The organism is Metabacillus flavus, from assembly GCF_018283675.1.
Lineage (GTDB): Bacteria > Bacillota > Bacilli > Bacillales > Bacillaceae > Metabacillus_B > Metabacillus_B flavus.
Window position 1 is genome coordinate 1,660,929 of record NZ_JAGVRK010000001.1, and the last position, 115,343, is coordinate 1,776,271.

The 115,343-nt window shown below is 43.9% G+C and carries 122 protein-coding genes, 1 pseudogene, 2 riboswitches and 1 other annotated feature (2 of these 126 cut by a window edge); of the genes and pseudogenes, 100 read left to right on the top strand and 23 right to left on the bottom strand.

Annotated features, from left to right (window positions below; all coding sequences use genetic code 11):
• A protein-coding gene (locus J9317_RS08545) for a dihydrolipoamide acetyltransferase family protein (protein WP_211557887.1) crosses the window boundary here: on the top strand, positions 1-584 show its 3' portion. It extends 784 nt beyond the left edge of the window; 584 of the gene's 1,368 nt are visible here — the last part of the coding sequence; the start codon falls outside the window, past its left edge; it ends in the stop codon at positions 582-584.
• A gap of 3 nt (positions 585-587) precedes the next feature.
• Positions 588-2,000, top strand: a complete 1,413-nt coding sequence (lpdA, locus tag J9317_RS08550) for a dihydrolipoyl dehydrogenase (RefSeq protein ID WP_211557889.1) — start codon at positions 588-590, stop codon at positions 1,998-2,000.
• 39 nt (positions 2,001-2,039) lie between these two features.
• Here lpdA and J9317_RS08555 read toward each other — a convergent pair whose 3' ends face one another.
• Both J9317_RS08555 and J9317_RS08560 read right to left on the bottom strand, forming a co-directional pair.
• Complete coding sequence (locus tag J9317_RS08555) at positions 2,040-2,438, bottom strand: hypothetical protein (RefSeq protein ID WP_211557890.1); 399 nt, start codon at positions 2,436-2,438, stop codon at positions 2,040-2,042.
• Between the two features lie 452 nt (positions 2,439-2,890).
• Positions 2,891-3,277, bottom strand: a complete 387-nt coding sequence (locus J9317_RS08560) for a DUF1885 family protein (RefSeq protein ID WP_347880517.1) — start codon at positions 3,275-3,277, stop codon at positions 2,891-2,893.
• A gap of 412 nt (positions 3,278-3,689) precedes the next feature.
• Here J9317_RS08560 and J9317_RS08565 point away from each other — a divergent pair, with 412 nt between their 5' ends.
• Positions 3,690-3,812, top strand: coding sequence for a GapA-binding peptide SR1P (locus J9317_RS08565; protein ID WP_035413085.1), 123 nt, complete (start codon positions 3,690-3,692; stop codon positions 3,810-3,812).
• A gap of 89 nt (positions 3,813-3,901) precedes the next feature.
• Here the strand turns inward: J9317_RS08565 and J9317_RS08570 are convergent, their stop codons facing one another.
• A complete protein-coding gene (locus tag J9317_RS08570; RefSeq protein ID WP_211557891.1) occupies positions 3,902-5,377 on the bottom strand; it encodes an aminotransferase class I/II-fold pyridoxal phosphate-dependent enzyme in 1,476 nt (491 codons plus the stop codon).
• A gap of 152 nt (positions 5,378-5,529) precedes the next feature.
• On the opposite strand from J9317_RS08570, the gene J9317_RS08575 reads away from it, so the two are divergent.
• Both J9317_RS08575 and J9317_RS08580 read left to right on the top strand, forming a co-directional pair.
• Entirely contained in the window at positions 5,530-6,501 is a 972-nt protein-coding gene (locus tag J9317_RS08575) for an NAD(P)H-dependent flavin oxidoreductase (RefSeq protein ID WP_211557892.1), read from the top strand.
• 9 nt (positions 6,502-6,510) lie between these two features.
• Positions 6,511-6,783, top strand: a complete 273-nt coding sequence (locus J9317_RS08580) for a UPF0223 family protein (protein WP_211557893.1) — start codon at positions 6,511-6,513, stop codon at positions 6,781-6,783.
• A 30-nt stretch (positions 6,784-6,813) separates the two neighbouring features.
• On the opposite strand, the gene J9317_RS08585 is transcribed toward J9317_RS08580, so the two are convergent.
• Positions 6,814-7,449 (bottom strand): YktB family protein, encoded by a 636-nt coding sequence (locus J9317_RS08585; protein ID WP_211557894.1) that lies wholly within the window; start codon positions 7,447-7,449, stop codon positions 6,814-6,816.
• A 251-nt stretch (positions 7,450-7,700) separates the two neighbouring features.
• Here J9317_RS08585 and J9317_RS08590 point away from each other — a divergent pair, with 251 nt between their 5' ends.
• The 3 genes from J9317_RS08590 (at position 7,701) to J9317_RS08600 (ending at position 9,319) form a co-directional block, all read left to right on the top strand.
• On the top strand, positions 7,701-7,889 hold the full coding sequence (locus tag J9317_RS08590) for a hypothetical protein (RefSeq protein WP_211557896.1): 189 nt from the start codon (positions 7,701-7,703) through the stop codon (positions 7,887-7,889).
• A 181-nt stretch (positions 7,890-8,070) separates the two neighbouring features.
• Positions 8,071-8,865, top strand: a complete 795-nt coding sequence (locus J9317_RS08595; RefSeq protein WP_211557898.1) for an inositol monophosphatase family protein — start codon at positions 8,071-8,073, stop codon at positions 8,863-8,865.
• 1 nt (position 8,866) lies between these two features.
• Positions 8,867-9,319, top strand: coding sequence for a GNAT family N-acetyltransferase (locus J9317_RS08600; RefSeq protein WP_249292081.1), 453 nt, complete (start codon positions 8,867-8,869; stop codon positions 9,317-9,319).
• Between the two features lie 41 nt (positions 9,320-9,360).
• On the opposite strand, the gene J9317_RS08605 is transcribed toward J9317_RS08600, so the two are convergent.
• On the bottom strand, positions 9,361-9,546 hold the full coding sequence (locus tag J9317_RS08605) for a YlaF family protein (RefSeq protein WP_211557899.1): 186 nt from the start codon (positions 9,544-9,546) through the stop codon (positions 9,361-9,363).
• A gap of 121 nt (positions 9,547-9,667) precedes the next feature.
• Here J9317_RS08605 and typA point away from each other — a divergent pair, with 121 nt between their 5' ends.
• The 3 genes from typA (at position 9,668) to J9317_RS08620 (ending at position 12,207) form a co-directional block, all read left to right on the top strand.
• Complete coding sequence (gene typA / locus J9317_RS08610; protein WP_211557900.1) at positions 9,668-11,509, top strand: translational GTPase TypA; 1,842 nt, start codon at positions 9,668-9,670, stop codon at positions 11,507-11,509.
• 153 nt (positions 11,510-11,662) lie between these two features.
• Entirely contained in the window at positions 11,663-11,923 is a 261-nt protein-coding gene (locus tag J9317_RS08615) for a YlaH-like family protein (RefSeq protein WP_431190700.1), read from the top strand.
• On the top strand, positions 11,920-12,207 hold the full coding sequence (locus J9317_RS08620; RefSeq protein WP_211557902.1) for a hypothetical protein: 288 nt from the start codon (positions 11,920-11,922) through the stop codon (positions 12,205-12,207). Before J9317_RS08615 ends, J9317_RS08620 begins: the two co-directional genes overlap by 4 nt.
• A gap of 281 nt (positions 12,208-12,488) precedes the next feature.
• Here J9317_RS08620 and J9317_RS08625 read toward each other — a convergent pair whose 3' ends face one another.
• Both J9317_RS08625 and J9317_RS08630 read right to left on the bottom strand, forming a co-directional pair.
• Positions 12,489-12,842, bottom strand: coding sequence for a hypothetical protein (locus J9317_RS08625; RefSeq protein ID WP_211557903.1), 354 nt, complete (start codon positions 12,840-12,842; stop codon positions 12,489-12,491).
• Between the two features lie 43 nt (positions 12,843-12,885).
• Positions 12,886-13,182, bottom strand: a complete 297-nt coding sequence (locus J9317_RS08630) for a hypothetical protein (protein ID WP_211557905.1) — start codon at positions 13,180-13,182, stop codon at positions 12,886-12,888.
• Between the two features lie 262 nt (positions 13,183-13,444).
• Here J9317_RS08630 and J9317_RS08635 point away from each other — a divergent pair, with 262 nt between their 5' ends.
• Complete coding sequence (locus tag J9317_RS08635) at positions 13,445-15,118, top strand: hypothetical protein (protein WP_211557907.1); 1,674 nt, start codon at positions 13,445-13,447, stop codon at positions 15,116-15,118.
• Between the two features lie 525 nt (positions 15,119-15,643).
• Entirely contained in the window at positions 15,644-16,162 is a 519-nt protein-coding gene (locus J9317_RS08640; protein WP_211557909.1) for a hypothetical protein, read from the top strand.
• A 457-nt stretch (positions 16,163-16,619) separates the two neighbouring features.
• Here J9317_RS08640 and J9317_RS21120 read toward each other — a convergent pair whose 3' ends face one another.
• The 3 genes from J9317_RS21120 to J9317_RS08650 form a co-directional block, all read right to left on the bottom strand.
• Positions 16,620-16,826 (bottom strand): hypothetical protein, encoded by a 207-nt coding sequence (locus tag J9317_RS21120; protein WP_488656184.1) that lies wholly within the window; start codon positions 16,824-16,826, stop codon positions 16,620-16,622.
• Between the two features lie 484 nt (positions 16,827-17,310).
• Positions 17,311-17,742 carry a hypothetical protein gene (locus J9317_RS08645; RefSeq protein ID WP_211557911.1) on the bottom strand — a complete coding sequence of 144 codons (432 nt, stop codon included), beginning with the start codon at positions 17,740-17,742 and terminating at the stop codon, positions 17,311-17,313.
• Positions 17,739-17,942, bottom strand: coding sequence for a YlaI family protein (locus J9317_RS08650; RefSeq protein WP_082883920.1), 204 nt, complete (start codon positions 17,940-17,942; stop codon positions 17,739-17,741). The genes J9317_RS08645 and J9317_RS08650 overlap by 4 nt, the downstream gene beginning before the upstream one ends.
• Positions 17,943-18,078: 136 nt before the next feature.
• Between J9317_RS08650 and J9317_RS08655 the strand changes: the two genes are divergently transcribed.
• Positions 18,079-18,534: a pyridoxamine 5'-phosphate oxidase family protein gene (locus J9317_RS08655; protein WP_211557912.1), complete on the top strand. Its 456-nt coding sequence runs from the start codon at positions 18,079-18,081 to the stop codon at positions 18,532-18,534.
• A gap of 30 nt (positions 18,535-18,564) precedes the next feature.
• Here the strand turns inward: J9317_RS08655 and J9317_RS08660 are convergent, their stop codons facing one another.
• The gene (locus J9317_RS08660; protein WP_211557913.1) at positions 18,565-19,176 is read right to left on the bottom strand and encodes a YhcN/YlaJ family sporulation lipoprotein; all 612 of its coding nucleotides are present in this window, start codon (positions 19,174-19,176) and stop codon (positions 18,565-18,567) included.
• A 151-nt stretch (positions 19,177-19,327) separates the two neighbouring features.
• On the opposite strand from J9317_RS08660, the gene J9317_RS08665 reads away from it, so the two are divergent.
• Positions 19,328-20,659 carry a PhoH family protein gene (locus J9317_RS08665; protein ID WP_211562236.1) on the top strand — a complete coding sequence of 444 codons (1,332 nt, stop codon included), beginning with the start codon at positions 19,328-19,330 and terminating at the stop codon, positions 20,657-20,659.
• 36 nt (positions 20,660-20,695) lie between these two features.
• Here J9317_RS08665 and J9317_RS08670 read toward each other — a convergent pair whose 3' ends face one another.
• Complete coding sequence (locus J9317_RS08670; RefSeq protein WP_211557914.1) at positions 20,696-21,190, bottom strand: peptidyl-prolyl cis-trans isomerase; 495 nt, start codon at positions 21,188-21,190, stop codon at positions 20,696-20,698.
• A 201-nt stretch (positions 21,191-21,391) separates the two neighbouring features.
• Between J9317_RS08670 and J9317_RS08675 the strand changes: the two genes are divergently transcribed.
• From J9317_RS08675 to J9317_RS08690, 4 genes are all read left to right on the top strand, one after another.
• Positions 21,392-21,673 (top strand): Fpa/YlaN family protein, encoded by a 282-nt coding sequence (locus J9317_RS08675; RefSeq protein WP_035413036.1) that lies wholly within the window; start codon positions 21,392-21,394, stop codon positions 21,671-21,673.
• A gap of 240 nt (positions 21,674-21,913) precedes the next feature.
• Positions 21,914-23,131 (top strand): putative lipid II flippase FtsW, encoded by a 1,218-nt coding sequence (ftsW, locus tag J9317_RS08680; RefSeq protein WP_211557915.1) that lies wholly within the window; start codon positions 21,914-21,916, stop codon positions 23,129-23,131.
• Positions 23,132-23,188: 57 nt separating this feature from the next.
• On the top strand, positions 23,189-26,626 hold the full coding sequence (pyc, locus tag J9317_RS08685) for a pyruvate carboxylase (protein ID WP_211557916.1): 3,438 nt from the start codon (positions 23,189-23,191) through the stop codon (positions 26,624-26,626).
• A 122-nt stretch (positions 26,627-26,748) separates the two neighbouring features.
• Positions 26,749-28,176, top strand: a complete 1,428-nt coding sequence (locus tag J9317_RS08690) for a cryptochrome/photolyase family protein (RefSeq protein WP_211557917.1) — start codon at positions 26,749-26,751, stop codon at positions 28,174-28,176.
• A gap of 32 nt (positions 28,177-28,208) precedes the next feature.
• Here J9317_RS08690 and J9317_RS08695 read toward each other — a convergent pair whose 3' ends face one another.
• Positions 28,209-29,141 carry a COX15/CtaA family protein gene (locus J9317_RS08695; RefSeq protein WP_431190675.1) on the bottom strand — a complete coding sequence of 311 codons (933 nt, stop codon included), beginning with the start codon at positions 29,139-29,141 and terminating at the stop codon, positions 28,209-28,211.
• Between the two features lie 484 nt (positions 29,142-29,625).
• Here J9317_RS08695 and cyoE point away from each other — a divergent pair, with 484 nt between their 5' ends.
• The 8 genes from cyoE (at position 29,626) to J9317_RS08735 (ending at position 37,613) form a co-directional block, all read left to right on the top strand.
• On the top strand, positions 29,626-30,555 hold the full coding sequence (gene cyoE, locus J9317_RS08700) for a heme o synthase (protein ID WP_211557920.1): 930 nt from the start codon (positions 29,626-29,628) through the stop codon (positions 30,553-30,555).
• Between the two features lie 166 nt (positions 30,556-30,721).
• Complete coding sequence (gene coxB, locus J9317_RS08705) at positions 30,722-31,795, top strand: cytochrome c oxidase subunit II (protein WP_211562238.1); 1,074 nt, start codon at positions 30,722-30,724, stop codon at positions 31,793-31,795.
• A 25-nt stretch (positions 31,796-31,820) separates the two neighbouring features.
• Positions 31,821-33,686: a cytochrome c oxidase subunit I gene (gene ctaD, locus J9317_RS08710; protein WP_211557921.1), complete on the top strand. Its 1,866-nt coding sequence runs from the start codon at positions 31,821-31,823 to the stop codon at positions 33,684-33,686.
• Entirely contained in the window at positions 33,686-34,306 is a 621-nt protein-coding gene (gene ctaE, locus J9317_RS08715) for a cytochrome c oxidase subunit III (protein WP_211562240.1), read from the top strand. Before ctaD ends, ctaE begins: the two co-directional genes overlap by 1 nt.
• Entirely contained in the window at positions 34,307-34,639 is a 333-nt protein-coding gene (gene ctaF / locus J9317_RS08720) for a cytochrome c oxidase subunit IVB (RefSeq protein WP_211557922.1), read from the top strand.
• A 996-nt stretch (positions 34,640-35,635) separates the two neighbouring features.
• Positions 35,636-36,544: a cytochrome c oxidase assembly factor CtaG gene (gene ctaG / locus J9317_RS08725; protein ID WP_211557923.1), complete on the top strand. Its 909-nt coding sequence runs from the start codon at positions 35,636-35,638 to the stop codon at positions 36,542-36,544.
• A 35-nt stretch (positions 36,545-36,579) separates the two neighbouring features.
• A complete protein-coding gene (locus J9317_RS08730; protein ID WP_211557924.1) occupies positions 36,580-37,041 on the top strand; it encodes a DUF420 domain-containing protein in 462 nt (153 codons plus the stop codon).
• A gap of 74 nt (positions 37,042-37,115) precedes the next feature.
• The gene (locus J9317_RS08735) at positions 37,116-37,613 is read left to right on the top strand and encodes a GNAT family N-acetyltransferase (protein WP_211557925.1); all 498 of its coding nucleotides are present in this window, start codon (positions 37,116-37,118) and stop codon (positions 37,611-37,613) included.
• Between the two features lie 28 nt (positions 37,614-37,641).
• On the opposite strand, the gene J9317_RS08740 is transcribed toward J9317_RS08735, so the two are convergent.
• Entirely contained in the window at positions 37,642-38,001 is a 360-nt protein-coding gene (locus J9317_RS08740; protein WP_211557926.1) for a YugN family protein, read from the bottom strand.
• 253 nt (positions 38,002-38,254) lie between these two features.
• Here J9317_RS08740 and J9317_RS08745 point away from each other — a divergent pair, with 253 nt between their 5' ends.
• Entirely contained in the window at positions 38,255-39,295 is a 1,041-nt protein-coding gene (locus J9317_RS08745) for a CAP domain-containing protein (protein WP_211562242.1), read from the top strand.
• Between the two features lie 23 nt (positions 39,296-39,318).
• Here J9317_RS08745 and J9317_RS08750 read toward each other — a convergent pair whose 3' ends face one another.
• Complete coding sequence (locus J9317_RS08750; RefSeq protein WP_211557928.1) at positions 39,319-39,810, bottom strand: PaaI family thioesterase; 492 nt, start codon at positions 39,808-39,810, stop codon at positions 39,319-39,321.
• Between the two features lie 128 nt (positions 39,811-39,938).
• On the opposite strand from J9317_RS08750, the gene ylbD reads away from it, so the two are divergent.
• The 4 genes from ylbD to J9317_RS08770 all read left to right on the top strand — a co-directional run bounded on the left by ylbD (position 39,939) and on the right by J9317_RS08770 (position 41,571).
• Positions 39,939-40,331, top strand: a complete 393-nt coding sequence (gene ylbD, locus J9317_RS08755) for a YlbD family protein (protein ID WP_211557930.1) — start codon at positions 39,939-39,941, stop codon at positions 40,329-40,331.
• Positions 40,332-40,334: 3 nt separating this feature from the next.
• Positions 40,335-40,574 (top strand): YlbE-like family protein, encoded by a 240-nt coding sequence (locus J9317_RS08760; RefSeq protein ID WP_035413007.1) that lies wholly within the window; start codon positions 40,335-40,337, stop codon positions 40,572-40,574.
• 79 nt (positions 40,575-40,653) lie between these two features.
• The gene (locus J9317_RS08765) at positions 40,654-41,052 is read left to right on the top strand and encodes a hypothetical protein (RefSeq protein WP_211557932.1); all 399 of its coding nucleotides are present in this window, start codon (positions 40,654-40,656) and stop codon (positions 41,050-41,052) included.
• Positions 41,053-41,088: 36 nt separating this feature from the next.
• Complete coding sequence (locus J9317_RS08770) at positions 41,089-41,571, top strand: YlbF/YmcA family competence regulator (RefSeq protein WP_211557934.1); 483 nt, start codon at positions 41,089-41,091, stop codon at positions 41,569-41,571.
• Positions 41,572-41,599: 28 nt separating this feature from the next.
• Here J9317_RS08770 and J9317_RS08775 read toward each other — a convergent pair whose 3' ends face one another.
• Positions 41,600-41,923 carry a hypothetical protein gene (locus tag J9317_RS08775; protein ID WP_211557936.1) on the bottom strand — a complete coding sequence of 108 codons (324 nt, stop codon included), beginning with the start codon at positions 41,921-41,923 and terminating at the stop codon, positions 41,600-41,602.
• A gap of 85 nt (positions 41,924-42,008) precedes the next feature.
• Here J9317_RS08775 and J9317_RS08780 point away from each other — a divergent pair, with 85 nt between their 5' ends.
• Entirely contained in the window at positions 42,009-42,281 is a 273-nt protein-coding gene (locus J9317_RS08780; RefSeq protein WP_211557938.1) for a YlbG family protein, read from the top strand.
• Between the two features lie 34 nt (positions 42,282-42,315).
• Here the strand turns inward: J9317_RS08780 and J9317_RS08785 are convergent, their stop codons facing one another.
• Entirely contained in the window at positions 42,316-42,705 is a 390-nt protein-coding gene (locus J9317_RS08785) for a DUF7147 family protein (RefSeq protein ID WP_211557940.1), read from the bottom strand.
• A gap of 356 nt (positions 42,706-43,061) precedes the next feature.
• Here J9317_RS08785 and rsmD point away from each other — a divergent pair, with 356 nt between their 5' ends.
• Together rsmD and coaD are read left to right on the top strand one after the other, a co-directional pair.
• Positions 43,062-43,634, top strand: coding sequence for a 16S rRNA (guanine(966)-N(2))-methyltransferase RsmD (rsmD, locus tag J9317_RS08790; protein ID WP_211557942.1), 573 nt, complete (start codon positions 43,062-43,064; stop codon positions 43,632-43,634).
• Entirely contained in the window at positions 43,634-44,122 is a 489-nt protein-coding gene (gene coaD, locus J9317_RS08795; RefSeq protein WP_211557944.1) for a pantetheine-phosphate adenylyltransferase, read from the top strand. The genes rsmD and coaD overlap by 1 nt, the downstream gene beginning before the upstream one ends.
• Positions 44,123-44,335: 213 nt before the next feature.
• Here coaD and ylbJ read toward each other — a convergent pair whose 3' ends face one another.
• On the bottom strand, positions 44,336-45,538 hold the full coding sequence (gene ylbJ, locus J9317_RS08800) for a sporulation integral membrane protein YlbJ (protein WP_211557945.1): 1,203 nt from the start codon (positions 45,536-45,538) through the stop codon (positions 44,336-44,338).
• A 162-nt stretch (positions 45,539-45,700) separates the two neighbouring features.
• On the opposite strand from ylbJ, the gene J9317_RS08805 reads away from it, so the two are divergent.
• Together J9317_RS08805 and J9317_RS08810 are read left to right on the top strand one after the other, a co-directional pair.
• Positions 45,701-46,492, top strand: a complete 792-nt coding sequence (locus J9317_RS08805; RefSeq protein ID WP_211557947.1) for a patatin-like phospholipase family protein — start codon at positions 45,701-45,703, stop codon at positions 46,490-46,492.
• Positions 46,482-47,522 carry a SepM family pheromone-processing serine protease gene (locus J9317_RS08810; protein ID WP_211557949.1) on the top strand — a complete coding sequence of 347 codons (1,041 nt, stop codon included), beginning with the start codon at positions 46,482-46,484 and terminating at the stop codon, positions 47,520-47,522. Before J9317_RS08805 ends, J9317_RS08810 begins: the two co-directional genes overlap by 11 nt.
• A gap of 34 nt (positions 47,523-47,556) precedes the next feature.
• Here J9317_RS08810 and J9317_RS08815 read toward each other — a convergent pair whose 3' ends face one another.
• Positions 47,557-48,789, bottom strand: coding sequence for a nucleotidyltransferase (locus J9317_RS08815; protein ID WP_211557951.1), 1,233 nt, complete (start codon positions 48,787-48,789; stop codon positions 47,557-47,559).
• Between the two features lie 216 nt (positions 48,790-49,005).
• Between J9317_RS08815 and J9317_RS08820 the strand changes: the two genes are divergently transcribed.
• The 4 genes from J9317_RS08820 (at position 49,006) to J9317_RS08835 (ending at position 51,750) form a co-directional block, all read left to right on the top strand.
• Complete coding sequence (locus tag J9317_RS08820) at positions 49,006-49,530, top strand: YceD family protein (RefSeq protein WP_211557953.1); 525 nt, start codon at positions 49,006-49,008, stop codon at positions 49,528-49,530.
• 92 nt (positions 49,531-49,622) lie between these two features.
• Positions 49,623-49,796, top strand: coding sequence for a 50S ribosomal protein L32 (rpmF, locus tag J9317_RS08825; RefSeq protein WP_123916290.1), 174 nt, complete (start codon positions 49,623-49,625; stop codon positions 49,794-49,796).
• Between the two features lie 307 nt (positions 49,797-50,103).
• Entirely contained in the window at positions 50,104-50,871 is a 768-nt protein-coding gene (locus J9317_RS08830) for an enoyl-CoA hydratase/isomerase family protein (protein ID WP_347880518.1), read from the top strand.
• Positions 50,872-51,150: 279 nt separating this feature from the next.
• Complete coding sequence (locus J9317_RS08835; RefSeq protein ID WP_211557954.1) at positions 51,151-51,750, top strand: RsfA family transcriptional regulator; 600 nt, start codon at positions 51,151-51,153, stop codon at positions 51,748-51,750.
• Positions 51,751-51,798: 48 nt separating this feature from the next.
• On the opposite strand, the gene J9317_RS08840 is transcribed toward J9317_RS08835, so the two are convergent.
• Positions 51,799-52,275, bottom strand: a complete 477-nt coding sequence (locus J9317_RS08840; RefSeq protein ID WP_211557955.1) for an N-acetyltransferase — start codon at positions 52,273-52,275, stop codon at positions 51,799-51,801.
• 190 nt (positions 52,276-52,465) lie between these two features.
• On the opposite strand from J9317_RS08840, the gene J9317_RS08845 reads away from it, so the two are divergent.
• The 49 genes and pseudogenes from J9317_RS08845 (at position 52,466) to J9317_RS09085 (ending at position 106,779) form a co-directional block, all read left to right on the top strand.
• Positions 52,466-53,806 (top strand): acetyl-CoA carboxylase biotin carboxylase subunit, encoded by a 1,341-nt coding sequence (locus J9317_RS08845; RefSeq protein ID WP_211557956.1) that lies wholly within the window; start codon positions 52,466-52,468, stop codon positions 53,804-53,806.
• Positions 53,807-53,820: 14 nt separating this feature from the next.
• Positions 53,821-54,036 (top strand): acetyl-CoA carboxylase biotin carboxyl carrier protein subunit, encoded by a 216-nt coding sequence (locus J9317_RS08850; RefSeq protein WP_211557957.1) that lies wholly within the window; start codon positions 53,821-53,823, stop codon positions 54,034-54,036.
• 19 nt (positions 54,037-54,055) lie between these two features.
• Positions 54,056-55,588: an acyl-CoA carboxylase subunit beta gene (locus tag J9317_RS08855; RefSeq protein WP_211562244.1), complete on the top strand. Its 1,533-nt coding sequence runs from the start codon at positions 54,056-54,058 to the stop codon at positions 55,586-55,588.
• A gap of 150 nt (positions 55,589-55,738) precedes the next feature.
• Positions 55,739-56,611: a 2-dehydropantoate 2-reductase gene (locus J9317_RS08860; RefSeq protein WP_211557958.1), complete on the top strand. Its 873-nt coding sequence runs from the start codon at positions 55,739-55,741 to the stop codon at positions 56,609-56,611.
• Positions 56,612-56,627: 16 nt separating this feature from the next.
• Positions 56,628-57,014 (top strand): DUF3397 family protein, encoded by a 387-nt coding sequence (locus J9317_RS08865; protein ID WP_211557959.1) that lies wholly within the window; start codon positions 56,628-56,630, stop codon positions 57,012-57,014.
• A gap of 88 nt (positions 57,015-57,102) precedes the next feature.
• Positions 57,103-58,725, top strand: coding sequence for a bacillithiol biosynthesis cysteine-adding enzyme BshC (gene bshC / locus J9317_RS08870; protein WP_211557961.1), 1,623 nt, complete (start codon positions 57,103-57,105; stop codon positions 58,723-58,725).
• Positions 58,726-58,847: 122 nt separating this feature from the next.
• Complete coding sequence (gene mraZ, locus J9317_RS08875) at positions 58,848-59,279, top strand: division/cell wall cluster transcriptional repressor MraZ (RefSeq protein WP_211557963.1); 432 nt, start codon at positions 58,848-58,850, stop codon at positions 59,277-59,279.
• Between the two features lie 84 nt (positions 59,280-59,363).
• Complete coding sequence (gene rsmH / locus J9317_RS08880) at positions 59,364-60,299, top strand: 16S rRNA (cytosine(1402)-N(4))-methyltransferase RsmH (RefSeq protein WP_211557965.1); 936 nt, start codon at positions 59,364-59,366, stop codon at positions 60,297-60,299.
• 83 nt (positions 60,300-60,382) lie between these two features.
• On the top strand, positions 60,383-60,757 hold the full coding sequence (gene ftsL / locus J9317_RS08885; protein WP_211557966.1) for a cell division protein FtsL: 375 nt from the start codon (positions 60,383-60,385) through the stop codon (positions 60,755-60,757).
• Positions 60,758-60,760: 3 nt separating this feature from the next.
• On the top strand, positions 60,761-62,908 hold the full coding sequence (locus J9317_RS08890) for a penicillin-binding transpeptidase domain-containing protein (protein ID WP_211557967.1): 2,148 nt from the start codon (positions 60,761-60,763) through the stop codon (positions 62,906-62,908).
• Between the two features lie 137 nt (positions 62,909-63,045).
• Positions 63,046-64,965 carry a stage V sporulation protein D gene (locus J9317_RS08895; protein ID WP_211562245.1) on the top strand — a complete coding sequence of 640 codons (1,920 nt, stop codon included), beginning with the start codon at positions 63,046-63,048 and terminating at the stop codon, positions 64,963-64,965.
• A 783-nt stretch (positions 64,966-65,748) separates the two neighbouring features.
• Positions 65,749-67,251 (top strand): UDP-N-acetylmuramoyl-L-alanyl-D-glutamate--2,6-diaminopimelate ligase, encoded by a 1,503-nt coding sequence (locus tag J9317_RS08900; RefSeq protein WP_211557968.1) that lies wholly within the window; start codon positions 65,749-65,751, stop codon positions 67,249-67,251.
• A 99-nt stretch (positions 67,252-67,350) separates the two neighbouring features.
• Positions 67,351-68,325: a phospho-N-acetylmuramoyl-pentapeptide-transferase gene (mraY, locus tag J9317_RS08905; protein ID WP_211557969.1), complete on the top strand. Its 975-nt coding sequence runs from the start codon at positions 67,351-67,353 to the stop codon at positions 68,323-68,325.
• Positions 68,326-69,681: a UDP-N-acetylmuramoyl-L-alanine--D-glutamate ligase gene (gene murD, locus J9317_RS08910; RefSeq protein WP_211557970.1), complete on the top strand. Its 1,356-nt coding sequence runs from the start codon at positions 68,326-68,328 to the stop codon at positions 69,679-69,681. It abuts the gene before it with no gap.
• A gap of 52 nt (positions 69,682-69,733) precedes the next feature.
• On the top strand, positions 69,734-70,834 hold the full coding sequence (gene spoVE / locus J9317_RS08915) for a stage V sporulation protein E (RefSeq protein WP_035412936.1): 1,101 nt from the start codon (positions 69,734-69,736) through the stop codon (positions 70,832-70,834).
• 123 nt (positions 70,835-70,957) lie between these two features.
• Positions 70,958-72,055 carry an undecaprenyldiphospho-muramoylpentapeptide beta-N-acetylglucosaminyltransferase gene (gene murG, locus J9317_RS08920; RefSeq protein WP_211557971.1) on the top strand — a complete coding sequence of 366 codons (1,098 nt, stop codon included), beginning with the start codon at positions 70,958-70,960 and terminating at the stop codon, positions 72,053-72,055.
• A gap of 27 nt (positions 72,056-72,082) precedes the next feature.
• A complete protein-coding gene (gene murB / locus J9317_RS08925; protein WP_211557973.1) occupies positions 72,083-72,994 on the top strand; it encodes a UDP-N-acetylmuramate dehydrogenase in 912 nt (303 codons plus the stop codon).
• A gap of 135 nt (positions 72,995-73,129) precedes the next feature.
• Entirely contained in the window at positions 73,130-73,945 is an 816-nt protein-coding gene (locus tag J9317_RS08930) for a cell division protein FtsQ/DivIB (protein WP_211557975.1), read from the top strand.
• Positions 73,929-74,633: a DUF881 domain-containing protein gene (locus J9317_RS08935; RefSeq protein WP_211557977.1), complete on the top strand. Its 705-nt coding sequence runs from the start codon at positions 73,929-73,931 to the stop codon at positions 74,631-74,633. Before J9317_RS08930 ends, J9317_RS08935 begins: the two co-directional genes overlap by 17 nt.
• A 28-nt stretch (positions 74,634-74,661) precedes the next feature.
• The gene (locus tag J9317_RS08940) at positions 74,662-75,387 is read left to right on the top strand and encodes a DUF881 domain-containing protein (RefSeq protein WP_347880519.1); all 726 of its coding nucleotides are present in this window, start codon (positions 74,662-74,664) and stop codon (positions 75,385-75,387) included.
• Positions 75,387-75,752, top strand: coding sequence for a small basic family protein (locus tag J9317_RS08945; RefSeq protein ID WP_035412922.1), 366 nt, complete (start codon positions 75,387-75,389; stop codon positions 75,750-75,752). The genes J9317_RS08940 and J9317_RS08945 overlap by 1 nt, the downstream gene beginning before the upstream one ends.
• 242 nt (positions 75,753-75,994) lie before the next feature.
• Positions 75,995-77,287 carry a cell division protein FtsA gene (ftsA, locus tag J9317_RS08950; protein ID WP_211557979.1) on the top strand — a complete coding sequence of 431 codons (1,293 nt, stop codon included), beginning with the start codon at positions 75,995-75,997 and terminating at the stop codon, positions 77,285-77,287.
• 42 nt (positions 77,288-77,329) lie between these two features.
• On the top strand, positions 77,330-78,490 hold the full coding sequence (gene ftsZ, locus J9317_RS08955; RefSeq protein ID WP_211557980.1) for a cell division protein FtsZ: 1,161 nt from the start codon (positions 77,330-77,332) through the stop codon (positions 78,488-78,490).
• A 270-nt stretch (positions 78,491-78,760) separates the two neighbouring features.
• Positions 78,761-79,684: a sigma-E processing peptidase SpoIIGA gene (spoIIGA, locus tag J9317_RS08960; RefSeq protein WP_211557982.1), complete on the top strand. Its 924-nt coding sequence runs from the start codon at positions 78,761-78,763 to the stop codon at positions 79,682-79,684.
• Positions 79,685-79,726: 42 nt separating this feature from the next.
• Positions 79,727-80,446 (top strand): RNA polymerase sporulation sigma factor SigE, encoded by a 720-nt coding sequence (gene sigE, locus J9317_RS08965; protein ID WP_211557984.1) that lies wholly within the window; start codon positions 79,727-79,729, stop codon positions 80,444-80,446.
• Positions 80,447-80,527: 81 nt separating this feature from the next.
• On the top strand, positions 80,528-81,376 hold the full coding sequence (gene sigG / locus J9317_RS08970) for an RNA polymerase sporulation sigma factor SigG (RefSeq protein WP_211557985.1): 849 nt from the start codon (positions 80,528-80,530) through the stop codon (positions 81,374-81,376).
• A 147-nt stretch (positions 81,377-81,523) separates the two neighbouring features.
• Positions 81,524-81,775, top strand: a complete 252-nt coding sequence (locus J9317_RS08975) for a YlmC/YmxH family sporulation protein (protein ID WP_211557986.1) — start codon at positions 81,524-81,526, stop codon at positions 81,773-81,775.
• A 125-nt stretch (positions 81,776-81,900) separates the two neighbouring features.
• Positions 81,901-82,727: pseudogene (gene pgeF / locus J9317_RS08980) on the top strand (peptidoglycan editing factor PgeF).
• On the top strand, positions 82,728-83,396 hold the full coding sequence (locus J9317_RS08985) for a YggS family pyridoxal phosphate-dependent enzyme (RefSeq protein WP_211557987.1): 669 nt from the start codon (positions 82,728-82,730) through the stop codon (positions 83,394-83,396).
• A 19-nt stretch (positions 83,397-83,415) separates the two neighbouring features.
• A complete protein-coding gene (locus tag J9317_RS08990; RefSeq protein ID WP_211557988.1) occupies positions 83,416-83,859 on the top strand; it encodes a cell division protein SepF in 444 nt (147 codons plus the stop codon).
• 6 nt (positions 83,860-83,865) lie between these two features.
• Positions 83,866-84,129: a YggT family protein gene (locus J9317_RS08995; protein ID WP_211557989.1), complete on the top strand. Its 264-nt coding sequence runs from the start codon at positions 83,866-83,868 to the stop codon at positions 84,127-84,129.
• 50 nt (positions 84,130-84,179) lie between these two features.
• Positions 84,180-84,956 (top strand): YlmH family RNA-binding protein, encoded by a 777-nt coding sequence (locus tag J9317_RS09000; RefSeq protein WP_211557990.1) that lies wholly within the window; start codon positions 84,180-84,182, stop codon positions 84,954-84,956.
• 93 nt (positions 84,957-85,049) lie between these two features.
• Positions 85,050-85,565: a DivIVA domain-containing protein gene (locus J9317_RS09005; RefSeq protein WP_211557992.1), complete on the top strand. Its 516-nt coding sequence runs from the start codon at positions 85,050-85,052 to the stop codon at positions 85,563-85,565.
• A 45-nt stretch (positions 85,566-85,610) separates the two neighbouring features.
• Positions 85,611-85,834: a binding site (T-box leader), on the top strand.
• Between the two features lie 113 nt (positions 85,835-85,947).
• Positions 85,948-88,716 (top strand): isoleucine--tRNA ligase, encoded by a 2,769-nt coding sequence (gene ileS, locus J9317_RS09010; protein ID WP_211557993.1) that lies wholly within the window; start codon positions 85,948-85,950, stop codon positions 88,714-88,716.
• 311 nt (positions 88,717-89,027) lie between these two features.
• Complete coding sequence (locus J9317_RS09015; RefSeq protein ID WP_211562247.1) at positions 89,028-89,390, top strand: TraR/DksA C4-type zinc finger protein; 363 nt, start codon at positions 89,028-89,030, stop codon at positions 89,388-89,390.
• 103 nt (positions 89,391-89,493) lie between these two features.
• Positions 89,494-89,973 (top strand): signal peptidase II, encoded by a 480-nt coding sequence (lspA, locus tag J9317_RS09020; RefSeq protein WP_347880520.1) that lies wholly within the window; start codon positions 89,494-89,496, stop codon positions 89,971-89,973.
• A complete protein-coding gene (locus tag J9317_RS09025; protein WP_211557995.1) occupies positions 89,973-90,881 on the top strand; it encodes an RluA family pseudouridine synthase in 909 nt (302 codons plus the stop codon). The genes lspA and J9317_RS09025 overlap by 1 nt, the downstream gene beginning before the upstream one ends.
• Before the next feature lie 182 nt (positions 90,882-91,063).
• Complete coding sequence (pyrR, locus tag J9317_RS09030; protein ID WP_211557996.1) at positions 91,064-91,612, top strand: bifunctional pyr operon transcriptional regulator/uracil phosphoribosyltransferase PyrR; 549 nt, start codon at positions 91,064-91,066, stop codon at positions 91,610-91,612.
• Between the two features lie 131 nt (positions 91,613-91,743).
• Positions 91,744-93,057 (top strand): solute carrier family 23 protein, encoded by a 1,314-nt coding sequence (locus J9317_RS09035; RefSeq protein ID WP_211557997.1) that lies wholly within the window; start codon positions 91,744-91,746, stop codon positions 93,055-93,057.
• A 212-nt stretch (positions 93,058-93,269) separates the two neighbouring features.
• Positions 93,270-94,196 carry an aspartate carbamoyltransferase catalytic subunit gene (locus tag J9317_RS09040; RefSeq protein WP_211557998.1) on the top strand — a complete coding sequence of 309 codons (927 nt, stop codon included), beginning with the start codon at positions 93,270-93,272 and terminating at the stop codon, positions 94,194-94,196.
• Entirely contained in the window at positions 94,180-95,466 is a 1,287-nt protein-coding gene (gene pyrC, locus J9317_RS09045; RefSeq protein WP_211558000.1) for a dihydroorotase, read from the top strand. Before J9317_RS09040 ends, pyrC begins: the two co-directional genes overlap by 17 nt.
• A complete protein-coding gene (locus J9317_RS09050; RefSeq protein WP_211558002.1) occupies positions 95,463-96,563 on the top strand; it encodes a carbamoyl phosphate synthase small subunit in 1,101 nt (366 codons plus the stop codon). The genes pyrC and J9317_RS09050 overlap by 4 nt, the downstream gene beginning before the upstream one ends.
• Positions 96,548-99,757 (top strand): carbamoyl-phosphate synthase large subunit, encoded by a 3,210-nt coding sequence (carB, locus tag J9317_RS09055; protein ID WP_211558004.1) that lies wholly within the window; start codon positions 96,548-96,550, stop codon positions 99,755-99,757. Before J9317_RS09050 ends, carB begins: the two co-directional genes overlap by 16 nt.
• Positions 99,754-100,533 carry a dihydroorotate dehydrogenase electron transfer subunit gene (locus tag J9317_RS09060; protein WP_211558006.1) on the top strand — a complete coding sequence of 260 codons (780 nt, stop codon included), beginning with the start codon at positions 99,754-99,756 and terminating at the stop codon, positions 100,531-100,533. Before carB ends, J9317_RS09060 begins: the two co-directional genes overlap by 4 nt.
• Positions 100,527-101,462: a dihydroorotate dehydrogenase gene (locus J9317_RS09065; protein WP_211558008.1), complete on the top strand. Its 936-nt coding sequence runs from the start codon at positions 100,527-100,529 to the stop codon at positions 101,460-101,462. The genes J9317_RS09060 and J9317_RS09065 overlap by 7 nt, the downstream gene beginning before the upstream one ends.
• Positions 101,431-102,150 (top strand): orotidine-5'-phosphate decarboxylase, encoded by a 720-nt coding sequence (gene pyrF / locus J9317_RS09070; protein ID WP_211558010.1) that lies wholly within the window; start codon positions 101,431-101,433, stop codon positions 102,148-102,150. The genes J9317_RS09065 and pyrF overlap by 32 nt, the downstream gene beginning before the upstream one ends.
• Positions 102,147-102,788 carry an orotate phosphoribosyltransferase gene (pyrE, locus tag J9317_RS09075; protein ID WP_211558012.1) on the top strand — a complete coding sequence of 214 codons (642 nt, stop codon included), beginning with the start codon at positions 102,147-102,149 and terminating at the stop codon, positions 102,786-102,788. Before pyrF ends, pyrE begins: the two co-directional genes overlap by 4 nt.
• A 61-nt stretch (positions 102,789-102,849) precedes the next feature.
• Positions 102,850-103,034, top strand: a riboswitch (cobalamin riboswitch).
• Between the two features lie 171 nt (positions 103,035-103,205).
• Positions 103,206-105,452 (top strand): 5-methyltetrahydropteroyltriglutamate--homocysteine S-methyltransferase, encoded by a 2,247-nt coding sequence (metE, locus tag J9317_RS09080; protein ID WP_211558014.1) that lies wholly within the window; start codon positions 103,206-103,208, stop codon positions 105,450-105,452.
• Between the two features lie 124 nt (positions 105,453-105,576).
• Complete coding sequence (locus tag J9317_RS09085; protein ID WP_211558015.1) at positions 105,577-106,779, top strand: two-component system sensor histidine kinase NtrB; 1,203 nt, start codon at positions 105,577-105,579, stop codon at positions 106,777-106,779.
• 87 nt (positions 106,780-106,866) lie between these two features.
• Here J9317_RS09085 and J9317_RS09090 read toward each other — a convergent pair whose 3' ends face one another.
• Both J9317_RS09090 and J9317_RS09095 read right to left on the bottom strand, forming a co-directional pair.
• Positions 106,867-107,028: a hypothetical protein gene (locus J9317_RS09090; protein ID WP_211558016.1), complete on the bottom strand. Its 162-nt coding sequence runs from the start codon at positions 107,026-107,028 to the stop codon at positions 106,867-106,869.
• Positions 107,025-107,546 (bottom strand): adenine nucleotide alpha hydrolase family protein, encoded by a 522-nt coding sequence (locus tag J9317_RS09095; protein ID WP_211558017.1) that lies wholly within the window; start codon positions 107,544-107,546, stop codon positions 107,025-107,027. Before J9317_RS09095 ends, J9317_RS09090 begins: the two co-directional genes overlap by 4 nt.
• A gap of 319 nt (positions 107,547-107,865) precedes the next feature.
• Positions 107,866-107,971: riboswitch (SAM riboswitch) on the top strand.
• A gap of 94 nt (positions 107,972-108,065) precedes the next feature.
• Between J9317_RS09095 and J9317_RS09100 the strand changes: the two genes are divergently transcribed.
• The 10 genes from J9317_RS09100 (at position 108,066) to J9317_RS09145 (ending at position 115,146) form a co-directional block, all read left to right on the top strand.
• Positions 108,066-108,179, top strand: coding sequence for a YezD family protein (locus J9317_RS09100; protein WP_431190701.1), 114 nt, complete (start codon positions 108,066-108,068; stop codon positions 108,177-108,179).
• Between the two features lie 123 nt (positions 108,180-108,302).
• Positions 108,303-109,004: a phosphoadenylyl-sulfate reductase gene (locus tag J9317_RS09105; RefSeq protein WP_211558019.1), complete on the top strand. Its 702-nt coding sequence runs from the start codon at positions 108,303-108,305 to the stop codon at positions 109,002-109,004.
• Between the two features lie 13 nt (positions 109,005-109,017).
• Positions 109,018-110,079 carry a sulfate permease gene (gene cysP, locus J9317_RS09110; protein ID WP_211562248.1) on the top strand — a complete coding sequence of 354 codons (1,062 nt, stop codon included), beginning with the start codon at positions 109,018-109,020 and terminating at the stop codon, positions 110,077-110,079.
• Positions 110,080-110,121: 42 nt separating this feature from the next.
• On the top strand, positions 110,122-111,276 hold the full coding sequence (sat, locus tag J9317_RS09115) for a sulfate adenylyltransferase (RefSeq protein WP_211562250.1): 1,155 nt from the start codon (positions 110,122-110,124) through the stop codon (positions 111,274-111,276).
• Positions 111,273-111,887, top strand: coding sequence for an adenylyl-sulfate kinase (gene cysC, locus J9317_RS09120; protein WP_211558021.1), 615 nt, complete (start codon positions 111,273-111,275; stop codon positions 111,885-111,887). The genes sat and cysC overlap by 4 nt, the downstream gene beginning before the upstream one ends.
• Before the next feature lie 65 nt (positions 111,888-111,952).
• Positions 111,953-112,726 (top strand): uroporphyrinogen-III C-methyltransferase, encoded by a 774-nt coding sequence (cobA, locus tag J9317_RS09125; RefSeq protein WP_211558023.1) that lies wholly within the window; start codon positions 111,953-111,955, stop codon positions 112,724-112,726.
• On the top strand, positions 112,727-113,482 hold the full coding sequence (locus J9317_RS09130; RefSeq protein WP_211558025.1) for a sirohydrochlorin chelatase: 756 nt from the start codon (positions 112,727-112,729) through the stop codon (positions 113,480-113,482).
• A gap of 3 nt (positions 113,483-113,485) precedes the next feature.
• Positions 113,486-113,992 (top strand): precorrin-2 dehydrogenase/sirohydrochlorin ferrochelatase family protein, encoded by a 507-nt coding sequence (locus J9317_RS09135; RefSeq protein WP_211558028.1) that lies wholly within the window; start codon positions 113,486-113,488, stop codon positions 113,990-113,992.
• A 570-nt stretch (positions 113,993-114,562) separates the two neighbouring features.
• Positions 114,563-114,742: an FbpB family small basic protein gene (locus J9317_RS09140; protein ID WP_211558029.1), complete on the top strand. Its 180-nt coding sequence runs from the start codon at positions 114,563-114,565 to the stop codon at positions 114,740-114,742.
• Between the two features lie 2 nt (positions 114,743-114,744).
• On the top strand, positions 114,745-115,146 hold the full coding sequence (locus J9317_RS09145; protein WP_211558030.1) for a hypothetical protein: 402 nt from the start codon (positions 114,745-114,747) through the stop codon (positions 115,144-115,146).
• 45 nt (positions 115,147-115,191) lie between these two features.
• Here J9317_RS09145 and J9317_RS09150 read toward each other — a convergent pair whose 3' ends face one another.
• A protein-coding gene (locus J9317_RS09150; protein WP_211562252.1) for an Rqc2 family fibronectin-binding protein crosses the window boundary here: on the bottom strand, positions 115,192-115,343 show its 3' portion. It continues 1,558 nt past the right edge of the window; only the last 152 of its 1,710 coding nucleotides appear in the window; the start codon falls outside the window, past its right edge — the gene reads right to left on this strand; the stop codon is at positions 115,192-115,194.

The window sequence follows — 115,343 nt, forward strand, 5'->3', positions numbered from 1 at the left end:
TTGTTGCACACCGTAAAAAATTCAAAGATGTTGCGGCAGACCAGGGTATTAAGTTAACATATTTACCGTACGTTGTGAAAGCTCTTACTTCTGCGCTGAAAAAGTTCCCAGTGCTTAATACATCCCTTGATGACAGCACAGACGAAATTGTTCAAAAGCACTACTACAACATCGGTATCGCTGCAGACACCGAAAAAGGTCTCCTGGTACCTGTTGTTAAAAATGCTGACCGCAAATCTGTATTCGAAATCTCTGATGAGATCAATCAGCTTGCAGTTAAAGCGCGTGATGGTAAACTTTCCGGTGCCGAAATGAAAGGTGCATCCTGCACAATCTCTAACATCGGTTCTGCCGGCGGACAATGGTTCACTCCGGTAATCAACCATCCTGAGGTAGCAATCCTTGGAATTGGCCGTATTGCTGAAAAGGCTGTTGTACGCGATGGTGAAATTGTTGTAGCTCCAGTTCTTGCTCTATCCTTGAGCTTCGACCACCGTATGATTGATGGTGCAACCGCACAAAATGCAATGAACCACATCAAGCGTTTGCTGAATGACCCACAACTTATTTTAATGGAGGCGTAATCAATGGTAGTAGGAGATTTCCCTATTGAGACTGACACTCTTGTCATTGGTGCGGGACCTGGCGGCTATGTAGCCGCCATCCGCGCTGCACAGCTAGGACAAAAAGTAACAATCGTTGAAAAAGGAACTTTGGGCGGAGTTTGCCTAAACGTTGGATGTATTCCTTCCAAAGCATTGATTTCAGCTGGTCACCGCTTCGAAAATGCTAAGCATTCCGAAGACATGGGAATCACGGCTGAGAACGTAAAAGTTGATTTTACAAAGGTTCAGGAATGGAAGGGCAGTGTTGTCAACAAGCTTACGAGCGGTGTTGAAGGCCTTCTTAAAGGCAACAAAGTAGAAATCGTCCGTGGAGAAGCATACTTCGTAGACGGCGAATCCATTAAAGTAATGGATGAAAATTCTTCTCAAACTTATAAATTTAAAAATGCAATCATTGCGACGGGTTCCCGTCCGATCGAACTTCCAGCTTTCAAATACTCTGACCGTGTTATCCATTCTACAGGCGCTCTTGCTCTTAAAGATGTTCCGAAGAAATTGGTTGTAATCGGCGGAGGCTACATCGGTACTGAGCTTGGAACGGCGTATGCAAACTTCGGTACTGAAGTAACTATTATTGAAGCTTTGGATGATATTTTAATGGGCTTTGAGAAACAAATGAGCTCACTTGTTAAACGTAACCTGAAGAAAAAAGGGAACGTTGACATTCATACGAAAGCAATGGCTAAATCTGTTGAAGAAACAGAAAATGGCGTGAAAGTAACATTTGAAGTGAAAGGCGAAGAGCAAACGGTTGAAGCGGATTACGTACTTGTAACAGTAGGACGCCGTCCAAACACTGATGAACTTGGCCTTGAGCAAGTAGGTGTTGAAATGAGCGACCGCGGCGTTATCAAAATTGATAAACAATGCCGCACAAGCGTTTCAAACATCTTCGCAATCGGCGATATCGTAGAAGGTCCTCCGCTTGCACATAAAGCTTCTTATGAAGGTAAAATTGCTGCAGAAGCAATCGCTGGCGAATCTTCCGAAATTGACTATCTTGGAATTCCAGCTGTTGTATTCTCAGAGCCTGAACTTGCTACTGTAGGTTATACAGAAGCTCAAGCTAAAGAAGAAGGCCTTGAGGTAACAGCTGCTAAATTCCCGTTTGCTGCTAATGGACGTGCTCTGTCTCTTAACGAAACAGACGGTTTCATGAAACTGATCACGACAAAAGAAGATGGAATCGTAATCGGCGCTCAAATCGCTGGTGCGAACGCTTCTGATATGATTTCTGAGCTTGGTCTTGCGATCGAATCCGGTATGACGGCTGAAGATATCGCAATGACGATCCATGCTCACCCAACTTTGGGCGAGATCACAATGGAAGCTGCTGAAGTAGCTCTTGGAAGCCCGATTCATATCATTAAATAAATTGCATAAAAAAAGACCTCCGCGAAAGCGGAGGTCTTTTTAATGCTTCAATACTTTTCGAAGAGGGTTTAATATTTCTTCTTTTGTCTGTACCATTCCTTCAATGTGAATGACTACTTTTTTATTGTCCATAACTAGCAAGGACGGATATTTACTGATGCCGAATGGATTTTTTTGTTCTTCCTGATACACCTTGAAATTCTCGGAATCAACCGGATATTGTTCTTTAATAGTCAGCAGCGCATCATAATACTGTTTTTCATCCTCAATTTTATCTCCGTCTGAGAAGAAAACAATCACTTTGTCTTCTGTTTGGATGGAAGTGCCTGAGGTCTGGGACATTAATCCTGGGAACGTGCAGGAAGAGAGAAACAGAACAGGCCCAATCATCACCGTCAAAAACATCCGATCGAACTGATTTATCTTATCTGTGAACACGATTTACCCCTCCCCAGTCCTATTTCCGGTCTCAAATTAACCCCATTTTATCATAATCCTATTTCATTCCTTTAAATGTCATCAAAATGTTACCGAATTGAAAAATGGAATTTTCAAATTAAAAAGTTACTTCCACTTATATAAACGGAAGTAACTAGAAATTCGTTTCATTTTTTTCCAATTATTTAATCTTTATTTTTAATTGAGAAAATTTTAAACTAAACTTTTACTTATTAGGTGGTTGTTTTAAAAAGGCTATGTTCAAGTATGATGTTGATTTTTAACACCTCTTAATTGGAGCGGAGGGCGTGAGCAGAAGGACAGGTGAGCCCCCATTGCAGACCCACTGAAAGCGAGCATCCTTAGGCAGAATACTATGATTTAGATAGAGCAAATCTTTCCTGGAGCAAAGAACGCTCTCAGCAGCAGGGTTCTAAGAATGGATAAACAATTTATCCATATCGCATAACCTTTCCATTAAACAGATGCAGCTCCGCTTTCATTTTCTTAGCAAGGAACTTGCAAAGTTCATTGGCCTTTCCTTTATCCCCGTGTCCTGAAGAGGCGGGCAGGTATACCTGGACCGTTGTTGCACCCCCATCTTCTAACTGGATGATTCCTATATAAATATGATTGAAGCCAGGCTGTTCACTTCTTAATATAAGCAAGCGGTCATTTTCCTCAAAGGTTTCATAGGGAAAGGCGGTCTCGCTGTATTCCCAGCCAAGCTGTTCCCCTGTTTTTGCTGTTATGTTTTTATAGTAGTCAATATATTCATAAATGGTTTTTAAAGAGAGCGGTTCCATATTTTTTAAAACGATGCTTGCATGTTCTCCCACATCCAGTCCTCCTTTTTCCTGTTGATTATATTGTATTCTAAAAAATCTGATATTTACAACAAATTCTGTTCATACATCTCAATCCAAAGGAGGAAGGGTCCCCAATCTAATTTATGAGAGATTTATCCGCCCTTCCTTCCCATGTGATAAATCTCTCCTCCCCATACAATAGGTCGCCTTGACAAGAATGGGCTCCGGCCTGTACTCGGACCGCTAAGGCTGCTGAACAACTTGAAAAGTGTATTTTTTGAAGGACCTGACGGTGAAACAATCGAATTGATCGAGGAAAAAATGCGCTCAAAACAAATTAAATGTGACATACTTTTTATACTTGACGAATACAATGTGACATAATAATATATATTTAACAGATCATTAAAACCGCTTACAATTATGAAAAGGGGATGGGAAGATGGGAACAATCGTTTGCCAGGATTGCAACAGCACGATCAGCCACTTTGAAGATGAAAAAGTATCCACTTTGTACGGAAGATGCTTAAATTGTGAGTGCGAAAAAACTGAAATTAAACGGTAATCTTTTCGAGGGGTTAAGATAAAAAGGGAAAAGCATGCGCTGAGTCTGGCGCATGCTTTTATTTATTACGATTGATTCAATTCGTTCTCTTATCGTATGGCCTTATGCTCTTTAATAACCCGAAGGGAATTTAAGTTAGGATCCTCAGGCCCCTGCACAGGAAGCCCAACCTCCATGTTTTTTTGAATATAGGCTAGGTTATCCTCTGTAATAATCTCACCTGGAATAAAGATAGGTATCCCCGGAGGATATACCATTATAAACTCAGCAATGATCCGTCCTGCTGATTCATTAAAATCAACGATTTCTGTTTCGGAATAGAAAGCATCCCTTGGTGTAAGTGCAAGCACTGGAATGTCAGGCAGCAGCACGGCTGTTTCTTCAATCTGACCGGGATCGCGGTGTTTGAAACGGTCTGAAAGCTCAGTCAGTGCCTCGACTAGCAAGTCTATTTCCTTCGGCGTGTCTCCAGGGGTAACAATGCAAAGGATGTTATATAAGTCGGATAATTCAACTTCAATCCTGTATTTTTCCCGCAGCCACTTCTCCACATCATAGCCTGTTAAACCAAGCTCCTTCACTGAGATAATGAGCTTTGTCGGATCGTAATCATACGTCGACTTCGTCCCGAGAATTTCACTGCCTACACAATAGATATCCTCTATATCATTTAACTGCCGGCGAGCTGATTGAGCGAGCTGAATGGTTTTGTCAATCAGCTCCCTGCCCTCCATGGCAAGACGCTTCCTTGCTACATCCAGCGAAGCGAGCAGCAGATAGGATGTTGAGGTTGTAGTCATCATACTCAAAATTGACTGTACCCTTTGAGCGGATACAAGCCCTTCTCTGACATTTAGGACCGAGCTCTGTGTCATGGAGCCTCCGAGCTTATGAACGCTCGTTGCAGCCATGTCAGCACCTGCCTGCATAGCTGACATGGGAAGCTCTTCGTGAAAATGGATGTGCACACCATGTGCCTCATCCACCAAAACAGGTACATGATAGGAATGGGCAATTTCGACGATTTTTTTCAAATCTGCCGAGATGCCAAAATAAGTAGGGTTTATGACAAGAACCCCTTTGGCATCAGGGTGCTGATCAAGAGCAGTCTGCACAGAGTCAGTGGTGATTCCGTGAGATATACCGAGCTCTTTATCGACTTCAGGATGAATAAATACGGGAATTGCACCAGAGAAAACAATGGCGGTCATTACTGATTTATGAACATTTCGCGGAACAATAATTTTATCTCCAGGCTTGCAGACAGCCATGACCATTGTCATGATCGCCCCGCTCGTTCCTTGAACGGAGAAAAATGTATAATCAGCTCCAAATGCTTCTGCAGCAAGCTCCTGCGCTTCTTTAATAATTCCCTTTGGAGAATGCAGGTCATCTAGAGGTCCTATATTAATCAGATCCATTTTAAGGGCGTTTTCGCCGATATAATCCCTGAAATCCGGATCAATACCGGCCCCTTTTTTGTGTCCTGGTATATGAAATTGAATTGGATTCCGGTCAATGTGTTTTTTTAATCCGGTATAAAGCGGTGTTAGGTTTTGATTCAATGTATAATTCCACCTTCTTTGTCTGAAATACGTCCTTAATAAAAACACATGAATTATATCATTAGGAGCCATTTTTATAAAGAAAATTTTGCTTTGCTTTGTCAAAGGAAATCGAATCGTCTCTATCGAAAGGATTAAAAGGGGGGATGATAATGATGTGGAAAACGAAAGTAACAGAATTGCTGGGCATCAACTATCCGATCATTCAAGGGGGACTTGCCTACCTCGCTTATTCAGACTTGGCAGCCGCTGTTTCCAATGCCGGTGGCCTCGGTCAGATTACAGCCATGTCACTTAGGTCTACGGAAGAGCTAAAGGAAGAAATCCGTAAAACGAGAATGAAAACAGACCGGCCTTTCGGAGTGAACTTTGCCATAGGGCAGCACGGCCGGCCTTTTTCCAGTATGCTTGAAGCAGCCATCGAAGAAGAAGTCCCGGTAATTTCTATGACGGGAGGAAATCCTGCTCCAATTTTTGAACAGCTCAAAGGAGTACCTGTGAAAAAACTCGTTTTGGTTGCAGCAAGAAGGCAAGCGGAAAAAGCAGAGGAAATGGGTGCAGATGCGGTCATAGCTGTCGGCCAGGAAGGCGGAGGGCATTTAGGGAAAAATGATACCGGAACCTTTGTGCTGATTCCGCAAATTGTAAATTCAGTTTCAATACCTGTTATCGCATCTGGCGGAATTGCCGATGGAAGAGGACTAATGGCTTCGCTTGCATTTGGAGCAGAGGGAATTGAAATGGGGACGAGATTTATTGCAGTAAAAGAGTGTGTGCATGCCCATATTAACTACAAGCAGGATTTAATCAATTCCAGCGAAATTGGCACAGTGCTTATAAAAAAGAGCATTGGAGCGCCTGCAAGAGCTCTGACGAACGAGTGGACAGACACAATCCTGCAGCTTGAAGAACAAAAATCCGGTTATGAGGGATTAAAAGGGTATATTGATGGACAGGCAAATAAAAAATACATATACGAGGGAAAACGGTCTGAAGGATTCGGCTGGGGCGGACAGTCTGCAGGTCTTATTCACGACATTCCCACTGTCCAGGAATTATTTGATAGAATGTTGAAAGAGGGAGAAAGCATCCGGAATACATGGGGGATTAGCGAAAAAGATTGAGGTGAGCACATGGATTATCAGTATCCGTTAGCTGCTGATTGGTCAACAGAAGAAATTATTGACGCCGTTCAATTTTTTGAAAATGTTGAAAAGGCCTATGAACAGGGAATCAGCAGGGAAGATTTCATGAACAGCTATCGGAGGTTTAAAGAAATCGTTCCAAGCAAAGCAGAGGAGAAAAGCCTTTGTGATGAATTTGAAGAGGTAAGCGGTTATTCTTCGTACCGCACCGTAAAAAAAGCAAAAGCCAGTGAAGATGGAGATCGAATAAAAATGTCCTAAACAAAATCCCGGGGGGCACCCGGGATTTTGTTATTTAGTTGATTGTTGAGCCAGCTGATAGAGAGGCAGCAGTGTTTTCAATGATTGCTCAGCTTTATCAATAAATTCTTCAGCACTCATGGATTCTGCTTCCTCCCTGCTGAAATGAACACCGCAAAGCATTTCCGCTTTTTTTACCTTTTGGAGTCTTATGGCCATTTCTTTAAGCCCTTTTTTCCCGAGATTTCTTTGTGCAGCAGCTCCCGGCTTAGTATGGTCTGAGGACCATACAAAATGGTCCGGAATTTCTATCATTATCTGATTAAGATTTTTTTCAGCTGCTTTTCCAAAGCCTTCTTTGGCTGGAGCTTCGTAAATCATAGCAAACCATATAAAAACATGGGTTTCCCATAGGCCAATCTGGAAATGAGGAAGCATTTTATAGCCTCTCTTACTATTGGCGAAAGCTACCCATGTATCATCAGGGGGGTTTACGGAACGCCTTGCATGCTTTGCGACATGCGGAAACATCTCATCACCGGTCCAGCTGGACAAGACGGTACTGAAGTGCTCACCAAGGCTTTCAAGCTTCGGGCGTACCTGCTGAATTAATTTCTCCATCCGCTGATCCAGACCATCTATTGTGAATACTTCAAAATCATCTTTATTAAACCCCGTGAATTTCATAGCTGTGTACAACCTCCTGAATCTAAGTAAAAATATTGTAGCATAACCGGCAGCACGCTCCAATAAAGTTGCACGTTTCATAGTAACGGCAAAGTGGTAAAGTATTGTACCAAGCCTTTTATATAGGTAGATACACAATTTTTTTCACCGTGTTCCCTGTCATTATTAATGAACATAAGATATACAAAATCTCATCGGTCCCAGGTTATCAGAAGCGATTCATGAAATGAGTATGAAAGGGGAGTTTTTCGATGAAACAGGTCATTAAAGCCGCACAGCCCAGAGAGTTGAAAAATCGTATCAGTGTGATCCAGCTGGAATTGGATTATGAACTGGCCACATTGTTTGATGCGATGCAGAATAACAACGAAGATCAAAAATCTGAAAGCAAACAAAGACTTGAAAAACTCAGAAAAGAATGGCTTAAACTGCAGGCATAGCCTGAGGATTTTAAACGAACCTTAAGAAGGTTCGTTTTTATCTGCGCCTGCCCATTCTTTTGCTACCCTTGCTGCTTGTTTTCATGTTTTCCTTGCAGTATCCTGAATACATATCCATACATAATTTGGACAGGCCCAAAGTGCCTGAATCCGTTAAGTCCCATTAGAAAAGAGGCTAACTATGACAAATTGGAAAGAAATTAATCATCAGGCAAAAAGCTGGATTAGAGAAGCAGGAGAAAGGATCCGCGGCTCCTTTACAACGTCTCTTTCAATACAAACGAAATCAAACCCGAATGACCTTGTTACCAACATGGACAAAGAAACTGAACAGTTTTTTATAAGCAAAATTAAAGAAACCTACCCCGATCACCGAATACTGGGAGAAGAGGGATATGGACATGAAATCGAGGACTCCAAAGGGATCATTTGGATTATTGATCCGATAGATGGAACAATGAATTTCGTGCATCAGCAGCGTAATTTTGCCATCTCTATCGGAATTTACGAAGAGGGCACCGGCATGATCGGTCTCATCTATGATGTTGTCCATGATGAGCTGTACCATGCGTTTAAAGGCGAAGGCGCTTATATGGATGACACCCCTCTGCCTAAGCTTGAAATCAGAAAAGTAAAGGAAGCAATTATTGGCTTGAATGCTACCTGGGTTACAGAAAACAGAAGGATTGATCCATCCGTTCTGGCTCCGCTTGTAAGAAATGCAAGAGGAACTCGTTCATACGGATCAGCAGCACTCGAGTTCGCTTATGTTGTTTCAGGAAGACTGGACTGCTACATTACAATGAGGCTTGCCCCATGGGATTTCGCCGGCGGGCTGGTGCTGCTTGAAGAAGTGGGCGGAATAGCAACGACAGTCAGCGGCGAACCAATCAACATAATAGAACGGAACAGTATATTCGCATCAAGGCCTGGCCTTCATGAAGAAGTGCTGAATGGCTATTTGAAAAAAGCATAAAATGCTGACATCAAGAATGTATCATGAAAAAGATTTCTCTTTTTTCGTCCGATGTGTAAAGAAAAGTCCTGAATGGATCAATGAGGAAACGGAACCCGCCCTTCTTGAAGAATATATGAAAAAGTACGAGATGTATCAGGGAGAATGGCGCATCTGGGAAGAAAACGGCGAGCCTGCAGCCATTACTTTCTCAATTGAATGGTCGCCTTCAAATGAAAAACCATGGCTTGGAACCATTTTGGTACATCCATCCAAAAGAAGTCAGGGAATAGGGAAAAAAGTCATACGCTCAGCTGCAGCGGAATTGAAAGAAAAGGGACACAAAATCCTCTTTGCCGGAGTGGCTGCTGAACGGCTGGACTGGATTCAATTTTTAAGCAAAGCAGGCTTTGAGCAATTCAAAATGGAAGAAAACAGCGGCGAAGCTTACACCATTCTGATCTTCCCTCTATAGAAAGAAGGCCGCGGATTGGAAATATCCGCGGCCTTCCTATTTTAAAGCAGTCCTTTTTCACGCATCCTCTTTTTTCTGGCAAATCCAAATCCCATTACAGCACATAATCCAATAATAGATGCAATCACACCGAGTATACTTCTGAATCCGACGGACACCCCGATCAGCATCATCATAACGGCAGCGAGTACTGCCAGTACTAAAAATATCCATTTTCCCGACTTCATTTCCTGCATCCCCTAACGTATAAAAAAAGATTTCAGCTTAAGTTTACTTAAAAACTTTCTATTTTACCAGCAGTGTGTGTTATAATATCGAGGGTATTTTGAATTTATAGGAGATGAAATTGTGAAACTTCGAAACGATCTTCGCAATATTGCGATTATTGCCCACGTTGACCATGGAAAAACGACGCTGGTAGACAAACTGCTTCATCAAGCTGGAACATTCCGTGCAAACGAGCAGGTTGCTGAACGTGCCATGGACTCCAATGATTTGGAACGTGAACGCGGAATAACAATCTTGGCCAAAAATACGGCTATTCAATATAAAGACACTCGCATCAACATCCTGGACACTCCAGGACATGCTGATTTCGGCGGTGAAGTAGAGCGGATCATGAAAATGGTTGACGGCGTTCTGCTTGTTGTCGACGCATATGAAGGCTGTATGCCGCAAACGCGCTTTGTTTTGAAAAAAGCTTTGGAGCAAAAACTGACTCCAATCGTTGTAGTAAACAAAATTGATAAAGACTCTGCCCGCCCGCAGGAAGTTGTAGATGAAGTTATCGACTTGTTCATCGAATTGGATGCTACAGAAGAACAGCTTGAATTCCCGGTTGTATTTGCATCCGCAGTAAACGGAACAGCAAGCATGAACCCCGATCCGGCTGAACAGGAAGAAAACATGGCGTGCATCTTCGAATCAATCATGGAAACCATTCCTTCACCTGTTGATAACAGTGAAGATCCGCTTCAATTCCAAGTAGCGCTTCTAGACTACAACGACTACGTTGGACGTATCGGAATTGGACGTGTTTTCAGAGGAACAATGCAAGTAGGCCAGCAAGTTTCCCTTATGAAACTTGACGGTACGGCGAAAAACTTCCGTGTAACGAAAATCTTTGGCTTCCAAGGATTGAAACGGGTTGAAATCGAAGAAGCACGCGCTGGAGACCTTGTTGCTGTTTCCGGAATGGAAGACATCAACGTGGGAGAAACTGTTTGCCCGGTTGAACATCAGGAAGCACTTCCAATCCTGCGCATTGATGAGCCAACTCTTCAAATGACATTCCTTGTAAACAACAGTCCATTTGCAGGACGCGAAGGTAAATTCGTTACATCCCGTAAAATTGAAGAGCGCTTAATGCAGCAGCTGCAAACTGATGTCAGCCTGCGCGTTGAAAATACAGATTCTCCAGATGCATGGACGGTTTCAGGACGCGGAGAGCTTCACCTTTCCATCCTGATTGAAAACATGCGCCGTGAAAACTACGAGCTTCAAGTGTCAAAACCTGAAGTAATCGTTCGTGAAATTGACGGTGTCCGCTGTGAGCCTGTGGAACGCGTTCAAATCGATGTGCCTGAAGATTACACTGGTGCAGTAATGGAATCCATCGGTGCCCGCAAAGGTGAAATGCAAGACATGATCAACAATGGCAACGGCCAAGTAAGAATGATCTTCATGGTTCCTTCACGCGGACTAATCGGATACTCTACTGAGTTCCTTTCCCTTACTCGCGGGTATGGAATCATCAACCATACGTTTGACAGCTACCAGCCGATGGCTACAGGCCAGGTTGGCGGACGCCGCCAAGGTGTTCTTGTATCCATGGAGAACGGTAAATCATCAGGTTACGGCATCATGGGAATCGAAGACCGCGGCGTAATCTTTGTTGAGCCAGGAACAGACGTTTACGAAGGAATGATCGTCGGCGAACATAACCGCGACAGCGACCTTGTTGTAAACATCTGCAGAATGAAACAGCAAACAAACGTCCGTTCTGCAACAAAAGATCAAACAACTACAATGAAAAAACCGCGCATCATGACACTTGAGGAATCCCTTGAGTACTTGAATGATGACGAATACTGTGAAGTAACACCAGAATCGATTCGTTTGAGAAAGAAAATTCTCGACAAAAACGAACGCGAAAGAGCAGCCAAGAAAAAGAAACTCTCTGGTCTGTAAACCGAATAAATGCTTGTCCGAAATTGGTTTCTTTGCTACTCTGAAAGAAACCAATTTTTTATTTGAAAATCCTGTAAAAAGGGGGCAATAGCAATGGAATCAAGCGAAGTATACAACAGCATGTGGCCTGTGGCTAAATTTATCTACACAACAATGGATCCCGTTGGTGGAGGACAAGCCATGTTTACCGTCATTTTGCTGCTATCCATACTCGTCTTTAAACTAGGCTTCGCCAAAAAACTGCCGCCGCTTAAAGCCGCGCTCATTTACTTCTTTCTCTTTTTAGGATGCAGCTTTCTAACCTTCTTCTCTATATTTCTGCCCATCGCAGAAGGGCTGGTTATTGCAGCGCTTATTCTCATTATCTATAAAATCCGCCTCAATCGGGCCAAAAAAATGGAGCAATCCACATGAGATCCCTCCAGGATGCCCTCTACAACTGGCTCTCTATAAAAGTAGTAGCCCTTGATCGTCCCGACGACCAATCAGCACTAGAAACCGCAGCACTCTTTGAAAATGTCCTGCAGGAAGACCACGGAATTGAACAGCTTACCTTTCATACCGATGACGAAATGTACTGGATATCCTGCCTTCAAAATGGAGAAGAATACCGAACCCGCTTCCCGCAGGAACTGATTGACGTCATGAAGGATCAAATGCGGAGGGAGCCTGAAAGGTTTCGGAACTATGGATTTTAAATCGCTAAAAGCCCCCTATATGGGGGTTTTTGTTTGCACACGGGAAATAAAGGAATAATCAGGGGAATATTGAGCGCGTTAGGAGAAGCCTTGTTGAATTAGGGAAAGTTTGCATTCATATGCAAAAACTAGTGAATGAGCACATTCCAGGCTAGCATTCGGGCTGGATGGAGAGCGCTTTGGCTGCTTACCATCGCATTTAAGATTTAACTTGGACAATTATAAAAAAAACCAGACCTTTTATAGATCTGGACCGGTAACTTCTGCAATTAATTTTTGGCTTATTTAAGAATTAATTCTATAACGTTTTCTTCTCCTCCATTAGCACTTGAAGAGTGCTGGCGAATGGAAACTCCACCGCCGCGTCCATGATGGGACAGTTCGATGGCAATTTTCTTTTCGGCTTTTTCAGCATTGATTTTCATAATTACTGCGTTATTAGGTTCGACTGTTTCTTGGCTGGTTTCTTTATCTCCAGAATAAAGCGAAAGAGCTTCATTTGTTTCGCCATCAAATGCTTTAATTGTGAAAGTTTTTGAAGAATCCCCATTATTCCTTATTTTTAAATCGACCCAATTCTGGCCTGCCTGCTTGCCGACTGTATATCGGTTTGATGAATAATTGTAGCTTTGCATAAGTTCTCATCCCTCTATTTCAATTTCATTTTTTGCTTCTGTATTAAATTGTTTCATCAGTATCACTGTTCATTTTTTTTAGAAGTTCATATAAATTTTTTTGTTTTTGTCTTTCTTCATTGATTAATGTGGTTATGATTTTTTCAAAACTTCCAATTACTTCAGGAGGAATGCCAGCAGTTCCTGCAGGTCCGTTATTTCCTGTTTGAGCTGGTGTTCCACAAGAGCCTATAGAGCTTTCATTTGTATTTCCTGTAATTCCCTGATTAAGAAGTGGCAGCAAATTTGCCAGTAGCAATAAGACCGTAATGGAAATATTGCTGTCATTAAAATTAATCATTGTGTTGTTTCCAACTTTAAAGCAGTTTCCGTTAGAAATGGTATTAGCAGAATTGTCAGCTGCACTTGCGAAACCATTTGCTGTATTCTGCAGAGCACTGTCATTATCAAAAACGTTGTTAGAATGACTTTCATTATCGGACGCGTTGCATGCGGAGCTAGTGGAAGAGAGCGAATTATCTGCATTGCTTTGATTATCATTAGTTGAAGAATTGTCTGCATTACTTGTATTCTCAGTTGTGTTATCTCCAGTAGCTGAAGTTGTGGAATTCGACACTGTATTCGTTGAAGTGCTGCCGCTGTCGATTGTATTGCCTTCAACATTAGATGTACTTGTCGGTTCAACTGTATTGGTTACGGCACTTGTATTTGTATCATTTACAGTCCCTGTGCTGTCTGTATCCGATGTGTTGGTGGCAGTACTAGTGCTGGAGGAGTTATTTTCACCTACACTGGAATTGCTGTCACCTGAAAAGGATGAACTGTCTGTATCTGAATTATTGGAAGAAGTACTATTGCTTGAAGAGTCATTATCCCCAGCGCCTGAGGTACTTGGTCCTGTCATTGCAGTACTTGTCGTATCAGAATTGTTCGAAGATCCGCTGGTAGCAGTAGAGGTATCCGTTGAGATGGTTGAACTGTCCGTATCCGAGGTGCTGGACGAGCCGCTCGTGGCGGTTGACGTATCGGTAGCACTGGTTGAACTGTCTGTATCCGAGGTGCTGGACGAGCCGCTTGTAGCGGTTGACGTATCGGTAGAACTGGTTGAACTGTCCGTATCTGAGTTGCTGGACGAGCCGCTCGTGGCAGTGGAGGTATCCGTAGCACTGGTTGAACTGTCTGTGTCTGAGGTACTGGACGAGCCGCTTGTAGCGGTTGAAGTATCGGTAGCACTGGTTGAACTGTCCGTATCCGAGGTGCTGGACGAGCCGCTCGTGGCAGTGGAGGTATCCGTTGAGCTGGTTGAACTGTCCGTATCTGAGTTGCTGGACGAGCCGCTTGTAGCGGTCGATGTATCCGTAGCGCTGGTTGAGCTGTCTGTGTCCGAGTTGCTGGACGAGCCGCTTGTGGCAGTGGAGGTATCAGTTGAATTGGTGTTGCTGTCTGTATCCGAGCTGCTGGTAGCACCACTTGTAGTAGTAGAAGAGTCATTGGCATTCGATGCACTGTCCGTATCGGAGGTGTTGGACGTGCCGCTTGTCGCAGTAGAGGTATCTGTAGAGTTAGTGTTGCTGTCTGTATCCGAGCTGCTGGTAGCACCGCTGGTATTAGTAGAAGAGTCATTGGCATTTGATGCACTGTCCGTATCGGAGGTGTTGGACGTGCCGCTTGTCGCAGTAGAGGTGTCTGTAGAGTTAGTGTTGCTGTCTGTATCCGAGCTGCTGGTAGAACCGCTTGTGGCAGCAGCAGAGTCATTGGCGTTTGATGTGCTGTCCGTATCTGAGTTGCTTGTTATGCCGCTTGTCGCAGTAGAAGTTTCCGTGGCACAGGTAGAGCTGTCGGTATCCGAGTTGCTGGTAGAACCGCTTGTGGCAGCGGATGAGTCATTGGCATTTGATGTACTGTCAGTATCTGAATGGCTTGTATTGCCGCTTGTCGCAGTAGAGGTATCGGTAGCGCTGGTAGAGCTGTCGGTATCCGAGTTGCTGGTGGAACCGCTTGTGGCAGCAGAAGAGTCATTGGCATTTGAAATACTTTCATTATCTGAGTCACTGGTCGTACCGCTTGATGCTGATGAAGTGTCCGTCGCATTTGATATGTTGTCTGTGACTGTATCATTTTCGGCCTTGCTATTTGCTTCAGAGATGCCTGTAGCTTTTGAGCCGCTTTCGGTTTCTATTTCATTCTCAGCCTTACTATTTGCGTTGGAAATCCCAGTCGCATTTGATTTACTGTCCAAATCAGCATCATTTCTTGATATGGACTTTGTGTTCTGACTATTAATTATACAAGTACAGCCCCTGAATACATCGCATTTGCATACAAGAGAGTTTCCTTTGCATTTTTCACAGTATTTCATTTTGCCGCATTTTTCACATCTGTTTTTATCCGGCATCGGTCAGCCTCCTTTTCCATCACTGACTTCCAGGATGGTATTCCTTTATTTTCCTGAAAAAATATTCTTCGAAATGTATTAGCTTTCTGGCAGGTTCTTCTTTACCTGCATCCTTTAATTTGTTTAATAGGGTTATATTATTGAGAGATAGGCTTTCAAATACCCTTGTCAGTTTTTATATATTCCTTTTTTCGTAAACGGTATGGACGAGTGTACTTGTAAAAATTTTTTTTACACAAATTTACAAGAATGAATTCATGGGCATACCGGTAAGATGGCCAATGGAAATGAGAATTTTAAAAAGGCAGAGGATTTGGATACTCCTCAGCCCAACAAAGTCTATTTAATCGTTTAATTACAGGATTTTCCGCATTTGCACGAGCTGCAATCAGGGGCACAATAAGTTGTGGTAATTTCCAGGGAGCCTGTACAACCGCCAGTTGCCGCACCATTGGTTATACAACGGATAGAAACTTGCCTTACATTTGTAACGGTAATAACCGCAGCTATTGCGCTAGATCCCGGGGTGACAGGTGCCGGAAGGAACCTTTCTACTGTCTCTCCGTTCCCTCTTGTAATAACAAGAATTGTATTGCAGGGTAAACCATCTACAGGGCTTGTAACAGTTGCTGCAATTGTAACTGTAGCGCCGCAGTCCCCGATTGTTTCATATAAAGGAGAGGAAACCGTGCCGCATGCTAATTCAAACCCTATTGTGAAAGGAACGGTAACAGGGATACACGTATTTTTATTTCTGCCGCTGCTGCAGCTCCCACAGCCGCAATCGTCACATAAGCTTCCTTTTTTAAACTTGTTTCCCAGTCTTTCATTTACGATGATATTTGCTGCCTCCTTAAAAGGGCCCTCTAAGCCATTCAAGCATTTCACCTCCTTCGGTGATTTATATAGCATTGTATGGAAGTAAGAGGAAGAATGCTTGTGTTAAGTTCCTAATACCAGATTTTATAATTTTGCTTGTCTTAATTCCTGCTGTTCGAAACTATAATTTATAGATCTCTCAGCAAAATAACTGATTTCTACTGAAGGAATTTTGAGTTTATATTGGGGTATTTTGATTTTTAATATAGGCTATATTAAACTTGGCTGTTGATTGCAGCTAGCAGGCACTCGCTTTCCGCGGGGCGGGCGGTGAGCCTCCTCGCCGCTTTGCGCCTGCGGGGTCTCACCTGTCCCGCTGCTCCCGCAGGAGTCTCGCGCCTTCCACTCCAATCAACAGGTGTTAAAAATCAACACCAGGCTTTAACAGAGCTTTAATATAAAAAAAGAAACTCCATAATTATTTTGGAGTTCCCGACTGTTAAAAATAATTTGGTTTCAGACAATTCCTTTTTTCATCTTTCAATAATCCCGTAAAGATCTTTTTATGTACCGCTGAACTCTTTCTCTTTTTTAGGGAATGTCTTATTCAACCAAGTTAATGTCATTAGAATATGTTCAGGTTGAGAATTGACTTTTTCTAAAAACCAAACATATTCTTTTACTTTTATATCAGTTAGAAGATTTAAGTTTTTGTTTCCGCTTTTATAGTCTAGTTCGGCTACTTCATTTGCGGTAATATAACCATTTATCTGTTGACTATTCCAATTTCAGAAGACATCCGCTCTTCGTTAATTAATACAATATAATGTATATAATTGGACAATGTAAAAAGTCCGTTTATTATATCTTTGCCATTTGCTATGTAGCCAATCTCCTTTGTTTGAATAACAATTTAAATCGGCTTCTTTAATGCGATTAACATTTAGGCGTAATTTTTCATAATGCAACCCTTATCTGAAACAAAATATTTTCATTAAGCAAATTTAGCCATTGGAAGTAATAAAGTATTTGCGGGTGTTCTGGGTAAGAAGAGGGGTAATGGAAAGCGGGTGTGCAGTGATTGTCTTTCTTTATTCAATGCTGTAATAAAGTACTTTTCTTAATTAAAGGGGGAGTTTAATGCAGGTAAAGAAATTAGCATCATATTACAGAAACTGCTGAGCAAATAAACTTTGTCCACATCTAAATAAAGAAGGAGAAAAAGGAAGGGACTTTAATAACGGATAATATTTTTTAATTGGATGCAGACCTCCTTACGATCCATCCTCCCCACACCAAAACCCCTGCAAATACCAAATGAGCCGCTGCCCACCAACCAAATGCCCTTATATCATATACAGATGGTACATTTTTATTGGCAAGAATAGAGAGCGGAAAGTATAAGAACCCAGCTGGAATAGTAATTAGCAGGGCGAGTGCGGATTGTTTTAGCAGTGTGATGAATTTAAGCCAGTCCCGGATCAGGATAAATCCTATCCCAATCGGCACCGCTACTGCCAAATGTATTCCGAATTCCACCCATTCTGGAAGTGGCTTTGAGTAAATAAAGTCGACATTTAGGAGCAAGGTATATACTTTTAAACCGGTCAGAGCTTGAATTCCTTTCAGAAAAATGCCCAGGATGATTCCGCCAGCAAGGCCGATTATTCCGCCGCGGGCGATCATGATAGAAAGTCTCCGGTTTGTTTGTCCCGGTAAAGCCTGAAGTTTCCTGTGCTCAGTCTTTCTTTTGTTTTTGTTTCGATCCGTTCGTAGCATTCAGGACAGGTGTATGTGTGGATGGGTCTGTTGCGCAGCCTTTTAGCCAGCAGGGTTTCGTCATTTATTGTGTGTACTTGGTCGCATATTACGCATTTTACTCTCATGAATAACACCTCTTACAGTTTGTATAGACCGATTATACCACAGGCTGAAAAAGTTTCAGGGGGAGGACTGTTTTTATTGGAACATTTGTGAAAAATCGGTATGATAGAGGTATACTGCGGCATTGGAGGGATGGATATGGCAAATAAGGTTGAGATTCAGCTGATTGACCCGCTGTTTAATGCTTTGCAAAAGGAAAGATTTGTGACCATAGCAACGATTGATCATGAGACTGGAGCACCGAATGTAAATGCAATTTCGTGGGTGCTTGCTCCGGATCGCCAAAGGCTTTATTTCGCTTTGGATACACGTTCGCGCATTTTGGAGAATATACATAAGCATCCTGCTGCGGTTATTAATCTTCTGGCAAATGAGTCTGCTTACTCCATTATTGGGAACGCTCATGTGAAAATTGAAAAGCTTGAGGGCGTTCCGCTTAAACTGTCTTTGGTGGAGCTTGAGATTTCAGAAATACGGGATGTTATGTTCTACGGTTCCAGAATTTCTACTGAGCCTCAGTATGCCAAGACTTATGATGAAAAAGCAGCAGCCCGCCTTGATCAGCAGGTGATGGATGCTATGAAAAAAGCTTAGTCAGAATATTCTGGCTAAGCTTTTATCCATTTAGTTCTTTTTCAGTTCTTTGTTGGATTCATCGTTTTGATGTTTATCTAATTCATCTTGCTGATTTTTAGGCAGCTGATCATTGTCCTGTTCAGTTGGTTCTTTTTCCTGATTATCCATCGTATCATTAGGTACATCCGGCATTACGCGGCCGACGATAGCAGCCAGTTCATCCAATAGCCCGCCGATTGGTCGGCCTTGCTGGATTTCCTTCGCTAAGTGGCGGATTCGCTGGTTGGTGTCAGCATCTGCCACAACGACGGCATTTGCACCGTATGGATCGTTTTTTAAGCTTTCTGTAACTGAATATTTGACTGATTCTACTTTGCTCCGGTCAAGCTCTGACTCAACATCGATTCCGACAATGGCATATTTGCCGAGGACGACTGCAGTGGCATCATTTACATCTGGAACGCGATTGGCGATTTCCACTAAGTGTTTCGAAATTTGCTGGCCGGTTTTGCGGTCGACTGGTCTTTCGATGCTGTTTTTGACTGTAATGGGTTTGGATTTATAATCAGTGGATGTTTCACCTTGTGAATTTTCATTGGCCGAGCATGCAGTAAGCATGAAAAGGCAGGAAAAAACGAAAAATAGTAACGAACGCAGCATACGAGCACTCCTTTTGAATAGCTTTTAACTTTATTGTCTAAATAACCTTCTATCTTTATTCACAAAATCATATATTTTAGCATCGATTTATGAACAGGCAGTGGTGAGAGAGAAGGCGGCGATTGCCGTCATATGCGGACTAGGAGGCGGAATATTGAATAAGGTTTATGTATTGGACACGAATGTTTTGCTGCAAGATCCGAATTCAATTTTTTCTTTTGATGACAATGAAGTGGTCATCCCGGCAGTTGTGCTGGAGGAAGTAGACTCCAAAAAACGCTATATGGACGAAGTTGGACGAAATGCACGCCAAGTTTCCAAGCTTATTGATGGACTGCGTGAACAGGGAAAGCTCCATGAAAAAATACCGCTCCGCAATGGAGGAGTATTAAGAATAGAATTAAATCACCGATCCTTTCACGAGCTTCAGGATATATTTGTTGAAAAAACAAATGATAACCGGATTCTGGCTGTTGCCAATAATCTTTCGAATGAGGAAAAATCAAAAGAAAATGGCCGGCCTGTTATTATTGTCAGTAAAGATACATTGGTTCGCGTGAAAGCAGATGCACTCGGACTAATTGCTGAAGACTTTTTGAGTGACCGGGTCGTTGAAGTTGATCATATATATACAGGGTTCCTCGATTTGTACATAGACCGGGGAAATTTGGACAGGTTTTATGAAAAGAATGAACTGACTCTCACAGAAGTCACCAATCACCCGTTTTATCCGAATCAGTTTGTCATTATGAAGGATGCTTTGGGCGGATCGGCTTCTGCAGTAGGGATGGTGGATAAGACCGGTAAAAAGGTAAAGAGACTATTTACCGACCATGATCATATTTGGGGGATCCGGCCAAGAAATGTGCAGCAGACCATGGCCCTTGAATTGCTTTTAAGAAATGACCTGCCGCTTGTTACGCTCGTTGGTAAGGCAGGAACCGGAAAGACGCTGCTTGCTCTTGCTGCCGGACTTTTGCAAACCGAGGACATGGGGACTTTTAAAAAGCTTCTTGTTGCAAGGCCGATTGTACCGGTAGGGAAAGACATTGGGTTTTTGCCGGGTGAAAAGGAAGAAAAGCTTCGCCCCTGGATGCAGCCAATTTATGATAATCTTGAGTTTCTGTTCAATACTAAGAAACCCGGGGAGCTCGATGCTATTCTCGCAGGTATGGGTTCGATTGAAGTGGAGGCTCTTACTTATATAAGAGGACGCAGTATCCCTGACCAATACATCATTATTGATGAAGCACAGAATCTTACAAAGCATGAGGTTAAGACCATTCTTACCCGTGTCGGGGAAAGAAGTAAAATTGTGCTGATGGGAGACCCGGAGCAGATTGATCACCCTTATCTGGATGAGTATAACAACGGCCTGACTTATGTGGTCGAGAAATTTAAGGACCAGCAAATTGCCGGTCATGTGAAGCTCGTCAAAGGTGAGCGTTCCGGACTTGCGCAGCTTGCTGCGGATCTGCTGTAAACGAAAGGAAGGTGCCTTCATCAGGCACCTTCCTTTTTACAATACGATTATTTCACGGACTGCTTTGATTGGGCGGTCACGGTTAGAACCGTCTCCATAATACAAATGCATGGGGCCGTCTTCCTTAAGCGGTTTTCCATTCTCACTGAATGCAGCAATCAGTTCCCCGGCTTTTTCTAAAGATAAAACAACAATATCTTCTTCACCGATTATTTGAACCGCTGAAGCAGTCTTGTCCAGTTCGGCATTGGATAAAAAGGGAGCGAAGCGGATTCCGAATGTTCCGTTCACAAGCTCCTGCTTCTTAAAGGTGTTTTTTACAGGTTCTGAAGGAGCTTCGTTGCCTTCTTTTATCTCCCGGTCCCAATGCTTTGAAATTTGTTTAGTATATTCTTCTTGTTCATTTTGGCTTTCTTCTGTTTTTGAGAAAAAACTGGCAAGGTCTGCTTTACGGTCGTCAAAAATCCAGACGCTTGGGTCTATGGCGATCGGGAACTTTACCTTTCCTGAAATTTGGATGATATCCATCATAAAAATCACTCCTCTATTTGCCATTATAAGCGCTTGTTATGGGCTTGTCATGAGATGAATCCGCTAATGTCTCCTGATAATGGCGCTTATTGGCGAAGGCAAGCATGTTTTGTCCTTCACTTATACCTTGCTTTTTTCCTTTTTTCCCTTTAATATTAATAGGTAGATTAGAGGTAATCGCTCGGGAACGGAGGGATTCATTTGGCTTCTGAGATTGCGATTGATCATCGTGAAAAGGCGCTTGCATTATTGAAGGCTGACGCTGATAAAATCATGAAATTGATCAAGGTTCAGATGGACAATTTAACCATGCCCCAATGCCCTCTTTATGAAGAGGTTTTAGATACACAAATGTTTGGCTTATCCAGAGAAATTGACTTCGCCGTTCGCCTTGGACTAGTGTTTGAGCATGAAGGAAAAGTTTTGCTGGATTCCCTTGAACGTGAGTTATCTGTTCTGCATGAGGCATTTACGAAAAAATAAAAACCTAGAACTCAAACTGATTGCATGACAATAGTTTGGGTTTTTTTAGCTTTTAAAGGGATGCTTTCGACCTGTATGAAAGCCATGCTTTTCCTAATAGAATTACTCCATTTGTTCGTTGTGCGAAGCTGATTACCCTGATACGATGAAAGAGAAGGCAGATTTGTTCTGCAACGGCTAAATAATTCGAAAAGACAAAATTTTTAGAAGAATTAATTGAAAAAGTAGGGAAGAGAGTTTATGATTAAAAAAATCCTAAAATCATATGATTATACTCTGATTTTTTCTGTATTTCTGCTTTGTGTGTTTGGTCTTGTCATGGTATACAGTTCCAGCATGATCTCAGCCGTTACCAGATTTAATTCAGACAGTGCTTATTTTTTTAACAAACAGCTTATTTTTGTCTGCATTGGTGCGGTCGCGTTTCTTATAGCCGCAGTGATTCCATACCGGATCTTACTCACTAAAAAACTGCTGAAAAGCATTATGTTTATTTCAGTGGGACTTCTTTTGATTCTATTCGTCTATGGACATACAGCCGGCAACGCAAAGAGCTGGATAAAAATTGCCGGTTTCACCATGCAGCCTGCAGAGTTTGTAAAGCTGAGTGTGATCATCTATCTTGCGGCGGTTTATGAAAAAAAACAGGCATACATAAACAACTTTAAGAAGGCGGTTATGCCCCCGCTGTTTTTTACAACAATTATTTGCGGATTAATTGTGATTCAGCCCGATCTGGGGACGGCTATGATTATCGCCCTGATCATGATGACCATGGTATTTTCTTCCGGTATGAACTGGAAAAGCATCATTGGTTTAGCTCTTTTGGCTCTTCTTTTCCTGGCATTGATCAGTCCGTTGATTCTCTTAAATTCGGACAGGTTTATTACTGAAGAGCGTGTTTCCAGATTCGAAGGATTCACCGATCCATTCGGAACAGAAAAGGACGCAGGGTACCACCTTGCAAATTCCCTGTATGCCATTGGTTCCGGCGGAATAACCGGTCTTGGTCTTGGGAACAGTGTTCAGAAATACGGCTATCTGCCGGAGTCGCATACGGATTTTATCATGTCCATAGTGGCAGAGGAACTGGGGATATTTGGAGTTCTGTTCGTGCTGAGTCTGCTCGGGGTCCTTATATTTAAAGGGTTTTACATCGCAAGGAAATGCGAGGATGCTTTTGGAACTCTCTTGGCTATAGGGATTTCAAGTATGATTGCCATTCAGGCTGGAATTAATCTTGGCGGTATGACAGGTTTAATTCCTATTACCGGGGTAACACTGCCTTTCATCAGCTATGGAGGCTCCTCCATGCTTGTGCTGATGATTTCAGCCGGTTTATTAGTGAATGTATCTATGTTCACAAATTATAGAGAAGGATACAAATCAGACGCTGAAAAATCCGTTAGCAAGAAAAGAGAGCAAAATATTCAAAAACCGGTTCAAAACAAAATGTGATATACTATTTAAAAATATGACATACTAATATTTATGCCTTAGGAGGAGAAACATCTCATGCAAACAATCCAAAAAGTGCTTGTAGCTAACAGAGGAGAAATTGCAATTCGTGTTTTCAGGGCTTGTACAGAATTGAATATTAGAACCGTTGCCATCTATTCAAAAGAAGATGCAGGGGCTTATCATCGGTACAAAGCGGATGAAGCCTACCTGATAGGTGAAGGGAAAAAACCAATCGATGCCTACTTGGACATTGATGGGATTATCGAAATCGCAAAGGCGAATGACGTAGATGCGATTCATCCCGGTTATGGTTTTCTTTCTGAAAACATTCATTTTGCAAGAAGATGCGAGCAGGAAGGCATTATTTTTGTTGGGCCTGAATCAAAGCACTTAGATATGTTTGGAGATAAAGTTAAGGCAAGAAGCCAGGCTGAAGCAGCAGGCATACCTGTAATTCCTGGAAGCGACGGGCCGGTTGAGCATGTTGAGGATGTTGTAAAATTCGGGGAAGAGCACGGATATCCTTTTATTATTAAAGCATCCCTTGGCGGAGGCGGACGCGGCATGAGAATCGTCCGGTCCAAAGCAAGTGTGAAAGAATCATTTGAACGCGCCAAATCTGAAGCGAAGGCTGCTTTTGGCAATGATGAAGTTTATGTAGAAAAACTGATTGAAAATCCGAAGCATATAGAAGTCCAGATTATAGGAGACAAGAGCGGGAATATCGTTCATTTATATGAGCGCGACTGTTCGATCCAAAGGCGCCATCAAAAAGTTGTTGAAGTGGCACCAAGTGTTTCCTTAAGTGAAGACTTCAGACTGGCTATTTGTGAGGCAGCAGTCAAACTGATGAAAAAAGTAGAATACGTGAATGCGGGGACAGTAGAATTCCTGGTTTCCGGGGACGAATATTACTTTATCGAGGTTAATCCCCGAGTTCAGGTTGAACATACCATTACAGAGATGATTACAGGGATTGATATTGTACAGACCCAGCTCATGGTGGCAGAAGGTCTTGCTCTGAATAGCAGGGAGATTGGCATTCCATCCCAAGAACATATACATACAAATGGGTTTGCTATTCAATCCCGTGTAACGACGGAGGATCCATTAAACAACTTTATGCCGGACACTGGGAAAATTATGGTTTACCGTTCAGGCGGCGGCTTCGGCGTGCGGCTTGATGCCGGGAATGGATTCCAGGGGGCAGTCATTACGCCTTACTACGATTCCCTTTTGGTGAAGGTTTCTACATGGGCATTGACGTTTGAACAGGCTGCTTCAAAAATGGTCCGGAATTTGAAGGAATTCAGGATTCGCGGAATCAAGACCAACATCCCGTTCCTTGAAAATGTAGTTAAGCATGAACAATTTTTAAGCGGGGTGTATAATACGACATTTATTGACAGCTCTCCTGAATTGTTTATTTTCCCTAAAAGGAAAGACCGGGGAACGAAGATGCTCAGCTATATTGGAAATGTAACAGTGAATGGGTTCCCGGGCATAGGCAAGAAAAAGAAACCTGTATTTGAAACGCCTCCTGTTCCAGGAATTGCCCGTCTTGAGCAATTTCCTTCCGGCACGAAAAACATACTGGAAGAGCGCGGAGCAGACGGTCTGGTCAGCTGGATCAAGGAACAGCCTCAAGTGCTTTTAACTGATACCACATTCCGTGATGCTCATCAGTCCTTATTGGCGACCCGTCTCAGAACAATCGATATTAAGAAAATTGCAGAACCGACTGCAAAGCTTGCTCCCGAGCTGTTTTCTCTGGAAATGTGGGGAGGAGCCACTTTTGATGTGGCCTATCGTTTTCTGAAGGAAGATCCGTGGGACCGCTTGCTGACGGTTAGGAAGCAGGTTCCGAATGTCCTGCTGCAAATGCTGCTGCGTGCATCTAACGCGGTTGGATATAAAAACTATCCGGATAATGTGATAAAAGAATTCGTTGAAAAATCGTCAAACGCAGGTATCGATGTGTTCAGAATTTTTGACAGTCTGAACTGGGTTAAAGGGATGACGCTTGCAATAGATGCTGTTCGTGACAGCGGAAAGCTTGCAGAAGCAGCAATTTGCTACACAGGAGACATACTCGATCCATCCCGCCGCAAATATGATTTGACATATTACAAGAATTTAGCGAAAGAACTTCAAGAGTCCGGTGCACACATTTTGGCAATCAAGGATATGGCAGGGCTTTTAAAGCCTCAAGCTGCCTATGATTTGATTTCTGCATTGAAAGAGACGGTAGAGATTCCCATTCACCTGCATACACATGACACGAGCGGAAACGGTACGTTCATGTATGCTAAGGCAGCAGAGGCAGGCGTTGATATCGTGGACGTAGCGGTAAGTTCAATGGCGGGTCTGACTTCACAGCCAAGCGCCAGCACATTTTACTACGCTCTATCCGGGATGGAGCGGCAGCCAAAAGTAAATGTTGAAGTTTTAGAACAGCTGTCCCACTACTGGGAAGGTGTCCGCAAGTATTATCAGGACTTCGAAAGCGGAATGATTGCCCCGCACACAGAGGTGTACCAGCATGAAATGCCGGGCGGACAGTACAGCAATCTTCAGCAGCAGGCAAAAGCAGTCGGACTTGGAGACCGCTGGGGTGAAGTAAAAGAAATGTACCAGCGTGTAAATACACTTTTCGGAGACATTGTGAAAGTTACACCATCCTCAAAGGTGGTTGGTGACTTAGCCTTATTCATGGTTCAAAACAATTTATCTGAGGATGATATTTATGAGCGCGGAGAATCACTGGATTTCCCTGATTCTGTTGTGGAAATGTTTGAAGGGTATCTTGGACAGCCGCACGGCGGATTTCCGAAAGAACTGCAGCGCATTATCCTGAAGGGCAAAGAGCCGATTGAAGTGCGTCCGGGGGAGCTTCTTAAGCCGGTGGATTTTGATAAGAGCAAGGAAGAGCTGTTCCAGATACTGAACAGACCTGTAACGAGCTTTGAAGCAATTGCTCATGCCCTGTATCCTAAAGTATTCCTGGATTATGCAAAAACGTTCGAGCAATTTGGAGATGTATCGGTATTGGATACCCCGACTTTCCTTTATGGGATGAGACTTGGTGAAGAGGTCGAAGTGGTAATTGAACGAGGGAAGACTTTGATCGTCAAGCTTGTTTCAATCGGTGAGCCTCATGCAGATGGGACAAGGGTGGTTTATTTTGAATTAAATGGCCAGCCGCGTGAAGTCGTGATCAAGGATGAGAGCATTAAATCTGCGGTCGCAGCAAAAGCAAAAGCAGACCATGCTAATCCGGAGCATATCGGTGCTTCCATGCCGGGGACAGTCATTAAAGTTCTTGTTGAAAACGGCGAAACAGTAAATAAAGGCGACCATTTAATGATCACGGAAGCTATGAAAATGGAAACGACTGTACAGGCCCCTTATACAGGGGTTGTAAAGGGAATTCACGTAAGTAACGGAGAAGCGATTCAAACGGGTGATTTATTAATAGAGCTATCCAATTAACCTGAAGAGCAGCCAATTTGGCTGCTTTTTCAATGCCAGCACATCCATTCTGTACGCGATTCCTTCAGCTTCGTTAAAATCTTATGCAAAAGGGAATGGATACAGAGAGAGGAGGCTGAATGATGGGAAGTGTGCTTGTATGGTTCCGAAGAGATTTTCGCTTTCAGGATCATATCGCGCTTTCAGAAGCGCTGTCTTATTGTCAAAAAAATGAAAGCGAGCTTGTCTTTGTTTTTCAGCTGAACCGCCGTTTTTTTCAGGAATCGGAAAATGGTCTCAGGCAACAGTATTTTATGGCAACAGTCAAGGATTTTGGTGAAAGATGCCGCAAGCTTGGAACGGAGCTGCTGATTGTAGAAGGGGACACGGAGAAGGCGTTTCAGCAGGTGCTGAAAGAGCATGATGATGCTGAAGCTGTATTCTTTAATCTGGATGAAGCGGGATATGGGAAAGAAAGAGATCAGAAAATGAGAGAATGGTTTGAAGATAGAGAGATTAGAGTTCATTCATTTCAGGATGCATACATACATGGCCCAAACGAAGTATTGAAAAAGGATGGCTCCATTTACAAAGTGTTTTCGCCTTATTACAAAGCTTGGAAACAAATAGATAAGCCTGTGATAAAAAAACTCTCGTTCGATGAACTTGGTAAATACGTCCGTAAAACCAAACAGATTTCAAAGAGTGCAGCATCAGAAATAGAAAAGCTTTCGGGCGGTTCAAAAAGCATGGATTGGGAGATTGGAGAAAAAGCTGCCCGGTCACAGCTGAAAACCTTTATAGAGCAAGGGCTTGAGAATTACCCAGATGGACGGAATATTCCATCGGAAAAGGGGACAAGCCTTATGTCCAGGTATTTAAAAACAGGAACGATTTCACCCAGGACGGTTTATACGGCAGTCGCCCAGACAGATGGGGATGAGAGCAGTAAAGAAGCGTATATTAGGGAACTGGCATTCAGGGACTTTTACCAGATGATCTACGCCAGCCATCCCAAAACGAAGGATCAGGAGTTTCTGGAAGCCTACAGATCTCTCCAATGGAATCAGGATGAACGGATGCTTCAAGCTTGGAAAGAGGGCAAAACAGGGTACCCGATTGTAGATGCAGGGATGAGGCAGCTGAATCATGAAGGGTGGATGCATAATCGGCTTCGGATGATTACTGCATCCTTCTTGACGAAGGATTTAATGATTGACTGGCGTCTTGGAGAAGAATACTTTGCTTCCAAGCTCGTGGACTATGATCCCGGATCGAATATTGGCGGCTGGCAATGGGCAGCTTCTGTAGGAACGGATGCTGTTCCGTATTTCAGAGTCTTCAACCCTGTTACCCAGTCGAAGCGATTTGATAAGGACGGAAATTACATACGCAAATATGTGAGCGAGCTGAAGGATGTTTCTCCCTTGTATATACATGAACCATGGAAAATGCCTCAAGAAGAACAGAGAGAAATTTCCTGTATGATAGGGAAGGACTATCCTGCGCCGGCCGTCGATCATCAGGAGCAGAGGAAAAAAGCAATTGATCTTTTTAAAAATGATAAATAAAAGGGATGCCTTTCCGGGGCATCCCTTTTGGTTTATTGATTTCTCATATTTGCATTGCTTCTTGATACAAGCAGGAGGAAGTAGCTTAATACCCCAAACAGACATGAGATGAATATAGCATGTGCCAAAGAAATGGCAAGATTTAGCTGGGTCAGGACAATGAGAGCACCTGAAAGGGCCTGAAGGGATACGAGAATGAAGCAAATAATCCATCCCCAGTAAACAACCTTCTGATGCTTATAATGCTTGATAGCCTGCCAGGCTGCATAGGCAATCCAAACAAATATAAGGCCTGCAGCAAACCTATGGCCCATCTGCACCCATTCCTGGAATCGCATGGGCATTGCGGATCCATCATTGCATAGAGGCCAGCTGGAACAGGAAAGGCTTGCACCCCTGTGGCGGACATAGGCGCCTGTATAGACGACAATGTAACTGTAGATAAGCACGCCAATCATATGGAATTTCATTTTCCTGTCAATTACAAGAGTGTTGGTGTCAAACTTTCTGTCAACCTCAAAAATGAGGAGAGCGAGCAACAGCACGGATGCAAAAGAAATAAGCGATACACCGAAATGGATGGCTTTCATTGCACTGGATTGCCCCCATACGACCGCTCCTGCACCAAGCAGGGCCTGAAGCAAAAGAAAAACGACCGACAGGACAGCTAAAAACTTTGTCTCCCTTATATGTCCAATGAGCCTCCAGGAAGCAATGGCAAGAGCTATAACAAGGAGCCCTGCCGCTGCACTTGCCGCCCTGTGGCTTAATTCGATTATCAGCTCAGGAGTGATGTCACCGGGAAGAAGTACGAATTTCCCATGGCATAGAGGCCAGGATCGCCCGCAGCCCATTCCTGAACCGGTTTTTGTAACTAACGCACCGCCAAGCAGCACAACTAGCATAACTAGTGTCGTGATGACAGCCAGCCATTTTAACGCGATAACACGTTTCAAACGATTCACCTTCTTATTCTTCTAGTCAATTCATTTATTCATCTTAATAGTATTTTGCCATAACACGCTTTTGATTGTAAGAAAAAGAGAAGGAAAATACAACTAGAGCGGAACATTGTTCACAAAACGCTTAAAAACAGCGGTCATTTTTACTATTACTTGAAAAAAGGTTGATAAATGGAAAAGAGTTTGCTAGAAATAATAAAGAAGGTTTTTTTTCAAAAGAAATGCCTATCTTTATTCCTCCGCATTTTATGTTAAAATAAGATGGCTTGTATCCTGTTCCAATTCACACAAATTTTCACGGTAATGACACAAAATGTTCACAAATTAGCCATAAATATTTGTCGAATTCTTGTTTAAATCATTTAGAGCATTTTGTTCGAGTTACACTTCCTGTATCATTATAAGTAGATTCAGGCTTGTATTTTGTGTGAAGAAACAGGTTTGAGGTGCTTTACATAAAGGCACCATAAGCAAAGGAGGATGTATTATGCCGAATTCGAGGACAGCTGCCGAAACAGCGATGAGCGAACACGGTCCTCATGAGATCACTAAGGCTTCCGCCTGGAAGGACTTCCTGGCTCTCATAAAAATAGGAATTGTTAATTCCAATATGATCACAGCCTTTGCCGGGCTATGGCTGGCTTTTTATTTCAGCGGACAAAGCTTTTTGGCTTCGCTTGATACAGTGGTGTTTGCGCTCGTGGGATCTGCGCTGGTTATGGCTGGTTCATGCGCAGTAAACAATTACTATGACAGGGATATTGATCCGATCATGGAAAGGACCAAAAACCGTCCTACTGTTACAGGGAAGTATGAACCAAACCAAGCGCTTTGGATTGGGATTTTTCTAATTGCACTTGGCATGGCCGCCCTGCTCATGACAACCATGATGGCAGCATTGATTGGAGCAATTGGAGTATTTTCGTATGTATTTCTCTATACAATGTGGTCGAAGAGACGCTACACGATCAACACTGTAATTGGAAGCATACCGGGTGCGGTTCCGCCGCTGATCGGATGGACAGCAGTAGACCCGCATATCACTGTTCAGGCAATGGTCCTGTTCATGATTATGTTTATCTGGCAGCCGCCGCATTTTCTCGCTCTTGCTATGAAAAGAGTGGAGGAATACCGTGCAGCTAAAATACCGATGCTTCCGGTTGTACGCGGATTTGCTATGACAAAGAGACAGATGATGGTCTGGGTAGCCTGCCTGCTTCCGCTGCCATTCTACCTTTATGATCTGGGCATTGGATTTCTGATCTTGGCTACCGTGCTTAATGTAGGCTGGATTGCACTGGCACTTTCAGGCTTTAAAATAAAGGATGACCTCGTTTGGGCTAAATGGATGTTTATTTACTCACTCAACTATTTAACGATCCTCTTCGTATCTATGATCCTCTTCACGATCGTTTAATAAATGAATAGGCGTGGCGGTATGTATCCGCCACGCATTATTCATACCTATCCCTGTAAAAAATTCTTTTATTTAAAAGGATTTTCCATAATTAAATTTTTTGCAATATTCAAAAGGTTTAAAACGTCACACAACCAAATTACTTGAAGAGGGGTTTGATTTGGCTATGAAAAAATGGCGGACAACATGGCGTCTGATGGCTTTGTTCATCACAGCGGCGCTTGTGATGACCGGATGCGGAGAACCGTTCCTTTCCACACTGCAGCCAGCTGGAGAGGTAGCAGAGAACCAATTTTGGATTATGAGTTTAAGCACCATTATTATGGTAGTGGTCGTAGCTGTCGTCACTGTCATATTCTTTTATGTTATTGTGCGCTTCAGGCACCGAAGCGGGGATGAAAAGAAAATTCCTGAACAGGTAGAAGGAAATCAGCGATTAGAAATTATCTGGACTGTTATTCCGATCTTGCTTCTGCTTGTATTAGCCGTCCCAGTTGTTGCAGCAACCTTTGATTTGGCAAATGTAAAACCAATGGAGGAGAAAAACCGCAAGCCGGAGGATGCATTAGTCGTCAATGTACGCGCTAATCTCTACTGGTGGGAATTCGAATACCCTGACTACAAAATCATTACGAGTCAGGATTTAGTAGTACCTACAGATGAAAAGGTTTACTTTAGTGTAAAGGCTTCAGATGTAAAACATTCTTTTTGGATTCCTTCTGCAGGTGGAAAAATTGATACGAATACGGAAAATGTAAATAAATTCTGGCTGACATTTGATTCTGATAAAGTCAATAAGGCTGGAGAGTATCTTTATGGAAAGTGTGCCGAGCTTTGCGGACCGTCCCACGCATTGATGGACTTTAAAGTGAAAGCGGTACCGCGCGAAGAATTTAATCAATGGACTAATAAAATGAAATCTGCAAAGCCTCAGGCAGCAACTGCTCTGGCTAAACAAGGGGAACAGCTTTTTGAGGAAAAGAGCTGCATCGGATGCCATGCTGTAGCACCTGCTGATGAGCGGCCTGAAGAAGTACGTACAGCACCTAATCTGGGCAACTTCGGTGAACGTACTAAAGTGGCTGGTATTTTGCCTAATACTGATGAAAATATTAAAAATTGGCTTGAAAATCCTGAAAAATACAAGCCCGGCAACAAGATGACAGGGAAGTACCCAAAATTATCCGGAGAAGAAATTGAAGCGCTTACAGCGTATATGAAAGGCTTGAAAGTTGAATAAGCTGCAATAAAGGGGAGGGTTTGACTTGAGTACAATCGCTCAGAAGAAGGGTTTCGGTGCAACGGTTTGGGATTATTTAACGACTGTTGACCATAAAAAAATTGCAATTTTGTATCTCGCAGCAGGCGGATTTTTCTTTTTAGTAGGGGGACTTGAGGCGCTGCTGATCCGTATTCAGCTTGCTGTTCCCGGCAATGATTTTCTTCAGGCCGGTTTATACAATGAAATTATTACGATGCATGGTACGACAATGATTTTCCTTGCTTCCATGCCCTTGCTTTTTGCATTCATGAATGCAGTCGTGCCGCTGCAGATTGGAGCGCGCGACGTTGCATTCCCGTTTTTAAATGCACTGGGCTTCTGGCTTTTCTTATTTGGCGGACTTTTTTTGAATCTAAGCTGGTTTTTAGGGGGAGCTCCTGATGCGGGCTGGACATCCTACGCCTCTTTATCTCTTTATTCTCCAGGACACGGCATTGATTTTTACGTGCTTGGGCTGCAAATATCAGGGATAGGGACTTTAACTGCCGGAATCAACTTCCTTGTAACGATTATAAACATGAGAGCGCCAGGCATGACATTTATGAGAATGCCGCTTTTCACCTGGACAACATTTGTTGCATCTGCACTTATATTATTTGCCTTTCCTGCCCTTACTGTCGGATTAGCACTGATGATGTTTGACCGGCTGTTTGACACAAGCTTCTTTGCCGCAGAAAAAGGAGGAAATACAGTCATCTGGGAGCATTTGTTCTGGATATTCGGGCACCCGGAAGTATACATATTAATTCTTCCTGCGTTCGGCATGTTTTCTGATATCATTCCGGTTTTCTCAAGAAAAAGATTGTTTGGATACTCCTCCATGGTTTTTGCTACCGTACTCATCGGATTTTTAGGGTTTATGGTATGGGCGCATCATATGTTTACAACAGGTTTAGGGCCAATCGCAAATGCGATTTTTGCCGTAGCTACGATGGCAATTGCCGTCCCGACTGGAATCAAAATATTTAACTGGCTCTTTACCATGTGGGGCGGGATCATCCGCTATACAACCGCCATGCTTTGGTCTGTTGCATTCATTCCTTCTTTTGTCCTTGGAGGAGTAACAGGGGTTATGCTTGCGAGTGCAGCGGCTGATTATCAGTACCATGACAGTTACTTTGTAGTTGCCCATTTTCATTACGTTATTGTAGGCGGAGTGGTATTCGCTTTGTTTGCCGGAGTCCATTACTGGTGGCCGCTTATGTTTAATAAAATCCTTAATGAAACGCTCGGAAAAATTACATTTGTTCTTTTCTTTATCGGTTTTCACCTTACGTTTTTTATTCAGCATTTTCTTGGTTTATATGGAATGCCAAGAAGGGTATTTACCTTCCTGCCAAATCAGGGGTGGGAGACAGGTAACCTCGTCAGTTCAATAGGTGCTATTTTCATGGCAGCAGCCATTATCGTTATGCTTATTAACATTGTCATGACAGCTGTTAATGGGAAAGCTTCTGGAAAGGATCCATGGGTGGATGGCCGTACACTTGAGTGGGCTGTTGAAGCGCCGACTCCTGAGTACAACTTTAAGCAAACACCGCTTGTGCGCGGTCTTGACGCTTTATGGGTTGAAAAAATGGCAGGTAAAAAAGGGATGACGCCCGCAGAACCCGTGTCTGATATCCATATGCCAAATTCATCGATCATTCCCTTTATTATGGCATTCGGGCTATTCGTAGCAGCATTCGGACTTATGTACCGTGCGGATGAGCCATGGGCTATTCTTGTCCTGTTTGTTGGTTTCGCCATAACGCTTGCATCGATGTTCCTTCGATCTGTGCTGGATGATCACGGATTCCATATTCATAAAGAAGATCTTGAAGATGATGATAAAGAGGTGAAGGCATGATGCACGCTGAAGAAAAGCTAACAGCTGAAACATTCCCGGAATCTCCTGAAAAAGCCACCCTGGAAGGGAAAAATAAATTTGTGGGCTTTTGGCTGTTTCTAGGGGGAGAAACTGTCCTGTTTGCTTCTTTGTTCGCCACATTCCTGGCACTGAGACAATCGCCAAAAGGCGGACCTCCGGAAGAACTGTTTGAGCTTCCGATTGTATTTATCGCAACCATGCTTTTATTGACAAGCAGTTTGACAAGTGTTTATGCCATGTACCACATGAAAAATTTCAACTTTAAACAAATGCAGATTTGGCTGGGGATTACAGTGCTTCTTGGTGCTGGTTTCCTTGGGCTTGAAATTTATGAATTTAATCACTATGTTCACGAGAAGGACTTTACCATTACAACGAACGCATTTGGTTCGGCCTTTTATACCCTTGTAGGAACTCACGGAGCCCACGTAACCTTTGGACTTTTGTGGATTACAACTCTAATTATACGAAATAGCAAGAGGGGACTAAGCCTGTATAATGCCCCTAAATTCTATGTAGCCAGTCTTTACTGGCATTTCATTGATGTTGTCTGGGTATTCATTTTCACGGTTGTATACTTAATGGGGATGGTGGGGTAAATGGCTCAACATCAAAATTCAGGTAACCCAAAGGTTGATCTTGCTTATCGAAAAAGAAAAAACGCTGAAGACATGAAGTATCAGCTTGTATCGTTTGGAATGATGCTTTTCCTGACTATCCTGGCCTTCATGGCAGTGGGCTATAAAGGAATTGAACACTGGTTTACCGTCCCGTTCATTATCCTGCTCGCATTAGTTCAGGTCGCATTTCAGCTCTACTATTTTATGCACATGAATCACAAAGGCCACGAAGCAGCAGCCCTTTTCCTATACTCAGGCGTCTTCGTAGCAGCCCTCACAGTACTGACCTTTATGACCATTGTTTGGTGGTAACTCGAAAAGCGAAGGGCGCTTGCACAGCCGTGACAGACGGTGGAGCTGGAACTGACAAAGTCGTTCTTTGACTTTGACAGGGCCAGCGAAGCGTCCGAACGGCTAGCGCCTGGAGCTGGACAGAGTAGAAAAGCGGAGGCGGCTTCTAGTAAGGAGGTTCTGCTAAAGGCGCGGCGTCCTGCCGCAACGCAGAACTGACCTGCATCGTGCAGGCCTCCGAGACAGACGGTGGAGCTCTCGACCGAGAGGCGTTCTTTGCCTCGACCGAGAGAGCGAAGCGGCCGAACGGCTAGCCGCCGGAGCTAGACAAGTAGAAAAGCGAAGGGCGCTTGCCCAGCGCTGAGAGACGGTGGAGCTCTCGACCGAAAGGCGTTTTTTGCCTTGACCGAGAGAGCGAAGCGGCCGAAGCGCTAGCGCCCGGAGCTGGACAAAGTAGAAAAGCGAAAGGCGCTTCTAGTAAGGAGGTTCTGCTAAAGGCGCGGCGTCCTGCCGCAACGCAGAACTGACCTGCATCGTGCAGGCCTCCGAGACAGACGGTGGAGCTGGAACTGACAAAGTCGTTCTTTGACTTTGACAGGGCCAGCGAAGCGTCCGAACGGCTAGCCGCCGGAGCTAGACAAGTAGAAAAGCGGAGGGCGCTTGCCCAGCCTCGACAAGCATAAGACAATCAGCCGGAGGAAGGTGCTTTTTCCTTCCGCAGGATGAGTGGCTTATGACCTCGAGAGGCTAGCGCCTGGAGCTGGACAAAGTAGAAAAGCGAAGGGCGCTTCTAGTAAGGAGGTTCTGCTAAAGGGGCGGGGTCCTGCCGCTCCCCTGAGCTGAACCCCCTCCTGGGGCCCTGCGGCCTGAGGAATCATGCGGCTCTTAATTGCTTGAACCATTATTTATACATCTGCAGCTCATCAAGTTTGTTAAGTGATTGAAGGAAGGTGCCGCGCTCTGTCGCTCCGCCGGACAAACTTGCCTTCTGCGGGGCGCCGAGAGGAGGAGACATCTTTGGAAAATTTGGCATTGTTCGGATTTGAAGCATTATGGAGCCCTTATTATTTCACTGTTTTAGTAATACTTGCAGCTGTTTATTATTCAGCAGGCAAGCATCGTAAAAAGTGGTTTAAGAACTCTGAGGAAGTATCAGCGAAGCAGAAAGCTTCATTTTATGGAGGTCTTGCTCTTCTTTACATTTTGAAAGGCAGTCCGTTCGATTTGCTGGGCCATATCCTTTTCAGTGTGCATATGACTCAGATGGCCTTGGTGTATTTGGTTGTTTCTCCATTACTTATCATTGGCATACCGGGCTGGATGTGGAATTTGATTTTATTGCGTTCACCCGTTAGGCGAATTTTTATGTTTTTGACACAGCCAATTCTGGCATTGATTTTGTTTAATGGGATTTTTTCCTTCTATCATACTCCGCTTATATTCGATATCGTCAAAACCAATCCTGCCTATCACGCGGCCGCTACGAGTCTCATCTTTTTTACATCCATATGTATGTGGTGGCCTTTATTTAGAAAACGGGGAGATTCTGGTGAGATGTCCAGCCTTATGAAAATGGGATATATTTTTGCGAACGGGGTTCTCCTGACACCAGCATGTGCACTGATCATTTTTGCAAAGGATCCTCTTTATGCAGCTTATTCCGATCCTGCTTCCTGGATGAGTGCAATGGCGCTCTGTGTACCAGGAGCAACCTTATCGGGATTAAGCCTGTCAGGTCCGGAAGTTTTTACTTCCATACCATTAACAGAAGATCAGCAGCTCGGCGGCATATTAATGAAAATCATCCAGGAGGCTGTTTATGGCACGATTCTTGGCTGTGTTTTCTTTAAATGGGTAAGAATTGAGAGAGAAAAGGATAAGCGGGAGCTGCAGGCAATTCTCTCAGAAAAAGGGCATCGTATTTGATAGTGACATCATTCAAGTAAAAGGAGTCTTTGCTTATGTACTTGCCTCTTCTTCCAACTATCAGCACGGCTTTTATTGTGATTAGTGCCGTATTTGTTGCCATTGGCTGGTATTTGATTGCTAAACGCCGTGTAGAAGCTCATCGTAAAGCTATGACCTGGGCCGGTGTTTTTGCACTTGTATTTTTTATCGTTTACGTTTCCAGAACTGTTTTTGACGGAAATACGGCTTTTGGAGGACCGCCGGGTGTTAAAGTTTTTTATTTAGCCTTTTTAATCTTTCATATTTTTCTTGCAGCATCAGGAGGAGTTTTTGGTATTGTCTCAATCTGGTCGGGCTACAGACAAAAAATAATCCGCCATCGCAGACTTGGACCAATCACAAGCATTATCTGGTTCTCGACAGCAGTAACGGGTGTCACCGTTTACATGCTTTTGTACATTATCTATGGCGGAGGAGAAACAGTGCCCGTCATAAAAGCGATTACGGGCTTTTAACATAATTCAGGGGGGGTGCAGAATATAATTCTGTAACCCTTTTTTTATTGGTTAAAAGATAAGGAGGGAATTAAATGGAAATTCTGACAGATGAGCTGCTGCTCATTCCCTGCTCCTTGGATTTGGCGAAGTCGCTTATTCTGCATAGAAAGGAGCTGGCCAAGCGCTCCCCTATTGTCATTCCTGAGGACTGGCCTTCATCCATGAGTAAAGGAATTCTGCCTTTTTACATAGAAAGACTGGAAAAGGACCGGTCTGAGTATGGCTGGGGCATTTGGCTGATCATTCACCACAGGGAAAAGAAGATGATCGGAGATTTTTACATCTACTCAAAACCGGATAAGAATGGGACTGTGGATTTCGACTTTCGTATTCATCAGGACTACCGGAAAGAAAATGGATTCGAGGCAGTGAGTCATTTTTTTGATTGGCTCTTCGAACAAAATGGAGTGAAGAGTATTTCAACAGAATGCCACATTGATCATGAAAAGACCATTGGCATTTTAAGCAGGCTCGGACTCATATGCAACAGGAAGGAGGAATCTTATTTAAGCTGGAGACTTTCAAAATAAAAAAGACAAAAGCAAGGCTTCTGTCTTCTTACAGCATAATCGCTTCCAAGTCTTTTTTTAGACGCTTAATGGTGTTTTCGCAGGATTGTACAATCGGCTCCGGAAATTCTTCTCCCTCGCCATATTCCACGCCGTGGGGATAATAATGCTTTCCTAGCAGGGGAGGTAATAGTTTAACAACCGCGTGTCTTCCGCCAACTTCACCTTCTGTAATATAGCCTTGAATCCTTAAATAATATATTTCCCCAAGCTGTTCTATCTTTTTATCATACGTTACGCGTTCGTAATCCCACTGTCCGGCGCGAATTAATCCATGCTGTTCCATTAAAAAGTCAAGCCGGCTTAATTCTGCAGTTTGATGGTCAAGCCCTGTTCCATCGAATTTCATAATACTGTATTCTCCCTTCCACCCTTATGTAAACGCTTTTCATCCCATATTCCTATAATAGTATGAATCCGTCAGACTTTCAATCCGGATATGGTTCTATTTGGGAAAATCGGTATTTAATTCAAGCATAACAGACATACTATTAATCCATTGCTGGACAGTTTCATCTTATTTATTGAAATTGGAAGTCTTTTCTGATTAAATGACTTGTAACAACAGGATTATTTTAAAATGAAAAGCGGGGGGAATTTAGCTGAGACGTTTGTTTAAATCCATTTTGGTAATTGCCATTATTATAAGTACATATACCGTATTTATAAAATTTGCTGAAGAGCCTCCTGATCGACAAGAAGAAAAGAAAGATTTACAGCTTTCAAATGAAGAAGACTCCCGCGGCCAAGCAATTGAACTTCCCGATGAAGGACTGCTTTCTTTAATGGGGCAGCCGTCAAAACTGGTCCTGAAAGAACTAGGGGAGCCTTCCAGAAAAGATCCATCTCAATATGATTATGAATGGTGGATTTACAATGGAGGAGACAATCAATACGTACAGATTGGTGTTTTGTCAGATAAAGTAGTGTCTGTATATGCAATCGGTAATGGTGTGAATATGAAACCGTATAGGCTTGGTGAGCCGCTGAGCGAGGTTTATCAGACTGCCCCGGTTTCTTCCTCCCTGTCAATGGATCATAAAGGAAATTCATATAGGTTTGAACTTTCAGAGGAAGATATGAATACCCGGCCTGCCATTGAAGCAGATGGGACGATTGTTCAGCTTTATATTGACAAATTTACCGGGACACTCTCAAGTATTCGGGCAACTGACAAGGATACATTTATTAAACAGCGTCCCTATGAAGTAGTTTACAGGGGTAAGCTGATTAATGCCGAGCCGGTATCTGAAGAAGAAGAAAAGGAGATTCAGCGTGCTCAAGAGAGACAAATATTAGATATTACCAATGTCATACGAAGCCGCCACGAATTGGCTCCTTTAAGCTGGGACCAGAAGACGGCTCAAACAGCGTTTTCGCATAGCAAGGACATGGCAGATCAGCAGTATTTTGCCCATGATTCACCCACCCAGGGAACGCTTGCTGACCGGCTAAAGCGGGACCGCATCCCTTATCAAACGGCTGGGGAAAATATTGCAGCCCATTACAGTGACAGTATTTCTTCGGTTGAAGGCTGGCTGAACAGTGAGGGGCACAGGAAAGCTTTGCTCAATAAAGAGTTCACCCATCTTGGGGTTGGTGTTTATAAAGATTACTATACACAGGATTTCATAGGGAAGTAAAAAATGATAACCTCATCGGGTTATCATTTTTTTCTTTCTATAATAAAAAAGGTAGCCGTGCTGTATGCTATTAGTTTCCCATCTTCCCTGTAAATGCTCGACTCCATCAGCAGTGTTCTCGTTCCTTTATGAATTAGCTTTGCTTTGCATGTCAGGAAAGACCCTATTCCTGGAGCTGTATAATTGATTTTAAGCTCTGAAGTAACGGCTGCGAGATGTGCGGGTAAAAGTTTATGTGCAAGGGTACCCATGGCTGAATCGGCCAGTGTCGCCGTAATTCCCCCGTGTACTATATCCAGGGAGTTTTGGATTAAAGCCGTGTTTGGTATGGTTACGGTAAATTCGTCATCGCCATCTTGACCTTCTGCCTGCAGAAGGGCCCCGATATATGTACTGCTGATTTTTTGATTTTTACGTTTCATTGCCTCAAGAAGCAGAAGGAAATCATCTGTTTCATCGGCGGATAGCTGATTGATAAGCTCGAATGTTTGCTGCTTCATCTGTTCTTTGTTCATTGCTGCATCCCTTTCGGTGTTTTCTTTTTATTTTATCAGAATGACAGGGCTGTGTGAAAAATTTAGGCGAACCAATTGGGTGCCTTTTGCTTAAATTATACTAGGCGTAAGTAAAAGGGGTGAGGCAAATGGCTACGAAAAAGCTGCATCCGAAAGTTGAGGAGTTCAAGGAATTTGTCCGAAAGCATCCAAAAATGATCCAAGAAGCGAAAAAAGGGACAAAGACGTGGCAGGAATACTATGAGAATTGGTATTTGCTTGGCGAAAATGATGCTTATTGGGACGATTATAAAGACGCTCGTCAGGAAGAAAAAGAAACGGATGAAGAAAAGGGATTCGTAACCCAGCTTTTTTCCGCTGTGAAAAAAATGGATGCAAACGAAATGAATATCAGCTTGAGTAAAATGAGCAATGCTGTTTCGACGGTTCAGAATCTGCTGGAAACATTCGGGGTTGCAAAGGGATCGGGAGGGACACCTTCAAACGGAGGCAGCAGACCTTTTTCCTTCAGGAAGGATTAAACAATGAGACAAGAAATCCAGGAATATATCCAATCCAAGCCGGAAATCACTAAATTTATCAGGGAACAGCCTCAATGGTACCGAAAGCTTTCCCGCAATCCTCAAGCCTTGGAAGAAATGAATCTTGCTATGATGAATTATTACCAGAAAACCATTCCCCATAAGGTAGCGCAATTCTCAAATTCGATTCAGATGGCTTCAATGATGCTTGGTATGTTTCAGTCTATGAAGCAGCAAGATTAAAGCTTAAGCAAAAACGCTTAAGCTTTTTTACATGTTTTGACCAAGTTTGCAAAACCTAGTAAGAAAAGGAGGTGCACCTATGGCAAGGACCATCCTTATTCTTATGCTCACAATCTTTGCAGCTGGCTGTACGAATGACAAGCCCCGCCCAAAGGGTTTCGCAGGAGGAGCTGAGGCAAAAGCACTGGAATTGAGGCAGGGAAGTTATTCTATCCATCATTTTGTTAAAGGCGATACCGTATATGTGGAGTGTTTTGTTCCTAAAGGGAATTTTGGCGTGCCGGATAAAAAACTGAAAGATGGGGAGCTTTTTGTGACAGTTTCAATTGATGGGAATAAACAGAAGCGATTCATGACCCCTGCGTTTTCAATTTCCGGTTTAAAGACAGGATATCATGATATATTGCTGAACGTTCATGCATATAACAGGCCTGATATCAGCCATAAGCCACGCAGCTGGACTGTAAAAGTCGACTAGCTGCAGAAGGGGAATGGTTCTCTTCCTGCCTTTTTCATGGTAAAATGGTCAGTGGAGGTGCTGTCATTGGTTTATGCAACAATGGAGAGTGTGCAAATACTGGAGCAGGCTGATCAGATCAGTGAAATGATCCTGAAATCGGACCTTGCGGAAGCCTATCGCATGCGTCTGGAAGACCTGAAAAAAGATCAAACGGCACAAGAAATTGTCAGCAGGTTTGTAAAAGTGAAAGACATATATGAGGATGTCCAGCGATTTGGAAAATACCATCCTGACTATAGAAAGATCTCAAAAGATATGCGGGAGATCAAAAGAGAGCTTGATTTAAATGAGAAAGTAGCTGCGTTCAGACGGGCCGAGACAGAGCTTCAAACCCTTTTGGATGAAATCAGCATACAGCTGGGAAGTGCAGTTTCTGAGCATGTTAAAGTGCCTACTGGAAATCCGTTCTTCGACAGCCTGTCCTCATGCGGAGGAGGCTGCGGTTCCGGCGGAGGATGCGGCTGCAAAGTTTCCTGAGTCCAGAGGCGGAGGTTCTCCGCCTCTTTTATTTGTTTAAAATACAATCTGGACATAGATTTCCGCAGCAAAACATTTTTTCCTGAGGGACGTAAAAACGATGCCGATACACCCAATTATGACCTTCATTTCTTACAAAAACTGTTTTGCACGTAACTTTTTTATAAAGCATGGCTTTCTTAGCTGACTGATCAATCAGGCTGCTGAGCGACTCCATGCTTAAAGGGAAATCTGCGGTAATATAAAGGAATGGGATTCCGGTTATGACTGTCTTCCGGACAGATGATAGACTAGGGGCTGCAGACAAATTATCCAAAAAATCCTTCCAAATCAGGTCAAGTTCTGCAGGCAATCTTTTTTCCTCCTCCAGATGCATATTGTGAAAGAGTAAGAACTCTGATAAACTTTTCTTGGACATGTGAAAAAGGGTGAGAAAAATGGATGGAAAAAGACAAGGTCTAATCGTATGGATGCACTCATTGAAGCAGGTTAAAATGCTTCGCCGTTTTGGAAACGTTCACTATATCTCCAGAAGGCTCAAATATGTTGTTCTATACTGTGATATGGAGCAAAACGAGGCGCTTAGAGAGAAAATCGCATCTTACTCTTTTGTGAAGCATGTTGAACCCTCTTACAAGCCATTTCTCAAGCTCGAGTTTGAGAAAAAACAGGATAAAGCAAAAGAATATGATTACAAAATGGGTTTATAATCCAAACGCAATCCGGTATCCCGGATTGCGTTTTTTAATTTAATGGGGGAAGGATATGATTTAATCTAAGAATTCCCGTTAAGTATTGATAATATAGAATTGGTTCATGAAATACGGAAGAAGGCTTTACGTCAAACTGGTAGACAGGCTTTCCGGATTCCTCGGCAGCATGATGAAACAGCTGCCAGCGCTTCGTTTCTTTAACACGGGGATCGGTAATTCCTTCCCGGCAAATATAGATTGCCTGAAAATTCCCGGGATCAGTTGGAGACATAATAACTCCAACAGTCGTTACTTTTTTTCCATTATGTATGGTTGAAAGCTCAAGAAATGAAACGATTCTATGTTGATTGGATCGGATAATTTCCAGCAGTTCATATAAGTCTGAATAGCCCTCGCCAAGCTCGATAAAACGCTGTACCATTGAATACTCTCCTTTTTGCTGATGGATTCCATATCAAATGTAGCATGAATCTGAAAGTTGCGCCATTCAAGGAAATAAATGTATAGAAATGTAAAAGGCAGGCCATACTTTCTATTGACAGCATCTCGTTCATGATGTTGTTGCCAACCGCGGAGAAGACTTACGTTTCCCCATAAGTTCTTCCTCCGGTTTCTCCTCTCCCTTTTCCTTCTAGCCTTTTGGTTTAGAGGGACCCTGCGGTTATGCCGCGGGGTTTTTTTTATGCTTGCAATTGCCTGTCTTTTCTCCCTCTTTAATTTATGGTACGATGACTTTGCGAAAAAACAGGAAATTTGTAAAGCAGTGGTGAATAGAAAATGAGAGTTGTATCTGGTTCATTGAAGGGAAGACCTTTAAAAGCAGTTCCAGGGATGTCGACCAGACCGACAACAGATAAGGTGAAAGAAGCTATTTTTAATATGATCGGACCTTATTTTGATGGAGGACTGGCACTTGATCTCTTTGGAGGAAGCGGAGGTCTTGGAATTGAGGCACTGAGCAGAGGGACAGAACGGTGCATATTTGTGGATCGGGACGCAAAAGCCATCCAAACGATACATAGCAATCTTGAGGCGTGCCGTCTGCAGGAGCAGGCAGAGGTTTATCGCAATGACGCGGAGAGAGCGCTTAAAGCCATTATTAAAAGAGAGCTTCAGTTTCAATTGGTGTTTTTGGATCCGCCGTACAAGCTACAAAAATTGAAAGCGCTTATCGAACAGATTAGTGATGAACAGCTTCTTACAGAGGGCGGCTTTGTCGTTGCAGAGCATGGAACGGAGGTTGAATTGCCAGGCCAAATTGGAAGCTTCGAATTAGTGAAGTTTGAGAAGTATGGGATGGCTGCTGTCAGTATTTACAGACACGGCAATGGGAGAATGGGGGAAATATAATGGCAAGTGTAGCAGTTTGTTCAGGGAGTTTTGATCCGGTGACTCTTGGACACTTGGATATTATCAGACGGGGAGCCAATATTTTTGATACAGTATACGTGTGTGTATTAAATAACTCATCCAAAAATTCTTTGTTCAGTGTGGATGAGAGATGCGCGCTGCTGCAAGAAGTGACAAAGGATATTCCCAATGTTACGGTAGAGTCTTCTCAAGGTTTGCTGATTGATTATGCCAGGAGCAAAAAAGCAAACGCAATTTTAAGAGGGTTAAGAGCCGTATCGGATTTCGAATACGAAATGCAGATTACATCCATGAACAGAGTACTCGATGACAAAATCGAAACCTTTTTTATGATGACGAACAATCAATATTCATTCTTAAGTTCAAGTATTGTGAAGGAAGTGGCAAAATACAACGGAGATATTTCGGACCTTGTCCCTCCGTGTGTTGAAAAAGCACTAAAAGAAAAATTTAATAAAGCAGAATAAGGGCGGAGAATCATCTCTGCCCCTTTTTTTACACGAAAAGAAAGTATAAATTTCTACTTCATCATCTTTCTTTGTATAAGTTGATTTGTCCAGCTCCAGCGCCTAGACCGATCTGAGGTGTCGGGGCCCGCAGGATGCGGGTCAGTTCTGTGCTGCGACAGGACGCCTCGCACTTAGCAGGACCTCATTTTTACAAGGCAGCTTGCGCTTTTCTTAATAAGCCGCATTTTTGCGCCAATAAAGCCAGATATACAAACAAAGGAAAAATAGAGTAATGAGCGGACCAGCCGAATATAAAATGTTTAATGGCTCCAATTCTTCAATTCCATTCGGAGGTGCATATGTTTCTGAAATGCCTCCTCTGTTTACGTAGAGCGGCTTCCATAGCACCCATGTAAGAATGGCGGCGAAAAATCCCTGCATCATCCTTGCTATAAAAAATGGGAAAAAGCGAACGTCGGTTTCAGCTAGAATACTTGCAACCTGAGCTTGAACAGATAGGCCGCTGAATCCGAGTATAAACGATGCCATGATGACTTTAGAAAGCAGACCGGCATTCGCTTTACTTGCTTCCATATTTCCTTGTGTGATCTCAAAAACCCCTGCAATCAGCGGCTTTGTAAGGGTTTCAGGGAGTGAGAATAAATAGAATGCCTGGCTTAGGATACCAGCCGCCATATTTGAAAACCCAACGATATCCAAAATCCTCGTTAAAACAGAAAAGAGAATGATAAAGCCGCCAATGACAAGAAGCGTTTGTACAGAACCCAGAACTGCATCCCCAAGCATTTTTCCAATAGGCTTTTTGTTTTTTAAACGGGTCTCATGAAGTGCTCCGAAGGCCTCTGAAAATAAAGGGAAAGGGAATTTTTTGATCCGTATTTCGTTCTGAGCTTCTGTTTGTCTTCCATGAAATCGCATAATGATGCCTACAAGCAGGTTTGATAAATAATGGGCGGAGGCAAGCAAAATACCCAGTGCGGGGTTTTTGAAAATTCCAACGGAAACAGCAGCAAACATAAAAAGAGGACTAGAACAATTTGTAAAGGAAACCAGCCTTTCCGCCTCAATATTGGTAAGCTGCTTTTCTTTTCGCAAACGCGCAGTAAGTTTTGCACCTGCAGGAAAACCTGATGCAATTCCCATTGCCCAGACGAATCCGCCTGACCCGGGAACCTTAAACAGCGGTCTCATGACAGGCTCTAAAAGGACACCCGCAAACCTGACAATACCGAAGCCAATAAGCAGCTCGGAAATGATAAAGAAAGGGAGCAGGGAAGGAAACACAATGGTCCACCAAACTTCCAGCCCGCCCCTTGAGGCCTCCAGAGAAGCCTTTGGATGCAAGATAATGGATGCAGTGAGCGCAAGCATTAAAAATGCAATAAGCAGAGTATTCCACTTTTCACGGCTCAACAGGCTCCCCCTCTCTATGTTCTATACAATCAGAACTGTGTAATGATAAAATAGTTGTCAGGCATGTACCTCTTCAATACCTTAATATACGAGAATAGCCTTCTATTTTAGACCATAAGATTCAGTATCTGCCTTTAAATGATTAGAGGAGGGCTGGTGAACATGGAACCTAAAATCGGTTTGGCGCTCGGATCTGGAGGAGCAAGAGGATTTGCACATCTGGGGGTATTGAAAGTATTGAAGGACGAGGGGATACCGGTTCACATGATAGCCGGGAGCAGTATGGGAGCACTTGTGGGAAGTTTTTATGCAGCAGGGCTTGATATAAAAAGTCTGTACCAAATAGCTGCAGCCTTTAAAAGAAGCTATTATTTAGATCTGACCATCCCTAAAATGGGATTTATTGCAGGTGAAAAAATAAAAGGTTTGATACGGGCTTTTACAAAGGGCAATAATATTGAAGATTTGAACATACCGCTTTCCATTGTGGCTACGGACTTATGCAAAGGTGAAAAAGTGATATTTACAAAAGGCCCGGTTGCAGAAGCCGTTCGCGCGAGCATTGCCATTCCGGGAATTTTTGTTCCGGAGGTCATTAATGGCAGGATGCTTGTAGACGGAGGAGTTGTTGACCGGGTTCCGGTATCGGTAGTCAGGGATATGGGGGCGGATCTTGTAATTTCGGTTGATGTTTCAGTAGTGAAAAGACAGGCAGCCATCACATCGATTTTTGATGTGATCCTTCAAAGTCTTGATATTATGCAGGATGAACTGGTTCATCACCGTGCCGTTGCCTCCGACATTATGATACGCCCCCAAGTAGAGAAATTCAGCTCCAGATCTTTTACTAACATACAAGAGATTATTTTAAGCGGAGAAGAGGAGGCAAAAAAAAGCCTCCCAGCGATCCGTTCTCTGATTGACAATTGGAAGGAGTCTCAGAATGAGGAATAAACGAAAAGGGGCAATCCGGGCTTTTGTCATCGGCATAATTATAGCCATGGCGATTTCCTACATAAAATTACCGTATTACGTAACAAAGCCCGGCAATGCTTCAGCCCTTGAACCCATCATTGAAGTAGATGGAGGCTACGATTCAGCTGGAAGCTTTTCATTGACTACTGTGAGCATCGGAAGGGCAAGTATTCTCGGTTATCTCGCAGCCCAGTTTGATGAATATGCTGAAATCCTCCCGATGAATCAAGTCAAAGCACCGGATGAATCCGATGAGGAATACTTGAATAGACAGCTGAAACTGATGGAAGGCTCCCAGGAATCAGCGCTGATTCTTGCCTACCATGAGGCAGGAAAAGATGTGACAAGCAAATTCAACGGCGTGTATGTGAATTCACTTATCAAAGGCATGCCAGCTGCAAAAAGCTTAAAAGCAGGCGACAGAGTGTACGAAATTGATGGTAAAGCATTAAAAAGTTCAGAAGAATTCGTCAGCTACGTTGAAAAGAAAAAAGAAGGGGATCAATTATCCATTACCTTTGAACGCGGCGGCAAAAAAAGAACAGTTCCGGTTGCCATTGCGAAATTTCCTGAAAGCTTAACAAATGGCGGAGAATCTAAAGCGGGCATAGGGATCACCCTCATGACAGACAGAGAAGTAACCGTGAATCCTGACATTAAGCTTGATACTGAAGATATAGGCGGACCTTCCGCAGGTCTTATGATGAGCCTTGAAATATATGATCAGCTCACAAAAGAGGATTTTACAAAAGGCTACCAAATTGCCGGAACCGGTACAATCGCTGAAACTGGGGAAGTCGGCCCAATCGGAGGAATCTCCCAAAAGATTGTGGCGGCTGACAAATCCGGAGCCGAAATCTTCTTTGCCCCGAGCGAAAACGGTAAAAAGGGATCCAATTATGAAGAAGCCGTTAAAACCGCGAAGGACATTAAAACAAAAATGAAAATCGTTCCAGTTGATCAATTCAATGATGCTGTGGGGTATTTGAAGCAGCTTAAATTAAAATAGAAAAGAGCCGCCAATAAATTCTGGCGGCTCTTTTCTATTCTTCATATCCTACTCGAACAGGCGGTGTTGCATATTCTGCTTTTAATCGAGTGATCCTTTTTTGTTTTGGAAATCCCATTGCATAGATATTGGCTGCTTTTAAATCAAGAGAGAGGGCTGGATGCTCAAATGAATGTACATTCGTGATTAACGGGATTTTCAAATTCTTTTTTATGCTTCCTAAATAACGCTGACCAGATGGATTCATCCCTAAAACTCTAATAAAAGGACAGCGTTCTCCATTTACAGCCTCTTCCATCTGTCTTTTTGTCGTTCTTGTCAGCACGTGAACACACATACGCTGCAGTCTTGTCCATGTATACCGCTTAGTTTTCAGCCGTTCCATTAATTCCTGGAAGGAAGAGCTTTCTTTAATGGAAGACTTCAGACGATTCTCCAAGCCTTCCTCCACCTCATATATTTCAGAAAGCTCCTTGCCAGACATAGATAAAACGTTATATTGCAAATATGGAAAGTATCTCTCCCAGCTTAGAAATGGATTTCCTTCTTTTGACCAGCCGGATAATATCCGATAGGTTGATTCAGGCACATATGGCTTTATTTCTTTAAGCGTTTCATTTCCGCTGAAAATGGCTTTTCGGAGACTTGTGGCACTGGCAATATCTCCTGAGGGAAGTGCCTCGTCATGGTAGCCTGCTGAAGTCCGCTGAATGGTATGAGCCTTCATCAAGCTTCCTTGCTCCAGAATCGAGGAAACATACTGAAAGCCCAGTATATTGTTCGGCTTGGTTAAATCAGCAAGCTCTCCCTTGAGGGCGTTAATGGTTTCAAACGAAAGGGAGAGGGCCTTCGGATAGCTCATGCCCTGGTTCATGTATTGTTTTATGCTTGTACTGTAACTTTGTTCATTTTGAGAGATCTGTTTGATTGCATTGTAAAAGGGCTCGATTTTTCCATCCTCACTGCCAAAACACAAATGAGCAGCTCCAAGCATATCCAAAATTGAAACAGCACCGTTTGCAAACGTACTTGCCTTTTGTGAAGAATAAACGTAAGGCAGCTCGACTACTAAGTCAGCACCTGCCTCCAAAGCCATTCTGGCACGCTCCCATTTAGGCAAAAGGGCAGGCTCGCCCCTTTGAAGAAAGGTTCCGCTCATGACCGCAATCGTCACATCAGCCTTAGCTGCCTTTTTTGATTCCTGCATATGATAAAAATGTCCATTGTGAAATGGGTTGTATTCAACAATAAGCCCTAAAATATTCAATCGGAATGGCTCCTTTATTTTGAATTCCGGGTCAATCATGGTAGAGTATTCATAAAGCATAACCAGCTTAAATCACACTTCTGCAAAAGTGTGATATAATGCAGTTTAATGTATGGAAAGACGGCTTGAATGACTATATTATAGTGTAAAGAAAAAATATTGACAAATGGAATAGTGAAAGCTATAATTACCTTTGTTGCCTTGAGGTGATACCTAATGAAATGGTTAATCAACCAGTTATATCAATATCAAAGCAAAGGATTGGAATTGGATGAGGAAATCAATCTCACTGAGCTCATTAATGAGCATAAAGATGTGAGAGACATCTCGCCTGTCCATGTAAACGGCAGAGCCGCAATCCAATCGGATAAAGCAACGTTTCAGCTGACTGTAACAGGGGTCTTGACTCTTCCATGTGCCAGAACGCTTGTAGATGTTCGATTCCCTTTTCATATTGAGACGACTGAAGTATACCTATTGAAACCGACAGACTATGACGAGGAACTTGAAGGAGAAATTCATACGCTCGACAGCGATGAAGTTGATTTAATTCCAGCAATTAAAGAACTCATTCTTCTCGAGATTCCAATGCAGGTCTTCAGCGACAGCGTTAACGAAGAAGGAGCCGCCCCTCAGGAAGGCAAGGACTGGAAGGTCGTGTCTGAAGAGGAAAACAAAAACAAAGTGGATCCAAGGATGGCCGAACTGGCCAAATTCTTCGATAACAATAATGAAAGCTAAAGGCTGATTTTTAGCTTTAAACCAGATGATCGGATTTACGCCGTCTTCATCCAGTACATGAAAGTTTAACACTCTTTAAGGAGGTGGGAAGAATGGCTGTACCTTTTAGAAGAACTTCTAAAACAAGAAAAAGATTGCGTCGTACACACTTCAAATTGCAAGTGCCTGGTATGGTAGAATGCCCTAACTGCGGTGATATGAAATTGTCTCACCGTGTCTGCAAAGCTTGCGGAACATACAAAGGAAAAGAAGTAGTGGAAAAATAAGACCATGAAGAACCCGCCCGAAGCACAGTGCTTCGGAGCGGGTTTTTTTGATTTCAGGAAGTGGCTTTGTGAAATGTTCCAAGCCCATTTACAGGGAATCAAGGCGGAAGACAGATAAATAGAGGAGAAGAGAGGTTGTCAGACGAACGTGAAAAAGAGCGTGTTGTCAGACGAACAGGGAAAAGAACAGCCCGCCATACAAACTAAACATCCTGTCCTACCCAACAAAACCGTAAATATTAAAACGGATACGCTTACATAATCCCGGTGATATAATAGTTTTATATACATAATAGGGGTGGTAATAGTGGACAACAAGGTACTTGTGTCAGATGCGGCAGATGGAATTATTGAAGTGAAGCTTAATCGTGCTGAGAAGCGCAATGCGGTGGATTTCGATGTAATAGAAGAACTGGAAGGGTTTTTGGATCAGTATGAAGCCGATAAGAAAGTACGCGGTCTGATGCTGACTGGATCCGGTGACGCAGCTTTTTGTTCGGGCGGTGATCTTACAGCATTCCATTCTCTAAAGACGGAAGAGGAATCATTTGGGATGCTTCATAGAATGGGGAAAATTCTCTACCGTTTGGCTATATTTCCGGCACCAGTTTTTGCGCTTATAAATGGAACGGCTGTCGGGGGAGGCTGTGAGCTTGCGATGGCGGCGGATATCCGCTTAGCTAAAAAGGGAGTGCGTATGGGCTTTATTCAAGGCACGTTATCGATTACAACCGGATGGGGGGGAGGCTCTTTGCTGATGGAAAGGGTCAATTCATCTAAAGCTCTCGGGCTTCTATGTTCCGCAAACATATATGGCTGTGAGGAGCTCCTTCAGAAAGGAGTACTAGATGAAATTTTACCTGAATCCTTTTTTAAAGAAGAGGGATTGCGATACGTAAAAACCATGCTTGCAGAAAATCCAGCCGTTTCCCGGGCTTATAAATCAATTCAGGTCAGTAAGCTGAAACAAAGTCAGCTATGGAAGAGGATGGAAGAAGAAATCTGGCAATGTGCAAAATTATGGGAAATGGAAGAGCATCATCAAGCTGTAGACAGGTTTTTGAAAAGAAAGTGAGGAAGTAGCCTTGATTATTGACGGGATTTCCTGCTTTCTTATAAAAAGAGCAGGATTAAGTTTATTCTAGGTTTTTAAACCTTCCCCATTAGATTCTGAAACTGGTATCCAGATTTGCAGTATGGATCTTCCTTCGTCCAGCTGCCCGCAGGCTGAGGCGGTACGGCGAGCTCTTGGCAAAAACCCTATATAATATCACTTCCGCTTTTGTTTTAGTACATAGTCTATCGAATCTATCATCAGCATATGTATAGGAAAACGATATTGGGGGGAAATGGGATGACGGCTACAAGACAGGATGCTTGGACGCAGGATGAGGATCTTTTGCTTGCTGAAGTGGTGCTTCGCCATATTAGAGAGGGCGGGACCCAGCTGGCTGCTTTTGAAGAGGTGGGCAGACATTTGTCCAGGACTGCTGCTGCGTGCGGATTCAGGTGGAATTCATACGTGAGAAAGCAGTATAAGTCCGGCATTGATCATGCGAAAAAGCTTCGCAAGGAGTCAAGGGGGAAATTGGAGCCGGTTAAGGAAGCAGTGAAGGAGATTACGGCCGTTTCTGATGATAAGGGCGGCCTAACGATAAAAGAGATTGTAAAATTTTTAGAAGCCTATGACGACTCAGCGGATGCAAGAATTTTAAAGGAAAGCAATGAACTTCTTTCGGCAAAAGTGCAGCAGCTTGAGCAGCAGGTTACCATTCTTGAGAAAGAAAAGCTAATCTTGCAGAATCAGCTTCAGCTTGTAGAGGAAGACTATCAGTCCCTTATTGAAATAATGGATCGTGCCAGAAAGATGGCAATCTCTCAGGAAGACGAACGGAACCGCAAAGTGAAATTTCAGATGGACCGCAACGGGAATCTGGAGAGAATAGAAAAATAATTCCAGACGAATGAACAGGACCGCTCTCCTCGAGCGGTCCTGTTTAGTTTAGGCAGATTCTGAGGAATGATGGGAGGCATCCGGCGACCAAAGCAGCGGGTTTTCTCCTTTATCCCGTTCCATATCGTATTTAACAGCTTCGAAATCCATTTTACTCCAGAAATCTGCGGATTTGACTCGTGGATTCGTTTTAATCGGGAGCTTGAAGGATTTAGCAAATTCAACCAGGGACTGGCCATAGCCTCCCCGCTGATAATCAGGAAGAACCTCAAGCTTCCAAAGCTCCAAGTAATCCTGCTGTGGAGTAAAGTATTGATCAAATTTTTTATCTACTTTGTAAAGACTCATCCTGGCGACCAGCTTTTCTCCAAAATAGATTCCGTAAAACGGGGAGTCACTGTCATTTTCAATAATATTCCCTTCAAGATCCTCGAGCATGGATAGCTCCTGAAGTCCATATTCTTTAAACCTTTTAAACTCTTCAAGTGTTTTGTAATTAATAAGAAGGCGTTCCACCTTGTGCATATTTTTTCCCCCTTGATGCAGCTGAAAAGTAGCAAAATTTTAAATTTATTGACTAATGTCATTATACCATGCTTCCAGTACTTTTCACAAAGGGTTAGGAAACGCTTTCAAAAAAATAAAGGATATTGCTTCATATTGTAGAAACATATATTTGAAGATGGTCTTTTTTTGAAACAGGGGGTGGGAATCGTTGAAAAAAGTATTGATTGCAAACAGGGGTGAAATTGCTTCGCGGATTATTGAGACGTGCAAGCGGATGAAGATTGAGACGATTGCAATTTTTTCAGATGCGGATCAGGACCTGCCATATGTAAAGGAAGCGGATTATTCCTTCCGAATCGGTGAGCCGCCGGTAGGGAAATCATATCTTCTTGCGGATTCTATTTTGGAATTAGCGGTGAGAGAAGGGGCAGATGCGATTCATCCGGGATATGGATTCCTCTCGGAGAATAGTGATTTTGTCCGAAAAACAGAAGAGCATGGATTGTTATTTATTGGGCCTTCTTCGGCTGTGATTGAAAAAATGGGCGATAAGGTTCTTGCAAGAAAAACCATGATGGAAGCCGGAATTCCTGTAGTGCCGGGCAGTGAACTTGGCTTGGAGACACTCGGGCAGGCTGCAGAGAAAGCAGAACAGATCGGTTTTCCCGTGATGCTGAAAGCAAGCGGAGGCGGAGGCGGGATTGGGATGCATCTATGCCATGATAAAGCCGAGCTTGAAAAAGTATATGCATCTGCTAAAAACAGAGCAAAAGCTTACTTCGGAAATGACGAAGTTTTTATTGAAAAGTATATTGCTGAATCCCGCCATATTGAGGTTCAAATATTCGGGGACGAGCATGGGAATATTGTTCACTTGTTCGAAAGGGAATGCTCAGTTCAGCGCAGGAATCAAAAGGTAATTGAAGAAGCGCCTTCACCAAGTATTTCAGAAGAGACACGTCAGAAAATATGCAAGGCAGCCGTTCAGGCAGCTCTTCATGTGGGATATAGGAATGCGGGGACCGTTGAATTCATTATGGATGAAAAGGAGCAGTTTTATTTTCTTGAAATGAATACCCGCCTGCAGGTGGAGCACCGTGTTACTGAAATGATTACAGGGCTGGATTTGGTGAAGTGGCAGATCCTTGCCGCTAGAGGAGAAGCTCTTCCCTTAAATCAGGGTGAAATCCGGAAAATTGGTCATGCGTTTGAATTCAGGCTTTATGCAGAGGATCCGGAAAAATTCATCCCTTCGCCCGGGAAGTTAAATGTGTTTACATATCCGGAGCCATCTGGTTTCGTTATAGACCGGACCTATATTGAAGGAAATCAAATTACCCCTTTTTATGATCCGCTCATCGCAAAAGCGGTTGTATATGGTGAAAATCGAGAAGCAGCTATGCTCAAAGCGGCTGAAGTTTTTAGAGGGATGCAGATTGAAGGGGTCAAATCCAATTTGCCTCTTTTTGTGAAGGTGCTAAAGGACGAAGAATTTAAATCAGGCCAATACACTACATCTTTATTAAAAAAATCAAAAATAGTCGGGTAAAGGATGGATCAAACATGAAAGAAGTTACAGCAAGCATGGCAGGTACTGTATTGAGTGTTTTAGTTGAAGCAGGTGCAGCGGTAGCATCAGGACAGGATTTGATGATGCTTGAATCAATGAAAATGGAGATTCCTATTGAATCCTCCTATTCTGGAACAGTTAAGGAAATAAAAGTTCAGATGGGCGATTTCGTAAATGAAGGGGATGTACTGGTTTTACTAGAGGATTAAGGGGGGCTTTGCATTGAAAATGATAGAGCTGAATGATCAATTAAAGGAAAAAATTGCGGAAGCAGAAGCCGGCGGTCATCAAAAATATCATGATAAATCCCGAGAGCAGGGAAAACTGTTTGTCCGTGACCGTCTTAAGCAGCTTTTTGATAATGGCCAGTATTCGGAGGACGGCAAATTTGCGAATCACCTTGCTGGGGATCTTCCGGCTGACGGGGTGGTAACAGCAATAGGTCAGGTGCATGGGCAAACGGTATGTGTGATGGCCAATGATTCGACAGTTAAGGCAGGTTCCTGGGGAGCGAGAACTGTAGAGAAAATTATCCGGATCCAGGAGACTGCTGAGAAATTAATGGTCCCGCTGCTGTACTTGGTGGATTCAGCAGGAGCGAGAATTACAGATCAGCTTGATATGTTTCCAAACAGAAGGGGCGCGGGAAGAATTTTTCATAATCAGGTCAGGCTATCCGGAATGATCCCGCAGATTTGTTTGCTCTTTGGCCCATCTGCAGCGGGAGGAGCATACATTCCTGCATTTTGTGACATTGTGATTATGGTGGAAGGAAACGCTTCTATGTACCTTGGTTCCCCGCGCATGGCAGAGAAGGTAATCGGGGAGAAGGTGTCGCTTGAGGAAATGGGAGGAGCAAGGATGCATTGCAGTATAAGCGGCTGCGGTGATGTGCTTGTATCTACCGAGGAAGAAGCAATTGCTGAAGCCCGAACATACTTGACGTATTTTCCTGCAAATTTTAGAAATCGGCCTTCTGAAACAGAGTCCGTCGCTCCTTTAAGTGAAAAATTGCTTTCTTCCATTATTCCGGAAAACCAAAATGCACCGTTCGATATGTATGACGCAATTGATTCATTGATAGACGGGGGCAGCTTCTTTGAAATTAAAAAGCTGTTTGCACAGGAATTAATTACGGGACTTGCCAGAATTGACGGGAAAGTTGTAGGCATTGTTGCGAATCAGCCGCGAGTTAAAGGCGGGGTGCTTTTCGTGGATTCAGCAGATAAAGCGGCAAAGTTTGTTGCATTATGTGATGCCTTTCAAATTCCGCTGCTTTTCCTGGCGGATGTACCTGGATTCATGATTGGCACGAAAGTGGAGAGAGCTGGAATCATCCGCCACGGGGCGAAAATGATCGCAGCGATGAGTTCCGCTACTGTGCCGAGGATATCAGTTATTGTAAGAAAGGCTTATGGCGCAGGCTTGTATGCTATGTCAGGTCCCGCTTTTGAACCGGATTGCTGCATTGCCCTTCCTTCTGCGCAAATCGCAGTAATGGGACCTGAAGCCGCTGTAAATGCGGTTTATTCCAATAAGATCAACGAGATTGAGGATCCAAAAGAACGAATGAAGTATGTAATGGAAAAGCAGCAGGAATACAAAGAAACGATTGATATATACCGGCTTGCATCAGAAATGATTATAGATCATATTGTTGGAGCGGATGATCTCCGCCAGGAATTGATTATGCGGTTTAAACAATATGAAACAAAGGAAGAACTGCTTCCGTACCGCAAACACCCGGTATATCCGGTATAATGCGAAAAAGATGATTTGCAATCCTGCACAAGAGAGCTGCCTGCAGCCAACGTGCTTGAGAGCAGGTCATTTTTTTTTCATGATGTGCACCAAACGGATGTTTTGCTTAATGGAAATTTGGTATGATTAGGGAAAAAGGGGGCTTGCTATATGAAAGCCGGAATAATTGGCGGCGGCGCGATTGGCTTATTATTTGCAGCATATTTAAGCCGGAATCATCAACTTACCTTATATACGAATACAGAAGCGCAGGCTTCCAAAATACGCCAACAAGGGATTGCGGTCTGTAAAGATGGAGAAACAGAAATCAGTTATCCTCATGCTTCTTCAAGCAGACATTATGAGGAGAAGCTGCTTATTGTGACTGTAAAACAATTTCACCTCCCATCGATCCTCGATCATCTTTCCTCAGAAGAACCGAAAACCCTGCTCTTCTTACAGAATGGAATGGGGCACATTAAAAGTTTGTCTGATTTGAAAGGACATCTTATTTATACAGGCTCTGTTAGTCATGGAGCCGTTAAAAACGGGGAAAGGGACGTTCAGCATAACGGAATCGGAACTACGGTCTTCTCACCTTTTCAGGAAGGGAGCAGCAGTGAAATTATTGAGTCTCTCAGTACTGAAGATTTTCCGTTTGTCTTTCGCTCCGATTGGTATGAGGTTGTTGCAGGAAAGCTGCTGGTCAATGCATGCATCAATCCGCTTACAGGGCTGCTGAATGTCCGGAATGGACAGCTCACAGAAAATCCTCATTATTATCTTTTGCTGAAGCAAGTGTTTGATGAAGTTTTCCCGGTCCTGGAAGTTGGGGATGAAGCCAGTCAGTGGAAAAAAGTTGAGGATGTATGCAGAGCAACTTCCAGTAATATTTCCTCGATGCTGCAGGACTTGCGCATGGGTAGAAAAACAGAGATTGAGGCAATTGCAGGCTATGTCCTTGATTTGGCAGAGGATAAAAACAGACGTGCTCCAACCCTTTCTTTCTTAACGAATGCAATAAAAGGGATGGAAAACAGCTGAAGGGGGGCGGATGCAGTTGAAGGGGATTTTATCAATATTACTCGGTGCCGCAGCGCTTGCACCTGCAATCATCTTCATTTTGCTTATCTTCACTTTGAAAGCTGCGACAGGAAAGGGGAAGAAGGCACTGCTGGCTGCAGTAGATCTCAGTGTTTTTCTGTTTTTCTTCTCGGTATATATTAAGATGATCACAATATGGGAGCTGCCTGCCCTAATTTATTTGTACTGGAGTTTTATTGGCTGGTTCCTTGTCTTCATCCTGTTTTTTGCATTGGCTAAATGGAAAAGGCCTTGGAAAGCTTTAAAAAAGATGTGGAGATTGTCATTCCTAGTGTATTTCTCTGCGTCCTTTATTTTATTGATTTATGGCGCAGGTCTTTATATCCTGAATGAACTTTATTAGCATAGTGAAACGTATTTTTTAACAAAGCCATCAAGAAGTGCTATACTTTTTGACGGAATGCATTTTTAACCGAGAAAGGAAGTACATCATGGAGATTTTCGAGTTCTCCCTGCAATCGGCGAATCCGTTTGTCAATGCACTGATTGAGAAAACTTTGGATATTCATACATATTTTGATTATGACATCAGCCTGGAAGACGTTTATGCGAAACGTCAAGATGACCTTTTAAAGCGCTCATTTAACCGGAAAGAATTGTCTTCTTATTTAAAAACCTACAACGAAAAATTTCAGGCTCCTGCTGCAATGAGGAATATTGATCGGCTGCTTGATGAATCAAGCACCGTTGTGGTGGGCGGACAGCAGGCTGGATTATTAACCGGTCCGCTATACACCATTCATAAGGTCGTTTCCATTCTTGCCTTGGCTAAGCAGCAGGAGGAGAAGCTCGGATCACCGGTTATCCCTGTATTTTGGGTTGCAGGTGAGGACCATGATTTTGATGAAATTAATCACGTTTATATTCAAAAAAATGACCGGATCAAAAAGAAAGCAATCAGCCAGAGGTATTTGGATAAACGCTCTGTAGCGTTTGCAGAACTTGACCACGCTGCCTGTAAAAGGTGGATAGAAGAAGTCATTCAGTCCTTTGGAGAAACACAGCATACAAAAGACCTTTTAAAGAAACTCACTATGTACATGGAAAAGTCCTCTACATATACAGAATTTTTCGAATGGCTGATCATGGATCTGTTCGGCTCCGAGGGCATTGTCCTTATTCAATCTGCAGACCCAGGACTTCGTGAGCTTGAAACGGAGCATTTCTCTGCAATGATCCAAAAAAATGATGAACTGGCGCGCGGCATGATGAATCAGCAGCAAATCATAAGAGAAAATGGATTCTCGCCCATTATCGAAACAGCTTTTGAAAGTGCTAACCTGTTTTATGAAGCAGATGGCGAAAGGCTTCTAATGCAGCGCCTTGAATCAGGAGAGTTTGCAGATAAAGAAAACCGGGTCTCCTTCACACAGCAGGAGTTTCTGAACGAATTAGCTGACTGCCCGGAAAAATTCAGCAACAATGTTGTCACAAGGCCGATTATGCAGGAACTCCTTCTCCCAACACTCGCTTTTATTGCAGGACCTGGCGAACTATCCTATTGGGCAGAATTAAAACAGGCTTTTGAATCAATTGACATCAAAATGCCGCCGGTCGTGCCAAGATTGAATGTAACCATCCTGGAACGTTCCATTGATTCTGATTTGCAGGATATACAAACGGCAATCCCTGAAGCATTAAATGGGAGCCTCGGCAAATTGAAGGAACAGTGGCTGAATGATCATCAGCAGATCGAGATTGATGGAATCGCAGACGAGGCCATTAATGAAATCAGCAGGATTCATGAACAGCTGACAAATAAAATAGTTGCTGAATATCCCGGTATGGAAGCTTACTCAAAAAAGAATAAACAGTTCGTAGTTAGGCAATTGGACCTGCTGAAAAGAGAAGCTAAGAAAAATATTGAACAGAAACACCATCACATTTTAGCGAAATTTGACAGGGCAGAACGGGCTATTTCTCCGGGAGGCAGCCCGCAGGAAAGAATTTGGAACATATATTACTATTTAAACAAGTACGGCAGTCATTTCCCTCAAAATCTTGCAGGTTTGTCATATTCCTTTAATAATCAACATAAGGTTGTCAAAATTTAACGTAACTTTTTTAAAAATCCTGTGCTGTACAGGGTTTTTTTTTGTTTTCAAAACGTGTAGAATGGGAAGTGGAGATAAGTGGGGGAAAGTGGTGAGTTTGGGAGAGAGAGTGGGGACAAGGTATGTTCATGGGGGAATATCAGCATACAATCGATGCAAAAGGCCGCATGATCGTCCCAGCTAAATTCCGTGATGGGTTAGGTGAGTCTTTTGTCCTAACGAGAGGACTCGACCAATGTCTATTCGGCTATCCAATGTCAGAGTGGATCATCCTGGAAGATAAACTCAAAACTCTGCCGCTTACTAAAAAAGACGCTCGGGCGTTTACACGATTCTTCTTTTCAGGTGCAGTGGAATGTGAACTGGATAAACAGGGACGGATTAATATTGCATCCGCTCTGCTGAATTACGCTAAGCTTGAAAAAGATTGCGTTGTCATCGGGGTATCAAATCGAATTGAACTATGGAGCAAGCCGATTTGGGAAGACTATATAGACCAGCAGGAAGACTCTTTCGCAGAAATAGCTGAAAACATGATTGGTTTTGATATATAATTAATCATTGTGCATGCGCTGCGAAACATATGAATCGGGCTGCATACGTTATCATTCGAATTTGATATAAAGGTGGGTTCATCCATGTTTGAACATAAAACAGTATTACTGAAAGAGACGGTAGATGGTCTGAACATTAAACGCAACGGTACATATGTTGATTGCACTCTTGGCGGTGCGGGTCACAGTGAATACTTGCTTTCGCAATTATCTTCAGAAGGCAGATTGTTCGCTTTTGACCAGGATGACACAGCCATTGAAAATGCAAAACACAAACTAGCGGCATATGAAGGACAGGCCATCCTCATCAAAAGCAATTTCAGGCACATTAAAGAAAAACTTGCAGAGTACGGTGTGGAAAAGGTTGACGGGATTCTCTTCGATTTAGGCGTTTCCTCTCCTCAGCTGGATACTCCTGAAAGGGGCTTCAGCTATCACCATGATGCACCCCTTGATATGAGAATGGATCAGCAATCTGACTTGTCCGCATACGATGTCGTGAATAATTGGAGCTATGAAGACCTTGTGAGAATCTTTTTCCGATATGGAGAAGAGAAATTTTCCAAACAAATTGCAAGGAAAATTGAAGCAAGACGTGAAAAGGAACCGATTAAAACGACTGGCGAACTGGTGGAATTGATCAAGGATGGGATCCCTGCACCTGCAAGGCGTACAGGCGGACATCCGGCTAAAAGGATTTTCCAGGCGATCCGCATTGCCGTTAATGATGAACTGAAAGTGTTTGAGGAGGCAATTGAACAGTCCATTGAGCTTCTTAATCCGACAGGAAGAATAAGCGTAATTACGTTCCATTCCCTTGAAGACAGAATTTGCAAAACGACATTCAAACAGGCGGCTGAGCTTCCTCAGCTTCCGCCGGGACTGCCGGTTATTCCGAAAGAGTTCGAACCGAAAATTAAACTTGTCACGCGAAAGCCGATTTTGCCAGCTGAAGAGGAGCTTACCGATAATAACCGGTCACGTTCCGCTAAACTGAGAATTGCAGAAAAAATAAAATAATCGGCCGATAAATAGAGAGAAAAGCCTTTGATGAAAAATGAGCAAAGATGAAAATATGAGAAGGTAGAAGAGGAGGTCCAGCCATGAGTAATTTAGCCGTTAAAGTTAATCAGCGCGCCCAGGAACAAACGATACGCCAAACACAGCCCCAGACTCAGCCTAAGGCGATGCCCATTAAAAGAAGACTCCCGATAACGCTCGGGGAAAAGGTTCTGCTTGTCCTGTTTGTCCTTGGACTGGCAGCAGCGAGCATCCATCTTATCGCTAACAGCGTGGCCTCCTATCAAGCCAGCATGGAGATCCAGAAGCTGGAGGCACAGGTTGATGCCCAAGGCAAGACAAATGCCGATCTTCAGATTCAAGTGAAGGAACTGAGCAACTATGAAAGAATTTGGGAAAGAGCGAAAGAGCTTGGACTTACTCTTGATAAGAACAATGTGAAGGTTGTCAAGGAATAGCGCATGCTGAAAAAAAATAAAAACATGAATAGAGGAGCAGCCGTATTAGCAACACTTTTTGCGGTGCTCTTCTTTATCATTACAGGCAGATTTTTGTATATTCAGCTGACTGGACAAGTGGATGGGCAGGTTCTTGCTGCGCGCGCGGCACAAAAATATGAAAAGCAGCAGACACTGGAGGCATCAAGAGGATCGATTCTTGATCGGAACGGGGAAGCAATTGCCGAAGATACATCGGCATATACGCTCGTTGCTATTCTGGACGAGTCGCTGACAACGGATCCTAAAAAGCCCCAGCATGTAGTAGATAAAGAGACTACAGCGGAAAAGCTTGCACCAATTTTGGATATTGACACGTCTAAAGCACTTGAAATTCTTCATAAAGACGCGAAGCAAGTAGAATTTGGAGCAGATGGAAGAAATTTGAGCCAGACTGAAAAGCTTAAAATTGAAAAGCTTAAGCTTCCCGGGATTGCCTTTATGAAGAATCAAAAGCGTTTTTATCCGAATGGTGTTTTCGCCTCCGATATTATAGGCTATGCCCAGAAAAATGAAGAGAACGGAGTTACCTCAGGAATGCTGGGGCTTGAAAAGAGCCTGGACAGTTTCCTGCAGGAAAAGGACGGTTCTATTAAATACAATAGTGACCATTATGGCTGGAAGCTCCCGGGGAGCCGTGATGAAATTACACCTCCTGACAATGGAAGTGATATTTATTTGACGCTTGATCAGAAGATTCAGACGTTCCTGGAGGATGCAATGAATCAGACCGTGAAAGAATACAGTCCGAAAAAAATCATGGCGGTTGTTGCGGATCCTAAAACAGGAAAAATTTTAGCAATGAGCCAGCGTCCAAGCTTCAATCCCAACACGAGAGACATTTCCAATTTTAATAATGATATTATTGGCTACCCGATTGAACCGGGATCAACGATGAAAATGTACACAGTAGCATCTGCAATAGAGCAAGGTGTATATAAAGGCAGTTCAACCTATAAATCAGGCAGCTATAAGATCGGGACAAAGGTTATTAAAGACCATAATAAAACCGGTTGGGGCACGATCCCGTATGATGAAGGTTTTGAGCGCTCTTCAAACGTAGCGATGATTAACCTGGCAATGAAACTCGGCCCGGATACCTACAGTAATTATATGAATAAATTCGGTTTTGGGGAAAAAACAGGAATTGATTTACCAGGTGAGAAAGCAGGTAAGATCAATAGTGACAGCAAAATCTCATTAGCAACCGCCTCCTTTGGGCAGGGGTCAACCGCTACAGTCATTGAACAAATTCAGGCTGCAACTGCTATTGCCAATGGCGGAAAGCTAATGAAACCATACCTGATTGATCAGATTGTGGATGCGGATGCCAATAAAGTAATTAAGAAAAATGAACCGAAGCAGATTGGCCGGCCAATTTCAGAAGCTACGGCTGCACAGGTTCGGGATTTGATGGGGAAGGTCGTAACTTCTAAAAACGGTACCGGTAAGCCTTTTGCAATTGAAGGATATGATGTAGCGGGGAAAACGGGCACAGCACAAATTCCCGGAGAAAACGGACGGTATATGAGCGGAAAAGAGAACTTCATTTTCTCCTTCATGGGGATGGCGCCTAAGGATGATCCGGAGCTGCTCGTATATGTAGCTGTTCAGCAGCCTGAACTTGAACCGACTGAAATCGGGTCAATGCCTGTTTCCTCCATTTTTAAAACCGTTATGCAAAATAGTCTTCAATATTTGCAGATTCAGCCTGAAAAAGGAAAAGAGAAAAATGAAGAGACGGCACCTAAAGCACAGGATCCTGTAATGGAATCTTATATTGGGAAAAATGCAAAGGGTTCTGCCAAACTTCTTGAATCAGGTTCCTATAAACCAATCATTCTTGGCTCAGGTCCTTCTGTAGAGGCGCAATCCCCTTCTGAGAGGACAGTGATTTCAAAAGGAGAAAGAGTATTTCTGCAAACAGGCGGAAAAGTAAAAATGCCTGATCTTTCCGGATGGTCTAAGCGGGATATAATGAAACTGGCTGACTTGCTACAGTTAAGGGTTTCATTTTCCGGCCAGGGTTTTTCAGCCAAGCAGAGTATACCTAAAGGCACGATTGTTAGTAAGGAAACTCTTTTAACCGTTGAGTTAAAGCCGCCTTCTTAAAAATTGGGAGACTCTTGTTCAATACAAGAGTCTCTTTTTTTAGAGTTAATGGATAGGCATTGAGCTGTCCCGTCCAAGTTCTATCGTCCATTGTACAAGCATATAGTGGGAGGAGCATAGACAAGGAGTGATGAATGTTGCGAGTTTCCCAGGTTACTGTCAGAAAAAGGCTTGCTGCTGTTTTGCTGATTGGTGTGCTTGTATTTGCTGTGATAGATGTCAGGCTCGGATATGTCCAATTCATACTTGGTGACAAGCTGACAGCAGGAGCAAAGGATTTGTGGAGCCGTAATCTTCCGTTTGAACCTGAACGCGGAGAGATTTTGGACAGGAATGGTGTGAAGCTTGCTACAAATATCAGTGCTCCGACAGTTTATGCTGTGCCAAGGCAGGTGGAGAACCCTGCAGAAGCAGCAGAGAAGCTGGCGCCTGTATTGAATATGACTAAGAAGAAAGCATATGATTTTCTAACTAAAAATGAAATGATTGTCACGCTGAAGCCGGAGGGCAGAAAGATTTCCCATGAAAAAGCGGGAGAGGTCAGGGCTCTTGGGATTAAAGGTGTTTATATAGGAGAGGACAGCAAACGATATTATCCGAATGGCAGCTATCTGTCGCATGTACTGGGATTCGCAGGGATTGATAACCAGGGACTGCTTGGCCTTGAAGCCGTATACGATAAAGATCTCAAAGGCGAAAAGGGGTTTGTTAAATTTTATTCGGATGCAAAAGGGAAACGAATGCCGAATGAGGCGGATGACTACAAATCCCCAACAGACGGACAAACGCTAAAACTGACAATTGATTCAAAGGTGCAGACCATTATTGAGAGGGAACTTGATTTGGCACAAGCGCAATACAAAGCAGATGGAATGATTGCGATTGCTATGAATCCTAAAAATGGTGAAATTCTAGGGATGTCTTCAAGACCTGATTTTGATCCCGCCAATTATCAAGATGTAAAGCCAATCGTATACAACCGCAATTTACCTGTATGGAGCACATATGAACCCGGTTCTACATTTAAGATTATTACTCTCGCTGCCGCATTAGAGGAACAAAAAGTAGATTTGGAACAAGATCATTTTCATGATCCCGGATCGATTGAGGTATCCGGAGCCAGACTGAAATGCTGGAAGAGAGGCGGACATGGTTCACAGAGTTTTTTGGAAGTTGTTCAAAACTCCTGCAACCCCGGGTTTGTCGCATTGGGGCAGCGATTAGGCAAAGAAAAACTGTTTAAATACATTAAGGATTTCGGATTCGGCCAAAAAACGGGTATTGATCTTCAAGGTGAGGGAAGAGGAATTCTTTTTAATCTGGACAGGGTTGGACCTGTAGAACAGGCAACAACAGCATTTGGACAAGGAGTTTCGGTAACCCCGATTCAGCAGGTGGCTGCAGTCTCTGCCGCGGTTAATGGAGGTATATTATATACTCCGTACGTTGCTAAAGAGCTCGTTGATCCTGTAACAGGTGCAGTAACGAGCAAAAAAGCTCCTGTAGAAAAGCGCAGGGTCATTTCTGAAGAAACCTCGAAGAAGATTCGATATGCCCTGGAAAGCGTAGTAGCGAGCGGAACGGGGAAAAATGCTTTTGTTGAAGGGTACAGGGTTGGAGGGAAAACGGGAACAGCCCAAAAGGTAAGCAATGGAGCTTACCTGAAAAACAACTTCATTGTGTCCTTCATTGGCTTTGCCCCTGCAGATGATCCTGAACTTGTCGTCTATGTAGCGGTTGATAATCCGAAAGGGACTGTTCAATTCGGAGGAACGGTGGCGGCTCCGATTGTCGGCAATATTATGAGAGACAGCCTTCCGGAAATGGGCGTTAAGCCTCGTAAGGATCAGATGGAGAAAGTCTACAAATGGGGAGACACAAAGTCCGTTGAGGTACCGAATCTTTTAGGGATGGAAATGGATGAACTGAGAGAACAGCTTTTGAATGTAAAATTCGACGTAGCCGGAAATGGCGAGGTTGTTGTGCAGCAATCCCCTGCAGCGGGTACGAAGGTGAAAGAGGGTTCGTCTATCCGGGTGTTTATGGGAAACCCTTAAACCGGTATTTTCTTTAAAAACTCTTTTTAAAATGGATTCTTTGAACAAAATCGATTTAGGCCTGATTGCAGCGGGAGGGTCCGGGAAAGCGTACAGGCGAGACCAAGGCGGCTATAGCGTCCGCTATGCGGATCGCCAAGGGTCCTGCAGCGGAAAGCACCACACCTAATGCTTTTTTTCAGCAAAAATTGTAAAAACAGCCTTATAAAATCATTTTTGGATTGGATCTTTCCTGAAGGCAAATCAGTCTGGTTGAGCGCAGTCGAGGCTTTGCCGGACTGATTTTTGTATTTTTCCAGGATACACTTTTCACTGAGCGGATAAATTGTCCAGCTTCCACCGTCTCTCACGGCTGGGCGAGCCCTATCGAACTTAGTTTTTGTGTCTAGCTCCGGGTGCTAGCCGTTCGGACGCTTCGCTCCCTCGGGCCCGCAGGACGCGGGTCAGTTCTGCGTCGCGGCAGGACGCCGCGCTCTTAGCAGAACTTCCTTAAGATGGCGCCTCTCGGTCGGGAGCTCCACCGTCTCTCACGGCTGGGCGAGCCCTATCGAACTTAGTTTTTGTGTCTAGCTCCGGGTGCTAGCCGTTCGGACGCTTCGCTCCCTCGGTCGAGGCAAAAAGCGCCTCTCGGTCGGGAGCTCCACCGTCTCTCACGGCTGGGCGAGCCCCCTGCGCTTTTAAATTAACAATGGCTCTTTTCCTTGAAGTGAGATAAAATATGTACTGTATGCATAAATGGCATATTGTTATCTTAAAGAGTGTGAATTGAGAGGTTTGATAAGGATGAAGTTGACTGATTTGCTTTCCCGTTTGCATTTTGGAAATATAGATGTGAGTGAGGATCCTGACATTGAATCGATTGAGATGGATTCTAGAAATGCAGGAAAAGGAAGCCTGTTTATCTGTATTAAAGGATACACGGTAGATGGCCATCATTTCGCCAGACAGGCAGTAGACCAAGGAGCCGCTGCTGTTATTGCAGAAAGAGAGCTGGACCTGCCTGTACCTGTCATTATCGTGCCTGATTCAAGCAGAGCTATGGCTGTACTTGCAGATGCATTTTATGGACAGCCGACCCAGAAGCTTCATTTAATTGGAGTGACCGGCACAAATGGGAAAACAACGACCGCCCATTTAATTGATATGGTTTTGCAGTCTGCCGGCAGGAAAACCGGTATGATTGGCACAATGTACATAAAAATAGGGGATGAAACCCTTGAAGTTAGAAACACCACTCCGGAAAGTCTGACCCTGCAGAAAACATTCAGAAAAATGGCAGACTCAGGGATATCCAATGCCGTAATGGAAGTATCTTCACATGCCCTCCATATGGGCAGGGCTCATGGATGCGACTATGATGTGGCTGTGTTTACAAACCTTACACAGGATCATCTCGATTACCATGGAACGATGGATGCTTATAAACAGGCGAAAGGTCTGCTGTTTTCCCAGCTTGGGAATACTTTTAACCATCAAAATCCTAAATTTGCGGTTTTAAATCAGGATGATCCTGCCTCAGAGGAATACAGAAGCATGACAGCTGCCCATATTCTTACCTACGGCATTGATCAGAAGGCGGATGTTATGGCTTCGGATATAAAAATGACGTCAAGCGGAACGGCTTTTTTACTGCAAACTCCATACGGTTCGCGAAACATGAAACTTAAATTAATCGGCAAATTCAGCGTTTACAATGTCCTTGCTGCAATCGGTGCTTGCTTAGTGTCAGGCATCCCGCTTGAAACAGCCGCATCTGCTTTGGAAAAAGCAGATGGTGTAAGAGGAAGATTTGAGCTTGTTGATGCAGGTCAGCCTTTTGCAGTTATTGTTGACTACGCACATACCCCGGATAGTCTTGAAAATGTTTTGACCACCATTCAGCAGTTTTCTTCCGGCCGTACCTTTGTGGTAGTGGGATGCGGAGGAGACCGTGACAAAACAAAAAGGCCGATCATGGCCCAGATTGCAGTGAAATATGCTGACGAACCAATCTTTACATCAGATAATCCAAGAAGCGAGGATGCACTTGCTATTCTTGCTGATATGGAAAAAGGGGTTCAGGGTTCTTATTATCATTCCATCGCAAACCGGGAGCAGGCGATTTATTTCGCAGCTGCAAACGCACGACCTGGCGATGTTATTCTTATTGCGGGGAAAGGGCATGAAACGTATCAGCAAATCGGGAATAACATTTACGATTTTGATGACAGGGAAGTAGCCCTCAAAGCCATCAGCACCCTTAAGATCGGTCAGAGTGCAGTGAAAGATCATAAAAGAGAGCAGTGAAAAAAATGAAAATGTTAAAACGTTGTAAACATAATAGATCAGCAGAAGCATATGATGGTCTCAAAGAGACAAGGATGGAGCTTGAAGGAGGAAAACGCAGTGCTTGAGCAAGTCATTTTATTTACCATTATGATGGGGTTTTTAATAAGTGTTCTGCTTTCTCCTATCTTTATTCCATTTTTAAGAAGATTGAAATTTGGACAAAGCATAAGGGATGAAGGACCGAAATCCCATATGAAAAAATCAGGGACGCCGACAATGGGCGGGATTATGATTATCCTCTCCATTATCGTGACGACGCTTGTTATGACTGGCAAATTTTCAGAACCGAGTGTGGAAATGTGGCTATTAATTTTTGTTACATTTGGATACGGCGTACTTGGCTTTCTGGATGATTTCATAAAAGTGGTGATGAAACGCAATCTGGGTCTGACATCCAAGCAGAAGCTGATTGGACAGATCATGATTGCCATCGTGTTTTACCTTGTATTCAGACAATATAACTTTTCAACAGAAATTAGAGTCCCAGGGACAGAACTCGGGTTCGATCTGGGCTGGGCCTATGTTTTATTGATTGTATTTATGCTTGTCGGAGGTTCAAATGCAGTTAATCTGACAGACGGACTTGACGGGCTTCTTTCAGGGACTGCAGCCATTGCTTTCGGGGCATTTGCTATATTAGCCTGGAATCAGTCCCAATATGATGTAGCCATTTTTTCAGTGGCTGTTGCCGGAGCGGTGCTTGGGTTCCTTGTTTTTAATGCCCATCCTGCGAAAGTGTTTATGGGAGACACGGGATCTCTCGCATTAGGCGGTGCGATTGTGACAGTGGCCATTCTGACGAAACTTGAAATTCTGCTCGTCTTAATTGGCGGTATATTTGTACTTGAGACGCTATCGGTCATTATCCAAGTTATTTCTTTTAAAACTACAGGAAAAAGAATATTTAAAATGAGCCCGCTGCACCATCATTACGAGCTTTCCGGATGGTCGGAATGGCGCGTAGTTGTTACATTTTGGACAGTTGGATTAATTTTTGCCATGATCGGAATTTATATTGAGGTGTGGATGTAAGTGAAAACGATTGAATCCTATCAAAAGAAGCGTGTACTCGTATTAGGGCTTGCTAAAAGCGGCCTTGCTGCAGCAAAATTGCTTCATAAGCTTGGAGCCGAAGTGACGGTAAATGATATGAAGCCTTTTAAAGAAAATGAAGCGGCACAGGAATTGAATGAGCTTGGAATGCATGTTGTGTGCGGCAGCCATCCTGAAACGCTGATTGAAGGCCGAAACATTGAATTGATTGTAAAAAATCCAGGTATCCCTTATTCCAATCCAATCCTGCTGCAGGCAGCTGATCTTGGAATTCCGGTTATTACAGAAGTGGAGCTTGCGTACGAAATCTCCGAAGCTGACATACTTGGAATTACAGGATCCAACGGAAAAACAACGACAACCACGCTCGTCTATGAAATGCTGAAGAAAGATGGAAAAAACCCTCTTATTGCAGGGAATATAGGTACGGTTGCCTGTGAAGTTGCAGAAAAAGCCAAGGCGGGTCAGGTCATCGTAATGGAGCTTTCATCATTTCAGCTTCAAGGAACTGCTTCATTCAAGCCTTCTGCAGCAGTAATTTTAAACTTATTTGATGCTCATTTGGATTACCATGGAACGAGAGATGCATACGCGATGGCGAAGGGGAAGATCTATGAGAACTTAACCCCTTCAGATACGGCTGTCATTAATGCAGATGATCAGGAAGTATGCAGACTTTCTGAGGAAACGTCAGGGACCAGATTATATTTCTCTGTAAAACGGAAGCTGGAACATGGTGCGTTTATATATGAGGATGCTATTTGGTACAACGAGGAGCGCATCATTGCGGTTAATGAAGTGGTGCTTCCAGGAAAACACAACCTGGAGAATATCCTTGCGGCGATCTCGCTGGTGAAGACGAGAGGCTGTTCAAATGAAGCAATCTGCAGCGTCCTTACTTCTTTTTCAGGTGTTGTTCACAGATTGCAGTTTGTCAGAACCTTGAATGCCCGTAAATTTTATAATGACTCTAAAGCAACGAACATTCTAGCAACCTCAAAGGCCCTTGAAGCATTTGAGCAGCCGGTCATTCTGCTTGCCGGCGGGCTGGACAGGGGAAATGAATTTGATGAGCTTAAACCGGCTATGACGAACGTCAAAGCCTTAATCAGCTTTGGTGAGACAGCCCCTAAGCTGGAGAAGACTTGCAGGGAACTCGGAATAGAAGTGATCAAACGTGTCGATAATGTGGAACAGGCAGCCGGCGCGGCTTATGATCTTTCTGAAGCAGGGGATGTGATATTGCTGTCACCTGCATGTGCAAGCTGGGATCAGTATAAGACTTTTGAACAAAGAGGAGACATGTTTGTCAGCGCCGTGCATAAGCTAGATTAAGGGCTCGTACCAGTCAGAGCCTGACCTTTAGACGAAATAGAGGTGTGCGGCTTTGACGGCGAAGAGGACGACTCCGGATTTTATATTGATTATTGTGACGCTTTTGCTTCTAACGGTTGGACTGATTATGGTCTACAGTGCAAGTGCAATCTGGGCGGATTATAAATTTGATGATTCCTTTTTCTTTGCAAAAAGGCAGCTCCTTTTTGCAGGTGTAGGTATTGCCGGGATGTTCTTCATTATGAATGTAGACTACTGGACGTGGAGAACGTGGGCAAAAATCATTCTTTTAATCTGTTTTGTGCTGCTTATCGCGGTTTTAGTTCCAGGGATTGGAATGGAACGGAATGGATCCAGGAGCTGGATAGGTGTAGGTGCATTTTCGATTCAGCCTTCTGAATTTATGAAGTTTGCCATGATTATCTTTTTGGCTAAATATCTATCAGAACATCAAAAAAAAATAACGTCCTTCAAAAAAGGTTTGATTCCTTCATTAGGACTTGTGTTTATTGCATTTGGCATGATTATGCTGCAGCCGGACCTTGGCACTGGAACCGTAATGGTAGGAACGTGTATTGTCATGATCTTTACGGCAGGTGCGAGAATCTGGCACTTTGGATTCCTCGGACTGCTTGGTGTTGGCGGATTTACTGCCCTGGTCCTTTCCGCTCCTTACCGTATGAAAAGGATCACGTCATTTCTGGATCCATGGCAGGACCCATTGGGCAGCGGCTTTCAAATCATTCAGTCGCTCTACGCCATTGGGCCTGGCGGGTTGTTCGGAATGGGTCTAGGCCAAAGCAGGCAAAAGTTTTTTTACTTGCCTGAGCCGCAAACAGATTTTATCTTTGCCATTTTATCGGAAGAATTAGGTTTTATCGGCGGATCACTCGTCTTGCTTCTATTCTGCCTGCTGTTATGGAGAGGAATCCGCATTGCACTTGGTGCTCCAGACTTATATGGAGCATTCCTGGCAGTGGGAATTATTGCAATGGTCGCCATTCAGGTCATGATTAACATAGGGGTGGTAACCGGAATGATGCCTGTTACCGGAATTACCCTGCCATTTCTCAGCTACGGCGGATCTTCCCTAACGTTAATGCTGATGGGAATTGGGGTCTTGCTAAATATCAGCAGATATGCAAAATATTAAATAGATAATGAACTTGATGAGGCTGACCCTGCTTAAATGAATGGCTCTTGCATGAGCATTCTATAGCTATAGGGCCAGCCCATCCCATTTTCCCATTTTTTAACGGGATGAGGAGGAACATAAATGAAGGTAGCTGTGAGCGGCGGCGGTACAGGAGGACATATTTATCCTGCACTTGCCCTGATCAAGGAAATGAAAAAGAAAAACCCGGATGCGGAATTTTTATATATAGGCACAGAAAAAGGTCTCGAAAAAGGAATTGTCGAGAGAGAAAACATTCCGTTTAAATCAATTGAAATTACGGGATTTAAACGTAAGATTTCAATGGACAATGTAAAAACCGTAATGAGGTTCTTAAAAGGTGTCCAAACGAGTAAGCGCTACTTAAAGGAATTTAAACCGGATGTTGTAATTGGCACAGGGGGATATGTATGCGGCCCTGTCGTATATGCTGCGGCGAAAATGAAAATTCCTGCTGTCATTCATGAGCAGAATAGTCTGCCGGGCTTAACGAATAAATTCCTTTCCAGGTATGCTGATAAGGTTGCGATCTGCTTTGAGGAAGCGAGAAGCTATTTTCCTGCTGATAAAGCGGTTATGACAGGAAATCCCCGGGCTTCAGAAGTTGCTGGAGTAAACGGAGAGAAGAGCAAGCTTTCAGCAGGTTTAAAGCCAGGCAAAAAATCTGTTCTCGTATTCGGCGGGAGCCGGGGTGCAAGACCGATCAATAAAGCGATTCTCGAAGTGCTTCCGGAGCTTGAAAAAAGAGATTACCAGCTTCTATATGTAACGGGAGAGGTACATTTTAAGCAAGTGGCGGAAGAAGCGAAAGCACTTGGATCTCCAGCCAATGTCATCATCAAGCCATTTATTCATAACATGCCTGAAGTCCTTGCCGGTACGGATTTAATCGTAGGGCGGGCAGGTGCAACGTCCATTGCTGAGATTACTGCACTTGGTCTGCCAAGCATTCTCATTCCAAGTCCTTATGTAACGGCTAATCACCAGGAGGTTAACGCTAGGTCGCTGAGTGATAAGGGTGCAGCTGTGCTGATGCTGGAAAAAGACTTGAACGGGAAAGCGCTTCTGAGAGAAATGGATAAAATCATGAACGATGAATCCATTCTTATTGCAATGAGAACGGCTTCTTCAGAAATTGGAATGCCGGATGCAGCATCAAGACTGGCGGAAGTTCTGGAAGAAGTTTCTGTAAAAAAATAAGATTCTTTTTGTTAATAGGAGGGTATCATGGAAAACGTCATCAAAGAACTGGAACAGGCAGATATCGGGAAAGTATTAGTCAATGAGCCTTTATCCAAACATACTACGATGAAAATCGGAGGACCGGCAGACTGTCTGGTACAGCCGAAGGATATTGAGAGCATTGAAACCATCATTCGCATCGTGAAGGAACATGGAGTAAAATGGCGGGCAATCGGAAGGGGCTCGAACCTTTTAGTATCCGATCAAGGAATTGAAGGGGTTGTTATCAAGCTTGGAGATGGACTGGACCATATGGATATTGACGGTGATATTCTGACCGTCGGCGGCGGGTATTCCGTTATAAAGCTTGCTACGATTATCAGTAAAAAGGGGTTCTCCGGCCTTGAATTCGCAAGCGGTATTCCAGGGTCGATCGGTGGAGCCGTATATATGAATGCAGGAGCACATGGTTCTGATATGAGCAAAATCCTTGTTAAAGCACGTGTGCTGTTTGAAGACGGAACAATGGAATGGCTGTCGAATGAAGAACTGAATTTTTCCTATCGAACCTCGCTTCTTCAAAAGGAACGCCCCGGAATTTGCCTTGAGGCTGTCCTGAAGCTTGAAGCAGGAGTTAAAGAAGAAATCGTGAAAGTGATGCAAAAAAACAAGGATTACAGGAGAGATACCCAGCCATGGAACTTTCCGTGTGCCGGCAGCATATTCCGCAACCCGCTTCCAGAATATGCAGGAGCTTTGGTGGAAAAAGCTGGCCTGAAAGGGTATAAACTCGGCGGGGCACAGGTTTCCGATATGCATGGCAATTTTATTGTAAATGCAGGGGGAGCTACTGCTGAGGATGTTCTGAATCTGATTGCTTTTATTAAAAAAACAATCCTTGAGAAGTACGGTACAGAGCTCGAAACCGAGGTTGAAATAATCGGACGAAATTCCTGAAGAATGTTCTTATATATCCTCCTATTGTGCTATAATGACTAATATAGGAAAAATGTAAAACGGCATCTTGTATGCCGTTTGTTTATATTTCCCATTCTGTTTTGAATGAATATTTCATGAAGGGTGACTGGGAATTTGAATAATCGAATGGAACAGGAAAAAATTGTTTCGATCGAAGACCGCATACCTAAATTGAAACAGCAGCGCAAACAAAAAACCAATAAACGGCTTACTTTATTTCTATGTCTTTTCTTTATTTTGATTCTTCTCGTCGTATATTTTCAATCGCCTTTAAGCAAAATCTCGGCTATAGAAGTTGTCGGCAATGCCCATACTGCAGATGATTCCATTCTTAAGCAGAGCGGGATTTCAATTGGGACAGGCTTCTGGAATTTAAACGTGGAACAGGCCGAGAGCGGGATTAAAAGATTGAAAGAAATAAAATCGGCCCGAGTTTTAAAGACGTTCCCCAATAAAGTGACACTTCAGGTCGAAGAGTATAAACGGGTGGCTTATGCGGAAAAGAACGGAGCCTTTATGCCAATCCTTGAAAACGGGGTTGTATTGAAGTCAGATGAAAAATCGCTTCCATCTGATGCTCCGCTCTTAATCAATTGGAAGGATGCCGATCAAATCCAGGAAATGGCTTCCGCCCTGCTTGAAATTCCAAAGCCCATCGCGGCATCCATTTCCGAAATTTATCATGCTCCCGAAAAGAATGATTCATGGCATATCACGCTTTATATGAATGAGGGTTACGTGATCAGCGGCTCAGTAAGGAATATTGCAGAGAAAATTAAGGACTATCCTTCTATCGTGTCTCAGCTGAAACCAGGTTCTAAAGGGATCATTCATATGGAGGTAGGGACATATTTCGAGTCCTTCGAAAAACCCTCTGACAGCAAAGATAAATCAAATCAGGGAGAAGAATCGAATGAAACCCAAGGGTAAGTATGTTCTGCTATCCATTGTCATGCTTGTACTTGGTTATCTGATTGCCTTTTCCTATCAGCTGACTAATGAAAAGAAGCCAGGCGGAATCTCAGCTGAACAGTGGGATAAAGAATACGAATCTAGACAGCTCCTCATTGAACAGGAAGAGAAAAACCTGATGCTTCAGGCAGAACTCCAGAAAAAGCAAAAAAACGTACAGAACTATGAGAAAAAGCTTAAAAAGGATAAACAGGCCGCAAGCGGTCTCGTTGAAAAAATTGAAAACTTAAGAATGTATGTTGGCGAAACTGGAGTCAAAGGGGAAGGGGTCCAAATCACCCTGGAAGATTCCTCATACATACCGGCAGATGAAAATGCCAATAATTACATTGTTCATGAAAGCCATATTTTCAAAGTCATCAACGAGCTTCTCATTTCGGGTGCTTCTGCTGTTTCCATTAATGGCCAGCGAATTTCAGCCGATTCGTATATCTTCTGCAACGGGCCTGTTATTACAGTTGACGGGAATCAGTTTCCTGCACCTTTTGTCATCTCGGCTATTGGCGATCCGGATGTGATGATTGCCGCTTTTACGATATCCGGCGGCATTTCGGAACAGCTTGTTTATGACAACATAGTTGTAAAATCAGAAAAGAAAAGTGAGATTACCATGAATTCAATGCTTCAGGGTGACCGAAAATCCTGATTGTTCATGTAAGTAAGGAGCAAAGAATGTGTCAGGCAGGAAAAAAATAATGGGCTACACCTTCATCATGGGTCTTTTCGGATTTATGCTATCCGTCCAATTTTTATCCATTAAGGAACCTGTTATAAGGGATACGAGAGACTTGTGGGAGATCAGAGAGCAGCTTAAAGAAGAGCAAAAGCAGCAATCTGACCTCCTTGAGGAAATCACTAAATACGATAAGCTTTTGAATACGTATGATTCCATGGAGGGAAGAGAACGGGAGGAAGCTTTAAAGAAAACGCTGGATGAGCTCAAAGTACTGGCCGGTTTAACCGAAGTAAAAGGTGAGGGAATGATCCTCCGTCTTGAGCCGTTGTTTAGCCAGGACCTGATTGGGGAAAATACTATATCTGTCTCGCCTGATTTACTTAGAAAACTGATTAACGAACTAAACACATATGATGCGGAGCATATTTCCATTAATGGACACAGGGTGTCAAGTACAACGGTCATCAGGGACATTAATGGAGTGACGAAGATGGACGGCAGCGCCTTAGACACACTGCCGATTGAAATCAAAGTCATTGCAGAGGATGCAAATAAGCTTTATGACAGAGTTAAGGTGTCAAGCACACATGATTTGTTTGCAGTTGATAACATTAAGCTGACAGCGGAAAAACCCAGAGAAGACATAGTGGTTCCCGAAAGCGATAAGAAAATCCTTACCGGGGAATTAAAGCCCTATGAGAGCGGCAAAGGGGGAGAAAATTGATGTGGCTTCCTGTGCTTGGGCTGATTTTAGGAATTGCACTGGGCTTTTCCACAGAATTCAAAATCCCTGCTGAATATTCGAATTACCTGTCCATAGCCATATTGGCTGCTCTTGATACATTGCTCGGCGGAATCCGGGCCCAGCTTCAGAACATATATGATGAGCTGGTATTTGTATCAGGATTCTTCTTTAACATTCTACTAGCCGCAGCTTTAGCTTTTCTGGGTGTCCATCTTGGTGTAGACTTATATCTAGTGGCGATTTTTGCCTTCGGAGTAAGATTGTTCCAAAACATTGCGGTCATTAGAAGGATATTAATCTCAAAGTGGAGTGATTCGAGACAAAAGGTGAAAAAAGTTGATTAAACTAGAGGGAAAAATGCATCTTTTGACGAATAAATTCTTATAGCATCATTTATGCCTGTTAAAAGAATAAATTCAAGACGGGTGCTGTGAAAACACGCTGTCACAAGGTAAAAGGCATGCCTTCCTAAGGCTGCGGGTGAAGCTGTTCAATGTGCGATCTCAAAATGTTCGTGATGCAGATTGTAAAGTTGTCCATCAAATAATAGAATAAGAAATGTAGAGAGAGAAGGAGGTGCCATAGAATGAACAACAGTGAAATCTTCGTGAGTCTCGACATCGGTACATCCAGTGTTAAAGTCATTATCGGGGAAATGGCCGACGATGCTTTAAACGTAATCGGTGTGGGGAATGTAAAATCAGAAGGATTAAAAAAAGGTTCAATCGTTGATATAGACGAAACCGTTCATTCTATTAAAAAAGCCGTGGAACAAGCGGAACGCATGGTAGGAATTCCCCTGAAAAGAGTGGTTGTGGGGGTTGCAGGCAACCATGTACATCTTCAGGATTGTCATGGTGTGGTTGCTGTTTCCAGTGAGAACAGGGAGATAGCAAATGAAGATGTCCGCCGAGTTATTGAAGCGGCCCAGGTGATGTCCATTCCTCCTGAACGAGAAATTATTGACGTTATTCCCCGTCAGTTCATCGTTGACGGTCTGGATGAGATAAATGATCCCCGCGGAATGCTTGGGGTCAGACTTGAAATGGAAGGGACAATCATTACCGGTTCCAAAACAATCTTACATAATCTGCTCCGCTGTGTTGAAAGGGCGGGGCTCGAAATAACAGACATCTGCCTTCAGCCTTTGGCTGCCGGTTCTGTAGCATTGTCCCGTGACGAGAAAAATCTCGGAGTTGCCATGATTGATATCGGCGGCGGCTCTACAACAATTGCTCTATTTGAGCAGGGGCATCTGCGTTCTGCTTCCGTTCTTCCTATCGGAGGGGAGCATTTGACAAAGGATTTGTCCATCGGGCTCCGTACAGCAACAGAAGAGGCAGAAAGAATCAAGGTTAAACATGGTCATGCTTTTTACGACCTTGCTTCCCCTGATGAAGTGTTTGAAGTATCCATCATTGGAACCGATCAAAAACAGCAATTTAATCAGCTGGAAATCTCTGATATTATTGAAGCAAGACTAGAAGAACTATTTGAGATGGTTCAACATGAGCTTATGAGGCTGGGCGTGAGAGACCTTCCAGGCGGTTTCGTTCTGACAGGCGGTACTGTCAGTATGCCTGGTGTGCTTGAACTTGCCCAGGATATGCTGCAAAGCAGTGTGAGAATTGCAAGCCCTGACTATATCGGAGTGAGAGAACCCCGCTATATGACAGGTGTCGGGCTCATACAATTTGCATATAAAAATGCAAAAATTCAAGGCAGAAGAATTGGTTCAAATGTTTCTCAGGAAGTATATGCTGAACAGGCAGCAGCTGTAAGAGAGGAACAGCCTCAGCGAAACAGCAGCAAACCAAAACCAAACGAAGAAAAAAAGCAGAGCAAAGTGAAAAAGTTTTTCGGCTACTTCTTTGAATAAAATGATCAACCAGAAGTGATTGATGGATTAGGAGGATTAAGCATGTTGGAGTTTGAAACGAATATTGACGGTCTAGCAACCATAAAAGTAATTGGGGTAGGCGGAGGCGGAAACAACGCTGTAAACCGAATGATTGAACATGGTGTTCAAGGGGTAGAATTTATTGCCGTTAATACGGATGCACAAGCATTAAATCTATCAAAAGCGGAAATAAAGATGCAAATAGGTTCCAAGCTTACTAGAGGACTTGGTGCGGGTGCAAACCCTGAAGTAGGCAAAAAAGCAGCAGAAGAGAGCAAAGAGCAGATTGAAGAAGCACTTCGCGGTGCGGATATGGTCTTTGTAACTGCTGGTATGGGCGGCGGAACCGGAACAGGTGCTGCACCAGTTATTGCTCAAATTGCAAAGGACTTAGGCGCACTGACAGTGGGTGTTGTGACACGTCCATTTACATTTGAAGGAAGAAAGCGTGCCATGCAGGCATCTGGCGGTATTTCTTCTATGAAAGAATCAGTAGACACATTGATTGTTATCCCAAATGACCGCTTGCTTGAAATTGTAGATAAAAATACACCAATGCTTGAAGCGTTCCGCGAAGCGGATAACGTTCTTCGCCAAGGTGTACAAGGTATATCTGACCTGATTGCGGTTCCTGGTCTAATTAACCTTGACTTTGCAGATGTGAAAACGATTATGTCCAACAGAGGGTCCGCACTCATGGGGATTGGTGTAGCAACTGGAGAGAGCCGTGCAGCTGAGGCGGCAAAAAAAGCGATCTCAAGTCCGCTTCTTGAAACATCCATTGATGGCGCCCAAGGCGTCCTTATGAACATCACTGGAGGAACAAATCTAAGTCTTTATGAAGTGCAGGAAGCTGCAGACATCGTGGCATCCGCATCTGATCAGGAAGTAAACATGATCTTTGGATCTGTTATCAATGAAAACCTGAAAGACGAAATCGTCGTAACGGTTATCGCAACAGGTTTCAGCGAACAGGAAATTAATCCAGGCAAACAGCCTCGCTTTGGAGGAAGCACTCAAACGCCTCAAACTCCAAAACCGGCTATGCCTCAAAAGCGTGAACGGGAACGCGAAATGAAGCGCGAAGAACCGTCACCATACAATGAAAGTTCCCGCCAGCAGCAGCCTGATGACGCTCTGGATATCCCGACTTTCCTTAGAAACCGGAACAGAAGACGATAATATTCCTGGAAAAAGAGCCTGGCATACCTGCCTGGCTCTTTTTTGCGTGAATTTTATAAGCCAAAATACGGGCATAACCCTGCCAGCCTGCGCCTGAAGAAAGGAATAAAACGATCAAACTCAGAACTCTCCCCTTCCGACAAAACCCCTTAAAAAAACACCGTTTTCCCCCTCATGAATTGACAGACTTCCTCGGACGATCTCATTATACTTAGGGCTATATCCTGCTATTTAGACAATCTGGAACCTGTCATGGAAGAGGGTTAGACATTGTCCGTATATTTAGATGTCATATGGATGCTTAATTTCCTTTTTGATCTGTTTCTTCTGATGCTTACTGCTTCCTTACTGAAGAGGCCAAAAGTTTGGTATAGGCTTTTATTGGGTGGTTTCATAGGTTCATCTATCATTCTTTTCATGTTTACACCCCTTGGGCCGTTCTTCAGTCATCCTGCAGGGAAGCTTTTCATCTCTGTCCTCATGGTTTGGTCAGCTTTTGGCTTTGTACGGTTTAAATACTTTCTGCAGAACTGGTTTATGTTTTACTTTTCAACATTCGCTCTTGGCGGGGGAATTATTGGAGCCCATTATTTTCTGCAGCAAGACAGCTATTTAACCAATGGAATATTAATGACCCAGACAACAGGCTTCGGTGATCCGATTACGTGGATTTTTGTTATTATTGGTTTTCCTCTGCTTTGGCTGTTTTCAGCAGGGCGGGGGAATGACGTGCAAGTAAAAAAACTCCAGTATCATGAAATCGTTCAGGTAACGGCCGTTTTCGGAGAAACGATTCTGCCTATGGCCGGGCTGATTGACAGCGGAAATCAGCTTTTTGACCCCATCACAAGAACGCCTGTCATGATTGCAGATACGGATAAACTGACCGGTCTGCTTCCTAAGGCTCTGACAGACAAAGTGATGTCAGGGAATATTCTGGACGATGCGCCTGAGCTTGAAGATCATTGGCAGCTGCGAATGCGGATTATTCCATACAGGGGAGTCGGGCAGCAAAATCAATTTCTTATCGGCTTAAAGCCGGACTCTTTAATAATCAAGACGGAAAAAGAAGAAATAAACGTGAAAAAAGCCATTATCGGCTTAAGCTCCTCCCAGCTATCGGCTGATGGAGATTTTACATGCATTGTTCATCCTCAAATGCTTCAGGGGACATCATCTGCACATGTGTCTTAAATAAGTTTACTCGCGTTTTGGACTTTTAGAAGGGGGAATAAGATGAAAAACCTTAGGCTGAGAATTACGTATTGGTGGTACAAATTATTAACGAAGCTTGGCTTCAAGACAGATGAGATTTATTACATTGGCGGAAGTGAGGCTCTTCCTCCCCCTCTTAATAAAGATGAGGAAGAAATACTTCTCAAGAAGCTTCCCACCGGGGACCTGGCAGCCAGAGCAATTCTCATTGAACGAAACCTTCGGCTGGTCGTGTACATTGCGAGGAAATTTGAGAACACGGGTATTAATATCGAGGATTTAATAAGCATCGGTACAATCGGTCTGATTAAGGCAGTCAACACGTTTAACCCTGAGAAGAAAATCAAACTGGCTACATATGCCTCCAGATGCATCGAAAATGAAATCCTGATGTATTTGAGAAGAAACAATAAAATCCGGTCCGAGGTTTCCTTCGATGAACCGCTCAACATTGATTGGGACGGCAATGAGCTTCTCCTCTCGGATGTTCTCGGAACAGACGATGATATTATTACGAAGGATCTGGAAGCAAATGTTGACCGTAAGCTTCTCCTAAAAGCTCTTCAGCAGCTGAACGACAGGGAAAAGCAAATTATGGAGCTTCGGTTTGGCCTTCAGGGAGGAGAAGAAAAAACACAAAAAGATGTCGCCGATATGCTGGGGATCTCTCAATCGTATATTTCGAGGCTGGAAAAGCGCATTATCAAACGGTTAAGGAAAGAATTTAATAAAATGGTTTAAAAATTTCTAAATAAAAAGGGTCTAAAAAACCCTTATTTTATTTGGGAAAAATAATTTTCTTGTAATTTTAGCGTCTTTTTAATGTGCATATTTTTCCAACACCAGGAAATACTGTTTTTTGTACAGCAGCTCCTGACTGGAGGGAAAGATGTGACACGAAATAAAGTAGAAATTTGCGGAGTAGACACGTCAAAGCTTCCCGTACTAAAAAATGAAGAAATGCGAATTCTCTTCAGAGAGATGCAAAGCGGGGACAATTCAGCAAGAGAAAAACTCGTAAATGGAAATCTCAGGCTCGTTCTGAGTGTCATCCAGCGTTTTAACAACAGAGGAGAATTTGTCGATGACTTGTTTCAGGTTGGCTGTATTGGCCTTATGAAATCCATTGATAATTTCGACCTGGGACAAAATGTGAAATTTTCAACTTATGCTGTACCTATGATTATAGGGGAAATCAGACGCTATCTGCGCGATAATAATCCGATTAGGGTTTCCAGGTCATTAAGGGACATCGCCTATAAAGCCCTGCAGGTGAGGGAAAAGCTAATGACCCAGACGTCAAGAGAACCATCCGCAGAAGAAATAGCAAAGGTGCTTGAGGTACCCCATGAAGAAATTGTCTTCGCCCTCGATGCCATTCAGGATCCAGTTTCATTGTTTGAGCCGATTTACAATGACGGCGGCGATCCGATTTATGTAATGGATCAGCTAAGTGATGAGCGGAGCCGGGATATCCAGTGGATCGAAGAGCTCGCCTTAAAGGAAGGAATGAGGCGACTTAACGACAGGGAAAAACTTATCCTAAGGAAGCGATTTTTTCAAGGGAAAACACAAATGGAAGTTGCTGATGAAATAGGAATCTCCCAAGCACAGGTTTCGAGGCTGGAAAAAGCAGCAATCAAGCAAATGAATAAAAATATTCAGCAATAAGATGGACAAGCCTAAGGGATCCTGCCGGAAACGGAGGATCCCTTTTCATGTTGAGAGGGAAACTTCTGCTCATGATTGTGTACGAATACTAAACGAAACCTCTCATACATTGAATAGTAAAAGATACGTTTGATGGGAGCGGTTAATATGATGAACATTTCCGAGTTTCAAACAAAGGATATTGTTAATGTTTCAGACGGGAAGAAGCTGGGAAGCATTGGGGACTTCGATATTAATGTTACAACAGGAAAGATACAGGCTATTATTATAACAGGACCGGGCAAAATGATGGGATTCTTCGGAAGGGAAGAGGAATTTGTAATCCCATGGCGAAACATAGTAAAGATTGGGGAAGATGTAATTTTAGTGAGGATGTCTTCTCAGGATCTTTCCCCTTAATAAGCCGTGTGAAATTATGCAATAAATGATTAATTTTGCCCTTTATTTTATGAACTTAAAGGGAAAGATGTGGTAAAATAAAAGCATTCATCCAGGGATTTTGTCGAAAGGAGATTGATATCATGATGGAGCCATTTACAAAGGATCGGGAAACATTTTTGAGCCTGGGCGGCTTTGCAAGAATCAATTCTTCTATCATTGCAGGTTTTACTGTAAAAAACGGAGGAGTAAGCACCTCCCCTTTTTCTGCTTTAAATATGGGGCTTCATGTGAACGATAATCCTGCCGATGTGGCGGCAAACAGAGAAGCCTGTGCATTTGAAACATCCATTCCTCTCCGAAACTGGGTATTTGCAGATCAGGTTCACGGAAGCCGGATCGTGAAAGCGGAGAAGGAAAATCGCGGGAACGGCGCTTATGATTATGAAGAAGCGATACCTGCTGCCGATGGAATCTATACAGAAGAAACAGATACGGTGCTTGCACTTGCCTTCGCCGATTGTGTACCGATCTTTTTTATGAAGAGAAAATGAAGCTTATCGGAATAGCACATGCCGGATGGAAGGGAAGCGTTCTTAACATTGGCCAAGCCATGATCAGCCGCTGGATAGAAGAGGAAGATGCGCAATTAGAACGGATTCATGCGGTAATAGGGCCATCTATTGGATCATGCTGCTACAAGGTTGATGACCGTGTGATTGAAGAAGTAAACAAGCTTTTTGACCCTGTTGAAGAGCTTCCATACATGAAAGCGGCACCGGGCCAATATTCCCTTGACCTGAAAGCACTTAACGAAGCATTGCTGGTGAAAGCCGGATTAAATAGAGAAAATATTGCAGTGTCCGGCCTTTGTACAAGCTGTGAGCATGAATTGTTTTTTTCACATCGCAGGGACGAGGGAAAGACTGGCAGAATGATTGGCTTTATTGGTTTGAAAGAGGAGGGTTCTTGATTGGAAATAAAAGAAAATCTGTCTGTCATCAAAGAGAATATCAACAAAGCTTGCAGACAGGCTGGACGGAATCCTGAAGAAGTGAGGCTCGTGGCTGTGACAAAGTACGTTACAGCTGATCGGGCGGAGGAAGCCATTGAAGCAGGAATTATTCACCTGGGGGAGAATCGGGATGAAGGACTTGCTGAGAAGTATGAACGCATAGGCAATAAAGCAGTCTGGCATTTTATCGGTTCCCTGCAGTCAAGAAAAGTAAAACATGTAATTGATAAGGTTTCATACATACATTCACTGGATAGGCTTTCCCTTGCAAAAGAGATCGATAAGCGCGCAGAAGCACCCGTTCAATGTTTTGTACAGGTCAATACGTCTGGTGAGGTATCCAAGCACGGAATAAAGCCTGAAGAAACGATTTCATTTATAAAAGCATGCAGTGAATATCCGGCCATACAGATTGCCGGTCTGATGACGATGGCTCCCAGCACTGACGACACCTCAACGATCCGCCGGACTTTTCAGCGCCTTAAAGAGCTTAAAGAAGAAATACAAGGCCTGGGACTGGACCATGCACCCTGCACTGAGCTTTCCATGGGAATGTCCAGCGATTATATGATTGCTATTGAAGAGGGAGCTACTTTCATCCGAATCGGCTCTTCTCTTGTAGGATAAATTACAGGAGGTGTCAAAAATGAGTATCAAAAACCGCTTTAAAACCTTTTTTGCTCTTGATGAAGAGGAATATGAATATACTGATAAACAAAGCTATGAGGAGGAGGAAGAATATTTATCTCCCGAGCAGCAGGCACCAAGAAAAGAAGGAAAGCAAAACGTTGTAAGTTTGCAAAGCCTTCAAAAATCCTCTAAAGTAGTGCTATGTGAGCCTCGTGCATACTCTGAAGCTCAGGATATTGCAGATCAGCTAAAGAACCGCCGTGCGATTGTTGTCAATCTTCAGCGGATTCAGCATGATCAGGCAAAACGGATCGTTGATTTCCTCAGCGGCACAGTTTATGCGATAGGCGGAGATATCCAAAAAATCGGGATGAATATATTTCTCTGCACTCCAGATAATGTGGACGTATCTGGAACCATCTCCGAATTGGCAGTTGAAGATGAACCTCAAAGGTGGTAATGGGCAATGGACTTAGTGTTTTCAGTATTAGGATCTTTACTGCAGGTGTATTCGTATGCCATCATCATTTATATTCTCATGTCATGGTTTCCGAATGCGAAGGAGAGCAGATTCGGACAAATTCTTGCGTCGGTTTGCGAACCCTTTTTAGAACCGTTCCGCAGGATCATTCCTTCACTTGGCATGATTGACCTGTCTCCAATTGCAGCGATACTGGTTTTAAACCTGGCACAAGGCGGATTGCGGTCTCTATACTATATGATTGCGTAAGGGAAGGGACGTTATGGTCCCTTTTTCCAATTAATGAAACGGTGATGCAAATGACAGATTTATTTCAGCATTTTAGAGAAGATGAACGTGATTTTATTGAAAAAGTGATTGGCTGGAAAGAATATGTTCTTTCTTCTTACAGCCCGAAGCTGACTGACTTTCTGGACCCGAGAGAACAGGAAATTGTCCGTTCGCTGATCGGTGATCAAAAAGAAGTGAATGCTGCTTTTCAAGGAGGAACGCCTCAGGCGGAAAGAAAACGGGCGCTGCTTTATCCGGAGTATTTGGAACCGGACCATGACGATTTTGCTTTAAGTTTATTTCAAATCAGCTACCCTTCGAAATTTGTAAATCTTGAGCATAGGCAAGTCCTCGGCGCTTTAATGTCGATCGGGCTCAAGCGATCAAAATATGGAGACATATTAATAGAGGATGAGAACATTCAGCTCGTGGCTGCGGAAGAAATGGATGACTTTTTAAAATTGCAGCTTACCGAGATCGGGAAAGCAAAGGTTGAGCTGAAGAAAATTGATTTTTCAAAGGCGATTGCAAAGCATGATGAGTGGAGCGAGTCCTCCACTACCGTTAGCTCCCTTAGACTGGATGCGGTAATAGCGGCAATTTACGGAATCTCCAGACAGAAGGTGCAGCCGCTTCTGCAGGCAGGACAAGTAAAGGTAAATTGGCGTACTGCGGAACAGGGATCGATGGAATGCCAGGAAGGCGACAGGATTTCAGTAAGAGGTTTCGGACGCAGCAAAGTGACAGAAATCCTTGGCCGTACGAAAAAAGATAAAATCAGACTTCTATTTGGCAGACAAAAATAATCATGAATTTTGGAGGATTTGCCCCATAATTGCCGAATAATGAATTATAATGGTATGCAGGAGTGCAAACCGATACATATGGAGGTGGCCTTTGTGCCTTTAACACCGCTTGATATTCATAATAAGGAATTTAATAAAGGATTCCGCGGTTATGACGAAGATGAAGTAAACGAATTTCTCGATCAGGTTATTAAAGATTATGAAATGGTGCTCCGCGATAAAAAGGAATTCGAAACACGGGTTGCAGAGATGGAAGAAAAGCTGAGCCACTATACGGTCATCGAAGAAACCTTAAATAAATCTATTCTGATTGCACAGGAAACTGCTGAAGAAGTAAAACGCAACGCCCAAAAGGAATCCAAGCTGATTATTAAAGAGGCAGAAAAAAATGCTGACCGCATCATCAATGAATCCCTTTCAAAATCCCGCAAGGTAGCGATGGAAATTGAAGAGCTGAAAAAACAGTCTAAAGTGTTCCGGACACGTTTCCAAATGCTGATTGAAGCACAGCTCGATTTATTGAAAAACGATGATTGGGATCATCTCCTTGAATATGAAGTGGACAGCGTCTATGCAGGAGAAGAGGAAGAAGCTAAATACCGTTCTTGACTTTTTCATGGGAATTCGCATATAATTTGAGCACAATCAAAATATGACTCGACGATGACAGGGATAGTAGTCTGAATGAACCCTTTACAAAGCGAACCGGGGGTGGTGGGAGCCCGGCTAAAGACATCAGATGAAAATCACCCTTGAGTTCCTTCCTGAAATGCATTAGTAAGGAAGGCGCCTCATTCACGATAAGAATGCTTAAGTGGATGTGTTTTTTTGCATCTATAAGGGTGGTACCGCGTGAAGCAAGCCTTCTCGTCCCTTTCCAGGGATGAGAAGGCTTTTTTGTATTTTTTTACCAAAACCTGCCAGGGATGAGTCCCTGAAGCGAAAATCGACAGTCAATTTTATCAGTGCCTAAACATAGGAGGAAAAAGAAATGGATTATAAAGATACTTTGCTCATGCCTAAAACAGAATTTCCAATGCGCGGAAATTTACCGAAGCGTGAACCTGAAATGCAGGAAAAATGGGAACAGATGAATATTTATAAAATGGTTCAGGAGCATACAAAAGACCGTCCGCTCTTCATCTTGCACGATGGACCTCCATATGCAAACGGCGATATTCACATGGGCCATGCTCTAAATAAAATCCTTAAGGATTTTATCGTCCGCTACAAATCCATGAGCGGCTACAATGCACCTTACGTTCCCGGCTGGGATACGCATGGTCTTCCAATTGAAACAGCTTTGACAAAAAATAAAAAAGTAAACCGCAAGGAAATGTCTGTTGCCGAATTTCGCAAGCTGTGCGAAGAGTACGCTTGGGATCAGATTAATGGTCAGCGTGAGCAATTTAAACGTCTGGGAGTAAGGGGAGACTGGGACAATCCTTACGTAACCCTTCAGCCTGAGTATGAAGCGCAGCAAATCCTTGTTTTTGGTGAAATGGCTAAAAAAGGATACATCTATAAAGGCAAGAAACCAGTTTACTGGTCTCCATCCAGCGAATCAGCTCTTGCAGAAGCGGAAATTGAATATCAGGATAAAAAATCTCCATCCATCTATGTAGCTTTTGACGTAGCAGATGGAAAAGGCGTGCTAGAAGAGGATGAAAAAATCATCATCTGGACAACAACTCCATGGACCATTCCGGCAAACCTTGGAATCGCTGTCCATCCTGACCTGGAATACAGTGTAGTCCTTGCAAACGGAGCAAAATATGTTGTGGCATCAGAACTGCTCAATGCCGTTGCAAAAGAGCTTGAATGGGAAAATCATGAACTTGTACGCACGGTTAGAGGAAAAGAAATGGAAAGAGTCTCTGCGAAGCATCCGATCTATGGAAGAGAATCCCTTGTTGTTCTCGGCGAACATGTTACGACTGATGCAGGAACAGGCTGTGTTCATACCGCTCCAGGCCATGGGGAGGATGACTTTATCGTAGGCCAGAAATACGGTCTGGATGTTCTATGCCCAGTCGATGAAAAAGGCGTTATGACAAACGAAGCTCCCGGATTTGAAGGTCTGTTTTATGACGAAGCGAATAAGCCAATTACTGAAAAACTTCAGGAAAACGGTGCTCTGCTTAAGCTGCAGTTCTTCACCCACTCCTATCCGCATGATTGGAGAACGAAAAAACCGGTGATTTTTAGAGCAACAGCACAGTGGTTTGCTTCCATTAAAGATTTCCGCAGTGAACTTCTCGATGCTGTGAAAGAAACGAAATGGGTTCCGGCATGGGGCGAAACAAGATTGTTTAACATGGTAAGAGACCGCGGTGACTGGTGTATTTCAAGACAGCGGGCGTGGGGTGTTCCGATTCCTGTGTTCTATGCAGAAAACGGCGAACCGATCATCACGGATGAAACGATCAGCCATGTATCTGATTTGTTCCGCCAGCACGGTTCCAATATCTGGTTTGAGCGTGAAACAAAGGATTTATTGCCTGAAGGATTCAAACATAAAGGAAGCCCGAACGGCAATTTCACACGTGAAACGGATATCATGGACGTATGGTTTGATTCAGGATCTTCTCATCAAGCCGTTCTGCAGGAACGAGATGACCTGCAGCGTCCAGCTGACTTGTACCTTGAGGGATCGGATCAGTACAGAGGCTGGTTTAACTCATCCCTATCCACAGCTGTGGCTGTAACTGGCAAAGCGCCTTATAAAGGGGTATTAAGCCATGGATTCGCTCTTGATGGCCAAGGCCGCAAAATGAGTAAATCTGTAGGGAACGTCGTTGTTCCTTCTAAAGTCATGAACCAGCTCGGCGGAGATATTCTTCGCCTATGGGTAGCTTCTGTTGACTACCAGGCCGATGTCCGGGTATCTGATGCTATTCTAAAGCAAGTGGCTGAAGTATACCGCAAAATCCGCAATACTTTCCGTTTCTTATTAGGAAATCTTGCGGACTTTACTCCAGCGGATGCTGTAGAATGGGAAAACCTTCGGGATGTTGACAGATATATGCTTGTAAAACTCAACAAACTGATTGACAAAGTAAAGAAAGCATATGATGAATATGAATTTGCTGTTATCTATCATGCCGTCCATAACTTCTGCACAATCGAATTGAGCGCATTCTATTTGGATTTTGCTAAAGATGTTCTTTACATCGAGGGCAAAGATCATCCGGACCGACGTGCAATTCAAACCGTTCTGCATCAAACCTTGATGGCTCTGACCAAATTAACTGCGCCAATTCTTCCTCACACTGCCGACGAAGTTTGGGAGCATATCGAGTCAGAAAAAGCAGCAAGCGTTCAGCTTACTGATATGCCTGAAAGCACTGTGATTGAACATGCAGACGTACTTGAAGAGAAATGGGATGCATTCATGGCTCTTCGTGATGACGTGCTAAAAGCGCTTGAAACCGCAAGAAATGAAAAAACAATCGGAAAATCCCTGACGGCTAAAATTACACTTTATCCGGATCAAAAAGCAAAATCCCTGCTTGAATCGGTAGAAGAGGATCTTAAACAGCTCTTTATCGTATCCGGATTTGATTTTGGCGGAGACATGAGCGCTGCACCGGAAAACGCCCAGGAATTCAGCAATGTAAAAATTACAGTTGAAGCAGCAGAAGGAGAAACATGTGAACGCTGCTGGATCGTAACACCAGAGGTAGGGCAAGACGAAAACCACCCAGGTCTTTGTGCCCGCTGTGCTGCCATCGTGGAAAAAGAATATGCATCAAACTGATTGAAGTTTAAAGAGACCCGAATTAGATTCGGGTCTCTTTATCATGCTGTAAAGGGTGGGGAATATTGTGAAGCGAAATTTTACACTCCCTGTTAGTCAGACAAACGAGAAGAAAGCAGACTTGTCAGACAAAATAGTCAGACAAACGAGAAGAAAGCAGACTTGTCAGACAAACCCAATTAAAACTCCCCGCAGTCATACCCGTCCTGCACTCCCAAAAAATCCGTGGAAAAAAATGAACAGGGTGAGGTTCGGCTGAAAGGATAAACTATTTTTACAAACCTTACAGCAGGAGTTGAGCCGCATTGAGCATGGATTTTTTTGCGATAAGAAAAGAGCTTGAATTAATGCGGGAGGAGCTTCAGGAGCGATTGTTTCACCATTCATTTTTTGAAACCGGGAATTCCGAGGTGTTATCCGGAACGATCATGTTTCATGTTAAGGAAGAGCTTCATGATGTGGAGCATGCGCTTAACAAAATGAACAGCGGCTTATATGGCATTTGTGAAGAGACGGGAGCAGTGCTTCCGCTGTCCAGTCTTAAATATCTGCCGACAGCAAGGAGCATTCATGATTTTTCTTATAAGGATCAATACGAAAAAAAGTCGCTTCCTTTTGATTATACAGGAGTCACTGATTACGCTGGCCAAAGCACTGAAGAGATGGTGCATTGAAACCGTTCATTAATCTGAACGGTTTTTTTCGCTATTCCTTACTCTTTTCAACTTTTTGTGATAAAATTCAATGTATCTAATTTGAATGGTTGGGGGAACGTACGTGCGTTTAGTGAGCTACATACTTGCGATTGCTGTTATTTGTTTGGATCAGCTGACGAAATGGCTGGTTGTTCAAAATTTGGAAATTGGAGATAGCATACCTGTCATAGAAAATTTCTTTTACATCACGTCCCATCGGAATGAAGGGGCGGCCTGGGGGATTCTTCAAGGCCAGATGTGGTTCTTCTATATTGTAACGCTTGTAGTGATTGTTGCGATTGTGTATTATATCCAAAAATTCGCAGCGAAAGCGGGCTTGCTGGGTGCTGCTTTAGGATTGATGCTTGGCGGAGCCATCGGGAATTTTATTGACCGTGTTCTTCACCAGGAGGTTGTTGATTTTGTTCAAACCTTTATCTTCTCGTACAATTTCCCAATTTTCAATATTGCAGACTCTTCGCTTTGCATAGGGGTCGCACTGCTGTTTATTCAAATGGTGATTGACAGTAAAAATGAGAAAAAAGAGGGGCAAATCTTGTAATGGACATCCATGAATATACGATCGTAACTGAACATGCCGGTGACAGGCTGGATAAAACTCTGTCAGCTTTAAATCAGGATTGGTCCCGTACTCAGATTCAGTCGCTTATGAAGAGCGGACTGGTTCTTGTTAATGGCAATGCTGTAAAAACAAATTATAAAGGCGTGGAAGGCGATCTTGTAACGGTTGAAATTCCTGAGCCTGAAGAATTAAATATCCAGGCTGAAGAAATGGATTTGGAAATTTTTTATGAAGACAGTGATGTGCTTGTTGTGAATAAACCGAAGGGCATGGTTGTTCACCCCGCACCGGGTCATCTGACCGGAACACTGGTTAATGGCTTAATGGCGCATTGTAAAGATTTGTCAGGTATTAACGGGGTGCTAAGACCGGGAATCGTCCATCGAATCGACAAGGATACGTCCGGACTGCTCATGGTTGCCAAAAATGACCTGGCACATGAATCCCTTGTCACCCAGCTGGTTGAAAAAACCGTAACAAGAAGGTATAAAGCGCTCGTTCATGGAAACATTTCCCATGATCAAGGGACAGTAGATGCCCCGATCGGCCGTGATAAACAAGAACGCCAAAGTATGACGGTAACGCGTGAAAACAGCCGCGATGCGGTTACTCACTTTAAAGTACTGGAACGATTCAAAGATTTCACTTTTATCGAGTGCCAGCTTGAAACAGGAAGAACTCATCAAATCCGCGTGCACATGAAATATATCGGCTACCCGCTGGCGGGAGACCCGAAATACGGGCCGAGAAAAACTCTTTCTATTGGGGGACAGGCTCTTCATGCGGGAATCCTTGGCTTCGTCCATCCCCGGTCTGGCGAATATATGGAATTTGAAGCACCCTTACCCGGGTACTTCAGTCAGCTTTTAACGCAAATTGATAAATAAGCATTGACAGTAAGCTATGCATTTGACATAATATCTATTAGTTGAATAGCACCTTTAAGAACAGTCCTGTGAGGCTGGGAAGGGTACGGCAAATGTAATGAAACAAGGAATTTCTATGCCCTCTTATCCCAGCAGGATAGGAGGGCTTTATTTTTGCCCTAAATGAAGGGAGGCAGGTAATAATGTCAAAAAAAGCAGTCGTATTGGATGAACAGGCAATCAGGAGGGCGTTAACTCGAATTGCCCATGAAATTATTGAACGCAACAAAGGAATTGATGACTGCCTGCTAATCGGGATTAAAACAAGGGGAATATATATTGCAAACAGGCTAGCAGATAAGATTCGCCAGATTGAAGGCAAGGATATACCAATCGGCGAACTTGATATTACTCTTTACCGGGATGACTTGACGAAGAAAACAAGCAGTCAGGAGCCGCTTGTCAGGGGATCGGATATTCCGCAGTCCATTCATGATAAGAAGGTCATTCTTGTTGATGATGTGCTGTATACGGGCAGAACCGTCCGTGCAGCCATGGATGCCCTGGTTGATATAGGCCGTCCGGCTGCGATTCAGCTTGCGGTTCTTGTGGACAGGGGCCATCGCGAGCTTCCCATTCGAGCTGACTTTGTCGGGAAAAACATTCCGACTTCAAGTTTAGAGAAGATTGTCGTTGAGATGGCAGAAGTTGATGAGTTCGATCAGGTCTCCATTTTTGAAAAAAATAGCTAATTCTTTTTAAGGCAGTCCTGTGAGACCGCAAAGAGAATCGGAAAAGAGATGTTCCCCAATAAGGGCTGCATGTCTTTCTGTGTACCTCTTTGCTCTCAGGCAAAGAGGTTTTTTAAATAGGAGGGAAAATCATGAAAGAAAACGAAAAAATAGTTCTTGATATACTCGATAAACCAAAACCGGCCACTTGGCTGACTCTAAGCTTTCAGCATTTGTTTGCGATGTTTGGAGCCACCATCCTGGTTCCATTCCTTGTAAAAATGGATCCAGCCGTCGCACTGATTTCAAGCGGTGTTGGAACCTTGATCTTCCTGCTGATTACAAAATTTCAAGTTCCAGCTTATCTTGGATCTTCCTTTGCCTTTATTGCACCTCTCATATCGGCTCAAGCCGGGGGGGGACCTGGAGCAGCAATGGTGGGCAGTATGCTTGCCGGAGCTGTTTATGCGATTGTCGCCTTAATCATCAAAGGGACGGGGCACCGCTGGATTTTAAGATTGCTTCCGCCGGTGGTCGTCGGTCCGGTGATCATCGTAATCGGCCTGGGCCTTGCGGGGACAGCGGTCGGTATGGCCACTAATAACCCGGCAGGCGAGTATAGTCTGCTTCACTTCTCAGCCGCTCTCATTACACTCGCTGTTACCATTATTTGCTCGATTTACTTTAAAGGATTTTTCAATCTGATTCCGGTGCTGATCGGAATTTTCACTGGATACTTATATGCACTGGCAATCGGCATTGTAGATTTCAGCAAAGTGGCACAGGCAAGCTGGCTGCAGGCTCCGAATTTTACCATTCCATTTGTGGATTATCAGCCGCAGTTTTCATGGCAGATTCTTCTGCTGATGGCGCCTGTTGCTCTAGTCACGCTTTCTGAACATATTGGACATCAAATGGTCCTTAGCAACGTAGTAGGAAAAGATTTGGTGGAGAAGCCAGGGCTGCACAGATCAATCATGGGAGATGGTCTGGCTACCTTTGCCGCCGCCCTGATTGGAGGACCTCCGAACACGACATATGGTGAAAATATCGGAGTTTTGGCGATTACGAGGGTTTACAGCGTATATGTTCTCGGAGGTGCGGCTGTCCTTGCCATTACGTTCGGGTTTATCGGTAAAATTTCAGCCCTGATCAGTTCAATTCCCACTCCCGTTATGGGGGGCGTTTCCATCCTGCTTTTCGGAATTATCGCTTCATCCGGGCTGCGCATGCTGGTTGACAGCCAAATTGATCTGGGAGACAAACGGAATTTAATTATATCTTCTGTCATCCTTGTAATTGGAATCGGTGGAGCAGTAATAAAAATCGGCCAGAACTTTGAGCTTCACGGTATGGCGCTTGCGGCCATTATCGGTGTCGTCCTTAACATGGTTTTGCCTGGCAGAGAGCCTGACGCAGAAAACCTATTTGAAAACGAGACGGAAAAGAAATCGGCTGTCTCCTAATATCCTGCCTTTTAAAGAAAGTCCAGAGAGACTTGAAAGGGTGTAAAGAAAGGCCGGCGGGCCCTTCTGCTTTCCTGCACCCTGAACTGGATCGTTCAGGGTGTTTTTATTAGGTCCTCTCTAACAGATGGTTGTTTGAACTGGGTTCTTTAGCCGCAACTTTATAGAAACGGGAATTAAAACAGGATCTAACGATAAGGGAGGATTGAAAGATGAAGCATCTTTTAACCATGTCAGAGCTCGCAATTGATGAAATCAATGAAATTATTCATAAAGCTAAGTGCATGAAAACGGGGAATTTACCTGTGCTGAAAGAAGAATCCCTGTTTGCCGCAAACTTGTTTTTTGAACCGAGTACGAGAACCCGGTTCAGTTTTGAAGTAGCAGAAAAAAGACTGGGTCTTCAAGTGCTGAACTTCCAGGCAGAAAGCTCTAGTGTTCAAAAAGGAGAGACTCTTTACGACACAGTCCGGACTCTTGAGGCGATCGGAGCGGATGCAGTGATTATCAGACATCCGATGGACCGTTATTTTGAAAGCTTGAAAGACCGGATCGGCATTCCCATTCTGAACGCGGGGGACGGATGCGGAAATCATCCGACTCAGTCCCTGCTCGATCTGATGACTATCCATGAAGAGTTCGGAAGATTTAAAGGATTAACCGTCAGCATCCATGGAGATATCCGCCATAGCCGGGTGGCGCGGTCGAATGCCGAAACACTTGCGAGGCTTGGAGCTAATGTTCTTTTCTCAGGCCCGCCGGAATGGCAGGATCCGCAAAATGCGTACGGACGCTGCACCTCTGCAGATGAGGCGATTGAGGAATCGGATGTTGTGATGCTCCTTAGAATCCAGCATGAGCGTCATGCAGCCTCCGCCGCGGCCGATACTCGATCCTACCTGGATAGATACGGCTTAACAGCTGAAAGAGAAAAAAGAATGAAGGATCACGGAATCATTATGCATCCAGCCCCTATTAACCGGGGTGTTGAAATAGAAAGCAGTCTGGTGGAGTGCAGCCGCTCCAGGATTTTTAAACAGATGGAAAACGGAGTATATGTAAGGATGGCCGTTCTTGAAAGAGCGCTTGAATCCAAAATGCTGAAAAGAGGAGAGGATCACCATGTCTTATATTCTTAAACAGGCAAACATGTTTAACAGCGAAGGCCAATTTCATATACAGGATGTTCTAATTGAAGAAGGAAAGATTGCAAAAATAGCTGATTCCATTCAAATGGATGGGAAAGAAACGATCGATGCTTCCGGTCATATAGTGTCAGCGGGCTTTGTTGATGTACACGTTCATTTGAGAGAGCCGGGAGGAGAGCACAAAGAAACGATTGAGACAGGAACAAAAGCAGCGGCAAAAGGCGGTTTTACAACGATAGCTGCGATGCCCAATACTCGCCCCGTACCTGATCATAAAGAACAAATGGAAGCTTTGATGGAGAAAATCCGCGAGAATGCAACTGTAAGAGTTCTGCCTTACGCATCAATTACTGAAAGACAGGCTGGAAAAAAATTAACCAGCTTTACAGAATTAAAAGCAGCAGGCGCTTTTGCCCTGACTGATGACGGCGTAGGAGTTCAGGAAGCAGGAATGATGCTGCAGGCGATGAAAGAGGCGGCTGCAGCTGGGATGAGCATTGTAGCACACTGTGAAGACAATTCACTCATTAATAAAGGATCTGTTCATGAAGGCATTTTTTCCGAAAAATTTCAGATAAACGGAATTCCATCCGTTTGTGAATCTGTACATATTGCAAGAGATATTCTGCTCGCTGAAGCAGCAGGCTGCCATTATCACGTATGCCATATCAGCACGAAGGAATCTGTGCGCACGGTGAGAGACGCGAAGAGGGCCGGCATTAATGTAACGGCAGAGGTAACGCCTCATCATTTAATTTTATGCGATGAAGATATTCCGGGTCTTGATCCGAATTTCAAAATGAATCCGCCGCTTAGGGGGAAAGAGGATCGCCAGGCCCTGATTGAAGGTCTGCTGGAGGGCACGATTGATTTTATTGCGACAGACCATGCTCCTCATACAGCTGAAGAAAAAGCGGAAGGAATGAAGCTCGCCCCCTTCGGAATTACAGGATTGGAAACGGCGTTCCCGCTCCTTTATACCAACCTTGTGAAAACGGGAATGGCAACGCTCCAACAGCTTTTGAACTGGCTCACCATCCTGCCGTCAGAAACGTTCGGATTGCCTTATGGCACCTTGAAGGAGGGGGCTCCTGCGGATCTGGTGATGATTAACATCTCTGACGAACGGCAAATTGATCCTGAAACCTTTGTTTCAAAGGGGAAAAATACACCATTTGCAGGATGGAGCTGCACAGGATGGCCGGTTCTGACCATTGCAAATGGAAACTTGGTATTCGATGAAAGGGGAGTCCGGGCATGAAGCGATTGCTTATACTTGAAGATGGAACGGTTTTTACAGGAAAAGGCTTTGGAAGCGAACGGGAATCAATTGGAGAAATCGTGTTCAACACCGGAATGACCGGTTATCAGGAGATTCTGTCTGACCCATCCTATTGCGGTCAGATTGTAACGATGACCTACCCCCTGATTGGTAATTACGGAATCAACCGAGATGATTTTGAAACCATTACTCCATTTACCGGAGGATTCATTGTGAAAGAGCATGCGGTCCATCCGTCTAACTGGAGAAGCGAATATTCGCTTGATGAATACTTGAAGATGAAAAATATTCCCGGCCTTTCCGGAATTGATACAAGAAAGCTGACAAGAATCATCCGCAGTCACGGCACACTGAAAGGCGCGCTTTGCTCAGGCGAATCCGATCCTCAAGCAATTTTAGAGAAGCTAAGAGCTGTACGCCTCCCCGTGAACCAGGTGGAAAGAGTATCAGCGAAAACGCCTTACGCAAGCCCGGGCAGAGGAAGAAGAGTCGTGCTTGTCGATTATGGCATGAAGCACGGCATCTTAAGAGAATTGAACAAAAGGCATTGCGATGTGGTGGTTGTGCCATTTGATGCATCTGCAGAAGAGATCCTTCAGCTGAATCCAGATGGCCTTATGCTTTCAAACGGCCCTGGTGATCCAAAGGATGTACCGGAAGGCATTGAAATGATCAGGGGTGTTCTGGGGAAAGTCCCTTTATTCGGAATTTGCCTCGGTCATCAGCTTTTTGCTCTGGCATGCGGAGCGGATACCGAAAAAATGAAATTCGGACACAGGGGCTCCAATCACCCGGTAAAGGATCTGGAAACCGGTAAAGTAGCCATCACTTCTCAAAACCATGGCTACACAGTCAGAGAAAGTTCACTCGGACAAACGGAATTATCTGTTACTCATATAGCTTTAAACGACCGCACAATTGAAGGCTTGAAGCATAATCAGCACGCTGCCTTTACGGTGCAGTATCACCCGGAGGCATCACCGGGACCAGAAGATGCGAACGGGTTGTTTGACCAATTCATGGAACTGATTGAAACTGCAGGAAAGGCAGGGAACAAACTATGCCAAAACGTGTAGATATTAAAAAAATACTTGTGATCGGTTCTGGACCGATTGTCATTGGACAGGCAGCAGAATTTGACTATGCAGGCACTCAGGCGTGCATCGCCCTTAAAGAAGAAGGCTATGAAGTGGTTCTCGTCAACTCTAATCCTGCTACAATCATGACAGATACGGAAATCGCCGATCAGGTTTATATCGAACCTTTGACAGCAGAATTCGTCAGCAACATCATCCGCAAGGAAAGACCGGATGCCCTCGTGCCGACGCTTGGCGGGCAGACTGGACTGAATCTAGCGGTTGAACTGGCTGAGTCAGGTGTTCTGGAAGAGTGCGGCGTGGAAATACTCGGAACGAGTCTTGAGGCCATTCAAAAGGCAGAGGACCGTGACCTGTTCCGCAGATTAATGAATGAGCTGAACGAGCCGGTCCCGGATAGTGAAATCGTTCATACGGTTGATGAGGCCTTCGCATTTGCTGAAGTAATAGGATATCCGATTATCGTCCGCCCTGCATTTACCCTTGGCGGCACAGGCGGGGGCATTTGCAGCAATGATGAAGAACTGGCTGAGATCGTAGCCTACGGGTTAAAGGCAAGTCCAGTTACCCAATGCCTTCTTGAAAAAAGCATCGCAGGCTTTAAGGAAATCGAATATGAAGTAATGAGGGACAGCGGAGACCATGCTATCGTCGTCTGTAACATGGAGAACTTTGATCCTGTCGGAATCCACACTGGGGACAGTATAGTAGTGGCGCCTTCACAGACGCTAAGCGACCGGGAATATCAGCTGTTAAGAAATGTCTCGCTTAAAATTATCAGGGCCCTTGGAATAGAAGGCGGCTGCAACGTTCAGCTCGCACTCGATCCAGACAGCTTTCAATATTACATTATCGAAGTCAACCCGAGGGTAAGCCGGTCATCTGCTCTTGCTTCTAAGGCGACAGGCTATCCGATTGCGAAACTGGCAGCGAAAATCGCCGTGGGTCTTACACTCGATGAAATGATGAACCCGGTTACCGGTAAAACTTACGCCTGCTTTGAACCGGCATTGGATTATATCGTTACGAAGATTCCGCGCTGGCCATTTGATAAATTCGAATCTGCCAACAGATGGCTCGGTACGCAAATGAAGGCTACAGGTGAAGTAATGGCGATCGGGAGAACATTCGAAGAATCGCTGCTGAAGGCCGTCCGTTCACTCGAAGCAGATGTCCATCATCTTGAATTGAAGAGTGCAGCAGAGCTTGACGACCTTCATATCGAAAAAAGAATCCGCAAAGCGGGAGATGAGCGTCTTTTTTATCTCGCCGAAGCACTGCGGAGGGGAGTTTCAGCAGAAACACTGCACGAGTGGAGCAGGATTGATTTATTTTTCCTTAATAAGCTAACCGGAATTATTGCTCTCGAAAAGCATATAGCGAACCACCCATATGATTTAGAGATTCTTTACGAAGCCAAAGCAAATGGCTTCTCTGATCTGGCGATAGCAAATTTATGGTCATCCGATGAAAGAGAAATCTATGAGCTCAGAAAACAATCGGGACTTCTCCCTGTTTATAAAATGGTGGACACGTGTGCAGCGGAATTTGAATCGTCCACACCGTATTTCTACGGTACGTATGAAGATGAAAATGAGTCAGCTGTTACATCGAAGGAGAGCGTTCTTGTTCTTGGCTCCGGTCCGATCCGCATCGGTCAGGGAGTAGAGTTTGATTATGCGACAGTTCACTCCGTATGGGCGATAAAAGAGGCTGGGTATGAGGCAATTATTATTAACAATAATCCAGAGACAGTTTCAACAGATTTCAGCATCTCAGATAAGCTTTACTTCGAGCCGCTCACTGCAGAAGATGTCATGCATGTAATTGAACTTGAAAAACCAATCGGCGTGGTCGTGCAGTTTGGCGGCCAGACTGCCATTAATCTCGCGGATGAGCTATCTGCCCGCGGTGTTGAAATTCTTGGAACCTCATTGGAAGACCTGGATCGGGCGGAAAACCGGGACAAGTTTGAGCAAACAATCAATACACTTGGGATTCCTCAGCCCCTTGGAAAAACAGCTGTATCGGCAAGTGAAGCAGCGGTTATTGCGCATGACATTGGCTACCCCGTTCTTGTCCGGCCTTCCTATGTATTAGGGGGACGAGCGATGGAAATTGTCTATCGGGAGGAAGAATTGCTTCATTACATGGAGAATGCGGTGAAAGTAAATCCAGCTCATCCCGTCCTGATTGATAAATACTTAACGGGCAAGGAAATTGAAGTGGATGCGATCTCTGACGGGGAGACGATTGTGATACCGGGGATTATGGAGCATATTGAAAGAGCCGGTGTCCATTCCGGAGACTCGATTGCGGTATATCCGCCTCAAACCCTTTCGGATGACTGCAAAACCAAAATCATTGAGCATACGATCGCTCTCGCGAAAGGACTGAATATCTCCGGACTCCTGAATATCCAGTTTGTTATTTATAAAGATGATGTGTTCGTCCTGGAAGTAAACCCAAGGTCAAGCAGGACGGTCCCGTTTTTAAGCAAAATTACCGGTGTTCCAATGGCGAACCTTGCAACGAAGGTGGTTTTGGGGCACAAGCTAAAAGACATGGGGTATGAAACCGGCTTGATAGAAGAGAAGGCTGGTGTATATGTAAAAGTTCCTGTATTCTCTTTTGCGAAACTAAGGATGGTCGACATTACCCTGGGACCTGAAATGAAATCCACTGGGGAAGTAATGGGCAAAGATGTCACCCTTGAAAAGGCTTTGTATAAGGGTTTGGTTGCATCCGGGATTCAAATTCATAAATATGGATCTGTTCTTCTGACCGTAGCGGATAAAGACAAAACGGAAGGGCTGGAAATCGCAAGACGCTTTAACCGAATCGGCTACCAGATCCTCGCGACAAGCGGCACAGCTGAATACCTGAGGGAAGCGGGCATCCCTTCAAAAATAGTCAATAAAATCAGTGAGCAGCCCAATCTTCTGGATGTGATCCGGAACGGAGAAGCCCAATTTGTCATCAACACGTTGACAAGAGGAAAACAGCCGGCAAGAGACGGTTTCAAAATCCGCCGTGAATCCGTTGAAAATGGTGTACCATGCCTGACATCACTTGATACAGCTAAAGCGATATTAAGGGTTCTAGAATCGATGAGTTTTTCGACTGAAGCCATGCAGGAGCTGAATCCCAGACGGGAGGCTGTTCATTCATGATCGGAAAAGAAGACATGCAGATTGTCTCGCATAAAGAAATTGCAAAGGATATTTTCGAACTTGTCTTGCAGGGAGAATTGACCCGGCAAATGACGAAGCCCGGCCAGTTTGTCCATGTAAAAGTATCGGAAACATTTGTCCCGCTGCTTAGAAGACCGATCAGCATTGCCAGAATCAGCCGGGAGGACAGGACATTTACCATCATCTACAGAAAAAGCGGGGAAGGCACGGCACTTCTTTCTTCCAAAAAACCTGGAGAAAAGGCAGACATAATCGGTCCGCTCGGAAACGGGTTTCCTATTGACAGTTCTTTAAAAGGGAAAAAGGTTTTGCTTACAGGAGGCGGCATCGGCGTTCCTCCCCTTTATGAACTTTCGCGCCAGCTGAAAGCCATAGGAGCGGTGCCTGTCCATGTATTGGGCTTTGAAAACATAGAGGCGTCCTTCTATAAAGAAGAGTTTGCCAGACTTGGAGATACCTATTTTTCCACAACGGATGGCAGCTTGGGAGTGAAAGGATTCGTAACAGATGCCATCAGCTATCATGAAATTGAGTTTGACAGTTTATACGCCTGCGGCCCGACTCCAATGCTAAAGGCGCTTGAAACCAGGTATACCGAAAGGGAAGTATACCTTTCCCTTGAAGAGAGAATGGGCTGCGGGATAGGAGCTTGCTTTGCCTGTGTGTGCCACATTCCAAATGATCCAGCCGGCTACAAAAAAGTATGCAGCGACGGGCCGGTATTCAGAGCGGGCGAGGTGGTGCTTTCATGCTGAACATAACACTTCCGGGATTAACGCTGAAAAATCCGGTCATGCCTGCTTCCGGATGCTTCGGATTCGGTAAGGAGTTCTCCAATCTATATGACTTGAACAAGCTCGGTGCCATTATGATAAAAGCAGCTACACCTGAAGCAAGATTCGGCAACGAAACACCGCGTGTGGCGGAGACGCCCGGCGGGATGCTGAACGCGATCGGACTTCAAAATCCTGGACTATCGGGAGTGATCCAAACCGAGCTGCCAAGGCTTGAATCCTTTGATGTACCGATCATTGCCAATGTAGCAGGATCAAGCATTGAGGATTATATGGAAGTAGCGGAAAGAATCAGCCAGGCACCAAATGTAGCGGCACTGGAATTGAATATTTCCTGTCCGAATGTAAAAACAGGGGGCATAGCATTCGGTACGGATCCTAAAATGGCAGCTGACTTGACCGAGGCAGTAAAACGTGTTTCCAGCGTGCCTGTGTATGTCAAGCTTTCTCCGAATGTTACGAGTATTTCTGAGATTGCGATCGCAGTGGAACAGGCTGGAGCAGACGGGTTAACAATGATTAACACTCTTCTTGGAATGCGGCTTGACCTGAAAACCGGAAGACCCGTTTTAGCTAATAAAACGGGGGGGCTTTCAGGTCCTGCTATCAAGCCGGTGGCAATCCGGATGATTCATGAGGTCAGCCGTGCTGTATCCATCCCAATCATCGGAATGGGCGGCATCCAGTCAGCAGAGGATGTATTAGAGTTTTTATATGCCGGTGCAAGTGCGGTTGCTGTTGGAACGGCGAACTTTGTCAATCCGTTTATCTGTTCAGAAATCATTGATGAACTTCCTGAAATGCTGAGCAAATATGGTTTCAGCCATGTTCGGGAGTGTATAGGAAGGAGTCATGAGGATGCACCGAAACCCGATTATCATCGCGCTTGATTTTGAAAATAAAGGAGAAGCCGCCCGCTTTTTGAAGGGAATGGGCAGTGAAAAGCTGTATGTGAAAACCGGAATGGAGCTTTTTTACAAGGAAGGTCCAGCTGTGATTGAATGGCTGAAGGAGGAAGGTCATCAAGTCTTTTTGGATTTAAAGCTTCATGATATTCCGAATACCGTAAAGAGAGCAATGAAGGTACTTGCCTCGCTTCAGCCGGACATGATCAATGTCCACGCAGCAGGAGGACGCGCAATGATGGAGGCGGCGATGGAAGGCTTGATCTCAGGGACTCCTGCAGGACAGAAGCGGCCGCATTTAATCGGGGTTACTCAGCTTACCAGTACGTCGCAAAAGGTATTGAATGAGGAGCTCCTCATTGAGAAGGAAATGAACGAGGCAGTGCATCATTATGCAGCAAATGCTAAGCAATCCGGACTGGATGGTATTGTATGCAGCGTATGGGAATCCAAACAGGTCAAGAAGGCATTTGGCCCGGATTTTATGACTGTTACGCCTGGGATCCGGCTGGCAGGCGATGCGGCTCTGGATCAGTCAAGAGTCGCAACACCAGAAATGGCGCGCAGTGAAAAATCTACCTATTTTGTTGCCGGAAGAAGCATTACTCAAAAAGAACATCCGCTGAATGCATATAAAAAGATGCAAATGGACTGGGAGGGTGTAAAGATATGAAAGAGAAAATTGCAAAGTCACTGCTTGAAATAGGGGCGGTCACACTGAAGCCAAACGAGCCGTTTACATGGTCAAGCGGCATGCTTTCCCCTATTTACTGCGATAATCGTTTAACTCTGTCTTTTCCGGAAATACGCAGTGAGATTGCAAAAGGTCTGTCACGTCTGATCCAGATGAATTATCCGGATGCAACGCTGATTGCTGGAACGGCAACGGCTGGGATTGCCCATGCAGCGCTTGTCAGTGATATTCTCGGACTGCCGATGTGCTATGTGCGAGGAAGTGCCAAAGGACACGGCAAAGGAAACATGATTGAGGGAAGAGCTGGAGAGAACGACCGGGCAGTAGTCATTGAAGACCTGATTTCAACCGGCGGAAGCTCCATTCATACCGTCAAAGCGCTCCGTGAAGCAGGAGCGGATGTATTGGGTGTTGCTGCTATTTTCACCTATGAGTTTGACGCAGCCGATCAGAACTTCAGCGAAGAGCTGATTTCATACCGGACACTGACAGACTATTCGACTCTCATTCAGATCGCCAGGCAGGAAAACCGTATTAAAGAAAAGGATCTTAAAAAGCTTGAGCTATGGAGAAAGAATCCTTCCTCCATTGAATGGAGAGCGGAAACCTCTGTCTGAATAGAAAGATTTGTCTTGCAATTGCGAAACCTATTATGCTATAAAAGATACTATCAATTTCATATTGTAGAGGAATACCAGGTACCGCTTTTAGCGGTTTAATAGGGAATCCGGTTATAATCCGGAGCTGTCCCCGCAACTGTATGTGCTGACGATCCTGCTAAAAAGCCACTGTCATAATGGACGGGAAGGCGCAGGAAAGACTGAAGCATAAGCCAGGAGACCTGCCTGTATTCCTTGGAGTTTTCTGTCTTCGGGGGGTGAGATGCGGAAACGATCATGATACATACTTTTCTATTTGATGTTTTTCATCGATCGTTTTTGACTGGACCGAGTCAGACCTGTTTATGCCAATGTAGGCGAACCAGGGAGATGAGGATCAGTCTTTTTTTTTATTACGAAAGGAGAGAGGCTCGAATGAAGAAGGTGAAAAGCAGCAATCAAGGATATCCGCGTTTAGGACAGAATAGAGAATGGAAAAGGGTGCTTGAGTCTTATTGGAAAAAAGAGATAAGCGAATCACTTTTCCTGGAGAAAATGAAGGAACTTCGGATCGGGAATGTCCGCAAGCAAACAGATGCCGGCATTGACCTTATACCGGTCGGTGATTTTACCTTGTATGATCAAATGCTTGATATGGCCTGGATGTTTAACCTGATTCCTGAAAGGCACCGAACAGAAAACCCTGCCTCCATTGACTGCTATTTTTCCATGGCAAGGGGGTCGAAGAGCGCAACAGCGTGCGCGATGACGAAGTGGTTTGATACGAATTACCATTATCTCGTACCAGAGTGGGAAGGCTCAGAGCCGAAGCTCAATTTCAATAAACCACTTGACCATTATCTTGAAGCAAAAGAATGGGCAGATGGAAAACCTGTCATCATTGGTCCTTATACATTTATCAGGCTTTCCAAGGGCTATGAATCTCTTGAAAAGGCTGCAGAGAAGCTGCTGCCTCTATATGCTCAACTTCTCCAGCAGCTGGAAGAACACGGTGCGCAAATTGCTCAAGTGGATGAACCGGCCTTTGTTTATGAAGAAACATCCGAAGATTTCCCGATTATTCAGTCCATGTATTCATATTTGGACGGAAAAGTGAGCAGCCTTAAGATTTGCATACAAACTTATTTTGAATCTCCGGACGCTTACCAGCAGTTAATGACCTTGCCTGTCAGCGGATGGGGTTTTGATTTTACAAGAGGAAATACGATTGACTTAATGAAAAAGCATGGGTTCCCGGCAGATAAATTTTTGGCAGCGGGGATTATAGACGGGCGAAACATATGGCGGGCTAAAGGTACGGAATCACTAAAACTAGTGGAGTTTTTGCAAAAGAAAATCAAGCCTTGCGAGCTATGGATCCAGCCCTCCTGCAGCCTCATTCATGTACCAGAGACAAAAGAAGGTGAAGTCAGCCTTCCAGCAGGTGTTTATAACAGTCTGTCTTTCGCAAAAGAAAAACTTGCGGAATGCGTCCTCCTAGCAGGAAGCATCGATTTGGAAGCCAAAAATAGAATTCTTGAATGGGATCAGGCCTATCAGGAATTAACAAAATATCGGAAATCTGAAAATCTCTCTGATAAGGTTCAATCCTTTAAGAGGAAGCAGGCATTTTCAGAGAGAGAGGAAATTCAAAGAAAAGCATTTCAGCTCCCATTGCTTCCGTTGACAACAATCGGGAGTTTTCCGCAGACGAAAGAGGTGAGAAAGCAGAGGAAGAGATTCCGGGACGGCCTTCTTTCAAAACAGGAATATGATGCGTTTGTTAAAAGGGAAACAAAGCGGTGGATTGGGATTCAGGAGGAAGCAGGCCTGGACGTTCTCGTACATGGAGAATTCGAGCGGAATGATATGGTTGAGTACTTCGGTGAAAACCTTGATGGATTCGCATTTACAAAGCATGGATGGGTCCAGTCTTACGGCTCCAGAGGGGTAAAGCCACCCATCATTTTCGGGGACATCGGCTGGAGAGGATCCATCACATCTGAGCTTGCTTCGTACTCCCAATCTCTGACGGATAAGCCTGTAAAAGGGATGCTGACCGGCCCGGTGACGATTCTGAACTGGTCCTTCCCGCGTGATGATCAAAGCAGTGAAGTTCTTGCAAGCTTTATTGCAGCTGCTCTAAGAAAAGAAGTGCTTGAGCTTGAAAAAGCAGGCATCCGCATGATTCAAATAGATGAGCCGGCGTTTAGAGAGGGTCTTCCGCTTAAGAAAAGCAAACAGGCGGCTTATACAGAATGGGCAGTCAATGCATTCAGAGCGACTCATTGGGATGTGCAGGCGGATACGCAAATTCACACCCATATGTGCTACAGCGAGTTTTCAGAAATGATGGACGCAATATCCGATATGGATGCTGACGTCATTTCCATTGAAACGTCAAGGGGCGGCGGCGAGAACATCAGCACGTTTAAAGAATTCAGCTATGATAAAATGATTGGTCTTGGTGTGTATGATATACACAGCCCTCGAATCCCTGCAGCCGCTGAAATGGAGAAGGTGATTGAACAGTGCCTTACAGTTCTGCCGGCCGGCCGGTTTTGGATTAATCCGGACTGCGGTCTGAAAACCAGATCTGAAGAGGAAGCCATACAGTCCCTCAGCAATATGGCGGAAGCTGCGTTCAATATAAGAGATAAACATACGATTCCAACTGTTTAACAGGTTAGGCCTCCTTTTATTATTGAAGGGGGTTTCCTTTTGCCGAAATTGAGAAAAACATTGGAACGATCTGTCAACCTCCCTTATAATGGGAAATGATGAATCATGTAAGCTGGAGGAAGAAATGAAAGAATTCGGGGATCAAAAAGAACTTTTATATTATAAAAGGCTAATAGATTCGATTCCTTTCGCTTTTGAGTTTAAGGATCCTGAATCAGGCAGATTTTATCAGCATCAGCCTGCTGCTGAACAAAAAGGCTGGTTTACCATTACATCTTTAGAAGGAGAGCTGCTGGAAAAGCTGGAAGAGAAGCTTGCTCCGCTGGCTGATTTGATACCGCATCATCTAGTCATTACAGATGCTGATGGAAAAATTACACTGTGCAACAGGCAGTCGGCTGCCGATCTAAAGGTCGATCGTGAAGCAATGATCGGAAAACATATCAGGGAGCTGCTCAGAATTCCTGATCAGCAAATTGCCATTTTGGAAACGCTTCAGACCGGGCAGGCGATCCGCAATCGGGAATTGTGGGACCGCAATTATGGGATTGTTAATACATATATCATACGAAGGCACGATGGGAGTATCAGTAGAGTAGCAGGAGTATTTCATTTCCTGAATAACTTAAAGGATGCTGAAAAAATGGCGATGTCAGGGAGAATTGCAGCAGGGATCGCTCATGAAATTAGAAATCCCCTTACAACTGTCCGGGGTTATCTGCAGCTGCTCAGCGGCCAGCTCGGTCCAGATATGAACCGGCTGTTTTCTGCTTTGCTTATTCCTGAGATAGATCGTGCGAACGGCATTATTACGGATTTTTTGAGGTTATCGAAAACGGAGGCACTGCCATTTGAGAATCTTTATGTGTCAGATTTTCTCAAGAATTATTTAGGAAAGTTTCTCCACAGTGAAGCGTTCCTTCATGACACCGATCTTACGATTGATTGCAGAAAGATACTGCCTGAAACGGCGATCCCCGGAAACAAGGAGGAGCTTCTGCAAGTATTTATGAATTTGTTTGCTAACGCCCGTCAGGCAAAGCGCAGGAATAAAAAATTAAAAGTTGAAGTGAGAGCCGCCATATACGGGGATGTGGTGCAAATTTCTTTTTCGGATAACGGGAGCGGGATTGAGCCTGAGGTTCTCGTTCATATATTCGATCCATTTTATACCACGAAGGATGATGGAACAGGGCTGGGTCTCTCTATTTCAAGAAAGATCATTGAAAATCATCATGGTGAACTTCGGGTTGTAAGCACTAAGGAAGGGACATCCTTTTACATGGAATTCCCTATTGCATTAACTGAACCAAATGAAGACAGATAATGCAAAACCGGCAAGGCCGAATAGAAGAAAACTAAGATGAAACAATAGGACCGTTTGATTTTCAGGAACGGTCCTTTCCAAAATGGTTCAATACAATAAGCCGCCAGCAGCAAATAATCTAAAGCCCCCTGCTGCGGTTATTCTTATTTCATTCAGCTCCTCTTTGCTCCATTTTAAAGAGAAGGAAAAGGAAAAGCCGATTGCTGCCATCATAAAACCAATCAGTGACAAGAACGCTTTACCAATCATGTGTAATCCTCCCGCTGCAGCAAAAGTGTTCGGAAATCAGTAAATGCGTTTTCCGTGCCGGCTGCCGCAAATGAAAGCTCTGTGCTGAAAATCGGTCCGCCATACACAAAGGTATGAAACTCCCCGTTTTCTCCGCATGGATCGGCGGATTTTCTTATGGCATCAATAACCCATGCATCATAATGATGTCCCAATAAAGAATATGGAAGCTTCGATCCATCTATTCCGCAAATGGAAGCTTTATAGCCATCATTAATAAATTGTCTCGCCAAAGAGTCGGTCTGCTCTCCCCATAGAGGAAAAATAGCCTGTAAGCCACTTAACCTGACAAGCTTTTCTCTATATTGACGAATATCCTTTAAAAAGATGTCTCCGAAAGCAGCATGAGTAATTTCATTTTCTTTGCATTTTTTCAGAAATTCGACCATGCTTTCTTCATATTCATTATTAGATGGAGATGGAGACATTTCAATGAATTGAATAGCAAGGCCGAGGCTTGCTGCCTGATCTTTTAGCAAATCCTCTCCGATTCCATGAAAAGGGACGCTGCGGGCAACCCGGTTGATCGATGTAAAAAGTCCGGAGATATTTTATTCCGGGTTTTGCAAAAGCCTGTGAAGCATAATTGTGCTGTCTTTCCCTCCGCTCCATGAAACAATCGTCTTTTTCAATACATTTCACCTCCTAAGCTAATTGTATCCTGCTGCCAAAAATATTTCTATGCAGCAGAAATTACTGGGTAATTCGCACCTATTTTGATTTTTTATAAAACCTACCCGATAACTCGGGTTGACAATCGTTCGAATTGTGCTAAAATTTGAAATCAATAACACACAATACTTATCCAGAGAGGTGGAGGGACCTGGCCCTATGAAACCCGGCAACCTGCGTAACAGCAAGGTGCTAAATCCAGCAAAATGGAATCCATTTTGGGAGATAAGGGGAATACACCTCACAAGTCTTTCTAAAATGGAAGGCTTTTTATTTTGTATTGGGAGGGACTGTCCGTGGGGGAGCTAGATCAGCTTGAAGAAGTAATCGGAAAGCTAAAAGAAATGCTTCAGGCAATGAAATACGGATCAATCACCCTGGTTGTCCAGGATGGGAAGATCATTCAGCTAGAGAAAAATGAAAAAGTCAGACTAAAATAAAAATCCAAAATTAGTACGCTGACTAGACAAACTAGAGGCGGGAACGGTTTGCCTGCTCTTTGTTTATGCAGCGGCGCGTTCCTGCCTTTTTGCAATGGTTTGAAAAAAGGGGAGTGTAAATAAATGCTGACATTCGAAAATTGGACAGAAACCGTTCCGGAGTTCGAAGATAAGGATAAAGCGATCGAAGCGCTCAACGTTTTAAAATGGGCCTATTCGCATTATCAGGATGATTTAGTTTATGCATGCAGCTTTGGTATTGAAGGAATTGTTCTAATCGATCTCATATCGAAAATAAAAAAGGATGCGAGAATTGTATTTTTAGATACTGAGCTCCATTTCAAAGAAACCTATGATTTGATTGACCGTGTTAAGGCACGGTATCCTGCCTTAAATATTTTTTTGAAAAAACCGTCTCTAAGTGTAGCTGAACAGGCTGCAAAGCACGGGGATGAGCTATGGAAGAGGAATCCGAATGAATGCTGCAGAATCAGGAAAGTGCTCCCTCTTCGCGAGGTTATGAGCAGCGAAAAAGCATGGATATCCGGATTGCGCAGAGAGCAATCTCCTTCAAGAAAAAATACCCAGTTCCTGAACAGGGATGATAAATTTGAAAATGTAAAAATCTGCCCGCTTATTCACTGGACGTGGAAAGATGTCTGGCGGTATGCCCACAAAAATGATTTGGACTACAATGTTCTCCACGATCAAGGCTATCCGAGCATCGGATGCAAGCCATGCACCCAGCCTGCCATCGATGTAAATGATGCGAGATCCGGCCGCTGGAACGGCAGCCAAAAAACAGAATGCGGTCTGCACGGTTGAGGTCTCAGCTATGATTGAAGCTGCAGCAATCATCCTGAGTTTATTTTTTGCGATGAACATTGGCGCAAGCGGAGCGGCTGCTTCCATGGGTGTCGCGTACGGGTCAGGGGCAATAAAACGCAGAATGGCAGCACTCCTGCTTTGCGGCGCGGGCGTTGTACTTGGCGCTGTCCTCGGGGGAGGAGAAGTAATCAAAACCATCAGCTCCGGCATTATTCCGCAGTCGATGATCACAATGCAAATCGTGCTTGTCATCATTGGATCTGCTGCCATCTCTTTATTTATGGCCAATTTGATGGGCATCCCGCTGTCCACCAGTGAAGTCACAGTGGGTGCAGTAGTGGGAGTGGGAGTGGCCTATCATGCTTTATATGTTCAATCCATTCTTGTCATCATGATGTTTTGGGTTATCATTCCGGCTGCAGCATTTTTTATCACCTATTTTATATGCAGAGCTTCCCAGCCGCTTTTTTCAAGGCTAGAGGCTAGAGGCGGAAAAATGCTGATCTATCTTCTGATTGCAGCAGGATTCTTTGAAGCATTCTCAGCCGGAATGAATAATGTTGCCAACGCTGTCGGCCCGCTGGTGGCGGCTGATGTCATTTCCGTAAACCAAGGGGTATGGATTGGCGGGCTATTCGTAGCAGCGGGTGCGGTTTTCCTTGGCGGCCGGGTATTGGAGACAAATGGAAAGAAGATTACAAGGCTTTCGAAAACAGAGGGAATTGTGATTTCGGGAACAGGCGCTCTGCTTGTCACAATCAGTTCCTTATTCGGACTTCCCGTTCCTTTAACACAAGTTACATCTACTTCCATCATGGCTTCCGCTGCTGCTAAAAATGGAGCAATTGTTTTTCAAAAAGGAATTGTAAAAAAAATCGTAAAAGTTTGGATTGTGTCCCCGCTGGTAAGTCTGGCCATTTCATATGTTTTGGTCAAGCTGTTTATACAATCTGATTTTTATTCCACATTTTCAGCCTTGGCGATCATGGTTGCAACGCTTGGAGTTCTGTCTTTAATGAAAGCAATAAAGAAAGAAAAGCGCTCTGTGCATGAACAAGGCGGAGGAATTTAAATTTGAAACCAAGTAGTTTTATCTGAATAGGAGGAGTTAATGATGAGTTTAACACCGCATGGAGGAAAGCTAATACAGCGAACAGATTTGGGCAAGGATGTGGGACATTTAGAGAAAACGATTGAACTGGATGCTATGGCATTAAGCGACTTGGAACTTATCGCTATAGGAGGGTATAGCCCGCTGTCAGGATTTTTATCTGAGAAGGATTATCTCAGTGTAGTAGAGACAATGAAGCTCTCAGATGGTACGGTTTGGTCCATACCTATTACGCTTCCAATCTCTGAAAAGAAGGCTAAAGAACTTAATAACGGAGATCAGGCAAAGCTCGTTTTTGAGGGAGAAGACTATGGTTTTATAGATATTGGGGAGATTTACAAACCGGATAAAGAAAAAGAAGCAGCTAACGTTTACAGGACCTCTGACCGGAACCATCCTGGGGTGAAAAAATTATTCTCAAGAGGAGAGCTTTACGTTAGCGGAGAAATCACGCTCATAAAACGGACGCAGCCTGATTTTCCAGATCACTATTTTGACCCGGCTGAAACAAGAGCTGCTTTTGAACAAAAAGGCTGGAAAACGATTGTTGGCTTCCAAACGAGGAACCCGGTCCATCGGGCGCATGAATACATTCAGAAAACGGCTCTTGAAACAGTCGATGGCCTCTTCTTAAACCCGCTTGTCGGGGAGACCAAATCAGATGATATTTCTGCTTCCATCAGAATGAAAAGTTATGGAGTTCTCTTGGATGAATACTATCCGAAAGAACGGGTATTCCTTGGAGTCTTCCCGGCAGCGATGAGATATGCAGGACCAAGAGAAGCCATCTTTCATGCATTAGTACGGAAAAATTATGGCTGCACCCACTTTATCGTTGGAAGAGACCATGCAGGTGTCGGCGATTATTACGGCACGTATGATGCACAATATATATTTGACGAATTTAGGCCGGAAGAAATCGGAATTACACCGCTTCGTTTTGAGCACAGCTTTTACTGCAGCAAATGCGAAGGGATGGCTACCACCAAATCATGTCCCCACGATCCGGAGCATCGCGTTATTCTTTCAGGTACAAAGGTAAGAGACATGCTTCGTAAGGGAGAAGTTCCTCCAAGCACTTTCAGCCGGCCTGAAGTCATTAAGGTGCTGATTGAAGGGATGAAAGAGTCACAGGCAGAAGCGGAGGAAGTTCGATGACACAGTCTGCAAATGTTACATGGCATCAGCAGTCCATTTCCAAACAGGAGCGGAGAGAAAGGAATGGACATCATAGCTTTGTCGTATGGTTTACCGGATTATCCGGCTCAGGCAAATCTACCGTTGCAAATGAACTGGCACGGAAGCTTTATGAAAACGGTGTTCAGGTTTATGTGCTGGACGGGGATAATGTCCGCCATGGCCTTAATGGGGATCTCGGATTCTCTGACAGCGACCGCCGCGAAAATATCAGGAGAATCGGAGAAGTATCCAAACTGTTTACCGATGCAGGAAGTGTCGTTATTACAGCCTTTATCTCGCCGTTTAAGGAAGACCGGAGCCAGGTGCGCGACCTTCTGGAAGCAGATGAATTTGTCGAAGTGTTTACAGACTGTTCTCTTGAAAAATGCGAAGAACGGGATCCAAAAGGATTGTATAAGAAAGCAAGAAGCGGAGAAATCAAAGGGTTTACAGGAATCGATTCCCCTTATGAGAAACCGGATCAGCCGGAAGTTGTCCTCGACAGCGGGAATTTCAATCCTTCTGAATGCGCAGATCAGATTCTTCATTATTTACAAAATAAACAGTTTATCAGCTTGAAAGATGCATAAGGCTGTTTCCGAGTAAGGAATTAAAACCCCTTGTACGGTATAATGATTCAAGGGAGGGATGAATGATGTCGAAGGTGTACCTCGTGGGAGCAGGCCCGGGAGATCCGGACTTGATCACAGTAAAAGGGCTGCGATGCATCCAGGAGGCCGATACCATTTTATATGACCGGCTCGTGAATAAAGAATTGCTGAAGCACGCTAAAGAAGGCGCTGACCTCATTTACTGCGGAAAGCTGCCGGATTATCATACAATGAAACAGGAAACGATAAACCGTTTCCTTATAAAATTTGCTAAAGGCGGCCAAGTGGTAACACGGCTTAAAGGCGGTGATCCGTTTGTTTTCGGCCGCGGCGGCGAAGAAGCGGAAGCACTTGTAAAACATGGAATTGAATTTGAAGTGGTTCCGGGAATTACATCCGGAATTGCTGCTGCTGCCTATGCAGGAATTCCAGTGACCCACAGGGAAGCGAGCGGAAGTGTTGCATTCATAACCGGCCATCGAAAAGAGGGGGAGGAAGAAAGCATCCGCTGGAAAAGCTTAGCCGGAGGAGTAGATACGCTTGCAATTTACATGGGGATCAGTCAGCTGCCATATATACAGGAACAGCTCCTAGCCCACGGGAAACCTGCTAAAACTCCGGCAGCGGTGATCCACTGGGGGAGCACAGATGAGCAAAGAACCGTAACCGGAACGCTGGCTGACATCCATGAGGCTGTAAAGCAGGGCGGTATTTCCAATCCGAGCATGATTATCATTGGAGAAGTGGTTACATACCGTGAGCAGCTCAAATGGTTCAAAGAGGACCGGACAGATTCTCAAGTAAGCGAGGCGCTCTAAATGAAGCAGGCTGTTTTGTATATATGCCACGGAAGCCGTGTGAAAAAAGCGCGTGATGAGGCCATAGAATTTATTTCAACATGCAAAAAGTACGTGCAAGCACCCATTCAGGAAATTTGTTTTCTGGAACTTGCAGAACCGGATATAAAAAAGGGATTTGAATCGTGTCTGGAGAAAGGCGCGGACTCCATCGCAGTTATTCCGGTTCTCCTTTTGACAGCTGCCCATGCTAAATCTGATATTCCGGAAGAGCTTGAAGCGGTCATGAAAGAACATCCGTCTGTTACCGTTTCCTACGGTGCTCCGATCGGCGTTCAAGGGGAAATGTCTGAAGCAATCCTTGAACGCTTGAGTCCGCTTCCTGCAGATGAAAATGCAAGAGTTTTGCTTGTAGGGAGAGGAAGTTCTGACCCGGACGTAAAAAGGGACTTAGCGAAAATTGCGAAAGGTGTCGAGGAGAGAACAGAGGGCCTTGAAGTCACTATATGCTATTTGACAGCTGCAGAGCCTTCCTTTTCGGAGGTGCTAAAAAGGATCCATGAGTTTCCAGAGAAAAAAGTATATATTGTACCTTATTTGCTGTTCACCGGCCTCCTCATGAATGGAATTGAAAAGGAAATCAGGATGCTCAATACGGATAAGCGTATCACTCTTTGTTCATACGTAGGTTTTTCGAAGCATGTACAGGCTGCCTTTACAAAAAGAGTGCATGAAGCCTTAGTGAAGCTGCAGGAACAGGCTGAAATTGGAGGTTAGGCTATGATTCCTCTTATGATTGATTTTTCCGAAAAACCCGTACTCATTGCCGGCGGCGGGAAAATTGCGTACCGCAGGCTTATGGTATTTCTTAAAGAAGAGGCCGTCATCACTGTAATCAGTCCTGAAGCGGTAAACGAAATACGGGAGCTTCATTTGTCGGGGAGAGTTCAGTGGATTAAGCGGAAGATAAGAAAGGAAGACCTGAAAGGCTTCTTTCTAATCATCGCTGCAACGGATGACCGTATGGCGAATAAACGCATTGCCGAACAGATTCATCCACTGCAGCTTGTGAACATTGCAGATGAAGCGAAGGATGGAAATGTCGAGGTACCCATGCGTGCCTCAAGAGGAAGACTGACTGTTGCCGTATCTACAGGTGGATCAAGTCCTGCAATGGCCAAAGAAATCTGTTCAAACCTCATTGGCAGTATAGAAGATGAAACCTTTGAATTGCTTGAACAGAGTTACCATGAAAGACAAAAGCGTAAAACGAATCAAGAAATATGAGGGGGCTGTCCAATAACCCCTGCAAAGAGTGATTGAATCTAAACCCCCTGAAGCTTTGTGCATTCAGGGGGTTTTGGTTTTTACATAATATTTTCGAACAATTATTGTATAGGCTGATTGGAGCGGAAGGTGCGCGACTCCTGCGGGAGCAGCGGGACAGGTGAGATCCCGCAGGCGCTTGCGCCGCGGAGGCTCTCCGCCCGCCCAAGGATAAGCAAGCAGCCTGCAGCGGAAATCAGCCCAAACCAATCTACCTTTAAATGCGATCAGAGCTTTGAAAACGGACTATCTGGACAGCCCCCTTTTTTGACTGTTTCAATACTCAAGTTGACAAAATGGTAGAATTCCTGTATTATAAATTTATAAGTTCATATGAACTCCAAAGGGGAGTAGCAGTTCAAATAAAGTCGTCATTACGAGATTACCGTCTCCGGCTTTATTGGCAGCATAACGTTGTTTGCGAGACCTTTGCCAAATTGTTGGTAAAGGCATTTTTGTATTCAGGGCGCTTTTACCGGCATGGTAAAGGCGCCCTTTTGATTTTTATGATAATGAAAGGAATGGATAGCCATGAGAAAACCTGTCAGATATTCAATGGAAGAATTCATACGCAGAAATAAGCAGGAGCTGACAAGCAATGCTGATTTGATGGAAAAACTGGAAGAAAGAATTGAAGACCGTTATACGGTCGTATACCCAGGCAAAAGTAAAAAAAACACCCAATTTGCAGACCCCGATAGGAGAAGATAAAAATGATGAAAAAAATGATTGCTGCCATGACAGCTGCCGCACTGCTTTTTACCCCGGTAACAAACCTGATTCCAGATCAGGGTGTTAAAACCGTTGAAGCGAAAGGGTTTAAAAAGAGCGGGGGATTGGGAAACCGATCCTCCATTCTAGATAAAAAACCGCAGGTGAACAAATACAATAACAGTAAAAATTCCGCTGTTTCTAAAGCGAAGAACCGTTCACTCATGAAGGGACTGATAGCAGGCGGATTAGCTGGCCTTCTGTTCGGAAGCCTGCTTGCGAACATGGGGATTTTCGGTTCCATCATTGGATTTCTTATCAATTTGATTGGAATCTTTATCTTAATCTATGCAATCAGAAAAATTTATCAGCTGGTGAAGCGCAGCCGGGTACATCGTCATTAACAGAAAAAGGAGCAGGGCATAAGCCCAGCTCCTTTTTTGCATTCTTTATTGTTTTAGCCGTTTAACCAAATCCGGATCCGGCGTAACAAAAACGGTTTGCTGATGATCATAAATGACAAAACCGGGTTTTGAACCGCTTGGTTTTTTCACATGGCGGACAAGTGTAAAGTCAACTGGAACAGATCCAGAGCTTCTCG

Bases quoted from the DNA above. Each gene is read 5' to 3' on its own strand.
- lpdA (WP_211557889.1), top strand. From the start codon at position 588: ATGGTAGTAGGAGATTTCCCTATTGAGACTGACACTCTTGTCATTGGT.
- J9317_RS08565 (WP_035413085.1), top strand. From the start codon at position 3,690: ATGGGAACAATCGTTTGCCAGGATTGCAACAGCACGATCAGCCACTTT.
- J9317_RS08575 (WP_211557892.1), top strand. From the start codon at position 5,530: ATGATGTGGAAAACGAAAGTAACAGAATTGCTGGGCATCAACTATCCG.
- J9317_RS08580 (WP_211557893.1), top strand. From the start codon at position 6,511: ATGGATTATCAGTATCCGTTAGCTGCTGATTGGTCAACAGAAGAAATT.
- J9317_RS08585 (WP_211557894.1), bottom strand. From the start codon at position 7,449: ATGAAATTCACGGGGTTTAATAAAGATGATTTTGAAGTATTCACAATA.
- J9317_RS08590 (WP_211557896.1), top strand. From the start codon at position 7,701: ATGAAACAGGTCATTAAAGCCGCACAGCCCAGAGAGTTGAAAAATCGT.
- J9317_RS08595 (WP_211557898.1), top strand. From the start codon at position 8,071: ATGACAAATTGGAAAGAAATTAATCATCAGGCAAAAAGCTGGATTAGA.
- J9317_RS08600 (WP_249292081.1), top strand. From the start codon at position 8,867: ATGCTGACATCAAGAATGTATCATGAAAAAGATTTCTCTTTTTTCGTC.
- J9317_RS08605 (WP_211557899.1), bottom strand. From the start codon at position 9,546: ATGAAGTCGGGAAAATGGATATTTTTAGTACTGGCAGTACTCGCTGCC.
- J9317_RS08615 (WP_431190700.1), top strand. From the start codon at position 11,663: ATGGATCCCGTTGGTGGAGGACAAGCCATGTTTACCGTCATTTTGCTG.
- J9317_RS08620 (WP_211557902.1), top strand. From the start codon at position 11,920: ATGAGATCCCTCCAGGATGCCCTCTACAACTGGCTCTCTATAAAAGTA.
- J9317_RS08625 (WP_211557903.1), bottom strand. From the start codon at position 12,842: ATGCAAAGCTACAATTATTCATCAAACCGATATACAGTCGGCAAGCAG.
- J9317_RS08630 (WP_211557905.1), bottom strand. From the start codon at position 13,182: ATGATTAATTTTAATGACAGCAATATTTCCATTACGGTCTTATTGCTA.
- J9317_RS08645 (WP_211557911.1), bottom strand. From the start codon at position 17,742: ATGATCGCCCGCGGCGGAATAATCGGCCTTGCTGGCGGAATCATCCTG.
- J9317_RS08650 (WP_082883920.1), bottom strand. From the start codon at position 17,942: ATGAGAGTAAAATGCGTAATATGCGACCAAGTACACACAATAAATGAC.
- J9317_RS08655 (WP_211557912.1), top strand. From the start codon at position 18,079: ATGGCAAATAAGGTTGAGATTCAGCTGATTGACCCGCTGTTTAATGCT.
- J9317_RS08660 (WP_211557913.1), bottom strand. From the start codon at position 19,176: ATGCTGCGTTCGTTACTATTTTTCGTTTTTTCCTGCCTTTTCATGCTT.
- J9317_RS08670 (WP_211557914.1), bottom strand. From the start codon at position 21,190: ATGATGGATATCATCCAAATTTCAGGAAAGGTAAAGTTCCCGATCGCC.
- ftsW (WP_211557915.1), top strand. From the start codon at position 21,914: ATGATTAAAAAAATCCTAAAATCATATGATTATACTCTGATTTTTTCT.
- pyc (WP_211557916.1), top strand. From the start codon at position 23,189: ATGCAAACAATCCAAAAAGTGCTTGTAGCTAACAGAGGAGAAATTGCA.
- J9317_RS08690 (WP_211557917.1), top strand. From the start codon at position 26,749: ATGGGAAGTGTGCTTGTATGGTTCCGAAGAGATTTTCGCTTTCAGGAT.
- cyoE (WP_211557920.1), top strand. From the start codon at position 29,626: ATGCCGAATTCGAGGACAGCTGCCGAAACAGCGATGAGCGAACACGGT.
- coxB (WP_211562238.1), top strand. From the start codon at position 30,722: ATGAAAAAATGGCGGACAACATGGCGTCTGATGGCTTTGTTCATCACA.
- ctaE (WP_211562240.1), top strand. From the start codon at position 33,686: ATGCACGCTGAAGAAAAGCTAACAGCTGAAACATTCCCGGAATCTCCT.
- ctaF (WP_211557922.1), top strand. From the start codon at position 34,307: ATGGCTCAACATCAAAATTCAGGTAACCCAAAGGTTGATCTTGCTTAT.
- J9317_RS08730 (WP_211557924.1), top strand. From the start codon at position 36,580: ATGTACTTGCCTCTTCTTCCAACTATCAGCACGGCTTTTATTGTGATT.
- J9317_RS08735 (WP_211557925.1), top strand. From the start codon at position 37,116: ATGGAAATTCTGACAGATGAGCTGCTGCTCATTCCCTGCTCCTTGGAT.
- J9317_RS08740 (WP_211557926.1), bottom strand. From the start codon at position 38,001: ATGAAATTCGATGGAACAGGGCTTGACCATCAAACTGCAGAATTAAGC.
- J9317_RS08750 (WP_211557928.1), bottom strand. From the start codon at position 39,810: ATGAACAAAGAACAGATGAAGCAGCAAACATTCGAGCTTATCAATCAG.
- ylbD (WP_211557930.1), top strand. From the start codon at position 39,939: ATGGCTACGAAAAAGCTGCATCCGAAAGTTGAGGAGTTCAAGGAATTT.
- J9317_RS08760 (WP_035413007.1), top strand. From the start codon at position 40,335: ATGAGACAAGAAATCCAGGAATATATCCAATCCAAGCCGGAAATCACT.
- J9317_RS08765 (WP_211557932.1), top strand. From the start codon at position 40,654: ATGGCAAGGACCATCCTTATTCTTATGCTCACAATCTTTGCAGCTGGC.
- J9317_RS08770 (WP_211557934.1), top strand. From the start codon at position 41,089: ATGGTAAAATGGTCAGTGGAGGTGCTGTCATTGGTTTATGCAACAATG.
- J9317_RS08780 (WP_211557938.1), top strand. From the start codon at position 42,009: ATGGATGGAAAAAGACAAGGTCTAATCGTATGGATGCACTCATTGAAG.
- J9317_RS08785 (WP_211557940.1), bottom strand. From the start codon at position 42,705: ATGGTACAGCGTTTTATCGAGCTTGGCGAGGGCTATTCAGACTTATAT.
- rsmD (WP_211557942.1), top strand. From the start codon at position 43,062: ATGAGAGTTGTATCTGGTTCATTGAAGGGAAGACCTTTAAAAGCAGTT.
- coaD (WP_211557944.1), top strand. From the start codon at position 43,634: ATGGCAAGTGTAGCAGTTTGTTCAGGGAGTTTTGATCCGGTGACTCTT.
- J9317_RS08805 (WP_211557947.1), top strand. From the start codon at position 45,701: ATGGAACCTAAAATCGGTTTGGCGCTCGGATCTGGAGGAGCAAGAGGA.
- J9317_RS08810 (WP_211557949.1), top strand. From the start codon at position 46,482: ATGAGGAATAAACGAAAAGGGGCAATCCGGGCTTTTGTCATCGGCATA.
- J9317_RS08820 (WP_211557953.1), top strand. From the start codon at position 49,006: ATGAAATGGTTAATCAACCAGTTATATCAATATCAAAGCAAAGGATTG.
- rpmF (WP_123916290.1), top strand. From the start codon at position 49,623: ATGGCTGTACCTTTTAGAAGAACTTCTAAAACAAGAAAAAGATTGCGT.
- J9317_RS08835 (WP_211557954.1), top strand. From the start codon at position 51,151: ATGACGGCTACAAGACAGGATGCTTGGACGCAGGATGAGGATCTTTTG.
- J9317_RS08840 (WP_211557955.1), bottom strand. From the start codon at position 52,275: ATGCACAAGGTGGAACGCCTTCTTATTAATTACAAAACACTTGAAGAG.
- J9317_RS08850 (WP_211557957.1), top strand. From the start codon at position 53,821: ATGAAAGAAGTTACAGCAAGCATGGCAGGTACTGTATTGAGTGTTTTA.
- J9317_RS08855 (WP_211562244.1), top strand. From the start codon at position 54,056: ATGATAGAGCTGAATGATCAATTAAAGGAAAAAATTGCGGAAGCAGAA.
- J9317_RS08860 (WP_211557958.1), top strand. From the start codon at position 55,739: ATGAAAGCCGGAATAATTGGCGGCGGCGCGATTGGCTTATTATTTGCA.
- bshC (WP_211557961.1), top strand. From the start codon at position 57,103: ATGGAGATTTTCGAGTTCTCCCTGCAATCGGCGAATCCGTTTGTCAAT.
- mraZ (WP_211557963.1), top strand. From the start codon at position 58,848: ATGTTCATGGGGGAATATCAGCATACAATCGATGCAAAAGGCCGCATG.
- rsmH (WP_211557965.1), top strand. From the start codon at position 59,364: ATGTTTGAACATAAAACAGTATTACTGAAAGAGACGGTAGATGGTCTG.
- ftsL (WP_211557966.1), top strand. From the start codon at position 60,383: ATGAGTAATTTAGCCGTTAAAGTTAATCAGCGCGCCCAGGAACAAACG.
- J9317_RS08890 (WP_211557967.1), top strand. From the start codon at position 60,761: ATGCTGAAAAAAAATAAAAACATGAATAGAGGAGCAGCCGTATTAGCA.
- J9317_RS08900 (WP_211557968.1), top strand. From the start codon at position 65,749: ATGAAGTTGACTGATTTGCTTTCCCGTTTGCATTTTGGAAATATAGAT.
- murG (WP_211557971.1), top strand. From the start codon at position 70,958: ATGAAGGTAGCTGTGAGCGGCGGCGGTACAGGAGGACATATTTATCCT.
- murB (WP_211557973.1), top strand. From the start codon at position 72,083: ATGGAAAACGTCATCAAAGAACTGGAACAGGCAGATATCGGGAAAGTA.
- J9317_RS08935 (WP_211557977.1), top strand. From the start codon at position 73,929: ATGAAACCCAAGGGTAAGTATGTTCTGCTATCCATTGTCATGCTTGTA.
- J9317_RS08945 (WP_035412922.1), top strand. From the start codon at position 75,387: ATGTGGCTTCCTGTGCTTGGGCTGATTTTAGGAATTGCACTGGGCTTT.
- ftsA (WP_211557979.1), top strand. From the start codon at position 75,995: ATGAACAACAGTGAAATCTTCGTGAGTCTCGACATCGGTACATCCAGT.
- ftsZ (WP_211557980.1), top strand. From the start codon at position 77,330: ATGTTGGAGTTTGAAACGAATATTGACGGTCTAGCAACCATAAAAGTA.
- sigE (WP_211557984.1), top strand. From the start codon at position 79,727: ATGAAAAACCTTAGGCTGAGAATTACGTATTGGTGGTACAAATTATTA.
- sigG (WP_211557985.1), top strand. From the start codon at position 80,528: ATGTGCATATTTTTCCAACACCAGGAAATACTGTTTTTTGTACAGCAG.
- J9317_RS08975 (WP_211557986.1), top strand. From the start codon at position 81,524: ATGATGAACATTTCCGAGTTTCAAACAAAGGATATTGTTAATGTTTCA.
- J9317_RS08990 (WP_211557988.1), top strand. From the start codon at position 83,416: ATGAGTATCAAAAACCGCTTTAAAACCTTTTTTGCTCTTGATGAAGAG.
- J9317_RS08995 (WP_211557989.1), top strand. From the start codon at position 83,866: ATGGACTTAGTGTTTTCAGTATTAGGATCTTTACTGCAGGTGTATTCG.
- J9317_RS09000 (WP_211557990.1), top strand. From the start codon at position 84,180: ATGACAGATTTATTTCAGCATTTTAGAGAAGATGAACGTGATTTTATT.
- ileS (WP_211557993.1), top strand. From the start codon at position 85,948: ATGGATTATAAAGATACTTTGCTCATGCCTAAAACAGAATTTCCAATG.
- J9317_RS09015 (WP_211562247.1), top strand. From the start codon at position 89,028: ATGGATTTTTTTGCGATAAGAAAAGAGCTTGAATTAATGCGGGAGGAG.
- J9317_RS09025 (WP_211557995.1), top strand. From the start codon at position 89,973: ATGGACATCCATGAATATACGATCGTAACTGAACATGCCGGTGACAGG.
- pyrR (WP_211557996.1), top strand. From the start codon at position 91,064: ATGTCAAAAAAAGCAGTCGTATTGGATGAACAGGCAATCAGGAGGGCG.
- J9317_RS09035 (WP_211557997.1), top strand. From the start codon at position 91,744: ATGAAAGAAAACGAAAAAATAGTTCTTGATATACTCGATAAACCAAAA.
- J9317_RS09040 (WP_211557998.1), top strand. From the start codon at position 93,270: ATGAAGCATCTTTTAACCATGTCAGAGCTCGCAATTGATGAAATCAAT.
- pyrC (WP_211558000.1), top strand. From the start codon at position 94,180: ATGTCTTATATTCTTAAACAGGCAAACATGTTTAACAGCGAAGGCCAA.
- J9317_RS09050 (WP_211558002.1), top strand. From the start codon at position 95,463: ATGAAGCGATTGCTTATACTTGAAGATGGAACGGTTTTTACAGGAAAA.
- carB (WP_211558004.1), top strand. From the start codon at position 96,548: ATGCCAAAACGTGTAGATATTAAAAAAATACTTGTGATCGGTTCTGGA.
- J9317_RS09060 (WP_211558006.1), top strand. From the start codon at position 99,754: ATGATCGGAAAAGAAGACATGCAGATTGTCTCGCATAAAGAAATTGCA.
- J9317_RS09065 (WP_211558008.1), top strand. From the start codon at position 100,527: ATGCTGAACATAACACTTCCGGGATTAACGCTGAAAAATCCGGTCATG.
- pyrF (WP_211558010.1), top strand. From the start codon at position 101,431: ATGCACCGAAACCCGATTATCATCGCGCTTGATTTTGAAAATAAAGGA.
- pyrE (WP_211558012.1), top strand. From the start codon at position 102,147: ATGAAAGAGAAAATTGCAAAGTCACTGCTTGAAATAGGGGCGGTCACA.
- metE (WP_211558014.1), top strand. From the start codon at position 103,206: ATGAAGAAGGTGAAAAGCAGCAATCAAGGATATCCGCGTTTAGGACAG.
- J9317_RS09085 (WP_211558015.1), top strand. From the start codon at position 105,577: ATGAAAGAATTCGGGGATCAAAAAGAACTTTTATATTATAAAAGGCTA.
- J9317_RS09090 (WP_211558016.1), bottom strand. From the start codon at position 107,028: ATGATTGGTAAAGCGTTCTTGTCACTGATTGGTTTTATGATGGCAGCA.
- J9317_RS09105 (WP_211558019.1), top strand. From the start codon at position 108,303: ATGCTGACATTCGAAAATTGGACAGAAACCGTTCCGGAGTTCGAAGAT.
- sat (WP_211562250.1), top strand. From the start codon at position 110,122: ATGAGTTTAACACCGCATGGAGGAAAGCTAATACAGCGAACAGATTTG.
- cysC (WP_211558021.1), top strand. From the start codon at position 111,273: ATGACACAGTCTGCAAATGTTACATGGCATCAGCAGTCCATTTCCAAA.
- cobA (WP_211558023.1), top strand. From the start codon at position 111,953: ATGTCGAAGGTGTACCTCGTGGGAGCAGGCCCGGGAGATCCGGACTTG.
- J9317_RS09130 (WP_211558025.1), top strand. From the start codon at position 112,727: ATGAAGCAGGCTGTTTTGTATATATGCCACGGAAGCCGTGTGAAAAAA.
- J9317_RS09135 (WP_211558028.1), top strand. From the start codon at position 113,486: ATGATTCCTCTTATGATTGATTTTTCCGAAAAACCCGTACTCATTGCC.
- J9317_RS09140 (WP_211558029.1), top strand. From the start codon at position 114,563: ATGAGAAAACCTGTCAGATATTCAATGGAAGAATTCATACGCAGAAAT.
- J9317_RS09145 (WP_211558030.1), top strand. From the start codon at position 114,745: ATGATGAAAAAAATGATTGCTGCCATGACAGCTGCCGCACTGCTTTTT.